Source organism: Bacillus sp. EB106-02-03-XG38, assembly GCF_058792175.1.
This window is the reverse complement of the sequence record NZ_JBYTED010000001.1, coordinates 180,800-296,142: the sequence shown is the minus strand read 5'-3', so window position 1 is coordinate 296,142 and position 115,343 is coordinate 180,800. Positions and strand designations below refer to the sequence as shown.

Sequence of the window (115,343 nt, the reverse complement as noted above, 5' to 3'; positions counted from 1 at the left end):
CCAAAATTCTGCACTACTATCCCACTTTTTCTCTGCTGATTCATGCCAATTAAATTTCGTCATGCACTCCCCTACCTTCACGTTTTATCACTCATTTCATTCTACATCATTTTCCAAAATTCCTGTTTTATCTTCATAAGGAGGTATACATGCTAACGATGGAATCTTTATTCTCCAATTTTTGCTTTACTTGGGTTTAACTCATACTCATGTTCTTCCCTTTATGAAAGATACTATAGGTACACCCAATTGAAAGAGAGGGATGTACATGCGAAGAAAGAGAAATCATCATTTTAAAAGTGGTGAAAAAAACGAAGAGTATGCAGCTGAAATATCACCAGCTGGCATACCTATTAGACATAAACGTAAAGAAATTGCAAATGAAATAGAAGGTACAAATACCGGTGCAATGATAGGCTATGTCGCTTTATTTCTTTCGCTTTTCTCAATTGCATTTTATCCTGTTACACTTGGTTCTCTTGCAATTTTAGTCGGCTTATTAGCTGTCAATTTTGGAGCAAGAACACTTGGATATACAGCAATTGGTTTTGGTAGTTTTTCTGTTTTATTTACTTTACTTTATCCGCTTGCTTTGTCAGCGTTTTAAAAAAACACACCAAGTTATACTTGGTGTGTTCATTCGTGATACAACATAATATGACCGCATCCACAGCAATGTTTTGCTGTAATTTCTTGAAACACTGGATAATTTTCTTCATCCCTATGCTCAATAAAAACCTTTTCAAAGCGATACATGTTTGGTGCATATGCCCAATCTTGTTTCGTACGTGCATACAAAGTTGAGGAGAAAAACTCCTCACCACCGCAAACGATACATGTATTCTTCATCACTACCCCTCCTATGCTTGTCTTACTTCATCTATATGAGCATAAGCATAAAAAAAAGACCTTCTATTACTAGAAAGTCTTTTCTGAAACAAAAAGAAATGTACCAAACATTCCTACTCCGCTATATTCTTTCGTAACACCAGCTTCTGTTTTAAATGTTTGCTTTACAGTCATAAAAAATACACTATTTCGTGCATCTGTACTTTCAAATTGTAGCTTTTCTTTTTTACCATCTACATTTTGTGTGCATTCAAAACTACTCTCATCACATTTCAACGCATACTTATCCTCTACATACACTTTAAAATCTGATTCTTTCGGACAAGTAATAAGTAAAATCGATACGAGAATAATACTTATCATACCCACAATTGTATAATATTTCTTCATTTGTACTCCTTTCAAATGACAAGAAAACTTGACTTCATGCGCCAAGTTTTCTTAGTCCACAACCCATTGCCATTCTTGTTCTTTCTTATCAAAAATGAGCCAACCTGTCTCTGTTGCTTCTTCTTTCAATTCATCGATATTATCTAGTACCTCATCCGTACTTTCATACGAACCAACTACATATACCGGAATTTCAAGACCTCTTCTTGACTCAATTTTCCCTGCTAGATCAATATAAAGACCATCTTCCATTAACGGAAGAAGCCCCATAATCACTTCTTTCGAAATTGCTGGGAAAATTTTTGATTTTTGGAACAAAGAAAAACGTTTCTTACCGAAAGCACCGAGTTTATAAGGAATGACTTTACTTAACATCCCTACAAAATCAGCAATTCTACGATAATACACTTTGTTGTACCATCCATCATCATGTGAAAAATAAACAAATCTATTTTTCAATAGCGGAAAGAATGTTCTTGCAAGTGGTTCTTTTTTGTGAGCCAAATATAAAAGCTCTGCAATTTCTTTTGGCTCTAATTCATCTAAATCGCTTGCATCATCAAAATCTACCCAACAAAATTCATCAAATTCATCAATCTCTGCTTGAATTAGCTTATGTATATTTTCTTCCTCAACATATTCAAATAAAGTATGATAATGAAAATCTGTCCATTCAAAGTTATGCTTCAAAAGCAACACTTGATGAAGCGGTGAAGGGATGTTACTTGCAAACTCTTTAAACGTAATTCCTGATGTAATAAAACAATGACCCCGACGATTACCATTAATATATATCATATTCTTTACTTGGTCAGATCCTCCAGACAAAGCACCTAGCCACCTTCGTTTTATATGTTTCAATTCTATAGCATATTTTAACATGAAAAATTTTAGAAACATAGAAAAAAATTCAAAAACTATTTACAATTTCATGTGTTTTATTACATAGTGATTACAAGAAAAAACGCCTGCTCGTAAGCAGGCGTTTTTAAAGGATTTCATCTGGGTTTTGAGGATGATGATTTCCCTCTTTCTTTTCATCTTTTTGGAACATCGATTGAATTTTATCAATTGTTTGTGGAGCTAATTCAATCATTTTTTCCGCTAAATGTGTCGCATTTTGTAGATGCAGAATATTTACTCCATCTTTATTCACTACAAGAAATGCTACTGGTGTAATTGAAACACCACCCGCGCTACCGCCACCAAATGCAGGGTTACCGTTCGCTCTTTGTCCATCATTCGTTTGGAAATCAGAACCTCCTGCTCCAAACCCGAACGCTACTTTAGAAACCGTTAACACCACACCACCGTCAGCCGTTTGAACAGGCTCTCCAACAATCGTATTTACATCGACCATTTCTTTTAAATTTTCCATTGCCGCTTTCATTAATCCTTGAATTGGATGATCCACCGTTCATAACCTCCTTTGTCATATCTTTCCTAGTTTTTCCGAAAGTTTGTGAACTAAACATAAAATTTCATATTGGTTGTAAAAAACTTAAGTTTAAATATTCAGAAAAATAAAAAAGGCAGGTTCATTATGATGAGAAAATTAACAAAGAAGGATCATGAACAAGTATTCGCTTACCTAAAGGAAGAGTTTGTATTCACTAACTCTGAGGCACTTCTTTCCGCCTATAAACCACTGAAACTCTCTAGTAAGTCAAATTATTTTAGAAATATTTGAAACTGTTTCAAATCTTCAACTAGGTACTAAAAATGAAATATATTTTTGCAAATGTCTATATGATAACAACTTACCTAGTAAGCTTGCCACACTGATAATATACAGCGAATAATGCAATTACAAAGTAACATCATTGCATTTCCTACAAGATTAAACTGCTGAGAGCACACATCGCCTTCATTTTGGAAAAAGCCAAGTTAAGAGCCGGTAAGATTTCATACAGTTTTTTGGCTAATTCAGTAAGAAACGAGAACCGTAAAACCTACACTAGGATAGGAATACATAAAAAGTTGCATAAAATTATATAAAAAGAAAAAGTAGATTTCTTTTGAGAGTAGAATTTGTCCTTGCTACTAATAACGAGAATTATGTAAATGAGCTGTCCAAACGGATGGCTTATTTTATTTTTTACCTATCTTCCAATTATCATAATTAGGTGTTCTATATCCTCTATTTTAATAACTGTTCCAATTGGAACGGTTTCATAGTTATTTATTCTCTTTTTTTATTGATTTTTCCCATGAGATTTTGAACAACTATATTCCACAATAAAGAAAGTGCAGTGACAAACAGTACTGCTAAAGAAAAATAGATTCTATCCTTCCACGTATCATATACAATCATACCTAGCATAATCATTATTAACGCACCAATACATATCATTATTTTCGAAAACTTTCGCATTTTATAATCACTCTTCTTTCTCACATTCAAACGAAAAACCTCCACCATAACCATAAGAGACTATTCCCTACTTACTAATTATAGTAAGACTCTCTCCAACTCTTATGAAAAATTTCTAGTTGTTTATTCACCTCTATTTGTAATTTTTTTAGCTAAACGATTAAATAATACTGAACTTCCATATGCCAACATCCCAATACCAATCATACCAATACTGAAAAATAGTTTCTGCCATAAATTAAATGGGAAAAACCACCCTGCAATAGCAAGTACCATTGTGCCAATAATAATCATAAAGGGTTGGTTTAAATCTTTTATCTTTACAACTGAACCAATCAGGAAAAGCTTCATCGTCATTCAACATTCTTTTTAGATATATTCTTCGACTTGTTACTCAAAATTTCTAATAGATAGAAAATCCCAATACCTATTCCACCAATAATCAATGCTGCAATAGCTGTTAAAAACCCTTTTTCCATTGGCTGTGGAAATAAGAATGAAGAAAAAAATAACACCACGGTAAACATATACATCAAAATACGTCCTTGTTTAAACATGTGTGATTACTCCTTTTTTCAGGTTTCAAGAAAAAGCCTCCTCTGAAACCTTTGTGGGTTACCCCTCTTGAAATTGCTCTTAATAGGTATTATTATCATGACGCCCTCCCCCCTCTTGTATTAACCTTATTTATGTTTAAATTTACTATACATTTTTTCATAAATTTTATTAGTACCGAGTGCACATGCCCCTAAAATAAGAACACCTATAATAAAGCCAACCTTTTTAGGTAATTCATAAGGAGACATAATAGCGACTACAAGAAATATAGCAATTGCAACATATGTAATATATTTTCCAGCCTTTAATGATTGCATATTAATTTGCTCCTCTCTTAATCCTCAAAATTAATGATATTTCCTATGACATAACCCATGTTCTCCTATAACTACAGTAAAATCTAATATAAGAATAGATTTTATTCAACTTCTTACTTATTAACCGGAACTTCTATTGCTAGTTTGGCTGTCTACATAATCAAAATTACATTTATGTGCCGATTCGACCATTCTACCAATAATCATCAAAATTGTTTTAATCCCTCTAGTTTCACTACTGCTTAAATCGAAAAAATTTCATTTATTTCACTTTTTATGTATCTTTTGATAAATTCGTTCAAAAAGAACTGAAGACCCCACAGCAATTACACCAAATAAAAATACTACAAGTACATTTGTTAATCTTGTTTTATTGTCTGCTGGCACTATAAAACTCGCGATGAGTGTTACTAATGTGCCAATAACAATTATAATTCTTCCTTGCTTTAACATTTAGTTACTCCTTTTTCTTTGTCCAAGCTACCTTTATAGCCATATTAACTGAATTGGTATTCATCTACATTTAGAATAATGTAATAAATACCAATTTCTCTTCATTTCAATTTATAAAAAAGAAATGCTCGTCTAATTCTCCTTCTATCAGAAATACTCATTAATCCAAGTTTCATTTATTTATCCTTCTGCTAATATAATCCATTAAAGTAATAGCTCCGATCCCCATAGCTCCCCAGAAAACCATACTACATGTATATATTACCTTTTCCTTAATTGAATATGGTCCCATTAGTCCAACAATGATTGAAATTACAACTACTATAATCATTACAATTTTCGTGATTTTCATCATCCTACTGTTCCTTATCTATCTTTTTATTAAATTTTTGAATGATATTAATAACAACAGAGTTCCACACTAGAGAAATTACAGTAAATAAAATCGCAACTAAAGCAACTATAATTCTATCTTTCCATGTGTTCTGTACTACCATTGATAGTATCATCATTATTAATCCACAAGTGCATATAAATATTTTTGTACCTTTACGCATATTCAAATTTTCTTCACACTTCTTTCTAAAACTGAAAAGAAAATTTTTCATTCACCGGCATTAACAATTAACAGAATTATACCTACAATAAATTAGGTCCTTACTTCCTTAAATAAACTAATTATTTCTATTCTCTCTAAATTTACTAGTTATGTATTCTACTAAGTTTGTAGTCCCAAGAGACATTGCACCCAATACCACTATAAAAGTAAAAGAAGTAATTTTCCCTTTTAAATCGAAAAGGAAGAATATACTTGCAATAGCCATTGCTATAAATCCAATAATTTTAACATTCTCTTATTCCCCTTGTTTTTTAACTTTACAAATAGACCACCAACTACTTTTCCAATTGGTAAAATTTTTATTTATTTCTCTTTTCTTTGCTTTTTTATAATGTAATCTAATAATGTAAGTCCACCTAACCCGATTGCACCATAAACGACCATACCTAGTGTATGTACTCCCTTTTCTTTTAACGAAAAGGGAGTTATTAGTCCTGCAATGATTACTATTAAAATTGCTATAATCATTACTACTCTTGCAATTTTTATCATCCTATGTCTCCTTTTCCGTCTTCTCAAACTATACAAATCTACACCTTTGATTTTTACTACCTTCCCCACTGGAAACTTTTTATTTATCCTCTGTTATCTTTTGCTTCGTTAATAAAATTCATCAAATATGTAAATCCAATTGCTAATCCGCCAAAAACAAGTACAAAAAAGAAAGTAAGTATTCGATCTCCTAATGACTGTGGAAAAAATAATGAGAGTAATGCAATAATAGGTACTGTTATTAAATATATAGTTCTCATTCGCTTGAAAGGTCGCATTTATTTACCCCTTTTTCTATTGAATTTCTCCATAAGATTTATAACAAATGTGTTCCATACTAGAGAAAATCCAGTAAATATAAGAACAGCTAGCGAAATAACAATTTTATCTTTCCACGTCTCTCCGGTTATCATAGCTAGTGTGATTAATAGTACTGCTGCTGCACAGATTACTATTTGTGTAACTTTGCGCATAGTAATCCCCTCCTTACACACCTTTATCATCAAATTTACCCACTTCTTTCATTAAAACTCCTTTCTCAAGTTCCTCCGACTCAATTACAATTGCCATCAATCCCTTTTCCGTACTCGTTTCATGAAATTCCCCCTTCTCCCAAAACACAGCTTGTCCCGCTTCCACCTTTACTTTTTCTTTATCTTCTCCGCATACATATCCTTCTCCGTCCACAATAAGAAGCAGTTGCGATACAACTGCTTCATGATATCCAATTATTCCATTCTCTCGTAAATGCATAGCACCAATATGTACATTTCCTTTTTGGTTTAATATTTTCGACATTATGAAATTAGATTGAAAGGCTGCTATGTGTTTTCCTACTTTTTCACTAAAATCAAATATCTTCATTTCTAGTCCTCCTTATACGTATAAAACCATCCTTACTGTCTGCATCATATGTCCTTCAAAATCTTCTTCAAATTCCTCTAATTGTGCAAAACCTTTCGCTTCATAAAAACGTTTTCCTTTTTCATTCGCTGCTTCTACATGAATGTATAGTTTCCGAATTCCTTTTAATACCGTTAACCCTTTTTGTAATAAAGCACTTCCTATCCCTTTCCCTTGTTGATCTGGTAACAAATAAATTGCTCCTAATTCTGCTTCGTTTTGTAGTCTAACAGGAGAGAAATTTGCAAAGCCAATAACTTCTCCCTCTTCTTCCGCAACGAATAAATGTGTATTTTCAAGACGATATTTCATTTTTTCATCAGAATAAGCCTCGTCTAAAAAACTGTCTTGAATCTTTCTCGGAATAATGCCTTCGTATGTATCATGCCAAGCTATTCTCGCTACTGATTGTACAGCATGAATGTCTTCTTGCTTCATTTCTCTAATTACATATTTCATCTCGTTGTCTCCATTCTCTTAAAATTATATTCTGCTAATATACTAGAAGAAATGGCAGAACCATTTTCATAATTTACCTTAATTAATTTAAATTTCTCAATGCTTCCCACTCTTCACGAATTATTCCCATTCGAATAGAATCATGGTACGTTCCGTTATAATAACGGCATTTTCGCATTCTACCTTCTAAAGTCATTCCTATTTTCTCTGCTACTTTCATCATGCGTTCATTGCCAGACCAAGTCGTGAGCCCTACTCTACCAATCTCCATCTTTTCAAATAATAAATCTCGATATAATATTAACGCTTCTGTACCGTATCCACCATTCCAGTAATCTGGATTATAAATAACAATTCCCATCTCCAACCAACGCGTCGGTTTATGCTCCCAATAAAATCCGACCGTACCTATAATTTGGCCGTTATGTTCTATAATTAAATTAGATAGAGGTTCTTCTTTTAAACGCGTTTGCATCCTCTCTTTATAAGGTGGGTATTCTTGCATTGAAAACGGAAAATACGGTGCATCCCATTTTTTCCATTCTGGATTTTCTTCTTTAAATACGAGATTCCATAATGGGTTTATATCTAATTCTTCAATTGTACGAATTGTTACTTTATCCCCTTTTACTATTACGTTTTGCATAATTTCCTCCTACAATCCTCTTTATTTCATATATAATTATAATATTTTTTCTGAAAAATCAAAACAGATATCATTTATTATATTGTATAATTTTGTTATAAGATACCAATTATTCATGTAGAAAGCTGGTGATTCAATGAATAATCGATTTAGTATTGCTTTATTTCTCACTATTGTTACGACAAATATTATTCTCTATTTCTTCTTACCATTACGTATTGTTACGAAATGGGACTTCAATGGAACGCCTACATCAACAATGGATAAAAGCACTTTTGTTATCGTAAATATAATTATATGTTCCTTCGTATTCTTTTTATTTTTAGCCTTATCTAAAGCAGCGAATAACCAAAAATATCTCCTTTGGATTGGCAACATAATTTTACTATTTTTATTTTTTGTTGATATTGTCATTGCTCTCATCGCTCTTGGATTCACTCTTCCCCTTGATCATTTCATATTTATAGCAGTAGGGCTTCTATTTATATTAATAGGCTATTTCAGTTCCAAAATTGATCCGAGTAAATCAACGGTTTCATTGGAATGGAATGATAAGCACCTTGAAAAAAGAGCTTCAAATATTTGTAGTATTTCAATGATAATAGCAGGTATTTTCCTATCCGCGCTTCCATTTATTGTTCCTGCTCCGTATAGGGGTTATGCTATACTTGTAATTATTTTAGGAATGACGCTTGTCATTTTACCGAGTACGATTTACTTACTTATGAAAGACAGCAAGCAATCTACTCATTTAAAAAGGTAATAAAAAATAGGAGGTTCTATACCTCCTACTTCAGCTAAACATTTTCTTTTTCATTTTTCTATCTCAACTAAAATACCTTTCTTTATCCAGCCCTCTATTCCATCTCTTTTAACTAAATCATATCCTGAACAGCTTCCATCAATGAGCGAAACAATGTCCCCTTTGCTTACACTTATTTGTGCACAAGAAATATCGGTTTTCACTGTGTACTCACCTGACTCAAGTTGCCTAATGTATTCATTTTTCACAGAAAGTAATGTATTCGTTTCCTTTTGCTTACATATTGTGTATTCTTGCCCCTTCTCTATCAGCTTTATGTAATAATACGGATAGGTAACCCCGCCCTGCATTTCTGTGTTCGCATTAAAATCTGCAATCACTTCATATTCTGGAAAATAGTCTACATATGTATAAGAAAACATATCTCCTGTTGGTTCCCTCTGAATGATGAATGCGTTTAATTGCCCTGCCTCTTTAATCGCATTTCCCCCATCAATCGCAATCATCTTTTTCTCCTGATCAATAACTGGATTGTTAGACGGTGCTTTGTCTGAATAGTTTACAACAGGCCAATGACCGACAACTACATATTTATGTGCTCTATGTGATTTATTGAAAAACTCCGGCATTGCTATCGCATTTTTTCGTTCTGTCTCTTTCCAATCCTCTCTATCTTCAAGGCCAGCATGTACAAAAATATAATCCTCAGTTTCAATCGCTGTCGGCAATTCTGTTAGCCATTTTATTTCCTTTGAAAAATGGCTCATTAATTTTGTTTTCAATTCACGAATATCATTTTCTTCATGAACGTTAATATTCAATTGCGCTAGCCACTCATTAAAAATTGTATTCTTTCGCGTACACAAATAACTTATTAGCGCAGGATTTTCATTTACAAGCGCCTCAACTACAACTTCACAGTTCCCTTCGACTACATAAACATTTGGCTTGCTAACTACTAGATCCATCACATAGTTTACGACGCCAACGCTATCTCTTCCTTTCTCACAAAGATCACCATTAATAATTAAATAATCTTCATCTTGAAAATTAACTTTATGTAATAGTTCCTTAAAAAGATCTAATTCTCCATGAATATCAGAAATAACGATGACTCTTCCATCATTTGGTATAGATAATTCCTTTATTTTTTCCAAATATAAACGCCCCTAACATTCTCCAAATTCAACATTCCCTTGTTAAATTCTATTACTTGACCTGTTCCTAGCTCAAATCTAGAAAAGAAAATAGGTTCCATATATTTTCACACACGGAACCTACTTAGTATTATAACTCTTTATAAAAAGAATAGCTTACCTTATCATAGCCCTCTCTTTCATAAAAACGATGTGCATCCATTCTTGGAAACGCAGATGTAAGTACGATAGAGCTACACCCTTTTTCTTCTCCCCATTTTTCTACATATGACAACAGAACTTTACCATATCCTTTTGACCTGTGTGCTTCCGCAGTTACAAGGTCATACACAAAAACATGTTTCTCATTATAAAAATTCGTACAAATCGCTACACCGGCTAGACTCACAACTTCATCCTCTTCATTACGTAGCGAAAACAGTTTATAATTTTCTTCTTTCATTTTTTGAAATAAAGAACCCGCTTCTTCTTTTGATAGTTTTGTTCTTAACTGCTGTAATACGGGAAATACATCATGTAAATCCACTTCTGTTACTACTTCTTTAATATGCATTATGATTCTCCCCTTACTATTTATAAAATTTTCTAAATGTTATATCATCATTATAGAAAGCAACTGCCCTTAACTTAAGTGACAGTTCTATTCTTTTTTATAAGGACAGTTTAAAAAAGGAGCGTCTATACATGGATCTGACTATCCCGTTAGTATTACAAAGTAAAACACCCATTTACTTACAAATTTATCAATATATAAAACGAGAAATCTCTCATGGGTCACTACTTGCCGGTACACGCCTACCTTCTCACAGAAATTTAGCTATGCAACTTAATGTGAGCCGTATTACAGTTGAATCTGCTTATCAACAATTACTAGCTGAAGGGTATGTAGAAAGCAAACCGAAACGCGGGATTTTTGTTGCCGAAGTCGATATTGATGTCATTCAAAAGAAACAGCAAATTACGTCAAATAGTGCTAATAATAAAGAAAACGAACAATATGATTATGATTGTAGCCAAGGGCTTATTGATCAAAAAGCTTTTCCGATAACAAACTGGAAAAAAGCATTACACGAAACTTTATTTCAATATGAAAATGAATTATTTGCTAAAGAAGATCCACAAGGTGAGCTCATTCTACGAAAACATATTTCAAAGTATTTATATCATGCTCGCGGGGTACATTCTTCGCCTGATCAAATTATAATTGGAGCAGGTACGCAACCTCTTCTTTGGCTACTAATTCAACTACTTGGTTCAAAAAAAGAATACGGAATCGAAAATCCTGGATTTCACCGTATACCTGCTATGATTCAAAGTTCTAATTTTCCCGTTCACCCTATCCCTTTAGATGATAAAGGCATTCATATTTCTACTTTACGTGAATCGGGTTCTAATGTAGCGTATGTCACTCCATCCCACCAATTTCCACTTGGAATCATTATGCCATTATCTAGAAGACTCGAGTTATTAAAATGGGCGAATGATTGTGAGGGCTATATTATCGAAGATGATTACGATGGGGAATTTCGTTATATCGGAAAGCCAATTCCTTCTTTACAAGGACTAGATTCAAATGAACGCGTTATTTATATGGGAACTTTCTCGAAATCCTTTTTACCTTCTTTACGAATGGGATATATCGTTTTACCACCTCATCTTTTAACAGTCTATAAAGAACTTGGTGGTATGTTTAAACAAACAGTTTCTACGCTGCAGCAACTTACCTTTTCCACCTTTATTCAAAATGGTGATTGGGAACGTCATATTAACCGAAGTCGTACGTTATATAAAAGAAAACATATTTCTTTAATTAAATGTATTACAAACGAGATGGGAAATAACGTTCATATACTCGGTGAACAATCCGGACTCCATATTGTACTTCACGTTCATAACGGGATGAACGAACAAGAACTTATTCGTGCAGCTGCAAAAGAACGTATTAAGTTATACCCTCTCTCCACATACGATTCTGTTCATAATGTAAAGGACGATTCTTATGTATTGCTCGGTTTTGGTAGTATTCCAGAAGATCGTATCGAAACTGTTGTCCAACTATTGAAAAAGGCCTGGTTTCCTAAATAAAAATATCTCCACGCAAGTTATACTTACGTGGAGATATTTTTATTTACTATTTTTCTGATTTTGCTGCCCTTCCTGGACGCTTAACACCAGTTGTTTCTGTTGAATAAGAAGCTTCAATTATAGCAGTTGGATCTACAGAGAGAACGAGATCTTTCATTTTCGGATAAATAAAACGGTTTGTAATACAGTAAATGATTCTCTTATGTTCTCCTAAAAAACCACCTTCTCCATGTAGATACGTAACGGATAATTGCAATTCTTTCATAAGTAGATCGCCAATTTCTTTATTTTTACCAGAAATAATCATAACGCTCTTTCCTTGATTTATACCATCTAATATGAAATCAATCATCTTCGTAACAATATAGAAAATTGCTAATGAGAACATTGCTTGTTCGATTGAAAATAAAATCGCTACAAATGTGAAAATAACTGCATTTACAGCAAGTAAAAATGTACTAATCGGTACTTTAAAGTGTTTGTTCATCCAAACTGCTAACATTTCTGATCCATCTATTGCTCCGCCCATTTTTACTACGATCCCTACACCAACACCAAATAGGACTCCTCCATAAAGAACAATTAACAATTCAGAAGTTGTAATTGCTGGAAATGGTTTTAAATAGATTAATCCGAGTGTTGTAACTACATTTGCATAGGATGTACGGATAAAGAACTTCTTTCCCATTACTTTTGCAGTAAATAATAAAATCGGGATATTAATTCCTAAGAACACTCCGTAAAGCGGTAATCCAGCAACTTTATTTGCCATAATGGCAATGGCCGTTACCCCGCCATCTACTAATCCATTAGGTGCTAAAATAAGCTCTAATGAACCCGCTACAATAATCGACCCAATTGTTAATAATAGGTATTCAAATACTTTCTTCATTCATTACCCCCAAAACTTATATATTTTCTTAGTATTATTTTAACGTAATTTTATTACTAATTCAAAGATATGAGTTTATATACACAAAAGTTTCACCTTTACAGTGATTTTTTATGTAATTTTTTTATAAAAACACACTTACATATTACAGTAAGTGTGCCCCAAACATTTATTTAAGTTTTGAGTATGAATTCATTTTCATTTTTAATATTTCATCAACTGCCCTATTATATCCACCAGCATTTCGAAGTGACTCTCCAACTTTACGACTATTTCCCTTAAACGTTACATCATTCGTAACTTTCTCTACAGCTTCACGTAACAATTCAGAAGTTAATTCTTTACGATTAAGCCTTATTCCAGCCCCTACTTCATTCACTCGTTTCGCAACTAAAGGCTGATCTCCTGTTACCGGAATTACAACTAACGGGACACCGTAATATAGTGCTTCACTCGAACTATTCATACCACCGTGTGTCACAAATACATCAGCATACTGTAATACTTCTAATTGCGGCACATAATTAAACAATTTAAAGTTATTCGGAATGTTTTCAAATTGACTTATATTTATCTTCTTACCAACAACTAATATGACTGTCGCTTCTGCATCTTTAAACGCTTCAAAACATTTTTCATATAGCTCAGGTTGTTCATTAAAAACTGTTCCCATAGAAATGAAAATCAATTTTTTATCTTTTAAATCTTCCATAAGAAAACTGCCTACTTCTTTACGCGTAGCAATGGATGGGCCGACAAACTTATACGATTCATCGAATACATCTGAACGTGGTTGATATTCCTTTGAAGTATATACAATAGTAATATCACCAGGATGATTCATAATATCATACATACTATTACATTTCATTCCATACTGTTTATTCCATTTTTTTATTCCCGCTAAACAAGATTGATACAATGGATTCGTTTCATCTACTTTTCTTGATTCATGTTCATCGTTAAAAGTAATATATTCATTAAAAGCAAACGTTGTACAAGAAGAAACGCTAGGTAATTTTAAAGCATTGGCTATAATACGTCCTACCGGAAAATGATTATCGTATATCATGTAATCGTACTTTTCCCCTTTTGTTTCTTCTACAATTTGAGTAACAATACGCTCTGATGCTTCAATCATATGAGATAGCATCGTCAAAGGACTCCCGCCTTCATTTACTCGCTCCATAATATTAATTTGAGAGAGAAAATTCTCAAACACTCGGAATTCTGCACCTGTTGCTTCAATCTTCTTTCTATAATCTTCAATACAATACGAAACAACTGTCTCCCCTCGCCGAATTAACTCACTTACAATAGCTAAAGTCGGGTTTATATGACCTTCTCCAGGGAAATTTATTACGAGTACATTTGCCATAATATTCTCTCCTATCTAATATTATTAATAATTAATTATGTTAATTAATTTAATACTATTATAAAGGAATCTATTCTACTTATTCATATTTTTCTCTTCATTTTATTATTGAGAAATATTTTTCATAACCTACATTATAACTCTCATAAAAGCACGCTTAACTCTTCATTTACTGAAAAAGACAAGATTTACATTCGAGTATTTTTATAGATTTATCAACAGAATATTATTTTGATAATTCATATAAAACTAGAAAAATAAAATTTTCATACTTATTTCTCACCATAAATTTATTTAAGTTCTATGTTTTCCACATCATTATCCTCATAGTACATATTCTGTTATATAATGAATTTATAGAATTTACAGAGAAAAGGAGTAACTTCATGCTACAACAATTATTCACTTCACCTATTTTATCTGTTCAAACTTTACACCCAGGTTATGAAGACCATGCAAGCGATGTGTTTCTCGTCCGAACTGAAGATGCAGAAGTCATCGTTCGTTCTTCTAAAATGATTGAAGAACCAAATAATGATTTTTGGTGGGGATGTAAAAACCTATTTGGAATTGATCCAAGGAACGTACATCATTTAGAAGCTGTACATACGTTGTTGCAAGCACATACTAATCTTCCTATCCCAGCAATATTAGAAAAACATATTTTAAATGGTCGTGAATTCGTTGTAGCCGAAAAGTTAGTAGGTAACACAGTTCCATCTTTTATCGGGCTACCAGATTCTATATTATTCAATCTAGGAAAAGGGCTTGCAGAAATACATACATTTAAAGCTAATTACATAGGAAATGTGTCAGGTTCCTTCCAAATTACACTAGATGAATTCCACTCACATGTTTTAAATGTAAGTAAAGAGCTTGTAAATATGTTTTATTCCGATAATGAAAGCATACAAAATGCATTTCCTATTTTTGAATCACAACTTTCTTCCTTACCAGCACCAAAAGAATCCACGCTCGTTTTAATTGATATAGACCCTACTCAGTTTTTATCCGATGGTTCTGCTATTACAGGCTTAGTAGACACAGAAGCTTACACAGTTGCTCCCCGGGAGTTTGATTTTATCGGACTAGAATATGTACTTACCGAAAAAGAAGCTCATGCTTTTAAACAAGGTTACGAAACCATTATGCCCATTCCTCACCTTGCTGAATATAGACGCCCCTATCGATATTTATACCGGCTATTATCCGTTCAGGGCAGTGTGAAGTTAGAAACCTGGCTAAAACATCCATCCTATTTTTAAATACGATTGAGAGGGATTATGAAATGAATATTGAACAAAAGAAATCTTTAACAGCGAACGAAATTCAGCAAATGAAAGATTTAGCTCATATTTGCGGACAATACGATCAAATTGATTACTCTTCAGATTTACATGTAAACTTTTTAACGGCTCGCAATAATGAAGAGATATATGATTTTCTACTTTATGATAATACTCAATTAATCGGTGCATTAAGTATGTATGACTTTGAAAGACCGACAAAACTGGAGTTAATAGGGTTTGTTCATCCGAACTATAGGAAACTACATATAGGCACTACTCTTTTACAAACCGCAATGAAAGAAATACGAATAAGATCGGCAGATGAAGCTCTGCTTATTATAAATGGGGATTCTGCTTCTGGGAAAGAATTTGCAAAGCATATGAAGTTACCTTATTTATATAGTGAATACAGTATGGAGTTCAAAGCAAAAGAAGTACAAAAAACAACAAAGAATACTATACAGCTCACTCTTGCATCTTCAGAATCACTTCTTGATCTTATTGAACTTTCCAGTAAAGCCTTCGGAGATTCAGCAGAAAATACTGCTATATGGTTACAAAAAATGATGCATTCACCTTCTCATCAAGTTTACAGTGCTCTTATCGACGAAAAAGTGATAGGAACGATTACAGTTTCTGAGCAAGAACAATCTACTACACTATCAGGATTCGCCGTTCATCCTTCTTATCAAGGTAAAGGATATGGTAAAGATATTCTTAGTTATATGGTACATACCCTTATTACAGAAGAGGCTTCAACAATTGAATTGGACGTCGAAACGAAAAATAACAATGCTTTAAAACTATATACACAATGTGGTTTTGAAATGAAAACGAAGCATGACTATTATAATGTAATGAATCTTGAGTTGAATACATATGTGTAAAAAACTAATTTATTCTGATTATGATATATTCGCATCCATTTATAATAAACATTGGGGGCATTATGCTGAACACTCCTATCTACTTTTGGAAAAACTCGTTTTACAATATGCACCACCACATTCTCATATTTTAGATCTTTGCTGCGGAACTGGTCACCTTACTAAGAAATTAATTGATAATACTTTTGTAGTAACTGGTATAGATGGTTCTGCGCAAATGATTGAATACGCACGTCAAAACGCGCCAGACGCAACCTTTATCGTCGATGATGCTCGTTATTTCAATATAAATGAGCAATTTCACTATGTTATCTCTACTGGCGATAGCTTAAACCATATTTTAAAATTAGAAGAATTAAAAAATGTTTTTCGTAATGTTTACTCTGTATTACATAGCGAAGGTACATTCGTATTTGATATGAATATGGAGAAAGGTTTTCTTGAAAATTGGGTTGCTTCGTTTCATATTTCAGCGGAAGAATATGTCTGTACGATTGATTCTACATATGATAATGAAAATAAAAAAGCAGAAATGAACTTTATACTATTTAAACATGACATAGATAATAATTGGACGAGAAGTGACTTTTCTTTTGAGGAAGCATGTTATTCCAGTGAAGAAATAATTTCTTCACTGGAATCCGTTGGTTTTAAGAACATTCAACTACACGGTACAAATAGGATATTTTTCATTTGTCAAAAATAAAAAAACTGAATCATAACGATTCAGTTTTTTCTTAGTATATTTACGACAGCAGCCGTTTCATTATTTTCTTTATACACTCGCGGGATTCTTCTGTCTAACATACATGTAACTTCATAGTTAATTGTACCTAACATATCAGCTACTTCTTCTACCGCAATTTCTTCTTCACCTTGCTTACCGTAGAATACTACTTCGTCTCCTACTTGTACTGGCATTGCTTTTGAAACGTCTAACATAAGCTGATCCATACAAACTCGGCCAATAACAGGTACTCGAACTCCATTTATTAATGCATGCCCTTTATTAGATAACTGACGATTATAGCCGTCGGCATAGCCAATTGGTACAGTTGCAATCCATTCTTCACCAGTCGTTACATACGTATTCCCATAACTTACACCACGATTCTTCTTCGCATGTTTAATATGAGCAACTTTTGATTTTAACGACAACGCAGGCTGTAAAGAAACGACTGCATGGTCTACCTCTTTTGAAGGATACATTCCATAAATTCCAATACCTACACGAACCATATTTTGAAATGTATTGCTAAGTTCCATCGATCCTGCACTATTTGAACTATGAATATATGGAATATGAATTCCTAATTCTTTTGCTGCATTGACAGCTTTCTCAAATAAACTTGTTTGCATATTCGTATATGATTTATCAATTTCATCTGCCGTAGAGTAATGTGTAAACATTCCTACTACCTCTACATATTCCATACGGTTCAATTCTTCTAAAAATGGTATAACCTCTTCTTCTTGTAAACCGATACGACTCATTCCTGTATCAATTTTCACTTGAATCTGCGCTTTCTTTTGAAGACGGTTTGCAATTTCATTTATCCCTTGTAAATCTTCACTTCTATAAACAGTCATCATAACGTCATATTGAATTGCCTCTTCCGCAGCTGCTACTGATGTATAACCTAAAATTAAAATCGGTACGTTAATTCCTGCTTCTCTTAACTCTATCGCTTCATCTACAAATGCAACTGCAAGCTGGTTTATTCCAGCTTCAATAGCAGCTTTCGCAACTTCAACTGCCCCGTGGCCATACCCATTTGCTTTTACAGCAGCCATCATTGCAATATTTTCATCATTCACTCGCTTTTTAAATTCTTTTACATTATGTTTTACTGCATTTAAGTCAACTTCAACAATTGTATCTCTTCCATATTTCAAACTCATTGGTCTAACTCCTAACTCAATAATTGCATTCCATTCTATTTCACGTTTCTTATGATCTTTTACAATATAATACTTTTCAATATGCTAGTCAAACTACTAGAATTTTCGGAATTTTGAGTATGATATAATACCCTTAAGAAACTATTATAAACGGAGATGAGGAGAATTACAATGTTTGTTCAATCTTCCTTGCACCACCTTAAAGTTGCTGTTGATACTACTATTCAAATGCTTAACCAATATAATGAAGCCGAATTAAAAATACAACCCATTCACGCAAAGCGATCTCTATTTGAAATGTGTACCCATCTTTCTCTTATTTGCCATGCAGATCTTCTTATTTTAAATGGCGTTACAGAAAAACAACTACATACTTTCTATAAAGAACAAACACTCGAAACTATTACGCAAATGCAACAAACGATGATACAGGGATACGATTTACTTTCTAAAACTTTTTTATCCTTCTCCAATGAACAATTAGCGGAAATGAAGACTGCTTATTGGGGTATTTCTTATTCACGCTTTGAATGGTTGCTTGAAATTGTTGCACACTTTTACCATCATCGCGGGCAAATTCATATTTTATTATGTGAGCATATGAAAGATCCTAACATTGCTTTATTTGAGTGATTTTCCACTCATTCATTATCCAGTACACGGTCATCGTTTATAAATAGAGAAGCGATAAAACCAATAAAAAGTATCATTCCTAATAAAATAAACGTTTGAGCATAACTTCCTATTTTCATAAGATAAATAGAAATGATGGGTCCTATACTAGTACCTAAAAATAAAATAAAAGTATAAATAGAAACTGCTATTCCTCTTACTTTCCCCCCTAATTGTCCAACTAGAGCGACTAAAGACGGAACAGATATAGCAATACCTATTACAAAACAGACACTCATTATGACTAGAAGAGGCAGATACGAAACAAAGCTCATTGCACTTAGGCTAAAAACAGCGACCAGTAATCCACCTTGAAGAACTTTCCTTACTTCAAACCTCTTTGTTAAACGACCCGCAATTGGTGATAGAATCATACCAAATAGTCCTGCTAAACGAAAATATAGGATTTGTTCTGCATTTAAATTATAAGTAGTAGAGCTCAAATAATTCCCTAAAACAGTATACATATTAACAAAAGCCATTAATAAAACAAACGCAATCATATAGCTCAATACTAAGCTTTTATGTGTAAAAACTTTCCCCATCTGTTTAATTGGTCCCAAAATATCAGTATAAGATTGAGACGTCTCCCCTTTTGGAAGAGAATAATGAATCCATACAGCCGTAATCATATAGACACTACTAAGAAGAAAGAAAACCATGTGCCATCCAAAATGCTGACTAACAACCGTACTTATTACCTGACCTACAATACCAGCTACTAAAAAACCTGTACTAACAAATCCTATCGTTGTAACCTTTTTTTCTACTGGAAACATTTCTACAACGTAAGCTAACGCTACCGGAGAAAATGTAGCTGCTGCAATACCCTGTAAGCCCCTAAAAATAACAAGCCACAATATACTATCCACAAACCCTAAGGAAAACGAAATAATCGACAGAGCAAGTAATCCAATGAAGATCACTTTTTTTCGCCCATATTTATCAGAGATTGCCCCAAATAACAAGCAACCTATAGCAAAACCAATAGAAAATATACTGGCTGTAGCTGCAGATTGCGCTAGCGAAACATTAAAAAGGTCTGAAAATAGTGCAATTAAAGGAATTGTTACATATAAGCTAGACATAACGACCATACCCGACCAACATAATACAACGGTCATTATTGTGTAATTCATTTCACGATTTATTTCCTTTCCTATTTCCATCATAATATCTCTCCTTATTACAATTTTTTATCAATTTAAAACCTCTAAAATACGCAAAATGGTATTTCTTTAACTGTTACTTATTTTAATTACCTCGTAAAAAGTATGACTGCCAAAAAAGTTAGCTATACATATAATAAGGTAAACTAATTATATTCTCAAATAAATAAGTTGACCTTTATAATCAACTTATTTACCTACCTTCTCCTAATTTCACCTGCATATTTACTTGCATTTTATTTAATAGTTTCTCTAAAACTTGACGCTCTTCTTGATCAAAGTCGTCAACTAACGAAGCGCAAGATAACCAAAAAGTTGGTAAAGTGTGCATAACTAGCTCTTTTCCTTTCGGAGTAATTTTCACTTTTAATCTTCTTCGATCTTCAGAATGATGGAACCTTACGATTAACTCTCGTTTCTCCATCCAATCTAATAAGCCAGTGACAGAAGCACGTGTTATTCCTAATCGACTCGCAATATCCGAAGGACTCATGTTCACTTCTTCCCCATTTGATTCCATTTCACGCAAAATAAACAACAGTAAAAAATCTAATTTACTTTCCGAAATACCAAGCGGAGCTAAATCTACATCAACAGCATCAAGAACATTATCAGACGTCCATAACATTAACAAACCAAGTTTTGCTGCGATTGAATCCGTATCCGCTGATGCTGTCTTTTTTATTAGCTCAGCATACGGTCCAATCCCTAAAGGAAGAGAATCTTTTTTTGAATCCATTCATCTTCACTCTCCTTTCTCTTTATTTAATTAGCTTACCTAACTACTTTTCATTATACTCACATTTTTCCTTTTATTGCAAGAATATTGTTAGACAAAAAATCCTGTCATTAAAACAGGACTTTTCAAACTGACTAGCTATTATTATTAAATAATACGAAACTCCTTTAAGGCAAAGGAAATACCACCTTCACTCGCCTTCTTTGTAACGAAATCAGCTCTTGTTTTTAACTCTTCTCCGCCATTCCCCATCGCAATACCTAATCCTACATACTGCAACATTTCAATGTCATTTCCACCGTCACCAAAAGCAATCGCTTCTGATTTACAAATGTTCAAGTGATCTAATACCTTTTGAATTGCAGTTAATTTTGATACTTTATTATCTTCCAATACGTTTATTACGTAACTATGAAAACGGTCAAATGTAAGCATTGGGTATTTTTCAATAAATTTTTGAGATTCTATTTCATCCGCATACAAACATAAACAATAGACCTCTTCTGACAATTCCCTGCTTTTTTCAGGATATTTCTCTAAATTCAACGTCTCGCTAAGTGCTTGCATTACACTCTCATTATCCGAGGCTATTCCGTTCATTGCAAAATCCTCGGTAAAATAAGAAATACCGTGACCATGTAATGCAGCAAACTCCGAGATATCATGAACGATTTCACTAGAAAGTACTGATTTATGTAGAACTCTTTCCTCACACTTAATATGTGCACCATTTGCAGAAATAAACATATTTATGCCTAGTTCCTTTAATTGCGAACATAAGCTATATGGTCTCCCTGTAGTAATAACTACGTGAATCCCTTTATCTATTAATCTTTGTATCGCTTCTATCGTACTTTCGTGCATACTTCTATCAATCTCACTTAAAAGAGTACCGTCAACATCAAAGAACACTACTTTATACATTGATCTTTACATCCCGTCTAAATGATTTGTATCATTAATAAAATGTACCGTTTTTTGTTCGCCATCCATTTCAATTAAGCTGATTCCCGTATCTCCCATTTTAAAATAATAATCCATCGAAATAGGCATTTTGAAAAACGCACGTAATAGACTATTAATTACACCTCCGTGTGCAACAATTGCAATCCGATCATATGTATTCTCTGTCACGATTTTAGAAAAGATTCCTTCTATTCTCATTCTAAATTCAATAAATGATTCCCCATTTTCAAAACGGTCATGAAGAAACTTTGGCTCTGGATACTTTTTTGCTTCTTCAAATGAAAGGCCTGCTTGTACTCCATTATTGAACTCCATTAATTTCTCTTCTAGTTGAATTGGGCATCCAATTCCTTCAGCTAACGTTTCACCCGTTTCACGAGCACGTTTTAATGTACTTGCCCAAATGAAATCTGGCGGAAAATCTGCTTTCACTTTCTGTACAAGCCTTTGCACTTGCTGTCTTCCCTTTTCTGTTAATTCAAAATCAGCTCGTCCTTCATGTACATGTAAAATATCTGCTTCGGATTCACCGTGTCTTATTAGTAGTAATTGCATGTATTCTCCACCCCCTTATTTAATATCCACAAAATCCCATTATATCATATTCTAAATTTTCTTTAACAAAAATAGTTGGTTTTTCACAAAAACAGATTACTTTAAAAGTTGTTCGATCCGTTTTAGTAATCGAGTTATTCCACTTAACAATTTCAAGCACTCTAAACTTATTATACTTTCAAAAGAGACATACAAAAAGCCCTATCCATAGTGGCAAAGAGGTTAATATTTTTTATTCAGCTCAAAAATAAAAAGAGAAATGGCAATCCATTTCTCTTTTTCACTCTTATTGTTCTTTTGGTGTATCTGAAGGAGGTAATCTCTTTGCTTGTTTTTCTTTAAAGATTTCTCCAATCGCCCCTAGAGTACCAAGTGTTTCAATTGCATTAGATGGAATAAAGACTTTATTTGCTGGCCCTTTCGCAACTTCAGCCAATGATTCAAATGATTTGTAAGCAAGTATACGCTCATCTAAATTTGCTTCACGAAGCAATTCAATTCGATTTTGTTCTGCTTTTGCAATTTCCTCAATCGCTCTCGCTTCCCCTTTTGCTTCTAACTCTTTCGCTTCTTTAATACCCTCAGCTTCTCGAATACGTGCCTCTTTATCCCCTTCAGCCATTAATATTTTACTTTGCTTCTCCCCTTCAGCACGAAGGACCTTATCTTGTTTTGCAGCTTCAGCTTCTAAAATGATTGCACGTTTATTACGCTCTGCTTTCATTTGTTTTTCCATCGATGCTTGCACGTCTTTTGGCGGATTAATATCTACAACTTCAACACGTTCAATACGAACGCCCCATTTTTCTGTTGCTTCATCAAGTGCTAAGCGAATTTCTGTTGAAATTTTTTCACGACCTGATAACGTTTCATCCAGTTCCATTTTACCAATGATTTGACGCATCGTTGCAGAAGTAATGTTACGAACACCATATTCATAGTTCGAAATACCATATGTCGCAAGTTCCGGTTCCACAATTTGATAGAAAATAATTGTATCAATCTCTACTTGTACATTATCTTTCGTAATTACCTTCTGCGGTGGTACATTCGTTTGTTGAATACGTAAGTCATGATATACACGAACGCGATCCACAATCGGTATTAATAAATTTAATCCTGGCTGCATTATACGTTGAAACTTACCAAATCTTTCAACGACTCCAACTTTTTGCTGTGGAATAATCTTAATTGTTAATGCGATAAATGTAACAACAATTAGTGCGAAAATAATGGTTAATGTCATTGCTACTGCCATATTTATTCACTCTCCTTTTTCACTTGTAATATAGTACTATTCCTCTTTATAACAATAACCTTTTCTCCAGCATCAATTGGATCATCTGCAATAGCTGTCCAAGTATCTCCATCCACCTTCACAATACCATTCACTTCATTTGTAATCGCTTGCATAACAATCCCTTTTTTACCAACTAGCATATCTACTGTATCAGTAAAACCTTTTGCTTCTCGAAAGTTTTTTGAAATTCTTTTCGTAAAGAAAGTCAATGTTAAACTTACAATCGCACCGACAATAACTTGTAACAGTAGTGCTTCGGGAGCAAACAAAGCTATTAGACCTCCGACAACAGCTCCAATTCCAAGCCAAAGCATGTAAAACGTAATCGACAACATCTCTGCAATAAATAAAATACCTGCTATTATAAACCAAATTACCCATGCAGCCATATGCAACCCTCACTTTCTTTCTCATTTTCTATATGTATATGAAGAAAAGAATGGTTTATCCGCCCTTTCTAATACATGGGCGCTTACTACAAGCTATTGTACATATTCACTGTTATAATGAGTATTATTAAAATACTATATTAATATATTCTTCATTATACATGAAAATCCCTTTCAAAAAGTGACAAAAAATTAAATTCTTTCGAAAATTTAATTTTCAAATTATAATTATTCTAACTAAGGAAATATTTTTTAAAGAAGGTGGTGTGCTTATTGCAAAATCGTTTATTAACTTACTATTTAAGATCGAAAATATGCACTCCTCTCGACAGCGTCTGGTCTTTCTATGCTTAGCGTTGGAATTATTACCGATTTGTTCGGTGTTCGTACGATTTATATTCTCGCTTCTATCCTTATATTGTGCTCTGCTTGTTTATCATTTAACTTATTAAAATATGATAAGACAAAGCAAAAAGATATTTCACTTTAATGAATAAAAATAAATAGGACAGGAATTCCTGTCCTATTTATTTTTATTCATGATAAGTTAGGGATTTTTCGGTGCTTTGTCGCTTGTTCAAAAGCGTATGCTAGTTTAATCAAGGTCCCCTCAGAAAAAGCAGTACTTGCAAGCGTAATTCCAAACGGTCTCCCGTTATCCATATATCCCGCGGGTATCGCTATAGATGGATAACCTGCTTTCGCACATATAGTGGATCCAATATAAGAAGGGAACAAAATTGCATCAAGATTATATTTTGCCAATGCAAAATCAATACCTTGTTCTTGTGAAAAATATATGTCTTCTAATCTTGCATTTAAATATTCTGGATTTCTTAACGTATTAGGAACACCTTTTCTTCTTTCTAACTTAGTTTGTCCATATTTCAAAGCTCTTTCTGCTATGTTTTCATTAAACGCCATTAACTCTGAAATAGAATGTACTGGTATAGTAGAAGGTAATTTAGAAAGATAGTTATCTAAACTATGCTTTAGTTCATAGAGCGATACTCCCCAGCTCCATTCTCTATGAAAAGACGGAATATCAATATCTTCTACTACTGTCGCTCCCTTACTACGTAAGACTTGAATCGTATTCTTAAACAAATTTTCATCATACTCACCGGTTTCATAATAATCTTTTGGTGCATCGCTAAATACACCGATCTTTGCTCCACGTAAGCCATTAACATCAAGATATTTTGTATAATCCTGCTCTGCCATACCTTCACTTTTATGAGTAGCTACATCTTTTTCGTCCACCCCAGTTAAGCTCCCTAACAAAATTGTCGCATCTGTTACCGTTCTAGCAAATGGTCCCGCTGTATCTTGTGAATAAGTAAGCGGAATAATTCCCCTACGACTAATTAGACCCACAGTCGGTTTAATTCCTACTACAGAGTTTTGAACCGCCGGACTCAATATAGAACCATCTGTTTCTGTTCCAACAGATACTACTGTAAAGTTAGCAGCAACTGCTATAGCAGATCCTGTACTAGAGCCGCCAACAAACATGTCATCTTCACCTGTACCGTAAGGGTTTATTGTTTGTCCACCTCTTGCACTATATCCAGCCCACATTTCAAACGACATTCCATTTGCTAATTCTGTCATATTTGTTTTTCCTATTATGACTGCCCCTGCTTCCCGCAGTTTCGTAACGAGAATTGCATCTTCACTACTAATATTTTGTTCTAAAGCAATTGTACCTGCACTTGTATGCATAGAATCATTCGTTTCGATATTGTCCTTAAGTAACACAGGTATACCATGTAATGGACCTCTTATTCCTTTTGTCTTTCTTTCATGATCTAACACTTCCGCAATAAAGATTGCGTCTGGGTTGATTTCTAAAATAGAATTAATTTTCGGTCCATCTTGGTCATATTTTGCGATTCTATGAAGGTAATACATAACTAATTCTTTTGAAGTTAATTGCCCAGCTTCCATCGCTGCTTGTATTTCATGAATTGTTAATTCTTTTTGTAATAGTGCATTGAACTGCATCTCCATTTTCATTCTCCTTCTATAAAGCCTTTTATCGATATCATGTATCTATAACTTGTTTATTTTCTCCGCTCCTCGTATATACAAATACAATCCCTTTAAAAGAATTCAACTTACAAATAGTAAAACCTTTTTATTTCCCGAAAAATAAAAAAAGTCTGAAACGAATAAATTTTCGCTTCAGACACTTTCATTACTTTACATATACCTCATCTAGCAAATGTAAAAACTCACCTTGTTTCTCGGCTAATTCAGGGCATTTTGCAATATCAATCCATTCGTAGCAAAATACTAAACCTTCATCTTCCTCACCAGCACTTACAATATGTTCCCAACCATCTTTTACATCTGTTAGTAATGTTATGTGGAAGAAATGGCGTTTTTGATATTCCTTTTTTTCTTTCACATGTATGATGTAATCGGCTAAGAGTCGTTCTATGCATAAATGACGTAATCCAGATTCTTCTTGTACTTCACGTAAAAGTGCTGCTTCTAACGTTTCCCCTTCGTCAACTGTTCCCCCGGGTATTTGTATACCAGCTTCAGGTATATCACGATGTTTAAAAACAAGCAGTTGCATAACTCCTTCTTTTTCTCTTGTTACATATGCGTGTACTTTTTTCTTATATAACATCGTCATAATCCTTCTCTCCCCTCAATTGTTCACTGCGTTACTTCTTCAAGTGTCAGTTGATTTTCATATAAATATGTAGCTTGTGGATTTCCCACATACCTCACGTGCCATGGTTCAAATCGATAGCCCGTAAGCGATTCTTTCTCTTTTGTATATCGAATGACAAAACCAAATTTATGGGCATTTTCAGAAAGCCACTGCCCTTCTTTCGTTTCACCAAAAATTGTCTCTAACTGAAACTTAGCAGATTGAGATGTAATATCCATTGCGAGCCCTGTTTGATGTTCACTCGTTCCAGGAACTGCACTAGACATCGCTGTTTTTGCTTCTCCATCTTGTTTTTTATACATCGTATTTAATGCTTTTTGTCGATCAAAAGATCTAAATCCAGAGACTGCAAATAAGAAAATGCGCTCCTTATCAGCTTGCTGAAACATTTCCTCTAATGCCCCTGCTGCTTCTTTCCTCATTTTTTTCTTTTCTTGATCACCTTCACTTGAGTAGCGCACTTTCGGAATAACTAAATCTGGCGGTCTATACCCATCTGGCAAACGCCTACTTTTATTTACAAGCACAAGCATCGAATTCGGATTACTAATGACCGCAATATCACCATCCATATTCGCAATCGTTTCTTTCGCTTTCGGAAATATGTTATTTACATTTACCTCGTGCGCCTGCTTATCCTTATACATTTTATAATTGACTCCTGCTACTCCAACAATAAGTACCATCGCTACGATACCAAGTAGTGTCCATCTTTTTTTCATATAACGACCTCTTATTTTAATAATTTGGCCATTTCATACTCATCGATGTTCTCTTCATCGATAATAAGAGCAGCTCTTTTGACACCTTCTTTCTCAAATCCAACTTTTTTATATAGTGCCTGAGCTCTTGTATTGTGGGCCATTACCGTTAATTCTAAACGCCATACATCATGTAATCTTGCCCACTTCTCAGCCTCTTTAAACAATCTCGTCCCAATACCTCGACCACTATACTCTTGCAAAATACCAATTACAACACTTGCTACATGTCTCTTTCTTTGCATATGATTCCCATTCACTAGAATAAACCCTACTATTCTCTCTTCTTCAGCTGCTACCAATATTGTTGCATACTTATTTTCAATAAAGCGATGAATCATTTGCTCTTGTTGCTCGGCTGTAAATTTCCTTTCTCCTGGTTCGTATAACATAAATTTCGTTTCTTCATCTAATTGCTTACTTAATTGCAAAAATGATGCTGCATCTTCTACTTGGATCTCCCTAATCACTTCAATCATCCTATCAGTTTTAGAATAAAAAGCTTTCCTTGTAAAAAGATTTTCTCTATTTTCCCGAAAATCCCTTTGTAAATCTCCCAGTATAATTTGACAAATTTCGATATTACTATAACAATGACAAATTATGTCTATTCTGTGACGTCTTATCATGACAAAAAAACGTAAGCATTATACTCACGTTTTTTCAAATTCTCCTACTCATTTTTGTTTTACTTTATCCATTCACCTTTTCTGCCTGCCAGAAATATTCACCAAACGCTTTAGCAAGGGCATCAATCGATCGGTTTAGTTCTTCCTCTGTATTATCTACGCCACCAACTTCAATTAATATCGCTTGCCCGGATAAATCTTGATTGTAAACACCATTTCCTGATTGGAATCCTTTTTGAATGACACCACGACTCATTCCTGGATACTTCTTACTAATCGTCTCATGTAAAGCCGTTGCTAATTGCAAGTTTTTTTCATAGTTTTTATTTCCTTTCCCTACTACAAATGCAAGCTTCGCATATGATTTATCACCAATTGTTTTTGTCGTAACATTCTTCCGAGCACTATCACGATGCAAGTCAAAGAAGTATTGCAGCTCTTTATTTCCTGTCATCGCTTCTTGTACAATTTCCCGTGACACTTTGTAAGAACTATTACTATTTAACCCTTTACTAATCAACTTTTGACCGACATCTGTCTTGTCGTTAGTAGCTCCAATCCCTTCACTTGCTAATTGTTCACGAAATCGATCGCCAACTATTGAAATATTCGTGACAGAACTTGTCGCTTTATTCGGATTTGGATCATTTGCTAAATTCAGTAACGGCAAATAAGATTCCCAGCTATGCGAATGATAAATAAACGCAACTTGTCGTTTCCCTGTCGTTTGAGCCGGTTGCTTTTTCTCTTTGCTCGTATCAGGCTTTTGAGCCTGTCCACCTTCTCCAGTCCGTTCTTTTACTACTTCTTCAAGTGGGACGCTCGACTCTATCGGTAAGTTAGAATAATTTGTCCCTTCACCCGCAATAACAATTTCTGTATCGTACTTACCAAAACCCGGTAGCTCTTTGCCAACAAAACTGCGTACATCGTTGAAACGAATATTCGTTGCCATAGAAAAAAGAAACGAAGAAATGGAAAAATCCTGATTTAAATTCCGATATTCCTGTGTAAAATAATGATTCTCTTTTCCAAGAACGTACATGTAACCATTCATCGATAACTCATTTAACCAATTATATAAATACGTTGACTTTGTCTCTTTCATAGAAGTTACCATCATACTAATAAGAAAAAAAGTCGCTAGTACTGTAGCAATAATAAATAATATTAACTTTCGTACACTCGTAAACTTCACATAAAAAAAGCCTCGATTCATACTATCACCCTCTCTATTTCAAGTTATGTACAAGCTCTAGAGAATAGACCGTCTAAATTCCGGCTATATTGTTAATGAGGTGAAATGAATTGAAGCTACTACTAGGAACATTACCCGTTGTTCTATCATTTATTTTTTATTGGCTTGCTAAGCATCCTACAATCCGCGTTGCGTTACATATTTCAGCGTACTTATCTCTTTATGTACTCGGTACAATTATTTCTATTCGTATATATGATGTTTTAATACAAGATTTAGTTTTCATGACAAGTATTCATAGCATTTTACTAAATCCATTTTTTCTAAGTGCAGGAGCGTATATAGGGATATACACTTTATACTTACTTTTGTCTTACATAATTACAAATATGAAAAATGGAGCGTAATGAAATGCAACCACCCTTCATCTGTCATATATGCAAAAAAAGAATTGCACGAAAGAAAGATCTTATTACTGCCGCACGGTACTGCCGCATGTATGTATTTCACAGTGATTGCTTTAAGCGGCAGCAAGTTTGCATCCCAAGATTTATCCCAATGAATACACTATTTAATTTCTTTCTAATTATATATGGGCTTATTTTTGGCAGCATTCTTATGATTACAGAACCATCTATCATTTTGGTTATTTTCTTATTTCCCATTCTATATCGGTTTCTTTCCTATTATTATGTTGAACGCTTTTTCTCTACATAACGTGCAGACTGTCCTCTAGGAATGCTTAAACATTCCCAATCATTTTCTTTTAACATTTTACCGATATAAATCATTTGGCCTATGTGCAAAGCATAATGAGAAATTTGTCTTTCAATTGCTTGCATAACAGTTTGCGCTTCACCGCGAATATATACGGTCTGTAATAAATGTTCCGGCGTTAGCACATTCATCGTTTTAAAAACAAATTCCCATCCTTCATGCCATGCTACGAGAACTTCTTCCTTAGAATGATAACCACCTTTAAATTCAGCATCTCGGTTACGATCTACTTTTTCACCGTCAGATGTTAAAAAATCCGTCCATCTAGAACGCATATTACCGCGTAGATGCTTAATTATGATTGCTATGCTATTTGTTTCTTCATAGGAAGACCATTCAATCTGTTCATATGATAATTGTAAAAGCACCCGTTCCCCTTGTTTCTTTGTTGCTTCAAAATTCGAAATGGCACATTGTAAATATTCTCGTCCGATATCCATGTTACCCCTGCCTTTACATTAACTAATTTTTGTTCCATTTGGTAATTCCATATTAGGCTGAAGTAATACTACATCACCCGCTTCAGGTACTCCGCCAAGCACAAGTACTTCTGATTTAAATCCAGCCACGCGCTTCGGTGGAAAGTTTACAATCGCAACGATTTGTTGCCCAACTAAATCTTCTGGATTGTACCTTTTCGTAATTTGAGCACTTGACTGCTTACTTCCAAGCTCTCCAAAATCAATTTCTAGTTTAATCGCTGGAACTCTTGCTTCCTTGAATTCCTCAGCACGTGTTACCGTTCCAATTCTTACATCCAAATTTAAAAAATCTTCAAAATTAGCCATTTTATCATTCCTCCCAATTATTACTTAGACAAAATAAAAAAATTCCCTTTTAAAAAAAGAAAGGCGCCTAAGCACCTTTCTTTTGCAATTCACTTGATTCATTTGATTTATAGAAGAAGAAACCGAGAATCCCGCCAATACATGATGGGATTAACCATCCTATTCCTTCTTTATATAAAGGTAACATTTGTAGTACGTTAGAAATCGCGTCAATTTTAATATTCGCACTTTCTAAACCGTTAAAGAAACTAATTAACAATGCACCTAAAATAGCTCCAATATAAATAGTATTACGCTTTCCGATCCATTTATGGAAGTAAGAAAGTACGATTAATACGATTGCAACTGGATAAATGATCATTAACACTGGTAATGTAACTGCGATTAATTGTGTTAAACCTAGGTTAGATACAATTAAACTAAAGACACAAACCATTGTTACAATCGCTTTATGCGAAAGTTTAGGGAATAAATTTGTAAAGAAGCCCGCACAAGCTGATGTTAATCCAACAGAAGTTGTTAAACATGCAAGGATAATAACAAGCCCTAATAAAATTTTACCACTTGTTCCATATAACTCATTTACAACATTCGTTAAAATAAGTCCACCATTCTCTGATACCCCAAGTGATGTACTTGTTGAACCAAGATAAGCAAGTGATAAATAAATTAACGTTAAACCAAGTACTGCAATAATACCTGATACTACTGTTATTTTTGCAACTTGACTACTTTCTTTTATTCCTTTAGAGCGGATAACTTGTACAACGACAATTCCAAATACAAGTGCACTAATTGCATCCATCGTTAAATATCCTTGAATAAATCCACCAAAGAAGGCATTTTCTTTGTATGCTGCTAGCGGCGTAGCCGGTTCTCCAATTGGATCAATAATTGCCTTTCCGACAATTACAGCAACAATCAATACTAACAATGGTGTAAGAAATTTCCCGAACCAATCCACTAATTTAGATGGATTTAATGATAAATACCAAGTTATTCCGAAGAAAATTATAGTGAAAAGAAATAGCATGTACCACTCGGAAACCAATGCCTCTGATAAAAATGGCTTCATACCCATTTCAAATGAAACGGCTCCAGTACGCGGAATCGCGAAAAATGGTCCAATTGCTAAATAACTAATCAATGGGAAAATAAACGCAAATAAAGGGTGAACTCTAGAAGATAGCGCTTTCAAGTCCCCCTCTACAAACGCGACAGCTGTTACAGCTAATAGGGGTAATCCGACTCCCGTTACTAGGAATCCAATTGTAGCAATCCAAACATTCTCTCCAGCTTGTTGCCCTAAAACTGGTGGGAAAATTAAATTTCCTGCTCCTAAAAATAGCGCAAATAACATTAAACCAATTGCTACCGTATCACCTGGCCTTAAACGTCCCTTCATACTTTTCATTTGCATAGCACTTTTTCATTGTTTATCTTTATTTTCACAATATGCTATGCATCCTCCTCTCTGCTCAAGCTGATAAAATATGCCCCTTACAAAGCAGTGTCTTTCTCCATAATTTCTCCATTCCCCTTATTCTTACTCTAACTATTAATTTTTGATTTTTGATTTTTTTGAATATTTAACTCATTAGAGTGGTATTGCGTGGAGTATAGTTGTCAGACCTCTTTGTTTTTATCACACATATAGTAACATATTTAGTTGAAAAATAAAAACATATTTTCAAATTGATTTTTTTGAAAATCAAAATTATCTACTTTTTTTATTCTTTTACACAAATTTTGTTACAATCTCAATTTTTACCCTATCATTATTTAAAAATAATTTTATACACGTAACATGCAAAAGCCATCCAACATAATTAGATGGCTTTTGCATGTTACTCTATCGTTTCAACTTCACGTGGATTTTTCATCTCTTCCACATATACAACTCTAAATCCGTGATCTTCTAAATCTTTCAATAACGTCTCTAATTCATCGTCGTTAAACTCTTCTCCTAATGTAAACATAATTCTTCGGACTAATAAGGCATCATTATCAAAAGTCATTAAACTTTGAATACCTGTATATTTTTTTAATACAGTCGATAATTTTTGAATAGCCCCGTTATAATCCTGCGTCCCAATCATGACAGAATATTTACTAGAATGAACGCCCCAAGCATCTTCTAATAACTCGAAAACTTTTTTATGCGTTAAAATTCCAAGAAATATTCCTTTTTCATCAACTACTGATAAATAAGGTAATTTTTTTATTGTAAAAAATACTTTAAAGAACGAAGAATCTTCTCTAACATAACCTTCTTTATCGTTTAATAATTGTACGACACTCTCTTCCAGCGAACCTTTATATTCTAAAATATCTACTTTGTATACATTCCCTAAATATTTCTCTTTTTTTTCATCTAAAACCGGTACACAACGATAACCAGTTTTATTTAAATGCTCCAGTGCTTCCCCTATTGTAATTGAACTTGAGCAAAATAAAACTTCCCTTTTCGGTACATAATTCCCTTTAATCCTCATAAACAGCCTCCTTATGTTAAAATACTTTCTGTGCCATAACTATATTATATTTTCAGAAAAAAATAAATAATTTATTTTACTTTTCTGAAAATTATTCATTTTCTTGTCATAATTTATTCACGTTTCATTCACTTATATCCCGTACAATACTAAACTTCTTTAAGAAAAATATATTGTAACTTACGCCGAAAAAAGCTAAAATAAGAATAAGAATTTTCTGAATATTCTAAGAGCAGGTGATTACATGTCTTTATTGCGCTCACATATATGTAAATTTATCGTTGGTGTTCTCATTATATTTATCATCAGTCCTATTCCTGCATTATTCATTACACATAAATACTCTTACATAACTGGCTTAATAAGCATTCTTCATAACTTCGCGCAACTCTCTTCTATGACAGTTCCAAAGATTGATTGGATGCACGAATCCATCTTTTTCTCTGCAAATCAGATGGTACATACTTCCAATCATTCAACACCGTTATTCCCTTACATATGGGAAATATATTTTTTATCGATTGTTCGTTTTACCTTTACTCTTGCGATCGGATTCTTCATCAGTTTAGGGATCGGCCATTTATTTTTTAAAGCACCTCATTCGGTTAAAAAGTTCACTTCCTTATTAAGATGGATACCTTACTCTTTGTGCACTGTATTATTACAATGCTCAGTCTTATTACTACTCCTATACATAGCAAACTTTATAAAACTTCCTTACTACTCATCTTTTATCATCGTTTGTAGTACTTCTATGATTATCGTTATGCAAGCAATTAAAAAATGGATTCCGTTCTTAAGTAACACAAATGAATATGAAATAAAACAATCTTCTTTCCTTGTAGATACATTGTTTTTGGCACTTACTTCGAATCACAAATCTATTTTAGGTTCCATTATACTTTCATTCGTTTTTATGGAATGCGTTTTTCATGCAAGCGGACTATTGCAATTTATCGTTCAATTCGGCGGGAATGCACCTATTATTATTACAATTAGCTTATTGCTTTTGTACATCCCGTATTGCATACTCTCGTTCCTTCAAACACTGTGGACGACAAACTACTTTAAACAACAATCATACGCTTTAACGAGAAGTATTCCAAAACCTTAATTTGAAATAACCCTCTATAATCTGAAAGTAGGGGGTTATTCCTTTTGTATAGCGGACAAAATAACAGCACATTCAAAAACTATTGCAGAAACATACCAATATTTACCCTTTTTCTTTGACTATTCTTTTCGTTTGGATTTATTATAAAAGTATAACATAATCGCAGGAGGTGACATCTTTATTCCCAAATACGGAATAGAGAACACACTTGGACATATTAAATATTTTTCTCATCTTTGTACTTATCCTTATTTCCGGCTTTTTCGTTGCATCAGAATTCGCTGTTGTAAAAGTACGAAAAAGTCGAATTGACCAACTTGCAAATGAAGGTAACAAACAAGCTTTAGCTGCAAGAAGTGTCATATCTAATTTAGATGTTTATTTATCAGCTTGTCAGCTCGGGATTACAATTACTTCTTTAGGACTTGGTTGGCTTGGTGAACCAACTGTGGAACATTTACTACGACCGCTCTTTGAAAAGATTAATATTACTGGAACAATGGCGAATACTTTATCCTTTATTATTGCTTTTAGTGTGATTACATTTTTCCATGTTGTATTAGGTGAATTAGTTCCAAAGTCTTTTGCAATTCAAAAAGCAGAAGCAATCACACTTAAGTTTGCACGACCACTTATTTTATTTGATAAAATTATGTATCCATTCATTTGGCTACTGAATAGCACAGCTATCTTTTTCACAAAACTACTCGGTTTAGAGCCTGCTAAAGAAAATGAACTCGCTCATTCTGAAGAGGAACTACGACTCATTTTAGGAGAAAGTTTCAAAAGTGGCGAAATAAATCAAACCGAATATAAATATGTAAATAATATTTTTGAATTTGACGACCGAGTTGCAAAAGAAATTATGGTTCCTCGTACAGAAATGATTTGCTTATCTACTGAAAATACGTTAGAAGAAAATATGGATATCGTCGCAACTGAAAAGTATACACGCTATCCTATCATCGAAAAAGATAAAGATGATATTATCGGTATGATCAATACGAAAGAAGTATTTCACGATCAAACGAAAGGCATTCATAAGCCACTTGAATCCTACATTCATCCAGTACTTACTGTATTTGAAACTGTTCCCATTCGCAAAACGTTAGTACATTTACAAAAGAATCGCGTTCAAATGGCAATTGTTATGGATGAATATGGTGGAACTGCTGGACTTTTAACAATGGAAGATATTCTTGAAGAAATCATTGGAGAAATTCAAGATGAGTTTGATGCGGATGAATCACCTATGATTGAAAAACGCACGCCGAAGTTAACTGTTTTAGATGGGAAAGTGCTCATTTCTGAAGTAAATGATATGTTTGGCCTACATATTGATGATAGCGATTTAGATACAATTGGAGGCTGGCTCCTCTCCCAAGCAGTAGACTTAAATATTGAGGCTGGCTATTTCATTGAATTTGCAGGTTTTCAATTTAAAGCACTAGAACTTGATGGACATCAAGTGAAAAAAATTGCAGTACATAAATTAGACACAAAAAAGGAGTTATAAAGTGACAGTATTATTAACAATTTGTATCATTGCTTGTTTCATTGTTTCATTTCTCTCCTTTATTTATCCAATCATTCCAGGCATCCTTGCTGTTTGGGCTGGATATTTCATTTACCATTTTGGTATAAATGGCGGAGAACTAACAACTTCCTTTTGGATTATTCAAGTTATTTTCACCCTATTCATTTTCGTTGCTGATTTTATTGCAAATGGATATTTCTTAAAGAAATACGGGAGTTCTAAATGGGGAGAACGTGTCGGTATGATTTCTATCATTGTCGGATCTTTCTTCTTCCCACCATTCGGTTTAATTATCATACCGTTCTTATCGATATTTATTACAGAGCTCATGCATAAAAAAGCGCCAAAAGACGCCTTTCTAGTAGGAGTTGCTACTGTAGTTGGTTTTTTAAGCAGTACAGTAGCGAAAGCCATTCTCCAAATCATTATGATTATCATATTTGTATGTTATATCGTCTTTTAACCATCCCAGTTTCGGGATGGTTTTTTTAATAGGAAATGCCTACTCGGCTATTCTCATATTCATTTTCACTACATAGATTCCACGTAAATTGTGCTGTATCACCAACTGTTATTTTCGCTCCCCCTTCTGGTAATACATCTTTTTCAGTTCGATATACTCCTGTTACATCACCGTCTATTAAATGCGTCGGACAAACGACCGTCCAACATAAATTACTACTACTCAGTAATTTATATGCAGCTAAATGATCTTCTGCTGCGGTTGTTGTCTTCCTTTTTGATTCCGTTGATTGAAATCGATATAAATTTAGATTTGTTCTCGCTTGTAAAATACCTGCTGTTCCTATTGTAATGATTTTATGAATCTCTTCTTCTTCCATTTGCTTTATAATATATGGCATACTCTTCGCTAACGTACCACTTCGATCCGTGCCAAGTGCACTTATTACTATATCGCTTCCTTCAATCGCTTTCTTTATATCATTTTCATTTAGTACATTACCTTCTATCATTCGTAACCTTTCATCTTGTATTTCTACTCTCTTTACATCACGGGCTAATGCAGTCACTTCAGCTGAATCCTTTAATGCTAATTTAATTATGGTGGAACCTACTCGACCTGTTGCTCCTAATATACATACTTTCATTTGTTTCCCCCCTCTTTCATTCTTCCTCTATTTTTCAATAATCTCAATCAATTTACAACAAAAAAGCTTCCTCATATAAGAGGAAGCTCTATTATTTTTATTTCTTTTCTTTAGAATCGGTAGACTTCTCAGTTCCACTGGTTTCTTTATCCTTTTTGTCTTCTTGTTGTGTTGTTGTATCGTCTTCTTTCTTCTTGTCCTCACCTTTACTACAACCTACCATTAATAAAGAACTTGCAAGCGCCATAGCAGTTAATGATTTAACCCATTTGTTCATTTGCGTTTCCTCCTTTAGATAGAATATGTACAATCCCCATATTACTCTCTATTTTTAAAGGAGAGATTGAAAAATAGTAAATAAACGGTAAATATTTGTAAATTTTCTGACAATAAACATAGACATCTATTCTTTTTTCTCCGTGAAAAGTAAAAAAACTAAGGCGCCTATCTTTCCGCCTTAGTTTCTTATGCAAACTTCTCATTTTCATATACATGTTGAATCTTATACTCTTTCTTCACAACATATTGCCATACACTATAGGCATAACGATTCATTTTTAAGAAGCAATTTTCTAAAAACGAGCGGAATTCTGGATTTGCAACTTCAACTGCCACTTGAGCAAACTTTATTGCTAACCGTTTTAAATGCGAAATATAACAAGTTGCAATATACATATCACCTGTATATTTACTATCAGTTTCCTTTTCCATTTCATGAAACTGATATGGAATTGATTCACAAGTTATATGTTGTACATTCTCTCCTTCTTGAAAGTTCACTTGTTCATTATATGCTTGCAACATATATGGTAAATGATGTTGTAATAATTCCTTTAATTCTTCGTCTCTTACCTCTCCTGTATACTCCCCAACCTTATATATAAGCATATAACTATACCTCATTAATTCTTTCATACAATCCATGAAAGTGCCTCCTTCCTTTTGCCTATATGCTATAAATATGATGCTATAACATTTGCTATTCTTGCTAAAAACCAATCCCATTTACTAATTTTCTCAAAGTCTTCTTTCGAAAACCTTTTTGATTTATGGAAGTCTTCTTTTAATCGGTTCCATACGTCAGCAACAACTGTTTTATCATATATGACACAGTTAGATTCACAATTTAAATAAAAACTTCTATTATCAAAATTCGCTGTACCTATATCGACAATTTCTCCATCAATGATTGTTACTTTCCCGTGAAAAAAACCATTCCGATATTGATAAATCTCCGCTCCAGCATGGTTCATCTCTCTCAAATACGGATAGGCAGCTTGTTTTAACAATACGGCGTCGCTTTTAAATGGTACAAGAATTTTCACGTTGACACCGCGGTTTAATGCATCTTTTAGCACTTTCATCATTTCTTTACTTGGTACAAAATATGGCGTAGCAATAACTAAAGACTTTTTAGCCTGCTTTAAAAGTGCTCCATATTTTTCCCATAACCCTTTTCCATTTGAAAATAAATATTGATATTTTACATTCCCAATTGCAGGTAAACTTTCATGTACAGGCATTTTTCCTCCTGTATCTTCTTTCCAGTCAGCAGCAAATTTTCTTTCCATATCCGTAGCACCATTCCCAATAACTCGCACATGATAATCACGCCACGGGCCAAATTTCGGATCTTGTCCAAGGTACTCCATTCCAATATTAAAACCGCCGATATATGATACTTTTCCGTCAATCGTAACTATGCGTCTATGGTTTCGTTGATGCAACGAATAGAATACATGTTTCAATTTAGGTTTTTTACTAAACGTAAACTGGACACCATTGCTTTTTAGTTGATGAATTCTCTTTTTCTTCAGCTTATATCCACCTATTCGATCGACTGACAATTTTACTTCTACTCCACGCAATGCCTTTTTCTCGAGCAACTGCAAAAACTCATTGCTGATTTCATCTTTACCTACAATATAAAAATGGATATATATGTACTTTTCTGCATTATGTATATCCTCAAATAATTTCGTATATAACTCTTCACCGTTCGTATACAGTTGAAATTCACCTAATCGAACTTGTCCTACTTCATATTCACTAGCCATCTTCTTCCCCATTTCCACATCGATGTTCATCCAAATGAATACACCTATTAAGCAAAGGATTACAACGAAAAAGTGTTTCATGGATATTTTCCTTTCTCCACTTACTGTTATTTCTATATCTTCCCTTTTTTAATACAATATCATTCAAGAAAATATGTCATTACATGATATATGTCCATATCAAACAATAGCTCATTTGCATATTGTATGTTGTATCTTAAAATAAAAGGAGGAAATAACAATGGGCTTCGCACATGGTAATGGATTCGCGCTATTAGTCGTATTATTTATCCTCTTAATCATCGTCGGTGCTGCTTGCTTCTGCTAAGTAGTTATCGTCATATGATATGTGGATGAAAAAACTATAAAAGCGGACACCTATTTTTAGGTGTCCGCTTTTCATATGAAAAACATTTCAGTCCGTTATTGTAACTTTAACGACTAAATATTCAACTCAAAAAGTTAGTAATGTGGCTACTTTCTTACTCTCCGCCTTACGTATATGACGTTGTTCTGCACGCAGTACTGCAATGCGATGTAATTCTTTCTCTTCCTCTGTTTCAGGGATTACTCGCGGCACAGGGACAGGACTATTTTCTTTACTAAGTGCAACGAAAGTAACAAATGATGTTGCTGCGATACGTTTCTCGCCTGAAATTAAATCTTCTGCTACTACCTTCACAAATACTTCCATAGAAGTTCTACCCGTCCAAATTACAAAGGATTCATAACTAACACAATCTGAAGAGCGAACAGGATGTAAGAAATCTACCCAATCCATAGATGCTGTGACACATTCTTTCCTGGCATGCCTCGTTGCTGAAATAGAAGCAACCATATCCATCTCGGCTAATATCTTTCCACCAAATAGCGTATTATGATCATTCAAATCTGTTGGAAATACTCGGCTCGTTTTAAACACCCTGGATTCATTAGCTGTTTTTCCCTTTACTTCAGTCATTGTTATCACCTCTTTGATTATTTCATCCGCTATTTACAGATATTAAGACTCCCACCACACAATTCGGCTGGAGCAAAGAAGTTCGGTAAGAGTTCCATTTCCCATTAACACTAGAACAGTATGAACTTACTATCACTACATATTTAATATTAACAACATTCAGAACCCTTAGTCCACAAAAAAGAACCGATGTTATCAATCGGCTCCTCTAAATACATATTGTTCTTTCGGCTGTTCAACTTTATTCCATTTCGTTACTTCTAAAACAGGGATATTTGCATGGAACGGCTGATAAAATTCAGTAGAAATTTCTCCCTCTATTTGAATCCAATCATCATTTTTCCATTCTACACCTTCTGGTTTTTTCACTAACATACCATATACACCAGAATCCGCTACACAATGTATAATACCGAAACGGAATAAGAAATATTGTTCTTTTTTAGAAGAATCATCTCTAAAAACAAATCCTTTAAAAGATAATTTTTTCCCAGTAAACTCGCCAGGATAATTATAAATTGTTTCCATTCCCTTTAAGAAATTTTCATCATTTAAGGTAATACTATCTTTCGTTACAAACTCTTTCTTCCCTTTTTCCATTACACCACGGTATCCTTCTTTTCCGTAATAAATACTCGTGTCTGGTCTTAAAAATTGCCTTCTCATAAATGGATCTGTACTTTCTGCTTGCGCAACAGGAAAATGAAATCCTTTCGCCTTAACGATATCTGAATCTAACGTTGCAATCGGGAAAAACAACCCTGATACAATAGGAAAACAGAACAACGAGTACGAAAATACTTTTTTCAACCATGTATTCTCATCTTTTGAATGGTCATGCCCGCAATGGCTATGATCACAACCACAATCCTGTTTCCCCTGTTCTTTCTCATGTTCTTTTTGGAATACGATAATAATTTGAACGACCGTTAAAAATCCTAAAATAATAGCTGCTGTTGTTGATAAATAGGCATACTTCATATTTATATACTTCGTAATGTTACCGGAAATATGAAGCTGCGCGATTAAGATTGTAAACCCTAATAATATATACGCTCGAAACATAACCTACCACCCCATCGCATAAATGAGTAGTGAGCTTGCATAAACAACAAGTGTAACTGTAACTGTAACGACAATTACAAATTTCGTTTTAAACGTTGCAAGCATCATAAACATATTTTTAATATCCACCATCGGTCCATATACGAGGAACGCGACAAGTGATGCTGTTGAAAATGTACTTTGGAATGACGAAGCAATAAACGCATCTGCTTCTGAACAAAGTGATAATATGTAAGCAAGCCCCATCATAACAGCTGGTGAAGAGAATGGCCCTTGTCCTATAGCAAGAAGTGTTGAAGTTTGTACGAACGTTTGAACTGCAGCTGCAATTAACGCACCTAATACTAAATATTTTCCCATTGAGAAAAATTCCTCAACAGCATGCGTACATACATCCCACATTTTTTTACGTAATGGACGCTTATGATTCACTTCTGGGAAGTGATCATCTCGTAATTGATGTTCTTTAAACATAAATGATAATATAATTCCAACGATAATTGCTACGATAATCGCTACAATAGAACGATACCATACCATGTGCATACTACTTCCAAAGGCAACGTATGTTGCAAATAATACGACCGGATTAATAATTGGCCCAGTTAACATAAATGCAATCCCGGCATATGGCGGAACCCCTTTTCCGATTAATCGCCTAACAATCGGAACGATTCCACATTCACAACCTGGAAACATCATCCCTAAAAAAGTAGCCATTAAAACAGACAGAAATCGGTTTTTCGGCATCCATTTTGCTACCATATCTTCTGTCACAAACATTTGAATGAATCCTGAAATAAATACACCAATGAGCACAAAAGGAAGTGCTTCGATCAATATGGAGATAAAGATTGTATTCATTTGCAGGAATGCTTTCGGTAATTGAAACAATTCCATGATGTATTTCCTCCAACTTTTCATTAACAATATGTAATTTTAACCCCATTTCACTAATTGGACAAGACTTATACGGAATTCACCTCATTCATATACATTACATTTTATAAGTTATATTCTATTCAAAATTTGGGATTTCATAGCAAAAAAGCTGCTCTAGCGCAGTTACACAACTATGCTAGAGCAGCTTTCTTCTCGTTAAAAGTAACGTTTCTTCCAAAAAACAAACGCTAATGTGAAAGATAGTGTTACACATATTATAAGTACAATTACAAAACCATGTGCTTCCCCTTCAAACGGAACCTTTACGTTCATTCCAAAGAAACTAGAAACCATCGTTGGTAAAGATAAAATGATCGTGATAGACGTTAACAGTTTCATAACACTATTTAAATTATTTGATATAACGGAGCTAAAAGTATTCATCATCCCACTTAAAATGTGACTATATATTTCCGCCATTTCAATCGCCTGTTTATTTTCAATTAATACATCTTCTAATAAATCTTGATCATCTTCATACATTTTTAAAAATGTACTGTTACGCATTAATTTTTGAATTACAATTTTATTCGCCTTTAATGATGTTGTAAAGTAAACTAAACTTTTTTCAAGGCCTAGCAATGTGAAAATCTCTTTATTTTTCATCGACTTATTTAATTGATGCTCTAAATCGATTGTTTTTCTGTTAATTTGCTTTAAGTATCTTAAATAATAAGTAGAAATCGTATATAAGAGCTGAAGTGCAAAGCGTGTCTTTTTAAACGTATAAAATTCTTTAATACGTTGATTAATAAAACGTTCAAAAATTGGATTTTCTTCTAAACAAATTGTCACAAAACAATCTGGCATTACAATCATACCTATTGGAATCGTGTCATAAATCGAATTTCCTTCTTCATCATGTCTAACTGTTGGAATATCCACGATTATTAAAGTATTATTGTCTTCCTTTTCAATACGAGAGCGTTCTTCATCATCTAAAGGGTCTTTAATGAAATCTAAGTCTACATTTAAAGTTTGTACTAGATATTGAATTTCTTCTTCCGTTGGATGAAGTACATTAATCCAGCAACCCTTTTGCATTTCCTCAACCTCTTGTAGTTTTCCGTTTCGGTCTGTTAAATAAATATTTAACATACTATCACCCCGATTCTTTTTACATGTAGGAATCTACCTCTCTTACAGAACAGTTTTTGAACCGCCATTCTCAGCATATGAAACATACGTTTAAATTTCAATAGAAAAATTATTTTGAAAACGTTTTTATAAGAAAAATATTCTAAACAAAGAAAAAGACAGAGTGCTCTCTGCCTTAAAAAGCTTATGTTGCCTTTATAACATATTTAGAAAGCATCCACAAGTTAAAGCCAACTGAAATCGTATAACCAGCGTATGTTGAAATAATAAAACTTACATAATCGAAATACGGAAGCAATACAATATTTAAAACTATCTTCACAATAATGCCAATTACTAATCCTAGCACTGTTTTCTGTTGTTGATTAATTCCTTGTAACATCGCAGCTGTTACTGTAAAAAGCGAAAAGAGTATACAGGCAGGAGCATAATACTGTAAAATCACTCTCCCCATCTCCGGATCATTTCCGGCACCAAATAAAAGAGTATATACTGGTTTTGCTAACAACATCATTCCAATTGCCGCGGGTACCGTAATACCTACTACCAATAGATTCGTCCTTGTAAAATGTTTATACAGTAACTTCACATTTCCTGCTGTATAGGCTTTTGTCATCTCAGGTACGAGAGACATACTAAAAGCAGTCGCAACCGAAACTGGGATAAGTACAACCATCTGAACAAGACCAATTATTGCATTGGTTTTCTCCGCTTCTCCTTGCATATATCCTATTTGTATTAGTAGTTTATTAATTGTAAATGTATCAATCGTCTGATACAACGGAATTGCTAATCCTACCACAACAAACGGTATTGAATATGTAAAGAGCTCCTTGTACAGCGAAAAGAGCGATTTCGTTGTTTGCGGGATACTTGCCATTTCTTTTTTCTTTAAGTGCTTTCTCCTTTTTATATAATACGCACTTAAAACTGTTAATCCACCTATCGCTCCCATAAAGGCACCGAACGTTGATATACCAACTGCTAGCGAGACAGAAGCTTTTAAAATATATAACACGACAAAGCTTCCTATTAAAATCGTTAAGACTCGAAAAAATTGTTCTACAACTACACTTAGAGCAGAAGGCCCCATCGATTGGAACCCTTGAAAAAACCCCCTTAATAAACTCATTACTGGTACAAGTATTAACGCAAAGCTTACAATTTGAATATTAGTAGTGACCGCTGTTATACTATTCCCTGTTTGATCATTTCCATCGATTACAAGTTTAGCTAAATGCGGAGCTAATATATATAGCGTAAAACATGAGATGACTCCCATTATTAACATAAAAAAGATACCACTCTTTAGTACTCTTTTAACCGTATGATAATCATTCAGTTGATCATATTTTGATACCATTTTTGAAACGGCCAGTGGTAGTCCCATCGTCGCAATGCTGAGCATAATCGTATAGGGGCGATATGCATATGTGTATAAAACGTACCCACTCGTACCTACCATTGCTGTAAATGGTATAACATATATAAATCCTAACATTTTAGATATCATCGTTGCCATCGTTAAAAATATCGTTCCACGTATAAACGGTGACCCTTTCATCACATTCCTCCGCTACGCTTTATTATTACACATTATGGACAACTCCTTTTCTTTAGAACCGAAACAATTAAAAAAAGCCAATGAAAAATCATTGACTTTAACGCGCTGCTCTTTTCTTTTTGAAATACTTTAATCCGAAGTATAAAGCAACAAAGAGAACAGCTCCTATAATTATGTAATGTGTGTAATCAGATGCATACTCTTTAATGTGTCGCCAATTCCCACCAAGCTTTTCACCTAAGTATATAAACAGTATTGACCATGGAATAATCGCAACTACTGTATACAGTGTAAATAGCTTTAATGGCATTTTAGCTAATCCTGCTGGAATAGAGATTGCATGACGTACGACTGGAATAAAGCGTGCAGAAAAGATTACTCCTGCTCCGTAACGCTTAAACCAATTTTCCGCTATGTCTAAGTGGTGCTTATTAATCAGTAGATATTTCCCATATTTCTCTACAACTGGACGCCCACCATAGTATCCAAGCCAATATAAAAAGATTTGAGCTAACGTACCACCGATTGTTCCAGCAATAACTGCACCGACAAAGCTAATTTTACCATCGGCAACTAAAAATCCCGCATACGAAAGTACAATCTCACTCGGAATAATTTCAATCATTAAAGCTAGCGCTACTCCAAAGTAACCTAAGCTTGCAAAAAATTGCAATAACTGATCTATTATGCTTGCTAACATTTTATTTTCTATCTCCTTTTTTCTTCACATACCATCCCATTATTACATAAAGGTTGCATTCTGCCAATATCTTCATCCCAACAATTTGATCGGCGTAAGCACTATTAATCTATTAATATTTCTTTCATAGGTTCTTTCATATAAGCAAACATTTCTTTAATTTGTCCTTTTGTATTTCTAGCAACTGATAAATTAGGTAATTCATCCTCACCAAAAAATTCCACATCTTCTGTTTCAATACTCGTCTTCTTTTCACCACCGATAATCTTACAACCTATAAAAATTTTATATACATGTGTTACTGAAGGTGATGGTTGATGTTTTTCTTTATCAAATATAGCGAATAACTTAAAATCATCTACTTCATAACCCGTCTCTTCTAAAACTTCTTTTGCCGCTACTTCTGTCGGCGTATAACCGATATCAGCCCATCCACCTGGCAACGCCCATTTCCCATCACTTTTTTCTTTCACAAATAATAACTTTTCATTTTGAAAAACAACTGCTCTTATATCAACTTTTGGTGTTTGATAGCCTGTCTCGCTTGCAAATAGCTTCTCTACAACTTCCCAATCTGTCTTCGTATAATGTGACATCATTGAAATGGAAATATCCCGTAATTGTTGGAAACGTTCTATATCATACACATCCTTAGAATACGTTAAACCTGCTTGAGCTATAGATTGTATTTGTTTTGCCCAATCAATCCATTTTATCGTCATGTTTCCACATCCCTATTTTTTATTAAGTGAATAGTACATCAATTCTATTTATACATATTCATTATACAAAAAAAGAGATTGATAATGTTCCAATCTCTTTCAAAATTAATCCAATTCATGTAAATGATCTTGTATATATTTTCTTCTTTTATTTATATATTCCTCAATCATATCAGCTTCTTGATCAAATATTTCTAATTTCCCTTTCATATACGGATCTTGTATTAAATATGGACGAATCAATTCACACAAGCCTTCTACTTTCGGCATCATAAACGCAACGGTAAATTGTTCTTCTAATATTTCTTCCAAAATACTTCGGTATTGTTTTCTAAATACAGGTATATCTAACAACCTTGCGCTTAATGTGTTATATCCTTGAATGCGAATATATTCATGATTAAGCGGTCTCCCTTGTACATCTCGTCCCCAAGTCGCATCATAATCCCACGGTATCACCTCAAATAAATTTGTTTCATCGTTATGATATAGCGCATAGTTATGAACAAAACCATCAAAGTTTTGCGTGAAAATGACGCCAGCTAACCACCTTAAATATTTATCTACATGTAGAAACTTCCCAATTTCTTTTTCATAAGCTTCCCTCGACAAAGCATTCGCTTGAAATACAAATTCACTCAGTTGTTCTTTACTATTTTCATTCGAATATTTAAATTCATACCCCGCAAAAAGCTCGGTCTTAACATCTTTATCTCTCTCACTCATTAAAGAAAAATTCGCATCATCATCTATTGCATAATAAATAGAACCACTCGGTAATCCTCTATTTTTCAAAAAGTTTTCATCAACTGATTCTAACTGTAAATATACACCTTGAATTTGACCATTAATTTTTATAAATACATGTTGTGATTTTGGCGAAAGCACACCAATATCGTGAAAAAAGTCTAAAGATAATTTATTTCGTATGAGAGATGGATCCATAAACTCCGAATTTAAATGAAACTCTTTCGCACCTTGAAATTTTCTCGGTTTATAAAACATAACATGATAAGACTTTTTCTCAAATTCACGAATATGAGCACCTCGGTATACGATATCAATGTCATACTTCTTTTTTCCATAAGTTAATTTTGCTGGCACTGGACTGTCTGACCAAATGTCTTTTTTCAATTCCACTAGGTACATTGGATGAATAAAAAAATCATATGAAGGCAGCATATTTTCTCATCCCTTCTCAGTTCTCTTCATTCAATGTATGCACCTTGCCTTGTCCATACATCCGCTATCATCTATTTATATAAAATTACACTCTTGTCCTGTTCAGAAAAACGTCATATCTCATATCATGTTAAGGAAAAAGAATACCTTTTCAACTTAATACATGATAAGGAGGATTTCTATGAAACGTGATATTAGAAAAGCGGTTGAAGAAATCAAAAGTGCAGGGATGGAGGATTTCTTACACCAAGACCCAAGTACGTTTGAATGTGATGAAGATTGCTCTTCAAAAATTGAGTGTAGCGATGATTGTAAATGTCCAAGAACGAGATGTACTCGCGTAAAACATTGTACGTTCGTTACAAAATGTACTCACGTTAAAAAGTGGACATTTGTTACGAAATGTACTCGTGTTCGCGTTCAAAAATGGACGTTCGTTACGAAAGTAACACGTAGAAAAGAATGCGTTTTAGTAACAAAACGTACTCGCAGAAAGCATTGTACGTTCGTTACAAAATGTGTGCGCTTTGAAAAGAAATTTTACTGGACAAAACGATGTTACTGTAAAAAATGCGAATTCTTCCCTCACGGACACGGTGACTCTTGTGATGATTCATGGGATCATGGTAAAGACTGTCACGATGATGGACACAAATGGAATGATTGCAAAGGCGGACATAAATTCCCATCTTGCAAAAACAAGAAATTCGATCACTTCTGGTACAAAAAACGCAATTGCTAGTTTTGCATACAAAAAAGGCCGTTTTTCACGGCCTTTTTTGTATGCTTACTGAAAATGACTTATATCTGCAAATTGCTTCACTTCACCTTTATCTTCTTCAAATTCTATTATACTTAGACTAGCACTATGCATAAATGGAGCATCCCACACATTTTCTATTTCAATACCTGCAAAATGTCCTACTAGTAGCTTTGCGGCTGCCGCATGAGAAACAATTAATATACTTTCTCCTTTATGCTTTTCTAATAGAATCTGTATCCCCTCAATTACTCTTTTATAAACAGACTCAAAATTTTCTCCTGATGTTGACTGAAAAAGATGTGGCTCATACCAAAATAATTGTATTTCGTCTGGGTATTGCCTTTCTATATCATCGACTGTCTGTCCTTCCCATATACCCATGTTAATTTCATAGAAATGCTCATCCGCGATTATCGGTATATCACGTTCGCCCTTTATTAACTCTGCAGTATGAAGGGTCCTTTCACTCGGGCTACTATAAATCGCATTGATAGCTAAATCTTTCATTCGAGACCCTAATTGCTTAGCTTGTAACATACCGTTTTCAGTTAAAGCAGAATTTTTCCGTCCTTGCATTCGTTTCGCTACATTCCATTCTGTTTCACCGTGCCTTGTTACATATACAGTTGTTTTCATTTCCCATTCCTCCTTACCATGTTGGTCGCAATTCCCATGGCTCTACTCGTCCTACAATCCATTCATTACATTTACCCTCAATTCCTTTTATTACACCATCCGATATTTCTTCATGAGTAAGCCATCTGCCGTATGTACCGTCTAATATAAAACCTAATATTATTCTATGGTAGCTACATCACGTACCTCCTATTCTTTGTGCGGGCGTACGCGACGCTTTACTACCTAAAATATAAAAAACGTTGTATGTTTCAGACGATAAGTCTAATTCTTTACAAATGAGTGATAACGTACCCTTCGTACTTGCGTGTATCCATGCGATAACTACTGTTATTGGACCATTCCTCTCAATTGTACTTTTAATAGCTAGCTTTACATCATCATCATTATGATAATCTAATGGCAGACATGTGATACTTTCTGGTATAGCACTCTCTCGCTTAACATTTTCTAATTTCACTTCATCTCGTCCAATAATAGAAACATGAAATCCTTGCTCACAAAGCCACATAGAAACTCTCTTTAGCATTCCTGTTCCACCAATTACTAGCGCATGCAACTTCTTCCCCCCTTAGTAAAATGTCATATGAGGTTTATCTTCCCTATAATAATTCAGTCGTTCTTGCAATGTCCCTGAATGAAACTCAAATTTGTGGCCATCAAGATCAACAAAATAGATAGACTCACAATCCCTTACATCTCGTTCTCTTCCTTGTAAAATATGAACATCGTTTTCTTGTAATCGCTGCAATAGACGTTCAAAGTCTTTCTGTTCAACTGAAAACGCAATATGCGTATAAGATGCATGAATCTCTTTTCTCGGAATATGTGCTTCTTCATTAAGTGCTATCCATACCCCGCATACATGAAAATATGCAAGTTTTCTACCTTTAACTAATAATTCTCCTTCTAACACTTTTTCGTAAAATGTAATAGAGTTTTCTAAATTAGACACTGAAAAACAAAGATGATTAATTCCTTTTAACAAAATTAGCTCCTCCTTAAACAAACGAAAAGATGAGCGAAAATTCGCTCATCTTTCATTATACTATTTCTTTGTAATATATGCCCATTTATAGCTGAAGTCCCCACCAAACGTATGATTTGCAATACCTTTTACATACGGTTTCTCTAAATATGCCGTACTTTGTTGGTACGCAGGAGAAATGGCAGCATCTTCACCGATTAAGATTTTTTCAGCTTCTGCAAGTGCATTCCAGCGTGCTTTATCATCTTTTAATAGCTCTCCTTTTGATTTCGCTACTAAATCATCATACTTCGGATTAGAATAATCCATTTCATTAAATGAACTTCCAGTAACGAACATATCAATATAAGTCATTGGATCCGGATAATCCGGACTCCATGCAGATAATGAGAATTCATATTCAAATTTCTTTTCTAACTCTAGCTTCTGCTTATATGGTTGTTGTTTCAAATTCACTTTAATACCAGGTAAGTTTTTCTCTAACTCCTCTTTAATAAAGTCGCCCACTTTTTTACGGCTACCATTATCATCATTTAAAAATTCTACTGTAATTGTATCTTGGCCAAGTTCTTTCTTTGCTTCTTCCCATAATTTTTTTGCTTTTGCTGCATTGTCTTTACTGTCACGGAAATTTTTATTTACAGAACGGAAATCTTTCCCATCCGGTCCTGTCGTAAATTTTTCAGGCACTAAGAAATATGCTGGTAATGATCCGTCATTTAAAATAACATTTGCAATTCCTTTTTTATCATACGCTAGATCAATCGCTTCACGAACTTTTTGGTTTTTAAACGTTGCATTTTTCTGGTTAAAACGTAAGAAATACATACGTGGATCTAACTTCGTTTTAAATTCATCTGGCTTATTCTTTTTATATTTATCAACAAATTCAGAACTTAAAATAACACGGTCTGCTTGATCACTATCATATAAATTTACTCCCGTGCTCGTTTCCTTCACTATATTTACATTAATTTCTTCTAATTTCACTGTATCTTTATCCCAATAATTAGGGTTTTTCTTTAATTGATAACTTCGTTCATGTTTCCATTCACTCATCGTAAATGGACCATTGTATAATAGTTTATCTGCTTCTAATGCATATTTATCCCCTTGTTCTTTCACATATTTTTCATTCAATGGGAAAAATGTCGGGAATGAAGTAAGCTCAAGGAAATATGGTGCTGGTTGTTCTAATTCTACTACTAACGTTTTATCATCCTTTGCTTTTACTCCTAATTGATCTAACGGTAATTCTCCCTTATTTACTTTCTGTGCATTTTTCACATCAAATAAAATAAATGCATACTCAGCTGCTGTTGCTTTATCTAATGCACGTTGCCATGCAAATACAAAATCTTGCGCTCGAACTGGATCGCCATTAGACCACTTTGCGTCTCGTAATTCAAATGTATATGTCGTTTTATCTTCACTAATCTTCACATCTTTTGCCATACCCGGAGTTGGTTTATTATCCTTATCTAAACGATATAACCCTTCCATAGCATTGACAAAGGCACGGAATGATACAGAGTCTGTCGATTTTGATGTATCCATTGAAGGAATTTCTGCTACTTCTAGTAAGTTTAATACTTGCTTATCTGCTGCCCCCTTACTTGCCTCTTTCTTCGTTGTAGATGCCTTCTCCCCATTTCCGCAACCTGCAACTAATACACTAGTTGATAATGCTACTGCAGCAATCGTTGTTACCTTTCTCTTCATTCTTCCTTCCCCCAATCTATATGTATAAATGAAAGCCTGTATAATATATATTATTATACAAAAGATTCAGATTATTTCAAATATTATTTTCGTACATTAAAAAAAGAAGCGGATAGAGAGTCTTTCCATCCGCTTCTTTTTCTATTTCTTTTACTTGTAATCCATCGTCTATATCAAATGGATTTTGAACTTTAAATATTTCGTCCATTATCTTCAAAAATTCTTCCTCATTTTTAGATTCGCCGTTAATCGAAATTGAGTACGGCTCAATCTCACCCAATTTATAATCAACAATAAATTGGATATTCACCTTTTTCCTTGGCATATCAGGACTAATCCCTTGGAATTCTACTAATTCTAATCCTTCCGTTCCACGATAATATACCCAAACTGGATTTCTAAAATAACTTTCAAACGATTCACCAATAGAAAAGAATGGATATTCATAAAGCGAGCCTGTACGAACTTTTTGAATAATATCTCGATCAGTTGGGAAAAAGAAATGGCTGAAAAAAATACTGGCAACCGCTAAAATCGTAACGATGGTTGCTCCCATTTTACTCGTTCCACCACTATCACGAATGAGGTACTTCTCAACCGATTCATCTTGAATTTCTCTCGCTTTTATTCGATATATACGCCTTTCTGCAAATTGATAATATAATCCATTCGCAAAAATCGCCATTCCAAATAAAATAAAAACGAGTAATAGAAACGTCAGAGGCACCATATTAATGATTGGTAATGCTACGTTAAAACCCATATAATAAGAAAATGCATCGCACGCTACCAATAACAATACAAATAATGCTGCTGGTAAATAGTACTTACGATACCCAAGCCAGCCAACATTGAAAATGGCTGCCCAACCATTCCAGCTCCACCTAGCAATCCGCTTTTCCTCAAGCTCCCATTTCCTTTTGTAATACGAATATTGTCTCCCTACATACACTTCTAATTCCTTGTCTATTAGTAAGCTTCCTTCACCTTGTTCAGTATGCAAAGTCCGCTTGCAACTTTCACAATTCAACTGATTTCCCTCGCAAAGTTGCCCACAATTTATACATCTCAAAACAATCCCTCTTCCCGTCCATACATTATTTCAATATACCTTCATGTTTTAATAACCACTCTTTCCTCCATAAACCACCTGCATATCCAACAAGCTTCCCGCTTTTTCCTATTACACGATGACACGGTACGATAATTGAAATCGGATTCCGACTATTTGCTCCTCCTATCGCTCGTACAGCTTTCGTATTTCCAACTTTCTCTGCAATATCTAAATATGAAGCACTTACGCCATACGGAATAGTATAGAGCGCATCCCATACATTTTTTTGAAATGCTGTTCCCTCGGCAGACAGCGGGACTGTGAACTCTTTTCTATTCCCCTTAAAATATTCATCTAGCTCATTTATACATTGATCTATCATTTCATTTGTAATTTCTTCTTGTCTCTCATCAACAAATATAACTGACGTAATTCCTTTATCGTTCGCTTTAATTTCCAGCAAACCTAATTCACTTTCATAATAAGCCTGGTACATATGTCAGCCTCCAATTTAATTCATATTAATTATTGTAACACGAATAGACAAAATTTTTCGTATAAGCGTTTTATTAGAGAAACAAAAATGAGAATGATACAATGTAAGAAAATTCAATCTAGGAGGCTATTGGATGAATCCCGAACTTTTTTCACCTTATACAATTAAAGATGTTACATTAAAAAACCGTATCGTTATGTCACCTATGTGCATGTATTCATCAGAAAACGAGGATGGCCAAGTAACGAATTTCCATCTCGTTCATTACGGAACAAGAGCTGCCGGTCAAGTTGGTTTAGTTATGATTGAAGCAACAGCCGTGTTACCTGAAGGGAGAATTTCTAACAAAGACTTAGGTATATGGGATGATAGCCTAATTGAAGGCTTACATAAAACAACAACTTTTATACATGATAACGGTGCAAAAGCCGCCATTCAACTCGCTCATGCTGGAAGAAAAGCTGAATTAGAAACGGATGCTCTCGCTCCATCCGCAATTCCGTTTAATGAAACTATGAAAACGCCAGTAGAAATGAGTATACAGCAAATAAAAAATACCATACTAGCTTTTCAGCAAGCTGCAGTACGATCAAAGCAAGCTGGATTTGACGTTATTGAAATACACGGTGCTCACGGTTATCTTATTAATGAATTTCTTTCTCCGCTTTCCAATAAGCGGACTGATGAATATGGTGGTTCACCTGAAAATCGCTATCGTTTCTTACGTGAAATTATTGACTCAATAAATGAAGTTTGGAATGGACCGTTATTCGTTCGTATTTCAGCAAACGATTATCACCCTGACGGTTTGACGGTTCAAGATTACGTTCCATTCACAAAATGGATGAAAGAACAAGGAGTAGATGTAATTGATTGTAGTTCTGGAGCTGTTGTTCCAGCACACATCGATGTATATCCCGGGTATCAAGTACAATACGCTAAACAGATTAAAGAGCATGCTAACATTGCAACTGGTGCTGTTGGATTGATTACGACCGGAGCACAGGCGGAGCAAATTTTAAATAATAACGAAGCAGATTTAATTTTTATCGGTCGTGAGTTACTTCGTAATCCTTACTTCCCAAGAATAGCCGCCAATGAACTTGGCTTTGAATTAGAAGAACCATATCAATACAAGCGAGCACCAGGGAAAATCAGTACAAGTAAATAAAACCGAGAAGCTATTCTTCTCGGTTTTATTTATTCTATCGTTGTAATTTCATTCGAATTATAAATGTGGATACCTGATTCTTCTCGCAATGCAGTGATATACATCCCTTTCGCCACATCTTTCGCAGAAATTGGTTTATACTTTTTGAAAGCCCCCTTAAATATAAAAGGAATGATACGAGATAACTTTTCAGCCATTCGTTCACCAAAACGAAATTCTTGTCGATTTCCTACTAATAAAGATGGCCTAAAAATGTGAATACCACCTATGACTAACTTTTGTAATTCCTCTTCCATTCTCCCTTTAACTTGCGAATAAAAGAAAAACGATTTAGGATTTGCCCCCATTGAAGACACGACAAGGAAATTTTGTACACCTTGTTTCTCCGCTAGACACGCGGCACGTAACGTATATTCATAATCTACCTTTTTGAAATTTGCTTTTGTTTTTGCTTTTTTGATTGTTGTTCCTAGACAACTAAATACGTCATCTACAGCAAAAAACTCTTTATATTCCTCTAATACCGAATAATCCACTTGCTTTTGCTGTAACTTCTCATGTTGCCATTGCATTGGTTCTCTTACAAAAATAGTAACCGAATCGTAGTAATCTGATTCAAGTAATAGACGCGTTATCTCTTGTCCAACTAAACCACTTGCACCAAGTACTAACGCTGTTCGCTTATTCATATATGCATATACCTCTTATTTTACTTTTCTCTCCTCCAGTAAAATACAACCTTCAGGAGTTTCCTTCTCTCATTTTACCACAAGTAAAGCACTATGCGTACGCATAGTGCTTTACTCACTCTTTTTCTCATCTTTCTCTCGTAGCTTTGTTACTGTTGACGCATCCCCTAAATTACTTATTAATCTTCTTAAAAAAATTAAGACTAAAGCTAATGGTAATACTACCGCTAATATTAATAAAATAGCTTCCATTAAGTAACCCAAACACTCATCCCCCTCTACACCCTCCTTTCATATATATGAACACAGCGTTGTCACATATGCATGTATTCGCAAAAATAACACATCTATATTTGACAACTTTATAACAAAATCAAATCGGAATGATTATTATTTATTGCAACTTTATAAAAGATGTATTATACTAAGTTCGCAAACTAAAACGTAATTATTCCGTTTTGTATTAAAATGATATTTTTCTTCTAAAATTGGGGAAAATATATCCGTAAAAAAGAAAAGAGGAGAACTTCATGCCTAAAAGATTGACTATATTTTCATTCTTACTTATTTTCACTTTAATTTTTACTGGCTGCTCAAATACAAAAGAAGGTAATGCCAAGAAAGACGGAAAGCTAACTGTTTATACAACTATTTTTCCTCTTGCTGATTTCGCAAAAAAAATTGGTGGCGACTATGTAACGGTTGAAGCAATTTATCCACCTGGTGCAGATTCTCATACATTTGAACCAAGTCAAAAACAAACAGTAAAAGTTGCAAAAGCCGATTTATTCGTTTATAACGGGGCTGAATTAGAACCATTTGCTGAAAAAATGGAAAAATCATTACAAAAAGAAAATGTTAAAATTGTAAATGCATCAAAAGGAATTGAACTGCGTACTTCTACTGAAGAAGAGCATCATGATCACGGAGACGGCCATAAAGAAGAGGAACATCATCACGATAAAGACCCACACATTTGGTTAGACCCTACTCTAGCAATGAAACAGGCAGAAAAAATTAAAAATGCACTTGTAGAATTACAACCTGACCATAAACAAGAGTTTGAAAAAAACTTCGCAGCACTTCAAACGAAATTTACTGATTTAGATGATCAATTTAAAGCAGCTGTTGCGAATGCAAAAACGAAAGATATTTTAGTTTCTCATGCCGCTTATGGATACTGGGAACAACGCTATGGCCTGAAACAAATTCCTATCGCTGGTATTTCAGCTTCTGATGAACCATCTCAAAAACAGCTTGCTGATATTACAAAAACAGTAAAAGAACATAATCTACAATATATTTTATTTGAAACATTCTCTACTCCAAAAGTAGCATCCGTCATTCAAAAAGAAACGGGTACAAAAATTTTACGCTTAAATCACCTTGCTACTATTTCTGAAGATGACGCGAAGAGCAATAAAGATTACTTCACTTTAATGGAAGAAAACGTGAATACATTGAAAGAAGCTACTAACTAATCAACTTTTGATAAGAAGAGGCTGTCTCAAAAGGTCTTTAAATAAGACCTTTGGGAGACAGTTTTTTATTTTAACTTTAATATGGATGAGAAAATGCCCGGTTATAGTAGAAAATCAACAGATTTTCTACTATAACCGGGCATTTTTCGCTTTGGATTGAGCTCTTGTTGTCCATTTCCGTAAATTATGGGCAAAACAAATAAAACCCCATTCCAGTCGATTTTTGGAAAGGCATCGTAAGGAAAAACGTTGGAAGAAGCGATTGTATTTAATATGACCGAATACGGGTTCTACCTCTATTTTTCGTTTTACATATAACTCTTTACCTTCTTTTGTATGTAAACGTTCTCGTACTTCTTTTCCCTGTTTTTGATTTTTGACAGTGACCCGATAGATTTTGTTTCATTTTGTTTCCTTTATATTCTATTTACAATATCAACGTTTTATTACTATTATTTTACTATTTAAAAGAAGCGATTTGTTATTTGATTTTGTTTGCTCTATACATGTCAGGTTCGTATAACATCTCATTATCGATACCAAAAGCAAAGAGGCTCCCTACTCTCAGAAAGAAATCTCCTTTTTCTTTTAATTATTTGCGTATCCCAAATGTAACAGCGAGGGATTTATGTATCCGAGTTTTGGTGTACTTTATATTAAATATGCATAATTACATAATTATTCTTTATATAACAATATTGAAATTTACATTTTTAACCTGTAAAATACAGGATGTTAAATAAATACCTAAGGGGTTGTTAATATGAAAAAATTTATGGGCATGTTAGCTATGTGTTTTGCACTTACACTAGCATTTTTACCAACTATTTCAAAGGCGGATTCTTCTCCACTACGAAGTGTTAGCATTAGTGCTGTAGGCGATAATAACAAAATGTATAGTGCAAGTTCTTACTTAACTATTCCTGTTCTTAAAGGCGATTACCTTTATGTGAAAGTTAGTGAAGTAGGTACACCGGATTCATATTCTGAGGCTTTGACTGTTAATGGTGTTAGATATGCGGGAAGTTCTTTAGACGAAGTCAGTTCTTATACTGGTCCATTCGGATCTGAAAAAACATTTAGATTACGTATTAAGGATTCTTACATCTTCTCAAACACACCAAATTCAACAAACACTATAGCTTTTGAAGCTAGAGTTCCTTTCTCAATGCAAGTATTATCTAAAAGCATATCGGTTCATGTAGAATAATTTATAACATTATCATTAATAAAAAATACATCCCTATAAGGATGTATTTTTTATTAAATAGAAACATAATTTCAACTTACCGTTATAGAAAAAGCGGCATCATAAAAATGGTGAACCTAATATTGTTCAAAGTTACTTATACTTATCTCCCAATTAATTGTGCAATCTAACCTTTTTATCAACTAAGGAATAGAATCTAAAAAAAGAAAATCGGCATCAGTTTTTTCACCCATATATTTATGAGGAGCTTTACCATTCTCGATAAACTCTTCAATTTTAATACAGTTCTTTTAATTGTACACTATACGTTTAAACATATAGTATACAAATTATTACACTTACTTTTCTTCACCACTTGTTTACATGGAATTAAACGTCCAATTTAATTTCAATGCATCTCCTTGAAATACATTTTGGTCTTCACCGCTACCTACAAATGTGATCATTACATAAAAGGTATCATCATCACCAGGAGCAAGTCCATTTCCTTCTCGATCTACAATACCTTTCTTTACAAGGTCAGGAATACTTCCATTTTGCGTAGCTACCTTTAATTCAGATAATGTAGTAGACCATACTGGAACTTCATTTTTATCCAAATTCCACAAGAAATCCACACGGATATAATCACCAAATCAGCATTTCCATTATCCCCTTTCGAATCGATTACACTGTAATCTGTCAGGAGTTTCACATCTCCTATTGTTAAGGTTCCTTTGTTAACTAATTGAAAACCGCGCTCCATTTCATCACCTGGTTTCAGATTGTCGACATTAATAACGACTTCAGGATCAACACTCAAATCTAAAGTACCCGCTGCAAACGTGTTTTGTGATACTTCCTTATCACTAAAATACGCATATGTTCTCCCACCAATTAAAGATAAGCCCAGCGCTGCAGTTATGACACCCATACCAAGTTTTTTCTTCATACTCATTTCACAAGTCCCCCTATTTTTAAAGTTCAAACTACAAACCTTATTTCCATCCCACAAACAATAATCATTAAACAACTACCTTGTCCCATAACGAAAGAAAACTAACTTTAAACTAGTTACTTCATGTACTCCAACGACTATTACTTTTAAAATAACCGGTAATGTTACCGTATATCATTACCGTTCATTTGTTAGCCAATCTCATTTCATTTACTATTCATTGTCCGATTACTTTATTTACTCTAGAAGTTCGTCCACTTATTTTTGGGGTTCTAAACCGATGATATATTACTGATTAGCTTACCTGAAGAGATTTTTTTAGTTAGTGATTTGCCAATCTATCTTGTTTACTATCAATCAATTTTTAAAAAATTCTTCGTTTAGGGGCTACTTTAAAATCTTAAGTTGATGGGCATGTGGCGGACACCTACTAATATTCTTGCTTTTAAATTAATTTCAGTATATTATATTCATATGATAATATAGGAATTATGGTATACAGAAAGGGATCAAATCTATTTGTAAGATTTAAATCCTTTTCAAAGATAAAAAAATTTCACCAAAACTTAATATAACTTATGCTTGTCTTTTTAAGATGTATCTAATAAAAATACATTTTTTTATCAATACAATTGTGTTTTCAATATAAATGAAAAATTTTTAATAGAAGTTTATTTACTTTCAATAATAAGAGGTAGTGTTCTAAAACATAGAAAAATAAGGCACCCACATAGTACCTGACAAACTTGAGAGGTTTTGTATGTAGTTTGCTCATCACAGATAAAAACAAAAGAGCCTTACCTATCTAGGCAAGACTCTACTAGTTTAGTTATATAATATTTACATAACAACTAAGAAACTAAAAACATATAACACCAAGTAGCAGAACCCTAATATTCCTCCTACAGCTAATACCTGTTTAGCCCAACTTTTAATTTTCAGATTACTGTAAATCACTTGTACTCTTTCCATATTTCCTCCTATTAGGGAAAACCCTTAAAGACTCACACCTCGCTATGATACCATTAATGAATGACTAATAGAGCCTAATTTTTGTCTAAACGTATAAATATGCAATATTGCATACAAAAATGTATTGTTATAAATGTAAACGCTTACTATGATAAGGTTATAAAGATTCACACATCTTAATACAAAAACAGAGGAGAGAATAATATGGAAATCGCAATGGCAGTTTTAAAATTTATTGGTGGAGCAATCCCATTAATTCAAGAACTTCTAAAAGCATTTATGTAATTTCATTATTTAGCAATTCTTTATAAATATTATCATACAAATGATCTGTATATCAAAGATGAATTGATATACAGATCATTTGCGTGAGCAAGGTCCCTTTAACATTATTGAGGGACTCTTTTAAATTTTTAAATACTTAAGGTTACGTCACATCAAAATCAAGTTAGCAAAACAAAATGAAAAATACGCCACCCATTCCTATGATTCTACAAAAAGAATAGCGTATTTTTCATTTTGGTGTATTATAAAACTTTAACTTGATAGTGATTGAGTAACAGTTGTGATTTAGACGTAAGATACGATTATATAAAGATTATCCACCGATATATGGAGGATGAAGAATACACTTGCGATATTGAAACGATTGAATTAAAGAACTTGATATTAGTATGGTTAACAGAATGTGAAAATTACTTAAAAAATCGTGATCTTAGCTATACAAGACCAAGCCCCCTCCTCTCCAGGACGGTCTTGGTTTGGTTTACGTTCACATACAAATTATTATTTGTATTGTTTCATGGGTTCCCTTTTAAATTATATACGTTTACTTTACCATCGATAACCACTGACTAATGTCTCCTATTCAATCGTACAGATTACCTATGCCATATTCTAAAGGACCCCTCTTTGCTAAAATGATAAAAATAAAGAGAGATACTTGTCCCTCTCTCAATAAGTACTTTTATTTTAAAACTTTACATCAGCCCTTTTAATATTAAACCCAAAACCGACATAGTGATTGCGCTAATAATAATTCGTAGAATCCAAGTTGTATTCATGCTAATCTTTTCTAATTGCTTATTAATTGTAGCGATGTCTTTCTCATTAATTGTTGTGCGAGTTTCTAAATTACGAATATCTCGCATAATTTCTTTTTGTTCTGCTTTTAAACTGTCAATTTTTCCATAAACATCTTCCAATATGTTCACATCCTTTTATAATCTTAATAAAGCAATCTTTACATGATATGAGACAACCTTATTCATGGTGAATTCTTTGCAGGAAATTCCATATAAAATTCGTATTTTGTTAATAATAAAATACGAAGAAATTCATTTATTTTCCTCTTTGAATAACTTTTTACAAAGAAAAAAGACCTTGTAAATTACAAAGCCTTTTTTCTTATATATAAATTTACAACTTTCATTTTAGTATTAGTTAAATCCCTCCACCAGGCTCTGTGTTAGCAGGTGCTCCTCCAGTATTTCCATGTGATTCTAACTTGGGTGCAGGTGTATCTCCTACGTTATAAGCAGGTGCCCCTCCTGTATGCCCCTCCGAACCTAACTTCGGTGCAGGGTAATGTCCATGAGTATAAGCCGGTGCTCCGCCATGATCTCCATCAGCTTCTAACTTAGGTGCAGGTGTATCTCCTACGTTATAGGCCGGTGCTGGATAGTCTCCATATCCATAAACTGGTACTCCTGTATGCCCATGAGTATAGGACGGCGCTCCCCCTGTATGTCCATGTGCATAACTCGGAGACCATCCCTCTCCATGAGTATAAGATGGTGCCCCTCCATGATCTCCATGTGCATATGCAGGTGCTCCTCCGTGATCTCCTACAGAGTCAGCTTTAACAATTCCTCCGCCATTTCCATGAGTAACACCAAAAATTCCAAATCCTAAAACAGATAAACTTACAACCGCTGTACCAATTTTCCTTTTCATAATCGCTCTCCTCTATGTGTATTTCATGTAAATTGAAATGAACATATTCTGGATATCCGTCATGATGAAAATTCGACTCATTTCATTACCATATATTTATACTTCTATGTATTTTTTTGTAAAACCTTCTTGAAATCTGAAGAAAATGGTTATTTTTTGCAAAAAAAAAAAAAAAAAAAAAAAAAAATTAAATGTAGTAACAAATTATTCAATTCACAATTTAGGCTTCTATGCCTAGCCACGACCACCACCTCATTTTAATCAAAGAATCATATTAAAAAAACATAACGTCTTGTTTTTTTCGTTCGTTGTGTTCGTTTGTTTTGAGCATCCTCAGCAGCTTCTTTTCTGTCGAATTCTCCCCATCCATTACCGCTGCAAATTTCATCGCCACAAGAACTACAAATTAATTCGTATTCATAGCACTCACAACCACAAGGTTCTCCACAAAGCATATTCGTATAATCAATATCTTCTTCAGTATTGTTATGGCCACACTTGTTACATTTAAAGTTGTAACCAATTTTCATTCTCCTTTCCTACCCAAATAGCGTTTTTGTTCAAATTTCTCCTGTACTTATATACGTCCCCTGTATATCCAAAAACAAAAATATAGTAAAATACATTTATAAGTTCGTTTAATACTTAAATCTATTGAGAATAGGAGGTCTGTATATGAATAAAAGACTTAATATGTTAATGAAAATTACGCCTTTCCTAAGTGTACTTTTTATCTTAATTGGAATATCTATGGCAATATTCGGTGCATTAGATCATAACCACAAAATGTTTATGGGTTCACTATTCGTAATTGTACAAGCTGCACTTGTAATTACATATACTAAGATGTTTAAAAAAATTGGTTTCTAAAACTTTGAATACCAGCTGAAATGTTCAGTAAATATACTTATCATTTCAGCTGTATTTCCCTATTCAAATAAGGATTTCATTAAAAACTTACATGTATATATTTTTCGTTACATAATTAAGATATCGATATATTAGGAGTGTTAATCATGTCAGGAACGATAATGATTTTGTTATACATTTGTTTCGGATTAAGTGCAGTTTTCAGCTTAATAAAAGAATTGAAAAAGCCACAGAAAAACCAGTTCTTGATTTTAGTTGATTCTCTAATTTTGCTAGGAGCCTTAATCCTAGTAGGTAGTATCTTCATCTAAATTACATAACAAGAACTACATTAGGGAGCAAAGCAGTCTAGCGAAAGCTAACTGTTTTTTTATTAAATAACTATTTTATTAAATTTCATATATACAATCGCTTGTCCATTTCATTTGGCTCTACCCCTCATTTACTATTAGTAATACGAATTTTTCAGAGGTGAATTTTATTGGACGAGTTTTTATCCTCCGCTGCATTAAATCCAGGTTCAGTCGGACCGACACTTCCACCTATGCAACCTTTTCAATTCCCTACAGTTCCCACTGGTTCAACGGGTGCTACAGGGGCACCCTGTAACACTGAGCCTTATTGGCAATACCGGACCACCTGGCATTGTTTTGCTCACATATGGCTTTAAATCTCTCACAATACGTTTTGCATTTCGGATACTCCCATATCATAAATACTAATTACATGTCTTCTTGTTGCAAACTGTAGCTTTCTAATCGAGCGAGTATCACCACACAATGGTTGATGTTCATGTGATTCTGTATGTTCATGTTTATCCATCTCATATTCTTTTAGACGTTTCCACTTGACCTTGTCGTCAATATACAGAACTTGCAGTATGGTGGCGTTTTCCTTCATATATATCTTCCTGGAATAAATTGCAGTTTCTCTAATCTAGATTGATCTACCACTACTTCTGATGCAGTAAGAATCGGGAAACGAAAATTGAGCTTGCATTCTCCATCTTTTTTACACCCCTTGGCAAGATTTCTCCTGTAGGATATTACATACAGCAGACAATACAAAACCAAGTGCCCCTTCAACGAGCGCAATGTGCAGTGAATAAAAATATTTAGCTCACCAATGGAGATGCTCTTATTAGCATAATGAAGCATAAATATTAAAAAGGTTGTCCAAAAGTAGCTACTCAGCTACTTTTGGGCAACCTCTTCTTTTTTATGTGTTTCTGCTTGACTTGACCAAAATAACAAGTAAAATTATCCATATTAGCTTTTAAGCTATATTAATTTAGAAGGTGAGTTGGAATTATGACTCTTCACATTTGTGAAGTAACAGAAAAAAATTGGCGTTCGGTAGCTGCTTTAAACGTCGCAAAAGACCAGCAGCAATTTATTGAAAGCAATGCGTTTTCTCTAGCAGAATCATTATATGAGGGAAACGGAACGTCAGTAGGTTTATATGATGGAGAAACACTTGCAGGATATGCAATGTATGGATGGTATTGTGAAAAACGTAAAAGCGTATGGTTAGACCGCTTTATGATTGACGAGCAATATCAAGGAAAAGGATACGCAAAACGTTTCCTTCGCTTGCTTATTCAATTCTTACAAGATAAATTTGAATGTAAAATAATTTATTTAAGTTTACATCCAGACAACAAACTTGCAATGGGATTATATGAATCATTTGGCTTCCGTTTAAATGGCGATATTGATGATGAAGGCCCAGTTGTAGGTGTTGTAATGGAGTTACTATTAGATGGACATACAAGCCTGTGAAAACAGGCTTTTTATAATCCTTCGTTTTTTGCAATCTAGCATGTTTCTATAAAGCACTTAATTAAGTCCCAAAAATAAGCCTGCAATATACGCAGACTTATTTCACACACTCCTTGAAATGTTCTTGGAACCATTCTTTATTAATATCTTTTCCGATAAACACGACTTCACTTACTCGTTCTTCGCCCTCTTGCCACTCTCTATCGTATGATGCAGCGAACAGTGTATGCACACCTTGGAAAACGATACGTTTATCTACCCCATCAATCGATAAGATCCCTTTGTAGCGATATAAATATTCACCTAGTTCTTGAACGACAGCTGACATCCACTCATTTAGTTTTTGTAAATCTAACGGACGCTCTTCACGTAATACAAACGACTTTACACCTTCTAAATGATTATGCTCTGTATGAGGGTAAATTTGTAACGTATCTTTCGTTTTAAACGTTTGAATTTGTAGTAACGATGGAATATCCACATCACAGTTAGTAGCCTCGATTAACTTTGCAGTCGGATTAATTCCTTGCAGTTCATGTAAGAGATTTTCTTTCTCACTTTCTTCAATTAAATCTAGTTTATTTACTAAAACAACATCAGCAAACGCAATTTGCTCTTTTGCTTCTAGTCCTTTTTCAAAATGTTTATGTATATGATAACTATCTACTACTGTTACAACACCGTTAATTTGGTATGCGGATTGAATAACAGGATCTAAAAAGAATGTTTGAATAATCGGACCTGGATTTGCAAGACCGGTCGTTTCAATTACTAATCCATCAAAGTCCATTTTCCCTTCCGCTTTTACGTCCAGTAATTGTTTTAAAGCGACGAGTAAATCTTCACGTACAGTACAACATAAACATCCATTCGTCATCTCCATAATCTCTTCTTCGACATTCATAATCAGTTGATTATCAATACCAATTTGCCCTATTTCATTTACAATCACTGCTAATTTCTGACCGTGATTTTCTGATAAAATACGATTTAATAATGTCGTTTTCCCTGATCCAAGAAAACCAGTTAATATTGTTACTGGAATCATTCCCTACATCTCCTTATAGCTATATGTTTTTACATTATAGCATATAGAGAAAATCGTTTTTGTAGCAAAACATATTTATTGTATGTCTGAACCTGTAACTATATAATAATATGTAGTAAGAAAGCCTTTTCAAAATATTATTCATTCATCAAGGGGGTACATATAATGGAACGAGTTCAAATGACCGAAACACTAGAATTTTCTCGTATTATTCAAGGTTTTTGGCGTTTAGCAGAATGGAATATGTCAAAGCAAGAGTTACTTTCTTTTATTGAAGCTTGTATGGATATGGGGATTACTACTTTTGATCACGCTGATATTTATGGCGGTTATACGTGTGAAGGACTGTTCGGAGAAGCGTTACAACTCAAGCCTTCTTTACGCGAAAATATGCAAATTGTCACAAAATGTGGAATCGCTCCCCCATCACCGAAATTTCCAGAGCGATATGTTGCGCACTACAATACGAGTGCAGAACATATTATAAGAAGCGCGGAGAAATCTTTACAAAACTTACATACAGATTATATTGATGTATTGCTCATCCATCGTCCTGATCCATATATGGATCCAAATGAAGTAGCAGAAGCGTTCTCACGATTAAAACGAGAAGGAAAAGTCCGTCACTTCGGTGTATCTAACTTTTTACCATCACAGTTTAATATGTTAAGTTCCTATTTAGATTTCCCACTCATTACAAATCAAATTGAAGTTTCTGCGATGCAGCTTGAGCATTTCGAAAAAGGGACAATTGATTTATGCCAAGAAAAAAGAATCAATCCTATGATTTGGTCACCTCTTGCTGGAGGAGAAATCTTTACTGGGCAATCAGAACGTGCTGTACGTGTACGTGAAACGTTACAAAAAATCGCTACTGAACTAGGTGTTACTAGCATTGATACTGTTATGTATGCATGGTTGCTTTCTCATCCAGCTAACATGATACCAATCGTTGGCTCTGGTAAATTAGAACGTGTTAAAACGGCGGCTCTTGCTACAAAAGTTAACTTAGACCGTCAACAATGGTTTACAATTTTCGAAAGTTCTAATGGACATCCTGTACCGTAATGTACAAAAAGAAGAGCCGTTTCTTTACAGCTCTTCTTTTTCATATGTATCTCTAGTCATGGCAAATACACACATATCCCTTAACCCATTTCCATCTACTGCTACACTCGCACTTTCTAACGTACCTTCTAACTTAAAGCCTAATTTCTCAGGTATCGCTCTACTTTTCTTATTTAAAGAATCACATCGAATTTCTACACGGTTTGCTTTCAGTTCAGAAAAAGCATAATTCGTTAAACCCTTTGCAGCCTCTACCATATAGCCTTTTCCACTAAACCTTGAATCAATCCAATACCCAATTTCAAATTGAGGTATATCCCAATTAATACGATGTAATCCAGCTGATGCAATAAATTCAACTGTTTCTTTCGAAAAAACTAGTAATCTTAAATCCTCACGCTGCAGAAATTGAATATGCGATTTTCTAATGCTCACTTCTACTTCTTCCTCTGTTTGCTCTTTTTGTGCAAAAACCATCCATGGCTTTAATTCTTTCATAGAAGCTTGAATTGCATCGTATACAGCTTTACCGTCACCTGGTTTCGGCATTCGAATAAATAGCCTTTCAGTATAAAATTCAGAAGGAAAATCAAATAATAACGGATTCACTTTCAACACTCCCTATAATTCTTTTATATATAATAATATCCATCTCAAACTATACAGTAAAGAAATTTCTGAATTTTATACTTTTAATTCATTTACATCTACCGCTACACGAACTCCGGATTCAATTGCCCCTTGTATCCATCCGTGATATAACGTTGTATGATCACCAGCAAAATATAATCTCCCCTCTGGTTTTATAATTGCTGGTTGTAGTTCAGATTCTTGACCTGCCTGAAATAGCGCAAAACCTCCAAGCGAATATGGATCCAACGTCCAACTTTTTGATATGCCAGACAAGAACTCATCATATACTTGGCCGCCTAATATTGTCGCTAAGTTCTGTAGTGTGTAATAGATACGATCCCCTTTTGATAATCCATCCCATAACAACGCATCATAAGACCATGTATAACTTCCTAACATCATAGCAGGTCCTTTCTCTCCAATTCCGTGACTTGGATAATAAGCGTAACGAATTGGCAGATCCGTTATAATCCTGCCACCTAACTGTCCTTGTTCTTCCCAAAATCGACTTTTAAATTGAATTCCTATTTTTGTCGCTGGCATATAATGCAATTCACGAATTGCTTTCCATTTTTCATGAGATATAGAATCAAATGGATCTACTTCTACAAAGCGCATTGTCGAAAATGGAATTGTATTAATAACTAAATCCCCTGTAATACTACTATATTCGAAAGTTTTCTCGTTCCGATAGAAAGCTGTCACACTGTTATCGTGTTGCTGAAGCTTCATTAATTTTTGATTATATATAATATTTTCTTCTAATTGTGGTAAGAAGGACTTTGGTAATCTATCATTTCCCCCTACTATTTCACAAAAACCACCCTCCTCTTGCATAATATATAAAAAGCGTAAAGTCTCAACAAATGACCTTTCCAAAAAACCTTCTAAATCTAATAAAACACCGATCATCTCGATTGTGACTGGTGAAAAGTAAGTATTATATTGATAAGGATGATACTTTAAAAATTGTCCTGTAGAGTATCTTCCAAAATCCTTTACTACAACATCCCAATTTTTCTCTGGGTTCTTTTTTATAAAATTTATAATAGGCTGCACTGCTAACAATAATAACTCCTCTGACGTTTTCCCGACTTCATTCATTTCCACAGGGTACTTTAATATACTTGGATCTTTTTCATATTGTTTTAATGTTGTTTTCCGGCCATTTACATAAACGATATCTGTCTCATTTCTATTAATAAAAGGGCTTACCTCTAGTCCAAATTTTCTTATATATGCCATCGTTAATGTGTGCGAATACGGAATTCTCATTGCCCCTACATCCAAATATAATCCGGTATCTTCCATTCTAACCGTCTCTATACGGCCACCTACCCGGTTATTTGCTTCAAAAATCTTCACTTCATGTCCTGCAGCTTTTAATAAAGATGCCGAAACCAACCCTGCCATGCCAGCCCCTACTACTATAATTTGCTTCGGACGAGTCGTCTTCTTTAACCCTTTTTTTATAACTTTTAACGTTTCATCCATCTCAGTGTTATACATTATATCTTTCTGCACAATTCCACCCCTTACTTCATAAAGTGAAACTATAATCAGTGGGGGTTCTTCCCCCACTGATTATTAGTTGAACCAATCGGGCTTTTATGGGCAGTTAATCTCCAACCTATCTTCTTTGCTCCAGCCGAATTTGGAGGTGGGAGTTTTACTGCCCGTTAATGCGGGATAAAATGGGCATTAGTGGTTTAGTGCATTTTATTCATAAATCCCCATAAACATAACAACATGGAAAGAGGAATATTCACTAAAAGTACATAAGAGTTAGCTTTCACATCTCTTCACGCCTCGTATAATATAGCAACAGCAAAGAAGGAGTGGTTGAAAATGAAACAAACTTACGACTACCACGCTACAAAGAAGTATTTAGAAGAAAAGAAACAACAACTATGCAATAAACTTAGTAGTATGCACCTTTCCAAAAAAGAGTTTGAACAACTAAAACTTGAGATTGATAACTATGATTATATTTTAAATTTAGTCGAAATGAATCATTATGAAAGAGGCTTTTCTCATTAATTGTGGATAGTTTGTTTATCCACTTCGTATTTTGAGCATTTTATTACGCATTTTTCGTAAGTAAATATATAATAGGATGTACATTAAGATTGAGAGGTATATTCTATGATCAAATTAAGTGTGTTAGACCAATCCCCTATTTCAGATGGTAGTACAGCAACCCAAGCTTTTTCACATACAGTTACGCTTGCGCAAGAAGTTGAAAAACTAGGATTCACACGCTTTTGGGTATCTGAGCATCACAATTCTGTCAGCCTTGCTGGTTCAAGTCCAGAAATACTTATTTCTCATATTGCAGCAAAAACGGAGCGTATGAGAGTTGGTTCAGGTGGTGTTATGTTACCTCACTATAGCCCGTATAAAGTTGCTGAGAATTTCCGCGTTTTAGAAGCTCTTTATCCAAATCGTATTGACCTTGGTGTCGGCAGAGCACCTGGCGGTATGCCAATTGCAACTCGCGCACTACAAGAAGGAAAAATGGTCTCACTTGATCAATACCCAGAGCAAATTGCAGATGTTGCAATGTACTTACATGATCAAGTACCAGAAAACCATCATTACGCAAATTTAAAGGCTACCCCTGTCATTCCAACATCTCCTGAGATGTGGATGCTCGGTTCTAGCGGAGAGAGTGCGATGATTGCCGCAAAACAAGGTGCTTCTTTTGCATTCGCACAGTTTATTAATGGATACGGTGGCCCTGAAGTAATGAAGGCTTATCAGGAACAATTCCAACCTTCCTATTTAGGAGACAAACCAAAATCAATCGTCTCTATTTTTGTTATTTGCGGAGAAACGAATGAAGAGGCGGAAAAAATTGCTTCTAGTTTAGATTTATCAATCTTATTACTAGAACAAGGAAAGCGTACAACTGGTACTCCTTCTATCGAAACTGCACAAAATTATTCATACAGCGCTTATGATCTATTCCGTATAAAAGAAAATCGTCAACGTATGATCGTCGGTGATCCATCTTCTGTGAAAGAACAAATCGTAAACTTAAGCAAAGCGTACAATACTGACGAATTTATGATTGTTACAATTACTCATCGATTTGAAGATAAATTGAATTCTTATCGCTTACTAGCAAATGCTTTTCATTTATAAATATTAAAGGGAGATACATCAATTATGATGCATCTCCCTTTCTTACTACTTATTACTTTTGTTGTTTATATATGCAATAGCTTCTTTTAACAGCTCTTCAAAATCCTCAGGGTAATCATGGTTTAAATTAGGCACAACCTTATACTTATGTTCTATATTATTATCTCTTAATAATTGTACAAATTGCTGCGTACATTCGAAACAATCTTCATCTTGATCCCCGCATATTATATATCCCTTTATATTTTTATCTTGTAGCACTCCCAACAACTCATTCCATTCTTCAATCTCTGGAAGCCACGGCGCCACAAAAATAAAACCATCTACCTCTATATCTTTTTGTAAAATCGTATACAAAGCTACTCTTGCGCCAGCAGAAAAACCACCAATTATTACACTTTTTACTGTATGATTTTCTTTAAAATTAACGTAATGCTCCTTTAATTCTTCTTTCCCTCTATGTATATCATCCCAAACAAATCCATCTGAAAACTGAATTTGCGAAGATTGTGGTAAAACCAATGTATAATCTTGATCCAAAACAGATTTCCAATATGGTTCTACTATTCCTATATTTTCTTGATCTCCGTGCATTGCAATAAATAGTTTTTCTTTTTTCTTACCTTCAATACATTTCACGTCTGCTCGTTCTGTTTTCTTTGCTAATTCTTCTCTTTCTTTACATAATTGAACCATTTTATGAAACTCTTCAAATTTATGTAGTGGTTTTAAATCGTCGTCGGTCATTAAATATTCATTTCCATACCAAAAACCCTTTTCTATAATGGCTTCCTTCATTACATGCATCGCTTCTTCTTCAAGCCCTGCTGCACCCGCTAGTGCATATTTGAAATTATATATTTGGGCCTCATTTCCCACTATGCCTTTCGCATGCTCCATTATATAAGTGTACGCTTCCAAACTCCCTTTATTTGCGTAACGATGTAACGTTTCATTTAATAATTGAATGTAAGTCGTATTATTTTTCATACCCCAATTCCCCCTTAACCTTTTCTCCTATTTATCTTTCAAACCTTTGTACCATTCTGTAATCACTGTATATAATTCACGCAAACAATACTTAATCATTACACTTCTTCGTCCAATAAGTTTATTATAAAATTCAATAGACTGAAAAATCAATATTTTAGCAAACAAAAAAAGACAACAATATATTTATTGTTGTTTTCTACACATCTATCCACTTTTTTGTTTTTTTCTGTCTGGTTTACTTGAAACTAAATAATGTTTTTCTGAAATATATAAGTCTCTTTTTAATATACGATTTAAATAAGGTCCTAATTTCATCCCGCATATAAGACGCTCTTCACTACCTTCAACAATCGGAAACATTTCTTTTTCTGTTACGTACTGATCTACTGCTTTTTGTACGATATCAATTTCTTTAACTAGGTTTAGATTTTCTTCTGTATGTTCAAATACCTCAAGCGTTTCCTTCGTAATAAGAAAACTATTTGTTGGAAATGCAAGTAAATATGGCTTTAACAAATCATAATTTACTGTATAATCATCATTTACTAATACTGTATAAACAATATTAGCATTCTTTTCTAGAAACTTAGCCATCGCTTGTTCTAATTCATCTTTCGTAATTTCACGCTCTTCTTTTTCAGTTCTGAAAAAGCGAAACATCGCATCGCCTCCTTTTTTACTATATTATAGCATAAAAGAAAACTGAAAAATTACAAAAAAAGCCATTGAACAAATTTTTCAATGACTTTTTCTTAATAAACTTTCATTTATTTTAAGAACGCACTTAACATCCATACGTGTTGTTCTAATGTAGTATGAATTGCTAATAACATGTCCGCTGATGTTTCATCGCCAGCTTCGCCAGCAACTTCCATGCCTTCTTTTAATTCTTGAATAAGTGCAGAGTAATCATTCACTAATGTTTGCACCATTTCTTCTGCTGATTCCTTGCTTGTCCCTTCACTCACACTAGATGTTGCAAGATATTCTTTCATTGTCGCTAAAGGCTTACCTTCCAACGCTAAAATACGTTCTGCTAATTCATCGATATACGTTCCAGCTTCATTATAAAACTCTTCAAATTTCTCATGTAATGTAAAGAAGTGTGGTCCTGTCACATACCAGTGATAATTATGTAGTTTCACATATAACACATTCCAGTTTGCTACCTGCTTGTTTAATACTTCAACAACATTTGTTTTCGTACTCATACAATCCACTCCTCTTATCATTTCATAATGTTTATCTTTTAATAACCTAGTTACATGTTACCATACATTTCCTATCATTTCGAACGATTGGCTTATATGTAACAAAGTTTTAACACCTTTAATACTTCCCTAATACCTTTTAATTCATGTATGTTTTCCAACACTTCATACGTCTAATTGTCCAAGCTCATACATATGCATAATAGTAAATCAAGCTCATCGTAGTAGAAAGAGGGATAACATGGACAATCAACAATGGCAAGTAGCAAAGAAAGTTGCTGCTACTTATATTGGAACAGTCGTTGGAGCTGGATTTGCTACTGGACGAGAAATAGTTGAATTTTTTACAGTGAACGGATTTTATGGAACAATTGGCATATGTGTAAGTGGATTTTTTTTTATTTGGCTTGGCACAAAAATGATGTTACTTTCATCACAAATCGGTGCATTTTCAGCGCAAGAATTTAACAAATATTTATTTGGAGATGTATTTGGAAATGTTGTAAATACACTATTATTACTCGTATTATTTGGTGTAACGAGCGTTATGTTATCAGGAGCTGGAGCGGTATTTGAAGAGCAACTTCGTTTACCAAGACAACTCGGCATTTTCATTACAGTGATTGCTTGTCTCATTATAGGTAGTCGGGGATTACAAGGTGTTTTTGAAGTAAATACACTTGTCGTACCTATTATGATGATTTTTATTATCGGACTTGCTATTACAACTTTTTTTCACGGTACAACTCCTATTAGTAATACTATTCCAGCAGAGAGCTGGAATATGAAATGGATCACTAGTCCTATTACATATGTCGCCTTAAATCTTTCTCTCGCCCAAAGCGTTCTCGTCCCTTTAGCCAGTGAAGTAAAAGATCGCAAGGCCATTTTATGGGGCGGTATTTTAGGTGGGGCAGGACTTTCTTTAATTTTATTATGTAGCCATTTAGCTATCTTATCAGTCGATCAATTTTATCAATATAACATCCCAATGGCTGAAGTCATAAGAAAGTTCAATGCAACTTTTCACTTTTTCTTTGTTCTTATCATTTTCGGTGAAGTGTTCACAACATTAGTTGGCAATGTATTTGGAATGACAAAACAAATGCAATCCATCACCGGGTGGAAAAGTAACAATATTATTTTCTTCATTTTACTAATAAGTTATTGCTTTAGTTACGTTGGCTACAGTGAGTTACTTCACATTCTATATCCTATAATCGGGTGGGTCAGCATCATTTTACTTCCAATTATCGCTTTCAAACAACTTCAAAAAACATAAAAGAAGCATCCATGTTTATTGGATGCTTCTTTTATGTTTATTCACAATCATCACATACTTCCCAGTACGGTCCCATTTCGAGTGCTAAATATGGCTTTAGTTGCAAGCGAATCATCCGACTAGGCATACGTTCTAAAACGAATTGAATTCCTTCTTCCTCTTCATCTAATTCAACCTTTGAAATCACAATTCTTTGCATAGTAGAAATGGGTATCCCATCTTTATATAAAGTGATTTTCACCTCATCATATTCATTAAAATACAATTCAACACTCATTTGATTTTTTAACAGTTCATCAACAATTTCATATTTATCATTTCGTTCCTGGATTATATATTTCCAGCCACCACTACCTTCTTCTTTCGGAGCTGCTTGAAATATTGTCATCAAATCCTCGTATAGCATAAGATAACCCCTCTCTTACTAAAAAACGATGGGTATTATATATACCCTTTATCTCTATCACTATCCATATGTATTGTACCATATATCACCGTCCTTACCGTATTCATTTGCTTCATAACTACATATAAAACACCTAGATTCTCTTCATTATTATATGGATTGTCTCTTACTTCATTTTTTAATATGCTTCTAAACTTTTGAAAGCATGTCAAACTTAATGAAATGCATTCTTTGCCCATCTTCCACTTATTATTTACTTGCAACAACAAAAAAGAAGAGTGACTTATATCACTCTCCTTAAAAGAATTTCCCAGTAGCTGCTAACGCTAATACTAGTATTAAAATTGTAAATAATAATGATACAATGAAACTAAAAATAGGTAATGCTTTCTTTTCATCCTTCTTAAAGAGTAACTTTAAACTAAGAAAGATGTTTACTGGTACAAATATAAAATAAAAATATTTAACAATTTGCACCGAACTATTCGAAAGTGTTTTTAAAATAAACACTTCAATTAGAAAAACAATAAAAAATGAAATACTTAACCAAAATGAGACATAACTAAGCCAAGAATTTCTCTTGGTACCCCAATAAACTCCCATACTAATCTCCTTTATTTGTATTCTACATCATTATAATTATACACAAAGTTAACAAATACCTCTATTTTTCGACAAACATTATACAAAATATGCATTTACATAATAAAAACAGACTACACCAAAATAGCATACTGCTACTTTGGTGATAGTCTGTCCTCTGTTACACTTTAAATCTTTCAATTAACCCTTGTAATTCTTCAGCCATTTGAGATAACGTACCTGCCGCAGAACTAATCTCCTCAATGGACGCTAGTTGTTCTTCTGCTGATGCTGCAACGTTTTGAGTACTCGTCGCATTATTCTGTGCTGTCATTGCAATTTGCCCTACTGAAATAGACACTTCATTTGCACCTTTTGACATCCCATTAGCCGTTTCAACCATTGTTTTAATTTGATCTGCAATTTCATTTGTAGATTGTAAAATCTCAGTAAAGTTTTGCTTCGTTTCATTCGCAATAACAAGTCCAGATTGAACTTCTTCATTTACATGCCCCATAGATTTTACCGTCTTACTCATGTCATCTTGTATTTCACATATTAATTTACTAATTTCACTAGAAGATACGCTAGACTTCTCGGCCAATTTACGTACTTCATCTGCAACGATTGCAAATCCTCTTCCATGCTCTCCTGCTCTTGCAGCTTCAATTGCCGCATTTAAAGCTAGAAGATTTGTTTGATCTGCAATATTTTGAATTACTTCTAGTATGTCACCAATTTGTTTTGATTTATTATTTAATAACTGTATAACTTCATCTGATTGTGAAACAGATTCTGCAATAGACTGCATTTGATTTACTGTTTTTCCTACCAGTTTCTCGCCATTTTCTGCTTTTTCACGAGTATGAGCAGAAGCCATATTAATTGATGATGAACTATTTGCAACATGCTGAATTCCTTCTGTTACATCAAATAGTAACATTGCACCATTTTCTACACTTGTCGTTTGCGTTGTTGCCCCGCTCGATATTTCATCCATTGCCATTGTAATTTGCTCAGTCGCTTCACCTGCTTGTCTTACACTTGCCGTTAGCTCTTCTGATGCTGCTGCAACATGTCCAGCCGAAGTATTAATTCTTCCGATTAACGTTCGCAATGCATCTGTCATCTCATTAAATCCTTTTGCAAGTTGGCCAATTTCATCATTAGAATGGATATCGATTGTTTGCGTTAAATCTCCCTCACTTATTTCTTTAGAAGTAGCAACTAATCTTTTTAATGGCTTCGTTATAGAAAGTGTTACAAAATAAATAAGTGCCCCGCCTATAACTAATGAAATGAACATAACAATTAACATATTATAAAATACAGGCTGCGCAGCTTCAATTACTTCATTTGAGTACATCGTCCCACCGATTTTCCAACCTGTTTTTACATTTGTAGCAAATACCATTTTCTTTTCGCTACCGTCATACGTATAGGAAAAAGAGCCATGATTATCTTCATAAATTTTCTTCGCCCAAGAATCCGCTGCTTTTTCTCCTGATTTTTCTTGAGGATGTGCAATTATTTTTTGTTTCCCATCTAAAATAAAAGCATATCCTTTTTTACCAATATTAATTAACTTTGTTGTTTTTAATAAATTATCTAAACTTAAATCTACCGCTACAACACCGTTTTTATCTTCTGCTTGTTTTGCAATCGTTACGACAATATGTCCATTTCCTTGTGCCTTATACGGCTCAGTAATTACGATACCACCTTGTTTTGCCACTGCATCTTTATACCAAGAACGTTCTGTTGGATCATAGTTTGCTGCCATTTGTATATTTGGTTCTTGCACAAATTTCTTATCATTCCCAGCAACATATACTTGCTCAACATCTTTATTCAAATTGATATATTGAGATAACATTCTTCTTAATTCATCTTGATTATCCCCTTGATACATATTACCTTGAATCACCCGTGCAAAATTATTCACATCATTAAATTTTGCATCAATCATTTGATTGATTAAATTATCTAATATTTTTATATTGTCGTGAGCACTGCTCGTAATTTGTGATTCAAAATTCTTTTTAGCCGTTTGATAAGACATGCCTCCAATAATAGATACAGCCGCAATTAAAATGACAAAAAATGACATTAGTAGTTTTTTTGCTACTTTCATATCACGAAACCAATTTAATATTCTACCCATTACAAACCTCCTGCTTTTCAATTTCAAAAGTTAAATCTAGTTAATTACAAATATTTCCCATTCCCGAATTATTATTTTCATAACCTATTATGATGAATACTTTGTAAAGTTTAAACAATTAATTTCTCTTTGTCCATATATACGAATAATATTATTATAAAATTTACAAATGCAAAAAAAAGCCAAAGGGAACCACCCTTTGGCTTTTTACATTTTTTTATGCTGTTTAGAAATCTTTTTCCACTTATCACGCTCTGCTCTTGCAAGAACAGCATCTTGTTTTCTCATAAAATATGCCAGTTCTCTTTGTAGTTTTTTATAGCTTTGCAAACGATTTATCGTAATAGTTCCGTTATCAATTGCATAATGCACTGCGCAACCTGGCTCATTTTCATGCTTACAGTCCCTAAAACGGCACGTTTTTGCTAATTCTTCAATATCAGAAAATGTTGTTTGAATTGCATCGCTACCTTCCCAAAGTTGCAGTTCCCTCATACCCGGCGTATCAATAACTAAACTACCACTCGGTAATCGGAACAATTCACGATGAGTTGTCGTATGCCTTCCTTTACTATCTTCCTCACGAATATCTCCCGTTTTTGCTACTTCAATTCCTATAAGTGCATTTAGCAAAGTCGATTTTCCAACCCCGGATGATCCGACTAGAGCAATTGTTTTCCCAGCAGAAACAAATTGCTGCAACGAGTCAATGCCAGTATGTTCTAAACTATCAACGATGAAGATCGGAACACCAATTGCCACGGCTTCCGTTTCTACAATTTTCTGTTCCACATCTTCACATAAGCTACTCTTCGTTAAAACAATAACAGGCATTGCACCGCTTTCATACGCTAATAGTAAATAACGTTCCATTCTTCTTACGTTAAAATCATGATTAAGTGCATTCACTAAAAATAAATAATCCACATTTGCTGCTATTACTTGTTCTTCCGTTCGAGTACCAGCCTCTTGTCTAGAAAAAGAACTTCTTCTCGGAAAAATACGATGAATAATTGCTTTCTTTTCATTCTCTATTTTCTTTATATACACCCAATCACCAACCGCTGGATAATCTCCCTTCGTTACTGCTTCATGTCGAAACTTTCCAGACAGCTCTGCCATATATTCACCATCATTGCAAATAATTCGATATATATGCTTATGCTCAAGTAAAATACGTCCTACTTCAAAGTTCTCTACAGCTTGTTCCCCAAAAAAAGAATCCCAGCCGAATGATTCTAAAATATTTTGATTCAAATTGATATCCTCCCTAGTTTAAGCTAAGCGGAAGGATCGTGCGCTAACTTATACAGTCTCGCCCTTTCCATCCACCTTTGTATTTGGTTTATTATTCATATAAGTTATTTTCGCCATAACACATCACCCCGTTCTCATTTTAATTACTCTCATTATATGGAATATTTATTTAAAAAGCTACTTTATTTAATGTAATTTTCAAATAATTTATGTTTCATCATTCTAATTTGCCCACGGTGATTAATCTCATCTTCTAACACATGAAACCACAGATAGTGCTGGTTATACGCTACATCGTTAGGCCACTTTCTTTCTGGCATGAGCCATTCATCATCTTGTTCACTCAAATACTTCAGAGATTCTTCTCGAACACTTTGTAAAAGTTGTACATAATACTGTATGTCATGACCACGGATTGTTCTCCCCGCTTCCCCTAAATACAGTGCGTCTTCCCATATTTCTAATTCTTCTTTTGTAAAGTCGCGCTCTTGAAATGAAATAAGTTGATGAGCTTTTTCTATAGCTGCTATATGTTTTAATAACGCTCCGATGGAATTTCCTCCACTCGGCATAATTAATTCTAATTGCTCAACTGATAGATCTTTTATTTCCTGTAATGTTACAGCCCTCGTATGCTCCAGCATGCTTACTAATTCCCCTATATTTTTTGTATAACCATCCACACTTCTTATTCGATAATCTATATTCATCTCACGCACCCCTTTCTACATTCATATTAAGGAATAACCGCTTCATATAATAGACTGAAATATATCAGATTTTTCTGTTATAATTAAATTGAATACATAATAAACCCAAACAAACTTTCTCAATATGCTTCTATGAAATATTAAAAGGAATCAATATAAAATAATCGAATCTTATTCACTAAAAGGAGTGGATTCGATGGAAATGTATCAATGGATAACTGCTGTTCTCGTTGGTGGCATTACCGGTTTCGTTTCCCATCTAATCAATAACCAAGGTAAGTTATTGCTTCCACGCCGTTTGAAAACTTTTTTTCACTTTGGGTTTTTAACTGATATTTTCACTGGTAGTTTAGCTGCACTTCTTGGACTCGTTTTATTCGATGTCACCTTAATAAAAGAAATTATTAAAGTATCCATTGTGACTGCTATTTCCGGTCAGACTTTCTTACTGCACCAAGCGCTTGGTGGTGAGCAGGCTAAAAATACACAAATTGGGAAAGCTGATGAGAAGATTCAAGAAATTGACAAATTATTACGACGTTAGTCTATACTTTCTTTAAAAATTATTGCTATAATAAACAATAAATATTTTCTATTGCGTCGTTTGTCAGAAGAAAGGGTGTTTCGTATGACAAAAAAGAAAATAGAAGATTTCTTAACAAACACTGAAAAAGAGGAACTGCTAGAAAACTATAAATGTTTACGAGAAGCCCGCACAAAAAGCGAAGCTAACTATTTTGGTGAAGCAGTCAACCATCTATTAAATAAAGCAAAGCAACGAATTATTAAAGATGCAGGCATACACGATGAAAATGCAGCAACTGTTCAATCAAAGAAAAAAGCACTGTTTTAGTTCAATTAGCTAAAACAGTGCTTTTTATTACGGTATTTTTTTCACATCTTTTTCACATCTTTTTCACAAATATAAGTAGTCCTATATGCTAAGCTAAGTATATCCTTTTCCAAGGAACTATATGCCGATATATAAATCCCTATTTTTATAGGGATTTTTTATTTTTGGATTCCTCATAACTTTGTTACAATACCTTTATACTATTTGTCTACTTTCTTTAATCTTTGCACTCAAAAATCCCTTCATGTATTTCTCCCCCTCTTCTCAACTAAGCTTCTAAAATAGTTTCGATCTCTTTCATAATCTTTTCATTCAATGAAACTTCCACCGCTCTTACACTTTCTCTTATTTGCTCCGCTCGTTTCCCACCAGGAATAACAGTATCAATTCCTTTTTTGTTTAATAGCCACGCTAAAGCTAAATGCGGTACTTCAAGATTCATTTCTTTAGCTAAGTCTTTTAAATTCTCAACTTTTTGAAAATTGCTCTTATATGTATTTTCTTCAAATAGATTTACACTTTGACGCCAATCTCCTTCGTTCAATTTAAAATATTCTGTATATTTTCCGCCTAATATCCCAAATGCAAGAGGCCCGTATGGAATAAATGAAATACCTGATTCTATACAGTACGGCAAAAGTTCTTCCCCAGCAGCACGATCCAACATATTATACGGTGATTGTACAACATCTATCTGTCCGTGCTGATTCGCTTCTTTTAATTGCTCTACGTTTACGTTAGATATTCCAATTGAACGAATTTTCCCTTCTTCTTTTAGACGAGCAAGCTCTCCAATTGAATCTATGTAACTTGTTTCTGGATTTGTAAAATGCAAATAATATAAATCAATATAATCAGTTTGTACTCTTCTTAAGCTATTTTCCACAGCATTTCTTAAATAGCTTCGTTCATTATTAATATAAACCTCTCCATTTAATAACGGCTGTATTCCACCTTTTGTAGCAAGTACAACTTCATGGCGTTTTCCTTTCAATACATCCCCTATCAATTCCTCTGATCTACCGAAACCGTATGAATCTGCTGTATCAAAAAATGTAATCCCTTGCTGGATAGCTTCTTCTATTAATCGTTTTCCTTCTTCCTCATTCACATCAGCATATAAATTATGCCCCCCTACAGCGTTTGTTCCTAACCCCAACTTCGAAATATGTAGTCCTGCCTTTTGTAATTTTGTATACTTCATTTTTTCTCCCCCCTATATTTCTATTGTTCGAATATATTCAAAAAATAGAAATATACCACTTTATATGTTATAGTGCAAACTATATGAACTTATACAAGCAGGTGAAAAAATGCGTACTCTCTATCATCCAAACCGAGAAGAAATTCAATTCTCTTCTGTCTTATACGCACTTAGCGATCAAATTCGTTTACAAATTGTAACTATGCTATTAGAGAAAAACGAACAATCTTGTGGTGCGTTAAACATTCCCATTGCGAAATCAACTTTATCTCACCATTTCAAGGTTTTACGTGAATCCGGTGTTATGTATACACGCCTTGAAGGAACACAGCGCTTCATTTCAATTCGTAAAGATGACTTACATGCTAGATTCCCCGGTTTATTAGATGTCATAATACATGCGACAGAACCATACTAAAAACAACATCTCATATTCATATGAGATGTTGTTTTTAGTTTTTAATACTGTGAAGCTTTATTCATTGAGGATTTTGTTCTTCACCATAACTACCAAGTCCCTTCCTAATTTAAGGTCTGAATAAAACGTTTAAACGCCGATATCCCTTCGTCATCTCTTTTAAAAACACCAGCATCTTCAAGCGCCTGTATAAATTTCTGTCCTAATTCTTCTTTTACAATCTCCTGTACATTTTGTTCATGTATCCGATTGTCATATTTGATTTTTAATTGTTCTGCCCATCGTATATGAGGCGTTGGAATATCATTTGGAATGTTAAGTAAGAGTTTTTCCACTTCCTGAAGTTCTGTTTTTAAACGCGCAGGTAGTACAGCTAACCCCATTACTTCTATTAGACCGATATTTTCTTTTTTAATATGTTGTATTTCCGCATGAGGGTGAAAAATACCTAATGGATGTTCGTTACTTGTACGATTGTTCCGTAAAACAAGATCCAATTCGTACATACTATTCCGGTAACGGGCAATCGGAGTTATCGTATTATGTGGAACATCATTCGTAAATGCAAATATATTAACGAACGGATCACTATATCTCTTCCACCTATCTAATATGTACTCCCCTGCATTTACTATTTGTTCTATGTCGTTACTTCTTAAGCGAATAACTGACATTGGCCATTTAATAATAGAACATTGCATTTCTGGAAAGTTAGTTAGTTTAAACATTAGGTCGTTTGATGCATTTGCCATAGCAAATTCATAATTTCCACCTTGATAATGGTCATGTGTTAGAATAGATCCTCCTACAATAGGCAAATCTGCATTAGAACCAAGGAAATAATGCGGGAATTTTTCTACAAATTTTAACAAACGTAAAAATGTTTGACGGTCAATTTTCATATCGCGGTGTTCTGAGGACAATACAATACAGTGTTCATTGAAGTATATATATGGAGAATACTGTAGAAGCCAACTTTCATCTGTAAGATTCATCCGAATCATACGATGATTCGAGCGTGCTGGATGTCCACTTCTACCTCTATATCCTTCATTCTCAATACAAAGTAAACATTTTGGATAATTAGTACTTTCCAATATTTTTTCTCTAGCAATTTGTTTCGGGTCTTTTTCTGGTTTTGATAAGTTAATCGTTATATCAATGGCACCATATTCCGTATTTACTTTATAATTTATATTTTTGGCAATTTGCTTCATTTGAATATAGTTGCTGTTTTTACTTAATTCATAGAAGTAATTTGTTGCAGCCTTCGAATTTTGTTCGTATTTTTCATAAAATAGAGAATTGATAACGGACGGTTTGGACATAAAAACATCCATAATTGCACTTGCTAAAATCTCCCTCTCGTCCATTACTGACTCAATGACTTTATGCATACAAGCATATTCAATTAACTCTTCCAATAACTCCGAAATTGCTTTCTTTTCAGGTGCAGGCGCTGACGCTTCCAATACAAAGTCCTCTAAACGAAGTAAAGAAAGAATTTTATTCCTTGTATATATTTCATCTTCTTGTTCAATTAATTGAATTTCAATAGCTCGATCAATTAACTGCTGGATAGCTTGATATATCATCAGTATATACCTCCTCTAACCTTATAGTTGTTTATGTTGTTGCGATGCCAGTTCTATGTGCCTTTTATCATTTTATGAACAGACGTATGGGATAACCACCATACTAATATACGTTGCATGAAAAAAAATTAAATACTAGATTCCACGGTATATGGGACAGAACCATACTAAAAAACATCTCCTATGAATAGGAGATGTTTTTTAGTATTTTCTATTCTTTTAATAAATCTATTAATCCATTCCCTTCAGATGTACGTTCATATCCTAAAGGTACAGTTCTTTTAATAAGTTGTGCATATATTTCTGGCTCTGATAATTTTCTACCATATTCCCTCTCACACTGCTTAATAAGCAATGCGAGTGCTCCAGCGACATGGGGTGTCGCCATAGAAGTTCCACTTAATACCGCATATTTCCCTTCAAGATACGTAGATAAAATTTCATCACCTGGCGCAACTAAGTCAATTTCTTGATTCGAATTACTAAAACATGCGATTTTTCGTTCTAAATTGACAGCACCGACTTCAATTACTTCCGAGTAAGCACCTGGGTAATCTAGTTCCTCCGTATTATCATCACAATCTCCATTATTCCCAGCAGCACATACGACGAGAACATCTTGCTTTACCGCGTTTTGAATTGCTTCATGTAATTCTGGAACGTCTTGCGGGCCACCAAGTGACATTGATATAACTCTAACTCTTTCTTTATTAGGCCCTCTCCAATTTACAGCATAATGAATCGCCTCAATAATTTGCTCATAACTTCCAGAACCATCTCCCGCTAAAACCTTTAACACTAACATTTTAGCAAGCGGTGCGACTCCTAAAACCCCAACACCATTTTCTGTCGCTGCAATTGTCCCCGCTACATGAGTACCGTGCCCATTATTATCAAGATAAATATTCGGATCCCCTTCGTAATCTTTCGTGAAATTTCTTCCGCCGATAATGCGATCCTTTAAATCTATATGATTCATATCACACCCTGTATCTAATACGGCAACGACAATATCTTTTCCTTTCGCACTCTTCTCCCATACTTGCGGAGCATGAATGAGTTGTACACCTGGTGGAATTTCATTTACTTGTTCAACCACCTTTTCGACTGTAAAAGGAATCAATTGTATACCTTTTTGTTTATTCGCTGTACTACTATTCATCGTAATCCCTCCTGAAAATAAATTATTTTCATTTCAGACCACTTTTGAAAATGCTTACATGTAACATTCGTTTTATTCGTTTCGTATTCCTCCCTTAAAAATATTTCTCAATATAGCTTACTAATTTTATCCCGCATTAACAGGCAGTAAGACCCCCACTGATTAAAGTTTCACTTTATACTACTCTTTTATTTATCTCGTAATTTTTAGACACGAAAAATTACGAGATAAATAAAAGGACCAATTTAATGGTCCTTTTATCATTTTTATAGAATGATATGAAATTTTAAAAATAAAATAAGTTAAGATTAAGCCTCACTCTTATTTAAAAACTTCTCTATTTCTTTTATTAAATGTTTCGCTCCATCTATACTAACAGTAATGTTTCCATTTGCTAATGATATGTTTTGATTTGAAACATCACCTGTTATTTGACAAGCATTGTAAGGTTGATATTTTTGTAAAATGACTTTGTCTTCTTCTACGAAAATTTCAAGCGGTGATTTGATTTGTATTCCCAATACATCACGTAATTCTTTAGGAATAACAATTCGTCCTAATTCGTCTACTTTTCGAATAACTCCTGTTGCTTTCATATTACTCCCCCCTTACTTTCTATTATTTTTTCCACCTCGCTCTTTCCATTTTATCACTTTTTGGTAATACTTGTATCTTTTTAGAAAATTTTGTACTCAAGTTAAAAAAACACAGTTAACGAATACGTAATCGCTCTTTCAATTGTTTTAAATAACGAGATCGTATCAGCAAGAAATATACAACTTGAATTCCTACGAAAATACTTAATACAATCGTATTTTCTTTAAATAGTGAGTACTCAAACATCTGTCCCAGTGCAGTTAATGCTACTGCTCCATGTAATGTTGCAACGCCTATTGGAACGAAGAATAAAAGTGCCAATCGAATTGTAACCACTTTCGATAATTCTCCGCTCGTTAAACCTACTTTTCGAATCATTTCAAATAAACGAGTATCATCCTCCAAATCAGAAAACAAACGGAAGTAAAGGAAGCTTCCCGCACATACGAAAAATACGATACCAATAAAGAAACCTACAAATAGAATCGGTCCTGCGATTTGTAAACTTTGATTTTGTTCATACTCTTCTGCACTAAACATTGCATGTTCTTCATAAGTCTTCATTTGATGAGTAAGCTCTTTACCAACTTCAATTTCATCTTTCGTTCCTTCTGTTTTGTATACATAATCTTTTTCCTCTTTAAAGCCATCTTGTAATGCATCATATTGATTATTAGAGATTACATAGACGTTACCTCGTAGTATTTTACTTAACGAAGAAGTATTAATTTTTTTCACTTTTAAAGATTCATTCAAATGTGGTAAAGTAATTTCTTTTTTTTCTTTCATTGGTGGTCCTGGTATATCGACTGCTAAAAATAAAACTTCTTTATTTGCTACAGTTTGAAATGGTTCGCCTGTTAACTTCGCATATTTCTCATAATCTGATTCTTTTATGAAAATGGCACTTCTTAACGATTGTTCCTCTGCCCTTTTCGTTGAAATAGTAGCTTTAGAAGCTGCTATTTTATGTTTCTTTAATCCTTCGTCAATCATCTTCAAATGCTGTGATTCATTACTATTTTCTTGCTTAGAATGATACTGAAACGCAATAGGTCTCTCCATAATCCCTTTCGTCATTGACGTGAAACCGACTAATGTACCTATTGCTGAAAATGCTACAGTTGAAATAATAGTTACAATAAAGAACATTCTTGCGTTATCTCTCATACGGTAAGCTAAATCTGACAACGTAATAATATTTGTCTGTGTCCAATAGAAACGTTTACTTTTTTTACATAGTCTAATAATAAAAACACTCAACTGCTTGTACAGCAAATACGTACCAATAATGACTACCGTTGTAACAGGAATCATCATGACAAATACCATTGCACCGTGCGAGAGAAGTGCTCCTGCATATCCCGCACTAAGCAATATAACCGCTAATATAGAAGAAATAATAGATGCTTTTGGTTCCGGCTTCGCTTCTGCGGATCCTCTAAACAATTTCATAATTTTATTTTTTCGAATCATTCCTGCACTAAATAATGAAATAACCATAAATAATACGAAAAACATAATACTCGTTACAACAATGGCTTTCATTGGAATGTAATAAGCTAAAGTAAAATCTAATTTTAATATCATCGGAGCTACAAATAGTAATATTCCGGAAAGTATCATTCCAGCAAGTATTCCAAATATAATGGCCCCTATCCCAATCATAATATTTTCAAAGAAGATAAGACGCTTTAATTGATATTTCGTCATACCTAACATCATTAAAATTCCTAATTCACGCTTTCTCGTTTTTAAAAACATTCCCATCGAATATAAAATAAAGAAAAACGTAAATAAGTAAATAATGGACTGCGCAAAAGACATACTTACGAATACGTACTGTCCCAATTCTCCAGCACTTAATGCGGGATGAAACGCAAAAAATGAATACACAAAAAAGGCCATAATAGCAAATGCACTACTTAAAAAATATGCTGAGTATGTTCGTCTATTTCGCGTTACATTCCTGTATGCGAGTTCTCTAATGTTCATATTACTTCTCCGCCCTTCTGCTAACTATGTTCTCATATTAGTAAAATGCGGAAATAGCTTCCATCGATTCAAATGACAAAAACCTTACATTATTGAAAGGTTTCAAAAAAATTGCTTAAATGAAACAGTTTCATTATAATGACTACATTCATATTCATACACGCATCCTATTGTATATTCGTTAGTTTTGCGAAATAATAAAGGATAGAAGTATGTACCAATATACATATAAACTTATTTACCGCTTTAATATGAATAGGAGGAAACATAATGACATTACAAGAACAGATTATGAAAGCATTACATGTTCAGCCTGTAATTGATCCAAAAGCAGAAATCCGTAAACGTGTTGATTTCTTAAAAGATTATGTAAAAAAAACAGGTGCGAAAGGATTTGTACTTGGAATTAGTGGCGGACAAGACTCTACATTAGCTGGACGTTTAGCTCAGCTTGCAGTGGAGGAAATTCGTAATGAAGGTGGTAACGCAACGTTTATCGCCGTGCGCCTTCCTTATAAAGTGCAAAAAGACGAAGATGATGCACAATTAGCATTACAATTTATTCAAGCTGATCAATCTGTTGCATTTGATATCGCTTCAACAGTTGATGCTTTCTCAAATCAATACGAAAACTTATTAGGTGAATCATTAACAGATTTCAATAAAGGGAACGTGAAAGCGCGTATCCGTATGGTTACACAGTACGCAATCGGTGGTCAACAAGGATTACTGGTAATTGGAACTGATCACGCGGCAGAAGCTGTTACAGGATTCTTTACAAAATTCGGAGATGGTGGTGCAGACCTTTTACCATTAACGGGATTAACGAAACGCCAAGGACGCACTCTATTACAAGAATTAGGTGCGGACGAGCGCCTTTACTTAAAAATGCCAACCGCTGATTTATTAGATGAAAAACCAGGTCAAGCTGATGAAACAGAGTTAGGTATTACGTACGATCAACTTGATGACTATTTAGAAGGTAAGGCTGTTCCGGCTGACGTAGCAGAAAAAATTGAAAAACGTTACACAGTGAGCGAACATAAAAGACAAGTTCCAGCATCAATGTTTGATGATTGGTGGAAATAAAACATAAAAAAGAAGCTAATCTCATTAGCTTCTTTTTTATGTTAACGATACACCCCTACTCTTTTCTCTAGTAAGTCCTGCAAACAATCCTCATGTTGTTGATTAAACAATGGTGGCATTTTATTTAGCGGGAAAAACTTCAAATCTAACGTTTCATCACCATCTATTTTTTTCTCTCCTCCGGTAATTGAAAATGAAAAGAATATTAAAATTGACTGGGCTCTGTCTCCATTTGGATAGGCTTGAAAATACTTTGTATACACCCCGATAAGCTCATTTATTTCTACATCATAACCTGTTTCTTCTTTTATTTCTCGAATCGCGGTTTCAGCGGCAGATTCTCCAATTTCCATTGCACCGCCAGGAAATCCCCAAGCGTTAAAATCACCCCTTTTTTGCAGCAATACTTCTCCATGTTCATTCAACACACAACCACCCGCAAAGTTTATGAGAACACAGTCGTGCCCTACTTTTTCACGTAATTCTTTTATATAATTAGCCATCTTCTTCCCCTTTTCATACGTCTTCTACCATTATTTCTTATCTTTTTCAAGCAATTCAATAATTCGATCTAGCTTCTTATTCATATTCATTTCATGCTGTTTTTTTGCAGCGCTATTTTGCAATAATCTTCTAAGGAATAAAGTAAATGATAGGAAAAACAAAACGATAAGTCAGATTACTAAACAAGTATATATCAATGTAAAAATATTACTTCCGAACAAATTCAATCAGATTCCACATCCTTCCTTTTTTATATTTTATCACACAATTCTGTTTTTTGAAGTGATACATAATAAAAAGAGCACCTTTTACAGATGCTCTTTTTCATTACTTAATACGTAAATGTAATTGTCGCTAATGAATAATCTGCCATCGCACTATAAGGTGCTACTTCATAAGATACACGCTTTGCACCTTTTGGCCAATTTATTTCATTTAATACTTTCTTTATATCTTGCATTGTTCCATCCATGGATTGCTTATATCGTACTTCTACCTTCTCTGGCTTAGAAGCGAATTGTTGCTGTAATTTTTTCTTAAATTCACTGTAATTCTCTGCCCCATATTGTGCAGATAAATATTTTAAATTTGTTACTTTTAACATTTGTTCATACGCAGCAGTCTTTGAACTACCCGATTTTATTTTGTTTGTTAATTCATTAAAGTAACTTGTAGTTGCCGCTGGATATTTACTGCGATCCCAGTCGTGATCTTTTCTTAATTGCTCATCAGACATATTAAAATATGAATATGTTACGCGTCCAGCTTTATCGGGTACCGGATCATCGAATGTAGTATCAAGATGATACCATTTGTTTTCAATGTTCACTAAATTCCATGCGTGAGCTTGTCCATTTCCTGTACCTGTTACAATATGGTTTTGGATACCCGCTTCTTTTAGCAATTCATATGTTAATAACGTATATCCTTGGCAAACGGCAGAACGATTTGCTAATGCTTCATATGCTGTATACGCTTTATAGGACGTATCATACGATACATGCTTTACAACGTAATCATGAATAGCTTTTACTTTCTCATGCTCATCCATTCCAGGTTTTACAATTGAACCGATAATTGCTTTTGCCTGAGATTTTACATATTGTGTTTGCTCTTTTGATTCACGATATTTCACTTGCAGTGTAAACGTATAGTTTCCTGGTAGCCCTTTAATAGAATATTTAGTAGAGGCTACATTATATTTTACATACTCATCTGCATCTACAATTTTATTAAACTCGCCATACAATTGATCTATAACATTTCTAGCATTTCTATCTTTCGTTTTATATATGATTGTAATATTTTCTTCTCGATTATCAACCTGTTTTTTTAATTCTTTTCTGAAATCATTTAAAAGCTTTGTATCTGATTGTGTTGTCGCTACAGTCGAATTCGTAGCTGCATATGATACTGATGACGCGTGTAAGCCTCCCATTACTATAGTTGAACAAAGCAGGGTAGCCGTCACATACTTACTTGTCTTTCCCATCTTGTCACTCCTTACATTCTATAACTATACGAAAAAAGTATCGTATAGTTTCAGAGTATACAATACTTTTTCGTATAGGTCATATGAGATTATGCATATTTAACATTGTAAAAAGGTTGCTCTTTTTACAAGAACAACCGTCTTCCTTAACAAGTTTGTAATACACAACATGCATTTTCAAAACGTCGATTTTTCAAGTCTTCATTTCCAATACAGAAATAAAGCATCCCCAAATCTCCCCACATCATATTACAATTTTTAGTATCTGAATCAATTTGGAATAAAAGCGTCATTTGTTGCGGTTCTATTTCCATATATTGTCCAGTCTCATACAATACCTCATCTTGTACAGAGAATGGCTCACCAAACATTTGATGGTTATCGTAGTTGTCTGGAATTAACTCTTCAAGCAATTGTAAGAATCGATCTGAATCCGCCTCATCTTCAATGAAAAGCTCTGGCAATTTATATGTCAATTCAAAAGTAGTGGCACACTGGTTATAATTCGTTTGCAATTCATCTACTCTTCGTAATTGCTCTACAGGAACATTATAATAAAGCACACGCCCCGCTTCAGTTGGGTTCACATCTTCTTCAAAGTAATTTTCAATACTAAAGAAATATAACATCCCCGTCTTAGGAAAATCATGATCCATACCAATATTTTGTAAATCATTTAAATTAAATTGAGCGATAAACTGTAACGGATTTCCTTTGTGCATTGGGTATTCAAATGAATCTGGTAAATCAGGAACTCCTCCCATTTTCGAACTACCTATCGCAACAGTTTCCTCCTGCTTTGGCACAACTTTCACACAAGGAAATACAGTATTTATAAGTTCCTCTTTTAAATGTGTCAGCCCATATTTATCAATTAATACTTCAATTTGTTTATTCATACATTCTCCTTACATTTACATACTTATTTGTATCATCGCACAAAGATTATACTCCATTCTTTGTAAAAACAACAAGCCTTCAAAAAAACGGGCTCTTCCACCATACGCGAACAAGTTTAAAAAAGCATAGTATACATTGTTCCTACAAACACGATAGTTCATTATTTCTTCCAGTACATTTTCCCCTCGTTCATTTTTATTTTTAATTTAAGGAGGAATTCCACATGGGTTACGGATATAGTTGCTGTGGTTACGGATACGGTGGCGGCGGCGGTTGTGGTTATGGAGGATTCGCTTTATTAATCGTTTTATTTATCCTTCTAATCATCATCGGAGCTAGCTGTTGGGGCGGCTTTGTAGGCTGCTAGTAAATTTAAAAACTATTGTAAAAAAGCACGTACAATACGTGCTTTTTTGCCATTTTCAAATCTTTTATACGAAAGGAAGTATGATCGATGAAGATTGATGGTGTTTTTGAAGGAGGCGGTGTACGCGGAATTGCGCATGTAGGGGCAATTTGCGCGTTAGCTGAAAAAGGCTATGAATGGGAACGTGTAGCTGGAACATCAGCTGGTTCCATTATCGCTGCGCTTCTAGCAGCAGGATATTCTTGCTCAGAGTTAAAAACAATTATAACTGACATTGATTATAATCGTTTTACGAAGAAAACCTTTATTGACAGAATCCCATTTATCGGAAAAGGATTAAGCGCATGGAATACTCTTGGTATTTACTCTAATGTTTTTATAGAAGAATGGATTGAAGAATTACTTCGAAAAAAAGGAGTTCACTTGTTTACAGATTTACCTGATTTAAATAAGCTTAAAATTATCGCCTCTGATATAAGTAATGGTAAGATGGTTATCTTTCCTGATGACTTACCAAACTATGGATTTTTAAATTATCGTTTCTCTATTGCTAAAGCTGTAAGAATGAGTAGTACAATTCCCTTCTTCTTTGAACCTGTAAAATGGAGAACCCCTAAATGGAAGCAACCCTGTTATATGGTTGATGGAGGAATTTTAAGCAATTATCCAATTTGGATTTTCGACTCACCTACCTCTCCTCGCTGGCCGACTTTTGGGTTTCATTTCGTAAAAGATGAGATTCAAGCTGACCCAGCCCACTACAACGAGCCTATCTCCATGTTCAAAGGACTTTTTAAAACAATGATGCAAGCCCATGATTTACGTCATTTAGACAAGGAATCAAAAGCAAGAACAATTACAATTCCAACAGGATCCATTACTAGTACAAACTTCGACTTAACAAAGGAAGAAAAAGAGTGGCTATACAATTCTGGTTATAATGCCGCAAATAAGTTTTTACAATCGTGGAACTTCAGGCAATATGTTGATGACTATAGAAACGGAAATCAGGATCGAAAAACAAATCGGTATTTCCGTCAACTTGACTCATAATACTATTATTTTTCATACGAAAACACGTAACGCTTTCAAAAAAAATAAGCCTAGTAATAATATATTACTAGGCTTATTTACTTCCTACATAAATTATTATGCGTCTCTTACGGATACGTTAACCCTTGCGCTTCTTCCGCAGTAATAACGGTATATCGATTTCCCGTTCGTAATCCTAACAACTCTGCTTTTTCAATTGCTTCCTGCTTCGTCTCTGCATATGCAGCTAAATATTTTTCTCCATTGATAATTTGGCAAATTACAAATTGTTTCATTATTTTCTCCTCTTACTTTTTCATTAATTGTGCAAGTTTTTTTATACCTATTTCAATTTCTTCTAACGTTGCGTATGAATAGGATAGACGCAAAAATTGATTTGCACTTCTATCATACAAAGTACCTGGATTTAATAAAATCTTTTCTTTCAAAGCTTTGTCAAATAAGCTACGGTTTGAAACGGATACATTCATATGTAACCAAATATAAAAACCACCTACTGGTTCATACCAAGTTGCTATATCACAACAATATTTCTCAAGCATTTGTAACATAAAATCTCTACGTTCTTTCAACTGAGTTCTTACAAACTGTAAATGTTCATCATACAATCCATTTGTAAACCATTCCGCTGCAATTTGCTGGGATATTGAACTCGAGCCATAATCCGTTTGCATTTTTATATCTGCCAATCTTTGAATGACTGGCTCTGATCCAACAATCCATCCGATTCTTAATCCTGGACTAATGACTTTAGACATACTCCCAATATGTAGTACAATTCCGTTTTTATCATATGCTTTTAAAGGCTTTGAAATAGGCTCATCAAACCATAAGTCTTGATATACCGCGTCCTCTATAATAGGCAATCCAATTTCATTACATATTTCCATCACTTCTATCCGTTTCTTCGCATTCATACTAAAGTTTGTCGGATTATGAAAAGACGGGATTGTATATAAAATAGATGCATTAAATTGCTTCTTATATTTTGGAATGTATGATGCATGTAAACCGCTCTCATCCATCGGTATACCAATTAATCGCATTCCAGCTGATTGAAAAACATTAAGAGAATATAAATAAGATGGTTTTTCTAATAAAATAGATGCCCCTTTTGGTAGAAGCCCCATAGAAATAAGTTGCAACGCTTGAATTGCTCCTGAAACAATTAATATAGAATCAGGCGTTACATATACACCATGTCCTTTTAAATAGTCCGCAATTTTCTGCCTTAAATAAAAATTCCCTTTCGGCTCTTCATATCCAAGTATCATGTTCGACTTTAAAAGCTTATTCATAATATCTTTCATCTTTTTTTCAGGTAAAAGACTTGGCGCGAGTTCACCTGTTCCTAAACGAATTACATGCGGATAAAATTCAGCTTGATTTATTTCTTGAATAGCAGGCAGATTTGGATAATGAAGTCCTGTTTCTACATAAGACTGCCAATTAGGCGGGGGGGCGTACGTGGAAGCATTCTCATTATTATTTACAACAATTGTTCCTTTCCTACCATTCCCTTCAATATATCCCTTTGCCATTAGTTCATCGAAAGCCATTACAATTGTACTTCGGTTTACACCAAATATATGTGCCAAATCTCTTTGCGAAGGTAATTTCGTTCCAACAGTCCATTCACCATTAACGATTTTTTCCTTAATATACGTTTCTATTTGTTTATACAGAGGAGTCGCTAAAGACATATTCGGTTTCCAAACGAATCTTTCCATCATATCACCTTATATTCTTTTTGGTTGGTAACCTCCCCAACCATATGGATGGATACAAATTTTCATTTCTTCTATACAATATACACTATCATAATAAATTTAAATAGGAGGTAATATGATGAGTGAGGCAATTATTCATGGTATCATTCTTGCATTTGGTCTTATCATTCCATTAGGCGTCCAAAATGTTTTCGTCTTTAACCAAGGTGCGAGCCAACCAAACATTTGGAGAGCAGCCCCTGTAGTATTAACTGCCTCAATATGTGATACGTTACTCATATTGATTGCGGTGCAAGGTGTTTCCCTTGTACTCCTTACTTTTTCTTGGCTAACAAACTCGTTATATATAATTGGATTTTTCTTTCTCCTATACATGGGCTTTATTATTTGGAGAAGTAACCCTTCCAACGATGTAAAGCAAGAAAAAAGTATGCCGTTAAAAAAGCAAATTCTTTTCGCCGCATCGGTTTCGTTATTAAATCCACATGCAATTTTAGATACAATCGGTGTAATTGGAACAAATTCTATTCAATACATAGGAAGTGAAAAATGGGCGTTCACACTTGCAACTATTATCGTTTCTTGGATTTGGTTTATAAGCTTAGCTTTAGCGGGGAAATTTCTAAAAAGAATGGACTCAACCGGAAAAACAATCGTGCTATTAAATAAATTTTCTGGTCTCATCATATGGGGTGTCGCGCTTTATATGTTAAAACAAGTTATTTATTCTTAAGAAACGAAAGAGAATTGCATGTTACTGAAAACATCATACAATTCTCTTTCAAATTATGCAGAAGGTTCCGGTTCCGATTTCTGTTTTACGTTCTTTGCATCTTTTGCTGGTTTAATCCAAATGATTGCTATAACAGCACCGATAACAGCGGATATACTTGTTACATAAAACACTTCATGGTCAGCACCTTTCATGAAAAAAGAATATAAAGGTGGTCCAGCTGCTACACCTATAAATCGCATGGAACTATAAAAGGACGTAACCGTTCCCCTTTGCTCCTTTTCAATTCCTTGTGTGATAAGGGCGTCTAAACATGGGAGTGCCATACCAATTCCTACTCCCATAATAACGAGACAAAGAAGTAGTAAATAGATCCCTTTTATAAATAAAGGAATGATGACTGATGCAGCTGCCATTAAAAAACCAATATAAATACACTTCTTCATAATATTTTGATTATCTCCAATTTTTTTACCGGCCATATATGAGCTAAGTGACAGTACAAGCAACGGAATCGCAAGTACACACCCTTTCCATATGCCATGAATGTCATACTTAGATTCCAATATAGTCGATAAATAAAAGAGAATTCCAAATAAAATAAGCATTATAATTGCACCTAATACAAAAATGGCAACCAACCATCTTCCCTTTTCTCGAAACGTAGAGAGAATAGATTTGATAAACTCTTTAAGTGGCGGTACTTCTCCTTCTTGTTTCTTCGCCTTTACTAGAACAAGTAATAAAACGATTGATACTACGCATAAAACTGGAATCGCCCAAAATGGTAAGAACCATACAATGGCAGCAAGAGCAGATCCTAAAATAGGGCTCAGTACTTTCCCAAATGTATTGGATGTTTCGATGATTCCTAAACCTGTACTAACTTGTTTTTCATCTTTATATAAATCACCAACACACGGTATAACAACTGGCATTGCACCAGCAGCACCAATACCTTGAATCGCTCTACCAATCAATATCCAAGTGTAAGGATTATCAACTTTCCAAGATACCCAACCAGTTATCGCTCCTCCTATAGCCGCAATGAGCAAACTCGGAACCATTACCATCTTTCGTCCCCATCTATCTGATAAATAACCAGCAATCGGTATAAGTAAAATGGCTACAATAGAGTAAATTGTAATAATCATGGATACTTGAAATGATGAAATATGTAATTTCTTTTCAATAGTTGGCAGTATTGGAATGAGCATTGAATTCCCTAACGTCATAACAAGTGGAACTGATGCAAGCGCAATTAAACAACAGTTTTCTTTTTTTAACATGTTGACTTCGGAACCTTTCATCATATATTTCTTACCATATAATAGCCCTGCTGGAACGTAATTTTTCATTCCACCAGGGCTATTACATCTTTACTACTTCCCATTTACAACAAAAGAAATTGGGGAAAATATAGTATCATTCCTATTCTTTGAATCCAGTTCGCAATATATCCATACCAATTAATTGAAAAAAAAAGAAAGGAAGAATCCTTCCTTTCTCCTATAACCTTCTACAATTAGCGAGTATATCCGCCACCAAGTTGTTGTTCTGCCATCGCTACTAGGCGTTTTGTAATTTCACCGCCTACAGAACCGTTTGCACGTGAAGAAGTGTCAGCTCCAAGTTGTACACCAAACTCTTGTGCAATTTCATATTTCATTTGATCTAAAGCTGCTTGTGCTCCATGTGATGCTAATTGATTAGAATTACGATTTCTAGCCATTACCAATCACCTCCTTATTTATATATAAATTGTGTTAAATTTTAATTTAAATGCATGGTAATTTTTGGTTATTATTTTTTTTAAAAAAAGAGTCTCTACAATGAGAGACTCTTACATCATTTTATATTAAGAAGTTACTACTTCTAATTTTCTATTTGTTAATACTTTCATTTCTTCTTTTAATATATCTTTCGTATTATGCCCAAACCATTCGAGTGAAGCGAAATGGTCAGTATCTCTCACTTCTTGAATAATCTCTTCATAATTTAAGATACCTTCAAATAGTGGGACCATACCAATACGACTTCCCGCTGCTGCATATACATTATTAGGTTCAAACACATGTAAATAATCCGCTGACGATATATTTTTAAAATGGTAATGTTGTACCCAAGGCTTTAGTTGATGGAAACTGTCTATTGGGTTTGCTCCTGACTCCCATATATGAAGAAAATCCAGGTTTATTTTCAAATTCGGATGGTCTACTTCTCCTAATAATTCCAAAGTAGAAGGCAACGTATCCGTTAACGTATTTGGATGTGTTTCTAAAAGTACATACATATTATGCTGAGCAAATACTTCACAAATGACGCGAATACGGTTCACATACTCTTTTCTTTCCTGTTCCGAGAAATCTTCGCTACCTTTTTGTCCAGCAAACGTACGAATTTTGTTCGTTTTAAACCACTTAGCTAGTATTGCAAGTTGTTCACATTTCTCTATCGTTTTTTCAAAATCTAACGATAATGATATGTCTAAGTAATCACTTATCATCGTAACTTCCAAGTTTTTATCTTTTAAACAATTTAATTCTCTTTCTGTCGTTTCATACTCTTGTATATACAAATTTTGTGCATGCGTCCCCCACAATTCAATTCCTTCAAAACCGTTTTCATATGCAAATTGAACAATATCAGTAAATGAAATTAATTGATGACGAAAAGAAATAGTACATAATGAATATTTCATAGGTTCGAACTCCCTTATCTTAAATTCAGTTAGGTTTTTTTAACGCTAAGACAGACTCGTTTGTTTTCATTTCTTTCCATAATAAAAACTGTCTCTCTAATTCAGCTTTTATTTGCAGTTCAATTGCATTCATTTCATCTAGCTTTTCAACAATTGATAATAGCATACCTTTATTATTCATCATTGACATTTTTATGGCACGATACTGTACATTTGTAAATCCTTGTACAATATCTTCTACTCGATCACACCAATAATCAAATTCTCGCTCCGAATATTGCAACGTTTCACGGAAGTATGCAAAGGCATGTTCATAACTATATTTACGAATTGCAAGTACTGGTATTTGTTTGACTGCCGCTACAAGACCAGAAAGCGGATACCCTTCTTCTTCATTTGCCATTTTTATAATTAATTTTTTCAGTTCCATAGTCAGTTCATTGTCAGTTCTTTTGAAAGTTTCTATGAAATAGCTTGCTACCATTTCTTCTGTTGGCTCTTGAATTTCCTCTATATCAATAAAATACCCTCCGCCAAACGGGTTATCTTGAACAGAGTGAAGCACTTTTTCTCTTTCCATATTCCCTTCCCAGCGAAAATCAGGATCTAGCATGAACCATTCTTCTTCTTTATCTGTCTCTGATATCATTAAATAATGTGGAAACGGTTTTTGATGGAATTTATTTTCCCTCTCAGGTAATAGAGACATATCAACCATTACAATGACATAACGATTTTCTGGCTTGTTTTCTACTAATTGTAAAAACGTTTCTACATTGCTATCCTTATCTTTTGTATGATCATACCATTCGTTCACTTTTATGCCATACAATTTTTCATACCATAATAAATAATTATCATGGTTAATATTTTCGGAGTGATACGAAATAATGCCACCTTCAGTTATATCAAAATCTCCGTCCCATAGCCCAAAATAAAAAGGACGAAAATCTATATCACTACGCCTTTTTATAATTTCACAAAAACAACTCACTAAACAGTGAACTTTAATTGAAGTCATGTTCTCATCCACTTTCCTAAAGGTTAATTATTTACATTCACTTCCTGTAACGGTTGTAATTCCTCCATAAAATCAAGCAAAGATCCTACAGTTAGAAATACCTTTGGATCTACTTCATCCTCTGGAACGCATAGCTTTACATCCATTTCTATGTAAACTATGAGTTGTAACATCATTACCGAATCTATATATAAATCTTGATTTAAACGCATCGTTTCTTCTAAATGTGTTACATTTTTTAATTCCATTTTTTCTTTCATAATTTTCAACACTTCATTTTTTAATATTTCACGTCTCATGTTGCAACCTCTCCTATCTCTAGTAACTTTCTACTTACTTTTCCAGTTTTATTTTTCGGAATTTCAGTCACACTTTCAATCTCATGTGGAACTTTGTAAGCTGGTAAATGCTTTATACACCATTCTCTTATTCGAACTGGGTCAATATGAGAGACTACTTTCGCTTTAACTATTTCACCCATCACAGGATGTTTCCCTCGATATACAATTGCCTCTTGAACACCTTCTAGTCGGAGCATCGTTTCTTCTACTTCTATTGGAAAGACTTTTAATCCCGAAACGTTAATCACATCATCCATGCGCCCTATAAAATGAAGGCCTCGCTCAGACTTATACCCTAAATCTTTCGTGAAAATTTCTTTATCGTTCATTTTCACAACAATTTCTTCAGGCATATTTTCATCTGAACCTATATTTATACTCACATGAGGTAGTGGATTTCCTAAATCTAAATGGCTTTTCATATCATGACATATACTAATACAACCTGCTTCAGAACAACCGTATTGTTGCATCATATATGTTGCCGTTTCTTTTAGTTTATAAAACAATGCTTCTGGCAAAGGAGCTCCGGATGTCATAATTTTATGAAACTGAAACGTTCCTTGCGGGAAACTCCCCATAATATGTAGCATAAGTGGTACTGCATATATAATATGTTTTTCTGTATTGCGAACTATATTTAATGCGAATTTTGGGTTTTTATTCGTAATGATGACCGGTTTGCTTCCCCTCGTAATTGCAGATAATGTTCCACATATTAACCCGTATGAATGTGAAACAGGAGCCATAACAATCGGGACTTCATCTAATTCACAGTTTAAAGCTACATTATATGCAGTAATTTCTGTATCAACTTCCGTCCATGTTCTACGAATCAATTTCGGTTCTCCTGTAGTTCCAGAACTATATTGCAATAAAGATGGCTCTTCTAGTAAAGGTTTCACTACTTCTAATTTCGTAAAATCGCTATTTTCTCCATATAAAATTCCGATACAATTTGCACGTTTTGCCATTTCAATAGCCGTTTCTTTTGGCGTATCTTCATGTATAAGTAATACGGATGATTTCTTTTCTTTTAAGAAAAACACAAGCGTAATAATATCAAATGGATCTTTCAGACAAAGCGCAAATCTATTTCCTGCTGCTTCTTGAAATTGTTCCATTTCCTCATAAGCTTGAAACCTCAAATCAAAATCACTTTTGCTATACTCTTCTTTATTAACGATTAGCATAATTTCCCCCTGTAACAACTGATTTTTGTTTGTTAAGTTCTCTTGCTCTATATAATGGATTTGGAACTTCATGTACTAGGGATTCCACATCCATATATAATCGACGCTTCGTTAATTGCTCAGCATAAAATGTAGGAGTGTATAGCTGAATACTTTCAAATCTATCTTTTAAATTTGGATATTTTCTAAAATGATTTTCAATTTCTTCAAACACTACCATCCAAAAACTTTCTTCTTTCCATTCATACTCATCCGCAAGTACGAAAGCTAATTCTCCTACATTAAATAAGAACAATGCATCCAATACCATCTCTTGTAAACATTCGATACGATCCATTTCAAAGAAATCATTCATTTTTCCATTCGTATACGCTTTATGCATTTTAGTAAAGTCGGGACATTTATTCATTTCTTTTAAGAATGGACGATAAAACTCAAGTCCTTCATGGAAATCCTTTAATGCAATACGGATAGGTAGCCCTTCTTTATGGACTAAAATCATATTTTGTCCGTGTGATTCTAGCGCGATCCCATGTTCTACAACAAGATGTATAACTGGAATAATTGCTTTTTGGATAAGTAATCGCAGCCAACTTTCTATTCCATATTTTTTTAACCATGTATCAATAATCGGTGTTCCGTTCTTCTCTTTTGCATATAATCCGTTAAAAGGTATAGCATCTTCTTGCTCATCTAAATAATTATGAATACTTTCACGCCAAATGCACCCTAATGAACCATATGTAGCTTTCTTATTCGCATCATACGTTACACTCGAAAATTCCTTTAACAAAATTACACGCGATTCATCCCTTAAATAAGAATCCCGACTTACGATATCACTTAGCCAATTCGATATAGCTGGTGCACTCGCAACTGAATATGGTTTCAGCGTACGGAGTGTTGAAGTATTAAGTATGTTCAGTGATAACTTTACATATGGTTTCTTTGGATTCGTAATATTTCTTAACGTCCTCATAGATTGTTGCGCACAGTAATCGTCCGCTGATTTTCCTACATAAATAATATTTTTATCTTGTATATGATCAGCGTAATTAGGAATGATAAAATTTTCCCACTGCCACGGATGAACAGGTATAAACACGTACTGCTTTGGATCACACCCTGCACTGTAAATTCGTTCCATATACACTTCTATTGTAGGCTCATCTACCTCACCTTTTAAAATATTGTCATAAATCACTTCATTGTCATAACCTACAGTCGCATATTTCTTATAGGCTGCAATCCATATAAGTTTTATTGGCTGCATAAATTCATATCCATATTGAAAATTGTCACGATATTGAAATCCTATGCGTGCTTTATAGCTCGGATGATATGGGTGACCATCTACTAAATGACTTTCAAAGTCATCATAGGATTTTTGAGTATATTTCACGTTATTTTGTCTTTCATATTGTGCAATCGTGTCTTTACATATCGTTTGTTCTAATTCGTGAATAAAAGAATCTAATTTCGTTTGTTCTACGTTAACAACTCGAAAAACTTCTTCCAAAAATTGCGAAACTGATTGTATTTCTTGTTTTTCTTCTTGAACTCTCACTATTAATGAATCTATAGAAATACGTCCAAATGTCATTCGATCTCTTCCGTAACATTCGTACGTTACACTTTTGTTGTCTTCATTAAGTCCTTGTATAAGAAAAAGAATTTGTTCTTTGCTTTCTATACGAACTGGCGTAATGATTCCCTCATAAATTAACGATTCTACTAATTGACGTAATACTCTTCTTCGCACTAAAATGTAATCTTCTGATTCGAGCGCTTTCAATGTTTTCATATGATACATGTCCACTCTCATAACCCCCTCCACCTTGTGAAAATACCATTATTTGTATTACGTGAAATTTTAACGTACTTTATGAGCTGACAGCTACTTCTCTAACGAGCGGATTCTGTACCTGTACGTAAATTGCTTGTTCTAAAGGATTACTTAACTCATCGACATCGAAAAATCTCGTTAATAAATTTGCTTTACATGCCAACTTATCCTCTTCTAACAATTCTCTTAAAAAGGTTGAAGGTTCACGGTTATAAGGAAGGAATGATTCTAGTACAGATCTTAATTCCGATAGAAGAATCTCCTCCTTAATTAATCCAGCCGTACCAAATCCGTTAATGAGTCCAAACATATGATTGAAAATTAAGTAGTAACGAAATCTTTCATCTACAATATAATCGTCATATAAATTTCCAGTACGTTCACCAATACCAGCTAACTCATTATTAAGCATCTCTTTCATTGAATTACAGAAATAAAACCCTTGATTATCACGAAAATAATATTTTACTGGGTAACCGTCCTTTAGCTGAACAACACTATTTTGCTGATGAGCTTCTAACGCCACACCATGACGTAAGTACATCCATACCATAGGCTTTAAAGAAATATTCATATATCGCCTAAACCAATCTAAACTTACTTCTTCACAGCTTCTATTTTCTGAATCCGCTAGTCGATGAATAATATTCGATAAACGAGTACGTTCTCCAGGTATAGCGTCTTGCACTAGTCCAGCAATTAAAGTAGCGTCATTTGCATGTTCACTATAAAAAGGGTTCTCCCGTATAATTACTTCAAATCCAGATTCTTTTGCACCGTAATGTAACGTAATAAATGCTGGGTCACAAATAAAATCAAAACCTGGAAACTGTTCTAACACTTCACCAATTGCTGTATTTAGCATTTCTTTTCCTTCAATACCACTCTCTAATTCCTTCAATTTATTAATACGCATTGAATTTGTTACTTTTACTGGAAATGAAAACTTAAGCATATATTTTGATTTGGGATGATATAACGTCCTAAGTGACGATGTTGCCATATAATACTTACCGACAGGACCGATATATTCAAGTACTCCTTGATCTATCCAATCCTGTACGTAAGATTGGTGTAATAGCCATTCTGCCTGAAGCGGATGAATTGGAAGTAATGAATATTCATCTTCATTACAATACTTCGATATAAATTCTTTACAAACCATCTCATCATTACGTAACTCTTCTTTTAGAATTACTGTTGTAGAATCCATTAATAATGATTTTTCATTTACTATACTTTTATGTGCTCTAAAATAATGAAGCTGACATTCTCCTTTTAATTCTGGAGAATACATTGCGCTTTTCCATTCCAAAATACCTTGTCTACTCTTTGGAGTTGGATGTGTTAAATGTCCAAATAATAAAGATTGCTCCGCTTCTATAAAGGATGTATGGAAACCATATAATGCAGATGTATCTTCTATTCTCTCTTTTGTAAATTCCTCAATATTTTGACAACTACGTATAACTCGAAGCATAAGTTCGGCAGGATTCGTCCCTTCTCCGTAGTTGATAGACATCTCTTTTATTAAGAATGTAATAACTGTCACGTAATCAGCTTTAATAGTAGAATTACTATCTCCAATATGATAATAAAATTGTTCTCCAAACAAATGGCGATCTGTTGCTGATTTATATATAACTTCTCCATACAAAGTAACGTTCTGTTCCAATAGTCGGCAACATAAATATGTGGGGACTGTATCTCTATTCAACGTATTACTGAAGATACTTTTCATTCTTTCATCCTCTGTAATCCATTCTCCACTCCCTGTTTCTCTCAAATAACAGTTTAAAAAACTTTGTAACGTTGCATGTTCTGCGATTTGTTTCGCATGCTGCATGTTGGTCCTCCTCTTTATATTAAAGCTATCGAATTTTCATATAATAAACAACAATTGAATATCGTTATCAACTATGATTCTAATTGATAATGATATTCAATTCAATAGTATATTTCAGAATTTTTTCATCTGATTTAATTTTTCTTGTTTTCTCTCTTTTCTTTAATCTAGTTAAAAATACACAAAAAAAAATACTCAGTTTCAAACTACATACTTACTATTTTTCATTAGTAATCTATCCAAAATAGTAAAACAAAAGAGGTATACCTTAATTGGTATACCTCTTTCCAACATAAAGTTTACATAATAATATTATTTATATCTCTCCAACAATACGCTGTCTCTTCTACTTGTACTCGCTCTAAAAATTTTGTATCGATTTTTTCTGGATTAAATTTTTTATAAAACTTTTTAGAAGGATTATTCGTAACAACCCATACTAAAAGTGATTGCATATTATCATTTATACATTCCGATAGTAAAGCTTGAAATAACTTTTGCCCTATTTTCATTCCTTGATATTCTTGTAAAAGGTAGATCGCATATAATTCTCCATCACAATTATACGCACCACTTCTTTCAACTCCCCCATCAATGAATCCGATTATTGTTCCATCTAACGTCTCTGCTACAAATCTATATTGGTATTTATGTTCTTGTTGAAAAATGGTTTCCCATTGTTTTTCTCGTTGCTCATATGTTATTTCCCCTAAAATTCCCTCTGCAAATATCCCTTTATACGTTGTTTTCCAGCTATCAACATGCACCTTTGCTATACCTGGTATATCATCTTTTGCCGCTCTTCTTATATGTATTTCCATCATTTCTCCCCCTTGTTATTCATCATTATATCAATTTATTTCCTTAAAAATCCAAATAAAAAAAGAGTGAATTCACTTCACTCTTTTTTTTACCATTATCTACTTTCCACTTCAACTGAAACAACACGATCAATCTCTTTTAGAGAACTATATAACTCCGTCGTATACAAATCTTCTGGAGCTAAAATAACCATCTCCAGTTGCTGAAATGCTCCACTATCTATATCTTTAATTTTTACACGTTTCACATGCATTCCTAAATTTTTAATTTGCTTAAATATACCGTCTAACTCATGATGCTCTTTTACAGTAATTTTTATAGATAAATCCTTTTGTCTTAATGAATAAGGACCTGCAATTTTCACAAGTTGTGGAAGTACATTAATCGCTAAAATGATTAAAATCATAGCAACAGTCGCTTGTAAATAAAATCCTGCCCCAATTGCTATACCTAAAGCTGAAGCAGCCCACACCATAGAAGCTGTCGTTAATCCAGAAATAACATCATTACTTCTTCGTAAAATAACACCTGCTCCAAGAAAACCAATCCCGCTCACAATTTGAGCAGCTAAACGCATTGGGTCCATATTTGTATGTCCTGGAACAGAATATACATGCACGGATTCAATTGAAACCATCGTAATTAAACAACTTGCGACAGAAATAACCATACTTGTTTTCACACCAAGTGGTTTATTCTTTAGCTGCCTATCTATCCCGATGAATAATCCTAAAAAGAGTGCTAAACCTAATTTGATTAAAAATTCATATGACATATTTCATTCTCCTTACTTTCCAATGATTCCCTTCGAATAATTCACTATAACTCTTTTATGATATCAATTCCAGCCTTTTCTATTCATTTAACGCAAAAAACCGAAAAAACATTTGTGACGATGTTTCTCCGGCCTTTTATTACGCTTAAGATTCTTCTTTATTTCTTATCTTTAATCTTAATCTCTGCATCTTTGTAGAATGCTAATTTACTGTCATTATACTCTTTTGTAAAATTGTTAAATTGCTCTTTTGATTTTTGTGCTTCCACAGTTGATTCATTAACAGCTTTAACTTTTTCACCAATCTCTTTTAATTTCGTTTCTTTTATTTTTAATTTTTCATACAGTTCTTTTTCAGACGCTAACGCCTTCGTATAATTTTCATTCATCTTTTTGAATGCATCATAACGGTTTTTATACGACTCTTCTACTGCTTTCGCTTGTTTTTGTAATTTCTTATCTTCAAGCTTCTCTATATTTCCTTGAACGGATTTCGTTTCTTTCTGAGCTTTTTCTAGCATTTCTTTCTCATTTTTTAATACTTTTTCACGTTCATCTACATTAATAGTAGCTTGCTCTATTTTCTTCATAACGGCGTCATTATGATCTTTACCTTCTTGTAAAATTTGAGAATATAGTTCTTGACCTTCCTTCTCTAACTTCTCTAATTTCTTCGCTTCATCAACTAATGATTTTTCTTGTGTCGCCGCTGTTTCAAAAGCTGTAAATAGGTTTTCTTCTGGTTTTTCACCGAAACAACCTGTTAATAGTCCTACTGATAGTGCTCCAACTACTGCTACTTTTCCATACTTCAACGTTCATTCCTCCATTACATACGGTTATCATGCCAGAAATTCACTGGGAAGTGACTCTCTTCATGATAAGCTTCGAACTCATAACCCTTTTCTTTTAACCCTTTTAAAATTGCTGGCACAGCAGCAACTGATTGTGGGTGAATGTCATGCATTAAAATGACTTCTTGTGGTTTTGTTGCATTTGTTATTACATTTTGAGCAATTTGTGCTGCAGCTGCATCAACTTGCATTTTGTTATATTTCCAGTCTGATGAATCGATTGTCCAATCCCATACTTTAAAACCGCCCTCTACTACTTTATTTCGAAGACCTTCATTTAATCCAGGCATCGAACCGTATGGTGGACGTGTTAATTTAGGCGATTTTCCAATAAGATTTGCGATTAAACTTTGATCTTCTTTCATCTCATTTACATACTCGCCATTTTTATATAGCTTTGCAAAATTATGTGTCATACTATGCATACCTACATAATGACCCTCTGCATTTTCACGTTTCACTAAATCCGGAAATTCTTTTACATTTGCTCCAATTAAAAAGAACGTCGCCTTCGCATCATGCTGTTTTAACATATTTAACAATTCAGCCGTATATTTCCCTGGGCCATCATCAAATGTAAGATAAGCAACTTTTCTTTCTTTTCCATTAAAACGACTTGGTGCCGTTTTATTCATTTCTACTTTCGGTTGTTCACTTGCAAGCTGTACTACGTTTTCTTGTTTTGCAACAGCCTTTGCTGGTGAAGTAATAGATTGAAACATAAAATACCCAATAGCTACTGCTGCAATCGCTATTAAAACGACTACTACTCGTTTAATTTTTAAAGCTTTTTCCATTCTATCGAATTCCTCTCCCTATTAATCTTATATATAAATCACCCAATATAATTACACATCTATTTATTTTATTACACTATATAAACAGACTTTATATGTATTATAATGGGAGTTATATCAAAATGGTTGTTCCTATTCCTTCTTTACTTATAATATTAAGTTTACCTCCATGAAGCTCTACCCTTTTTTTAACGATAGCCAAATGAAGCATGATTATTAATCTGGTAAAATGACTGTTCTATATATGGTAAATGCTCTGTAGCAATTCCAATCCCTTCGTCTTTCACCTTGATTACTGCTTGTCCTTCATTTTTAGTTGCTTCAATGTGTATTGTACCTTTTTCATGTGAATATTTAATAGAATTTTGAACAATATTCAAGAAAATTTGCTTTAGCCTATTTCGATCTCCTATTCATTCAATTCTTTCTATCGTATTTATAAATTGAATGTGTTTCTCTTTAGTGTTAGGAGTTAATTGCCAAATCGTCTCCTCTAGTATATCGTATATTTGCACCTTATGTTTATATAATTTAAAATGATTTAAGTATAATTTGTCTAAAATAAAAAATAGTTACAGAAAAGTGACAAATCCATTCGATAAAAAAAGATTGGCAAAGGCCAATCTTTTTTATTATTCATTTCGAACAGGTTTTGGTGTTACACCTAAATGCTGATTCAGTTTATTTGAAATGTCTTTCACATTTTTTTCATTTGGAATGTAATAATAAATACCACCGATACGTTTATCCGTACCTTCAATTTGCATTTTTTCCATTTCCAAGTTAGATCCTGCCATATTTTTTGTAATAGCAAGCATATCATCGAAAGTTAAGTTCGTTTTCATATTGTTATCAACCGCATCAAGTAAAGAGCCCATTTTGCTAATTGATTGGACAGACATCGCTTTTTTAGCAATTGCTTCTATTACCAGTTGTTGTCTTTGTCCACGCATTGCATCACTATCAATTTTACGCGTTCTTGCAAGTGCAAGTGCTTGTTCTCCATTTAAATGTTGGTAGCCTTTTTCTAAATGAATCATACCTGCTTGGTCTTTACTATCTTGCTCTGTGAAAGTAACTGGTACATCAATATCAATACCACCAAGTGAATCAACAATTTGTACGAATGATTCAAAGTTAAACTTCACATAATAATCAACAGGAACATTTAAAAATCTTTCCACTGTATCTCGTGTACTTTCAACACCACCAAATACGTGTGCATGTGTAATTTTATCTAATTTTTTTCTAGATGGAATATATACACGTGAATCACGCGGGATACTTACTAATTTAACTGACTTATCATCTTTATTAATTGTCGCTAATAAAAGTGCATCTGTTCGAACTGCCTCACCGTATTGACTTTTTCGCATTTCACTACCATCTACACCCATAATTAAAATGGAGATGTTATCCTTTAAAGGCTCAACTTCTTTATCACGTTTTGATGATTTATCAATTTTTGCATACGCATCACTTACAACTGCTTTTGCTTTATTATATATTAACGATCCATACCCTACTCCGCCAAAAATAAGTAAGAACAATGGAATTATAATGAACCATTTTATCGACTTTCTTTTAGAACGTTTTTTTCTGCTTCTCGTATTTTGTTCTAATTCAGAGCTCATATCCATTCGCCTCTCTTTCTCTTTCCCTAGTATAATGTATGTCTAGTATTCTTCATATTGAATTTCCTTTCAATTACCTTACAATTTTGTAAGGTTACTGCATGAATCCATTATGTACTCCATTTCACATTATACTCTCGTGCTTATTTTTAGCAAGTCACTATTTTCCAACTTCAAATATTTAGCACTTCAAAATATCCTAAATTACAGATTTATAAATGTTTTTATTTCGAATCGCTCGATTTCCACTTAAAAAGTCAGCAAGATTAAACAGCAAAATTAGTAATGCAACAATACATTTCATATTATTTCTCAATCGGCGTATACATTGTTTTCTTCCCATGATTATAAATGAAAGCGGATTTTGCTTTTAGTTTCATCTCGTCTATTTCTATTTCTTCATTCGAGAAATTCACAATAATTTTAATATCTTTTCCATAAGAAGCAGATTGTACTAATTTATCTTCTGACAAATATGCAAAGTTCGTCATTTCTTCTTTTACTGCCTTTTCATGAACTTCATTCCAAACTTTCAGATGGTGCGTAATTTCTTGCTTATGCTTTTTCCACTCTACTTCATCTAAATGATACAACGGAGGAACGTTATACAATAATTCGTATAGCATACGGTTTCCTACTTCATCTTTTACTTTCAAACTTCCCCATTCCCAGTGGTGTGTTGTAATAACTGAATCATTGTATACTAATTTATATAAAGGTACCGAATATACTGGATTTAAATATACTTGTTTATATTCTTCTTTTAACGGTACTTGTTTTGCATATTTTTCTGGAACATTTTGATTCGGTGACCAATATCCACCCACATAATACGGACTTGTTTTGTTTTTCCTCATATCTTCATCGTCCCATTTAACAACAGGTGTTTCAATGCCGTGTGCAAAAGCAATCGTGCTACTTGCAAAATCATTTCCACCCTCAGATCCAACTACCATACCTTGTTCTTGCGCAATATAATCCATACGTTGTAGTCTTGCTTTTAAATCTTGTTCTTGTGTCGTTATATGTTTAGCCGAATAGTCATCGTAAATTTCCCCTGTTGCATCACAATCAATAAACCATGAATTGTATTTTGGTCCATTTTGTAATATATCGTTCATTCGCTCTTTTACACTAGGAAGAGATAAAGTTGGATTTAATTTTCGCCCTCTTCCTAAAAACCCTTGCACCTTTTCACCATTTTTCTTCGTCACAGTTGCCTCTTCATATAACGATGGATCATGAAAAGAAGCTGTATTCCAATTTTTATCAGCTTTTTCGTGAATAGAATGATAAGAATCATACGGACCAACTAAATATCCCATTTTCTTAGCTTCTTTTACGAAATTAGGCTGCATATAGCCTTGTTCCCAGTTCGGTAACCCAATCCACGCATTGTCTATTCCTGCCGCTTTCATTTCCTTTACAATATCCGTTCCATCTGCCTTACCCCATTTACTTACGTCTTCAATCGCATCACCGAGCGCTGATTTTAATACATGCTTATTTAAGTTATATAACTCCATCTTCGATAAATGATCTACACCTTTGTTTAATAACTCACTTGCGTTCTGATCAACTTTTTGGAAAATATCCTCCTTATACAATTCCTTCATTGATAATACTTCATTTATATAACGCAAAATAACATTTTTTTGGTATTTATCAATGAAATCTTGTTTACTTACTTGCTCAAATACATTCAATTCTCCAGACTCCGAACTATTCTTTTGAATAAGTTCTTTTATATGGCTAAATACAGGACTATTTATTTGCTCTCTTATCCTCGGCCAATTTACGTTACTGTCAGACAAACCATTTTGATTCCAAAAATAAAAATGAGCCGCACCATAAAGTTTTTCAATCTCTTTATTTTTTCTAGCTTTTTCTTGTAATGTTTTAAATTCACCTTTTCCAGCAATATTATCCTTATACAGTTTAGCAATACTCACTGCATCATTATTTGTCACATATAATTGAAATCCATATGTTTTATTTTTATTTATGCTCGGGAATTCATGTACAAAATCAAATCCTATTTTTGGATCCGAATGAAATTTTAATTCATTATTAAACATATTGTTCGCAATGTATACAATGGAATATTTCGAACCATTTAACGCAAAAAACTTCATAGAAAATGATTCAGTAAATGAATATGCATCATTCTTTAAAAACTTCTTCCAATTTTCATCATTACTCGGAATTTGCTTTCCTTCCCATAACGGAAGTGTATAATTTTCAGCTTGTACTTTCGGCCATGTAAAGCTTTCTGCACCAATTGATTCCACTTCAATATTTAAATGATCTTTTTTCTTTTCTACATTCACTTTTACTTGTTCATCTGGATATTCCCAAGATGTACGCCCCTTGTCTTTTTTTACATTCGATACCTTCATTTTCGGTAACGGCTGTGCCGCCTGTTCCTTTACACCATCATGTTCTACAGTTAACGTGAAAGTCTCTGGATTTACATCGTAAGTAAACTCTTTATACGTCGCTTTCTTTATTTTAGACTCTTGTACAGCATTATTACCTTTTACATCACACCCAGCTAATGTCGAAAATGACATAGTTGTAAGAAGACATATTGCTATCATTTTTTTCATCTTCTGCACCTCCACCACTGAATATACAGAGGCTTTGTTACAGGAATGTGGCAAAAAAAATAGAACTAGCATAAACTAGCTCTATTTTGCGAATTAAAAATAAGTGTGTATGGACAACTATAATTTGTTTAAAGTGTATGTAGTACAATCCTCACTACTTATAAAAGCAAATAATTCATAACTTTAACGTGCATTTCTTAACTAAAAAAATAAGTATATATAATATAGCCTAAAACTAGCACTAAAATTACTAGCGCTGTACCTTTCCAATTCATACCACCTGTCATATCAACTGGACTACCTGTTTCAGCTCTGTTTAATCCATCCTTTAAAGAACCCGTAGAATTATTTTCCAATTCACTTTGCCGTATACGTTCTCTTTTTTCTTCCGGTGACTCTTTCTTCATACGATCACCTCCAAATGAATACACACTTTACTAAATTATACATTATTACTTTTTCTTTTATATGCCAACTGAAAAAATATTTACAACAAAAAAAGCTAGCGATGCTAGCTTTTTTATAGTTCTATATGTTCCTCTTTATTTACTGTAATACCTCTATGATCAATTTCTAGCTCGCACACTTTCATTGACGTAAATACTCTCGCTAATTGCTCAGCAATTTCTTGACGCTTCTCATACGGTGTTAATATAAAAATGGATGGGCCTGCACCGCTAAGCGCTGTGCCGTATGCTCCAAACTCTTTTGCACATTTACGGATAGATGGTAATAACGGTACAAGTTCTAAACGAAATGGCTCGTGAAAATGATCTCTTTCCATCATTTCACCTACAACTTCCCATTTCTTTTGACAAAATGCCGCTACTAATACGTTACTGATCGCACTAGCCTTAACAGCTTCATGAAACGGAAACATATCAGGTAATACAGACCGGCTTTCATCTGTATTTAACTCTTCATTCGGAATAAGAGAAATTACGCCTAATTCCTTACTTTCAATTCTTACAACCGAAACATTCTTTCCATCAAGTGCTCCGATTACAGTCCCTCCTAATATAGAAGCAGCAACGTTATCAGGATGTCCTTCAAAATTTGTAGCAATTTGTACTTTTTGATCCGTAGTTAAGTTCAAATTTCCTAGTTGATTCGCCAGCTCTATCCCAGCTACAATTGCTGATGCACTACTTCCCAGTCCTCTTGTTAGTGGAATGTTACTAGTAACTTCTATTATATGGGGTGATAAAGAAGGACTTACTTTACATGCCGTACTAACGATTAAATTTTTATCATCTATCGGAATTGAATCATCAAAGGAATGGATTACTTGCCATTTATCAGCTTTCTCTTTTACTACTACATATAAATACAATGACAACGCTATTCCTACTGAATCAAATCCAGGTCCAACATTCGCTGTACTAGCAGGAACACGAATATTTAATGGTATCACGACATAATCACCCCTTTAATATGCTCTTTAATTTGTTCTATATCATTAGAAACACTTGCAATATCTAATGTATTAGAAGAAATTGCGATATCAGGATCTTTCAAGCCATTTCCAGTTAAAACTGCAACAACTGTTGCTCCTTTTTTGATTTTTCCAGATTGAACATGTTTTATTACGCCAGCTAATGAAGCATTTGATCCCGGTTCAGCGAAAACTCCTTCCGATTTTGCTAATAATCTATACGCATGTAAAATTTCTTCATCTGATACCATATCTATTTCACCGTTAGACTGCTCAGCAGCCTCTACTGCATATGACCAACTTGCTGGGTTACCGATGCGAATCGCTGTTGCAATTGTTTCAGGTTCTTCAATAACATGTCCTTTTACAATTGCAGCTGCTCCTTCCGCTTCAAATCCGTGAATTCTAGGCTTCTTATAGCCTTTTTCTTTCTCATATTCACAGAAACCTTTCCAGTACGCTGTAATATTTCCAGCATTTCCAACAGGAATCGCTAACACATCTGGTGCACTTTGTAATTGATCACAAATTTCAAACGCTGCTGTTTTTTGCCCTTCAATTCGATAAGGATTCACTGAGTTGACTAATGTAATTGGCTCTTCCGCAGCAATATTTCTTACAGCCTTAAGTGCATCATCAAAATTCCCTTCTATTGAAATGATTTCAGCTCCATAAGCAACTGCTTGCGCTAATTTTCCGTGAGCAATCTTTCCTTCTGGAATTACGATAATACATTTCATTCCAAGGCGTGCCGCATATGCTGCGGCCGATGCTGATGTATTACCAGTTGATGCACAAATGATCGCCTCTGAGCCTTCTTCTTTCGCCTTTGCAACTGCCATTACCATACCACGATCTTTAAAAGAACCTGTCGGATTCGCTCCTTCATACTTACCGTATAACTGAATTCCTAATTGTTTTGATATATTTAATAACGGGATAAGTGGTGTATTCCCTTCCATTAAGCTCACATCAGGTGTATTTTCATTCACCGGTAAATAAGAAGCATACTGTTTTAATAATCCTTTATACATATTGTTTTTCCTCCTCAATAATGTAGTAACTGTTTATTTCACTTGCGACATCTTCTATCGCTCCTAGCACTCGTTCGAATTGATACTTTGAAGTTTGATGTGTCACAACAACGACTTCTGCAAGTTCACGATTTAAAGGTAACTGAATAACTTCTTTTAAACTTACAGAATAATTAACGAAACATTCTGTTATTTTTTGCAACATCCCAGGTTCGTCTCGTAATGAAATACGTAAGAAATATTTCGAAACAACTTCTTCATCTCCCTGTAATTCATATGGCTCTGGCTCTTTTAACGCACTTTTATTTTTCGGAACTTGATTCATATTTTTAACGATTGAAATAATATCACTTACTACAGCAGAGCCAGTCGGCAACTTCCCAGCTCCAGGTCCGTAAAACATTACTTCTCCCACCGCTTGCCCGTGAACATACACTGCATTAAATTCATTATTTACATTCGATAATGGATGATGACTTGGTAAAAGAGTCGGTTCTACACTTAAATGAATGGCTGATCCTTGTTTCTCTGCTTTCCCAATTAATTTCATAGTAAATCCTAATTTTTCAGCCATTTGTAAATCTTCTTTTTCGACCTTTCGAATCCCTCTTACTTGCACATCATCTAAAGAAACATTCATCGAAAAACCTAAGTTTGCAAGAATGGCTACCTTTCTCGCCGCATCTAGTCCATCTACATCCGCTGTTGGATCCGATTCTGCGAAACCTAATTTTTGTGCTTCCTGTAAAGCTTCTTCATACGACCATCCATTTTGACTCATCTTTGTTAACATGTAATTTGTTGTGCCATTTACGATTCCCATGATTTTTTCAATTTGATCTGATGCTAATCCGTCTGTTAACCCTCTTAACACCGGAATACCACCCGCTACACTTGCCTCATAACATAAATCACAATCATTATCGTTTGCCAGTTGGAGAAGTTCTGCACCGTATACAGCCATTAAATCTTTATTTGCTGTTACGATATGTTTCTTATTTCGTAAAGCCTTAACAATATGCTGCTTTGCTTCTTCAATTCCGCCCATTACCTCTACTACAATATCAATATTTGAATCATTTAGAACTTCATCGACATGACTTGTTACTACGATTCCATCAATGCAAACATCACGTTCTTTTTCTAAGTCACGTACAACGACTGTCTTTACCTTCACTTCACACCCTGTATCAAGTGCAATTTTTTTATAATGTTCTTTCAAAATATGGACAACACCACTTCCGACCGTACCCAATCCTAACACCCCAACATTAATAACGTTATTCATCTTTTAATCTCCTCCTATAATTTTATTATTTATCTCTATCAATCACCTTGCTCTGCTTTTTAATCATGCAGGTGGTGGTTATTTCCGTACGTACAAATCGTTTCATATTACTGCACCTCCTTTCAAAGTAATAAAAAAACACACTCATCCCTAGGAAAGGGACGAATGTGTTTTCGTGGTTCCACCCTTGTTCCAACCTAGACGTACTTCTCCCTAGATTGCTCAAGTTCAGATAACGGCTGATTCCGTCAATAATTACTAGATTGCTCGTTCACTATTGAAGTTCAAAGGTGGTAAAATCATTTCTCGTGTTAGGAAGCTCACACCCTTGACTTCCCTCTCTGTAAACCGTAAAAATGATTTCATGTCCTTATCGTTACTTTTCGTTCATGTTTATTTGTTAACTCATTATACTCGCATAAAAAACAAAATCAATACTATTTTTTAATTATTTTTAATTTTCAATCTTATATTCCGTAAAAAAACACACTCATCCCTAGGAAAGGGACGAATGTGTTTTCGTGGTTCCACCCTTGTTCCAATCTAGACGTACTTCTCTCTAGATTGCTCAAGTTCAGATAACGGCTGATTCCGTCAATAATTACTAGATTGCTCGTTCACTATTGAAGTTCAAAGG

At 34.0% G+C, this 115,343-nt stretch carries 132 protein-coding genes, 10 pseudogenes and 1 other annotated feature (1 of these 143 cut by a window edge); of the genes and pseudogenes, 35 read left to right on the top strand and 107 right to left on the bottom strand.

Annotation, left to right across the window (positions count from 1 at the left end; all coding sequences use genetic code 11):
- Positions 1–63 carry the beginning of a class I SAM-dependent methyltransferase gene (locus tag AC3WTI_RS01530; RefSeq protein WP_087959643.1) on the bottom strand. The gene continues 618 nt to the left of window position 1, outside the view, so 63 of the gene's 681 nt are visible here — the first part of the coding sequence; the start codon lies at positions 61–63; the stop codon falls past the left edge of the window.
- A 205-nt stretch (positions 64–268) separates the two neighbouring features.
- Between AC3WTI_RS01530 and AC3WTI_RS01525 the strand changes: the two genes are divergently transcribed.
- Complete coding sequence (locus tag AC3WTI_RS01525) at positions 269–607, top strand: hypothetical protein (protein ID WP_001253199.1); 339 nt, start codon at positions 269–271, stop codon at positions 605–607.
- A gap of 29 nt (positions 608–636) precedes the next feature.
- On the opposite strand, the gene AC3WTI_RS01520 is transcribed toward AC3WTI_RS01525, so the two are convergent.
- From AC3WTI_RS01520 to ytfJ, 4 genes are all read right to left on the bottom strand, one after another.
- Entirely contained in the window at positions 637–849 is a 213-nt protein-coding gene (locus AC3WTI_RS01520; protein ID WP_000798747.1) for a hypothetical protein, read from the bottom strand.
- 69 nt (positions 850–918) lie between these two features.
- Positions 919–1,239, bottom strand: a complete 321-nt coding sequence (locus AC3WTI_RS01515; protein WP_087959642.1) for a hypothetical protein — start codon at positions 1,237–1,239, stop codon at positions 919–921.
- 51 nt (positions 1,240–1,290) lie between these two features.
- Positions 1,291–2,067 (bottom strand): oxalate:formate antiporter, encoded by a 777-nt coding sequence (locus AC3WTI_RS01510; protein ID WP_000014094.1) that lies wholly within the window; start codon positions 2,065–2,067, stop codon positions 1,291–1,293.
- Between the two features lie 160 nt (positions 2,068–2,227).
- On the bottom strand, positions 2,228–2,653 hold the full coding sequence (gene ytfJ / locus AC3WTI_RS01505; protein WP_000349987.1) for a GerW family sporulation protein: 426 nt from the start codon (positions 2,651–2,653) through the stop codon (positions 2,228–2,230).
- Positions 2,654–2,782: 129 nt separating this feature from the next.
- On the opposite strand from ytfJ, the pseudogene AC3WTI_RS01500 reads away from it, so the two are divergent.
- Positions 2,783–3,076, top strand: a pseudogene (locus AC3WTI_RS01500) (GNAT family N-acetyltransferase); the annotation flags it as partial.
- Between the two features lie 345 nt (positions 3,077–3,421).
- Here the strand turns inward: AC3WTI_RS01500 and AC3WTI_RS01495 are convergent.
- The 14 genes and pseudogenes from AC3WTI_RS01495 to AC3WTI_RS01430 form a co-directional block, all read right to left on the bottom strand.
- On the bottom strand, positions 3,422–3,637 hold the full coding sequence (locus AC3WTI_RS01495; protein ID WP_080000266.1) for a hypothetical protein: 216 nt from the start codon (positions 3,635–3,637) through the stop codon (positions 3,422–3,424).
- Positions 3,638–3,736: 99 nt separating this feature from the next.
- Positions 3,737–3,970, bottom strand: coding sequence for a hypothetical protein (locus tag AC3WTI_RS01490; protein ID WP_218921312.1), 234 nt, complete (start codon positions 3,968–3,970; stop codon positions 3,737–3,739).
- Positions 3,967–4,170 (bottom strand): hypothetical protein, encoded by a 204-nt coding sequence (locus AC3WTI_RS01485; protein WP_087959641.1) that lies wholly within the window; start codon positions 4,168–4,170, stop codon positions 3,967–3,969. Before AC3WTI_RS01485 ends, AC3WTI_RS01490 begins: the two co-directional genes overlap by 4 nt.
- A 126-nt stretch (positions 4,171–4,296) precedes the next feature.
- The gene (locus tag AC3WTI_RS01480) at positions 4,297–4,488 is read right to left on the bottom strand and encodes a hypothetical protein (protein ID WP_087959640.1); all 192 of its coding nucleotides are present in this window, start codon (positions 4,486–4,488) and stop codon (positions 4,297–4,299) included.
- A gap of 267 nt (positions 4,489–4,755) precedes the next feature.
- Positions 4,756–4,941: a hypothetical protein gene (locus AC3WTI_RS01475; RefSeq protein WP_087959639.1), complete on the bottom strand. Its 186-nt coding sequence runs from the start codon at positions 4,939–4,941 to the stop codon at positions 4,756–4,758.
- A 172-nt stretch (positions 4,942–5,113) separates the two neighbouring features.
- Positions 5,114–5,293: a hypothetical protein gene (locus tag AC3WTI_RS01470; protein WP_370452572.1), complete on the bottom strand. Its 180-nt coding sequence runs from the start codon at positions 5,291–5,293 to the stop codon at positions 5,114–5,116.
- Between the two features lie 4 nt (positions 5,294–5,297).
- Positions 5,298–5,453, bottom strand: coding sequence for a hypothetical protein (locus tag AC3WTI_RS01465; RefSeq protein WP_226791560.1), 156 nt, complete (start codon positions 5,451–5,453; stop codon positions 5,298–5,300).
- A 410-nt stretch (positions 5,454–5,863) separates the two neighbouring features.
- Positions 5,864–6,052, bottom strand: coding sequence for a hypothetical protein (locus AC3WTI_RS01460; RefSeq protein ID WP_000589991.1), 189 nt, complete (start codon positions 6,050–6,052; stop codon positions 5,864–5,866).
- A gap of 83 nt (positions 6,053–6,135) precedes the next feature.
- Complete coding sequence (locus AC3WTI_RS01455) at positions 6,136–6,330, bottom strand: hypothetical protein (protein ID WP_087959636.1); 195 nt, start codon at positions 6,328–6,330, stop codon at positions 6,136–6,138.
- On the bottom strand, positions 6,331–6,525 hold the full coding sequence (locus AC3WTI_RS01450) for a hypothetical protein (RefSeq protein ID WP_087959635.1): 195 nt from the start codon (positions 6,523–6,525) through the stop codon (positions 6,331–6,333).
- Positions 6,526–6,538: 13 nt separating this feature from the next.
- On the bottom strand, positions 6,539–6,916 hold the full coding sequence (locus AC3WTI_RS01445; protein ID WP_087959634.1) for a cupin domain-containing protein: 378 nt from the start codon (positions 6,914–6,916) through the stop codon (positions 6,539–6,541).
- A 12-nt stretch (positions 6,917–6,928) separates the two neighbouring features.
- Positions 6,929–7,414: a GNAT family N-acetyltransferase gene (locus tag AC3WTI_RS01440; RefSeq protein ID WP_087959633.1), complete on the bottom strand. Its 486-nt coding sequence runs from the start codon at positions 7,412–7,414 to the stop codon at positions 6,929–6,931.
- A pseudogene (locus AC3WTI_RS01435) lies at positions 7,411–7,524 on the bottom strand (2'-5' RNA ligase family protein); the annotation flags it as partial. The pseudogene AC3WTI_RS01435 and the gene AC3WTI_RS01440, both read right to left, overlap by 4 nt.
- On the bottom strand, positions 7,497–8,060 hold the full coding sequence (locus tag AC3WTI_RS01430; protein ID WP_087959631.1) for a GNAT family N-acetyltransferase: 564 nt from the start codon (positions 8,058–8,060) through the stop codon (positions 7,497–7,499). The pseudogene AC3WTI_RS01435 and the gene AC3WTI_RS01430, both read right to left, overlap by 28 nt.
- Before the next feature lie 136 nt (positions 8,061–8,196).
- On the opposite strand from AC3WTI_RS01430, the gene AC3WTI_RS01425 reads away from it, so the two are divergent.
- Complete coding sequence (locus AC3WTI_RS01425; RefSeq protein ID WP_087959630.1) at positions 8,197–8,823, top strand: DUF1648 domain-containing protein; 627 nt, start codon at positions 8,197–8,199, stop codon at positions 8,821–8,823.
- A 50-nt stretch (positions 8,824–8,873) separates the two neighbouring features.
- Here AC3WTI_RS01425 and AC3WTI_RS01420 read toward each other — a convergent pair whose 3' ends face one another.
- Together AC3WTI_RS01420 and AC3WTI_RS01415 are read right to left on the bottom strand one after the other, a co-directional pair.
- Positions 8,874–9,980 carry a metallophosphoesterase gene (locus AC3WTI_RS01420; protein ID WP_097841408.1) on the bottom strand — a complete coding sequence of 369 codons (1,107 nt, stop codon included), beginning with the start codon at positions 9,978–9,980 and terminating at the stop codon, positions 8,874–8,876.
- 130 nt (positions 9,981–10,110) lie between these two features.
- The gene (locus AC3WTI_RS01415) at positions 10,111–10,533 is read right to left on the bottom strand and encodes a GNAT family N-acetyltransferase (protein WP_097841407.1); all 423 of its coding nucleotides are present in this window, start codon (positions 10,531–10,533) and stop codon (positions 10,111–10,113) included.
- 131 nt (positions 10,534–10,664) lie between these two features.
- On the opposite strand from AC3WTI_RS01415, the gene pdxR reads away from it, so the two are divergent.
- Positions 10,665–12,065: a MocR-like pyridoxine biosynthesis transcription factor PdxR gene (pdxR, locus tag AC3WTI_RS01410; RefSeq protein WP_087959628.1), complete on the top strand. Its 1,401-nt coding sequence runs from the start codon at positions 10,665–10,667 to the stop codon at positions 12,063–12,065.
- Positions 12,066–12,111: 46 nt separating this feature from the next.
- Here pdxR and AC3WTI_RS01405 read toward each other — a convergent pair whose 3' ends face one another.
- Both AC3WTI_RS01405 and AC3WTI_RS01400 read right to left on the bottom strand, forming a co-directional pair.
- Positions 12,112–12,957: a YitT family protein gene (locus AC3WTI_RS01405; protein WP_087959627.1), complete on the bottom strand. Its 846-nt coding sequence runs from the start codon at positions 12,955–12,957 to the stop codon at positions 12,112–12,114.
- 169 nt (positions 12,958–13,126) lie between these two features.
- Complete coding sequence (locus tag AC3WTI_RS01400) at positions 13,127–14,335, bottom strand: macrolide family glycosyltransferase (RefSeq protein ID WP_097841406.1); 1,209 nt, start codon at positions 14,333–14,335, stop codon at positions 13,127–13,129.
- Positions 14,336–14,721: 386 nt separating this feature from the next.
- On the opposite strand from AC3WTI_RS01400, the gene AC3WTI_RS01395 reads away from it, so the two are divergent.
- From AC3WTI_RS01395 to AC3WTI_RS01385, 3 genes are read left to right on the top strand one after another with little or no spacing between them, the layout of a single operon-like run.
- A complete protein-coding gene (locus AC3WTI_RS01395; RefSeq protein ID WP_097841405.1) occupies positions 14,722–15,600 on the top strand; it encodes a nitrate reductase in 879 nt (292 codons plus the stop codon).
- 23 nt (positions 15,601–15,623) lie between these two features.
- The gene (locus AC3WTI_RS01390; protein ID WP_087959624.1) at positions 15,624–16,511 is read left to right on the top strand and encodes a GNAT family N-acetyltransferase; all 888 of its coding nucleotides are present in this window, start codon (positions 15,624–15,626) and stop codon (positions 16,509–16,511) included.
- Positions 16,504–17,217 carry a class I SAM-dependent methyltransferase gene (locus tag AC3WTI_RS01385; RefSeq protein ID WP_087959623.1) on the top strand — a complete coding sequence of 238 codons (714 nt, stop codon included), beginning with the start codon at positions 16,504–16,506 and terminating at the stop codon, positions 17,215–17,217. The genes AC3WTI_RS01390 and AC3WTI_RS01385 overlap by 8 nt, the downstream gene beginning before the upstream one ends.
- A gap of 20 nt (positions 17,218–17,237) precedes the next feature.
- On the opposite strand, the gene alr is transcribed toward AC3WTI_RS01385, so the two are convergent.
- Entirely contained in the window at positions 17,238–18,413 is a 1,176-nt protein-coding gene (gene alr / locus AC3WTI_RS01380) for an alanine racemase (protein ID WP_087959622.1), read from the bottom strand.
- 171 nt (positions 18,414–18,584) lie between these two features.
- Between alr and AC3WTI_RS01375 the strand changes: the two genes are divergently transcribed.
- Positions 18,585–19,046 carry a DinB family protein gene (locus AC3WTI_RS01375; protein WP_087959621.1) on the top strand — a complete coding sequence of 154 codons (462 nt, stop codon included), beginning with the start codon at positions 18,585–18,587 and terminating at the stop codon, positions 19,044–19,046.
- An 8-nt stretch (positions 19,047–19,054) separates the two neighbouring features.
- On the opposite strand, the gene AC3WTI_RS01370 is transcribed toward AC3WTI_RS01375, so the two are convergent.
- The 6 genes from AC3WTI_RS01370 to AC3WTI_RS01345 all read right to left on the bottom strand — a co-directional run bounded on the left by AC3WTI_RS01370 (position 19,055) and on the right by AC3WTI_RS01345 (position 24,203).
- Positions 19,055–20,254 (bottom strand): MFS transporter, encoded by a 1,200-nt coding sequence (locus AC3WTI_RS01370; RefSeq protein ID WP_142305879.1) that lies wholly within the window; start codon positions 20,252–20,254, stop codon positions 19,055–19,057.
- 193 nt (positions 20,255–20,447) lie between these two features.
- On the bottom strand, positions 20,448–20,993 hold the full coding sequence (locus AC3WTI_RS01365; protein ID WP_087959620.1) for a MarR family winged helix-turn-helix transcriptional regulator: 546 nt from the start codon (positions 20,991–20,993) through the stop codon (positions 20,448–20,450).
- 147 nt (positions 20,994–21,140) lie between these two features.
- Entirely contained in the window at positions 21,141–21,917 is a 777-nt protein-coding gene (locus AC3WTI_RS01360; protein WP_087959619.1) for a Cof-type HAD-IIB family hydrolase, read from the bottom strand.
- Between the two features lie 6 nt (positions 21,918–21,923).
- Positions 21,924–22,514, bottom strand: coding sequence for a histidine phosphatase family protein (locus AC3WTI_RS01355; RefSeq protein WP_087959618.1), 591 nt, complete (start codon positions 22,512–22,514; stop codon positions 21,924–21,926).
- Between the two features lie 286 nt (positions 22,515–22,800).
- Positions 22,801–23,772 carry an SPFH domain-containing protein gene (locus AC3WTI_RS01350; RefSeq protein ID WP_087959617.1) on the bottom strand — a complete coding sequence of 324 codons (972 nt, stop codon included), beginning with the start codon at positions 23,770–23,772 and terminating at the stop codon, positions 22,801–22,803.
- Positions 23,773–23,774: 2 nt separating this feature from the next.
- A complete protein-coding gene (locus AC3WTI_RS01345; protein ID WP_087959616.1) occupies positions 23,775–24,203 on the bottom strand; it encodes an NfeD family protein in 429 nt (142 codons plus the stop codon).
- A 316-nt stretch (positions 24,204–24,519) separates the two neighbouring features.
- Here AC3WTI_RS01345 and AC3WTI_RS01340 point away from each other — a divergent pair.
- Positions 24,520–24,693, top strand: a pseudogene (locus AC3WTI_RS01340) (MFS transporter); the annotation flags it as partial.
- A 47-nt stretch (positions 24,694–24,740) separates the two neighbouring features.
- Here the strand turns inward: AC3WTI_RS01340 and AC3WTI_RS01335 are convergent.
- The 5 genes from AC3WTI_RS01335 to spoIIP form a co-directional block, all read right to left on the bottom strand.
- Complete coding sequence (locus AC3WTI_RS01335; RefSeq protein WP_097841403.1) at positions 24,741–26,216, bottom strand: amidase family protein; 1,476 nt, start codon at positions 26,214–26,216, stop codon at positions 24,741–24,743.
- A gap of 187 nt (positions 26,217–26,403) precedes the next feature.
- Positions 26,404–26,850 carry an NUDIX hydrolase gene (locus AC3WTI_RS01330; protein ID WP_087959615.1) on the bottom strand — a complete coding sequence of 149 codons (447 nt, stop codon included), beginning with the start codon at positions 26,848–26,850 and terminating at the stop codon, positions 26,404–26,406.
- Positions 26,851–26,873: 23 nt separating this feature from the next.
- Positions 26,874–27,614 carry a M15 family metallopeptidase gene (locus AC3WTI_RS01325; protein WP_097841402.1) on the bottom strand — a complete coding sequence of 247 codons (741 nt, stop codon included), beginning with the start codon at positions 27,612–27,614 and terminating at the stop codon, positions 26,874–26,876.
- An 11-nt stretch (positions 27,615–27,625) separates the two neighbouring features.
- Positions 27,626–28,123, bottom strand: a complete 498-nt coding sequence (locus AC3WTI_RS01320; RefSeq protein WP_142286522.1) for a GNAT family N-acetyltransferase — start codon at positions 28,121–28,123, stop codon at positions 27,626–27,628.
- A gap of 223 nt (positions 28,124–28,346) precedes the next feature.
- Entirely contained in the window at positions 28,347–29,501 is a 1,155-nt protein-coding gene (spoIIP, locus tag AC3WTI_RS01315; protein ID WP_087959612.1) for a stage II sporulation protein SpoIIP, read from the bottom strand.
- Positions 29,502–29,590: 89 nt separating this feature from the next.
- Between spoIIP and AC3WTI_RS01310 the strand changes: the two genes are divergently transcribed.
- Positions 29,591–29,887, top strand: coding sequence for a hypothetical protein (locus AC3WTI_RS01310; RefSeq protein ID WP_097841401.1), 297 nt, complete (start codon positions 29,591–29,593; stop codon positions 29,885–29,887).
- 4 nt (positions 29,888–29,891) lie between these two features.
- Positions 29,892–30,197: a permease gene (locus AC3WTI_RS01305; RefSeq protein ID WP_142305878.1), complete on the top strand. Its 306-nt coding sequence runs from the start codon at positions 29,892–29,894 to the stop codon at positions 30,195–30,197.
- Here the strand turns inward: AC3WTI_RS01305 and AC3WTI_RS01300 are convergent.
- The 4 genes from AC3WTI_RS01300 to cbpA form a co-directional block, all read right to left on the bottom strand.
- Positions 30,170–30,697 carry a DUF1572 domain-containing protein gene (locus tag AC3WTI_RS01300; RefSeq protein ID WP_087959610.1) on the bottom strand — a complete coding sequence of 176 codons (528 nt, stop codon included), beginning with the start codon at positions 30,695–30,697 and terminating at the stop codon, positions 30,170–30,172. The two genes, AC3WTI_RS01305 and AC3WTI_RS01300, sit on opposite strands and share 28 nt — an antisense overlap.
- Before the next feature lie 18 nt (positions 30,698–30,715).
- The gene (gene csaA / locus AC3WTI_RS01295; protein WP_048527442.1) at positions 30,716–31,045 is read right to left on the bottom strand and encodes a chaperone CsaA; all 330 of its coding nucleotides are present in this window, start codon (positions 31,043–31,045) and stop codon (positions 30,716–30,718) included.
- A gap of 67 nt (positions 31,046–31,112) precedes the next feature.
- Positions 31,113–32,450, bottom strand: a complete 1,338-nt coding sequence (gene brnQ4, locus AC3WTI_RS01290) for a branched-chain amino acid transport system II carrier protein BrnQ4 (RefSeq protein WP_395940406.1) — start codon at positions 32,448–32,450, stop codon at positions 31,113–31,115.
- Positions 32,451–32,892: 442 nt separating this feature from the next.
- The gene (gene cbpA, locus AC3WTI_RS01285; protein ID WP_087959607.1) at positions 32,893–33,540 is read right to left on the bottom strand and encodes a cyclic di-AMP binding protein CbpA; all 648 of its coding nucleotides are present in this window, start codon (positions 33,538–33,540) and stop codon (positions 32,893–32,895) included.
- A 244-nt stretch (positions 33,541–33,784) separates the two neighbouring features.
- Between cbpA and AC3WTI_RS01280 the strand changes: the two genes are divergently transcribed.
- The 3 genes from AC3WTI_RS01280 (at position 33,785) to AC3WTI_RS01270 (ending at position 36,654) form a co-directional block, all read left to right on the top strand.
- Positions 33,785–34,654 carry a hypothetical protein gene (locus AC3WTI_RS01280; protein ID WP_087959606.1) on the top strand — a complete coding sequence of 290 codons (870 nt, stop codon included), beginning with the start codon at positions 33,785–33,787 and terminating at the stop codon, positions 34,652–34,654.
- Between the two features lie 208 nt (positions 34,655–34,862).
- The gene (locus tag AC3WTI_RS01275) at positions 34,863–36,170 is read left to right on the top strand and encodes a hemolysin family protein (RefSeq protein WP_048527438.1); all 1,308 of its coding nucleotides are present in this window, start codon (positions 34,863–34,865) and stop codon (positions 36,168–36,170) included.
- Position 36,171: 1 nt separating this feature from the next.
- A complete protein-coding gene (locus AC3WTI_RS01270) occupies positions 36,172–36,654 on the top strand; it encodes a DUF456 domain-containing protein (RefSeq protein ID WP_097841398.1) in 483 nt (160 codons plus the stop codon).
- Positions 36,655–36,679: 25 nt separating this feature from the next.
- Here AC3WTI_RS01270 and AC3WTI_RS01265 read toward each other — a convergent pair whose 3' ends face one another.
- The 4 genes from AC3WTI_RS01265 to cls form a co-directional block, all read right to left on the bottom strand.
- Positions 36,680–37,300 carry an NAD(P)-dependent oxidoreductase gene (locus AC3WTI_RS01265; RefSeq protein ID WP_087959604.1) on the bottom strand — a complete coding sequence of 207 codons (621 nt, stop codon included), beginning with the start codon at positions 37,298–37,300 and terminating at the stop codon, positions 36,680–36,682.
- A 97-nt stretch (positions 37,301–37,397) separates the two neighbouring features.
- Complete coding sequence (locus AC3WTI_RS01260; RefSeq protein ID WP_001045960.1) at positions 37,398–37,577, bottom strand: hypothetical protein; 180 nt, start codon at positions 37,575–37,577, stop codon at positions 37,398–37,400.
- 188 nt (positions 37,578–37,765) lie between these two features.
- Entirely contained in the window at positions 37,766–38,224 is a 459-nt protein-coding gene (locus tag AC3WTI_RS01255; RefSeq protein WP_097841397.1) for a spore coat protein, read from the bottom strand.
- Between the two features lie 29 nt (positions 38,225–38,253).
- Complete coding sequence (cls, locus tag AC3WTI_RS01250; protein WP_142286523.1) at positions 38,254–39,438, bottom strand: cardiolipin synthase; 1,185 nt, start codon at positions 39,436–39,438, stop codon at positions 38,254–38,256.
- Positions 39,439–39,598: 160 nt separating this feature from the next.
- On the opposite strand from cls, the gene AC3WTI_RS01245 reads away from it, so the two are divergent.
- Entirely contained in the window at positions 39,599–39,685 is an 87-nt protein-coding gene (locus AC3WTI_RS01245) for a YjcZ family sporulation protein (protein WP_000505094.1), read from the top strand.
- Positions 39,686–39,811: 126 nt separating this feature from the next.
- On the opposite strand, the gene AC3WTI_RS01240 is transcribed toward AC3WTI_RS01245, so the two are convergent.
- The 8 genes from AC3WTI_RS01240 to cotH all read right to left on the bottom strand — a co-directional run bounded on the left by AC3WTI_RS01240 (position 39,812) and on the right by cotH (position 47,591).
- Entirely contained in the window at positions 39,812–40,318 is a 507-nt protein-coding gene (locus AC3WTI_RS01240) for an acyl-CoA thioesterase (RefSeq protein ID WP_142286524.1), read from the bottom strand.
- A 195-nt stretch (positions 40,319–40,513) separates the two neighbouring features.
- The gene (locus tag AC3WTI_RS01235) at positions 40,514–41,383 is read right to left on the bottom strand and encodes a TIGR03943 family putative permease subunit (protein ID WP_087959600.1); all 870 of its coding nucleotides are present in this window, start codon (positions 41,381–41,383) and stop codon (positions 40,514–40,516) included.
- Between the two features lie 3 nt (positions 41,384–41,386).
- Positions 41,387–42,283: a permease gene (locus AC3WTI_RS01230; protein WP_000418724.1), complete on the bottom strand. Its 897-nt coding sequence runs from the start codon at positions 42,281–42,283 to the stop codon at positions 41,387–41,389.
- Positions 42,284–42,481: 198 nt separating this feature from the next.
- Positions 42,482–43,423 (bottom strand): magnesium transporter CorA family protein, encoded by a 942-nt coding sequence (locus AC3WTI_RS01225; RefSeq protein WP_000932392.1) that lies wholly within the window; start codon positions 43,421–43,423, stop codon positions 42,482–42,484.
- A gap of 184 nt (positions 43,424–43,607) precedes the next feature.
- Positions 43,608–44,987, bottom strand: coding sequence for a putative polysaccharide biosynthesis protein (locus tag AC3WTI_RS01220; protein WP_097841396.1), 1,380 nt, complete (start codon positions 44,985–44,987; stop codon positions 43,608–43,610).
- Between the two features lie 97 nt (positions 44,988–45,084).
- Positions 45,085–45,687 carry an undecaprenyl phosphate transporter UptA gene (gene uptA, locus AC3WTI_RS01215; protein ID WP_087959598.1) on the bottom strand — a complete coding sequence of 201 codons (603 nt, stop codon included), beginning with the start codon at positions 45,685–45,687 and terminating at the stop codon, positions 45,085–45,087.
- Positions 45,688–45,791: 104 nt separating this feature from the next.
- Positions 45,792–46,409, bottom strand: a complete 618-nt coding sequence (locus tag AC3WTI_RS01210) for an NUDIX hydrolase N-terminal domain-containing protein (RefSeq protein WP_087959597.1) — start codon at positions 46,407–46,409, stop codon at positions 45,792–45,794.
- A 105-nt stretch (positions 46,410–46,514) separates the two neighbouring features.
- Entirely contained in the window at positions 46,515–47,591 is a 1,077-nt protein-coding gene (gene cotH / locus AC3WTI_RS01205; protein ID WP_097841395.1) for a spore coat protein CotH, read from the bottom strand.
- 181 nt (positions 47,592–47,772) lie between these two features.
- On the opposite strand from cotH, the gene exsB reads away from it, so the two are divergent.
- Positions 47,773–48,333, top strand: a complete 561-nt coding sequence (gene exsB / locus AC3WTI_RS01200) for an exosporium protein ExsB (protein ID WP_097841394.1) — start codon at positions 47,773–47,775, stop codon at positions 48,331–48,333.
- Positions 48,334–48,378: 45 nt separating this feature from the next.
- Here the strand turns inward: exsB and AC3WTI_RS01195 are convergent, their stop codons facing one another.
- The 6 genes and pseudogenes from AC3WTI_RS01195 to AC3WTI_RS01170 form a co-directional block, all read right to left on the bottom strand.
- Complete coding sequence (locus AC3WTI_RS01195; RefSeq protein ID WP_097841393.1) at positions 48,379–48,990, bottom strand: phosphoserine phosphatase 1; 612 nt, start codon at positions 48,988–48,990, stop codon at positions 48,379–48,381.
- Positions 48,991–49,003: 13 nt separating this feature from the next.
- Positions 49,004–49,549 (bottom strand): annotated as a pseudogene (locus AC3WTI_RS01190) (short-chain dehydrogenase).
- A gap of 12 nt (positions 49,550–49,561) precedes the next feature.
- Positions 49,562–49,978, bottom strand: a complete 417-nt coding sequence (gene fosB, locus AC3WTI_RS01185) for a FosBx1 family fosfomycin resistance bacillithiol transferase (protein WP_097841392.1) — start codon at positions 49,976–49,978, stop codon at positions 49,562–49,564.
- 60 nt (positions 49,979–50,038) lie between these two features.
- The gene (locus AC3WTI_RS01180) at positions 50,039–51,700 is read right to left on the bottom strand and encodes a peptide ABC transporter substrate-binding protein (protein WP_087959592.1); all 1,662 of its coding nucleotides are present in this window, start codon (positions 51,698–51,700) and stop codon (positions 50,039–50,041) included.
- Positions 51,701–51,776: 76 nt separating this feature from the next.
- Positions 51,777–52,772 (bottom strand): DUF2628 domain-containing protein, encoded by a 996-nt coding sequence (locus AC3WTI_RS01175; RefSeq protein WP_142305877.1) that lies wholly within the window; start codon positions 52,770–52,772, stop codon positions 51,777–51,779.
- A 25-nt stretch (positions 52,773–52,797) separates the two neighbouring features.
- Positions 52,798–53,250: a methylated-DNA--[protein]-cysteine S-methyltransferase gene (locus AC3WTI_RS01170; RefSeq protein ID WP_087959590.1), complete on the bottom strand. Its 453-nt coding sequence runs from the start codon at positions 53,248–53,250 to the stop codon at positions 52,798–52,800.
- 133 nt (positions 53,251–53,383) lie between these two features.
- On the opposite strand from AC3WTI_RS01170, the gene namA reads away from it, so the two are divergent.
- Positions 53,384–54,421 carry an NADPH dehydrogenase NamA gene (gene namA / locus AC3WTI_RS01165; RefSeq protein WP_097841390.1) on the top strand — a complete coding sequence of 346 codons (1,038 nt, stop codon included), beginning with the start codon at positions 53,384–53,386 and terminating at the stop codon, positions 54,419–54,421.
- A gap of 29 nt (positions 54,422–54,450) precedes the next feature.
- Here the strand turns inward: namA and AC3WTI_RS01160 are convergent, their stop codons facing one another.
- Together AC3WTI_RS01160 and AC3WTI_RS01155 are read right to left on the bottom strand one after the other, a co-directional pair.
- A complete protein-coding gene (locus AC3WTI_RS01160) occupies positions 54,451–55,110 on the bottom strand; it encodes an oxidoreductase (protein WP_087959588.1) in 660 nt (219 codons plus the stop codon).
- A 111-nt stretch (positions 55,111–55,221) separates the two neighbouring features.
- Positions 55,222–55,374, bottom strand: a complete 153-nt coding sequence (locus AC3WTI_RS01155) for a hypothetical protein (protein ID WP_179192049.1) — start codon at positions 55,372–55,374, stop codon at positions 55,222–55,224.
- A 266-nt stretch (positions 55,375–55,640) separates the two neighbouring features.
- On the opposite strand from AC3WTI_RS01155, the gene AC3WTI_RS01150 reads away from it, so the two are divergent.
- A complete protein-coding gene (locus AC3WTI_RS01150) occupies positions 55,641–56,591 on the top strand; it encodes a metal ABC transporter substrate-binding protein (protein WP_087959587.1) in 951 nt (316 codons plus the stop codon).
- Positions 56,592–56,720: 129 nt separating this feature from the next.
- Here AC3WTI_RS01150 and AC3WTI_RS01145 read toward each other — a convergent pair.
- Positions 56,721–57,004, bottom strand: a pseudogene (locus AC3WTI_RS01145) (transposase); the annotation flags it as partial.
- Positions 57,005–57,354: 350 nt separating this feature from the next.
- Between AC3WTI_RS01145 and AC3WTI_RS01140 the strand changes: the two are divergent.
- Positions 57,355–57,801: a hypothetical protein gene (locus AC3WTI_RS01140; protein ID WP_064475128.1), complete on the top strand. Its 447-nt coding sequence runs from the start codon at positions 57,355–57,357 to the stop codon at positions 57,799–57,801.
- A 359-nt stretch (positions 57,802–58,160) separates the two neighbouring features.
- Here AC3WTI_RS01140 and AC3WTI_RS01135 read toward each other — a convergent pair.
- Positions 58,161–58,738, bottom strand: a pseudogene (locus AC3WTI_RS01135) (TasA family protein).
- A 1,071-nt stretch (positions 58,739–59,809) separates the two neighbouring features.
- Here AC3WTI_RS01135 and AC3WTI_RS01130 point away from each other — a divergent pair.
- Positions 59,810–59,995, top strand: a pseudogene (locus AC3WTI_RS01130) (hypothetical protein).
- Positions 59,996–60,690: 695 nt separating this feature from the next.
- On the opposite strand, the gene AC3WTI_RS01125 reads toward AC3WTI_RS01130, so the two are convergent.
- The 3 genes from AC3WTI_RS01125 to AC3WTI_RS01115 all read right to left on the bottom strand — a co-directional run bounded on the left by AC3WTI_RS01125 (position 60,691) and on the right by AC3WTI_RS01115 (position 62,196).
- Positions 60,691–60,915 carry a hypothetical protein gene (locus AC3WTI_RS01125; protein WP_048529718.1) on the bottom strand — a complete coding sequence of 75 codons (225 nt, stop codon included), beginning with the start codon at positions 60,913–60,915 and terminating at the stop codon, positions 60,691–60,693.
- A gap of 238 nt (positions 60,916–61,153) precedes the next feature.
- The gene (locus tag AC3WTI_RS01120) at positions 61,154–61,666 is read right to left on the bottom strand and encodes a hypothetical protein (RefSeq protein ID WP_144488203.1); all 513 of its coding nucleotides are present in this window, start codon (positions 61,664–61,666) and stop codon (positions 61,154–61,156) included.
- Between the two features lie 269 nt (positions 61,667–61,935).
- The gene (locus AC3WTI_RS01115; protein WP_087959584.1) at positions 61,936–62,196 is read right to left on the bottom strand and encodes a transcription initiation factor TFIIIB; all 261 of its coding nucleotides are present in this window, start codon (positions 62,194–62,196) and stop codon (positions 61,936–61,938) included.
- 145 nt (positions 62,197–62,341) lie between these two features.
- On the opposite strand from AC3WTI_RS01115, the gene AC3WTI_RS01110 reads away from it, so the two are divergent.
- The 3 genes and pseudogenes from AC3WTI_RS01110 to AC3WTI_RS01100 all read left to right on the top strand — a co-directional run.
- Positions 62,342–62,536, top strand: coding sequence for a hypothetical protein (locus tag AC3WTI_RS01110; protein ID WP_097841875.1), 195 nt, complete (start codon positions 62,342–62,344; stop codon positions 62,534–62,536).
- Between the two features lie 146 nt (positions 62,537–62,682).
- On the top strand, positions 62,683–62,847 hold the full coding sequence (locus AC3WTI_RS01105; protein WP_000017081.1) for a hypothetical protein: 165 nt from the start codon (positions 62,683–62,685) through the stop codon (positions 62,845–62,847).
- A gap of 170 nt (positions 62,848–63,017) precedes the next feature.
- A pseudogene (locus tag AC3WTI_RS01100) lies at positions 63,018–63,155 on the top strand (exosporium leader peptide-containing protein); the annotation flags it as partial.
- A gap of 56 nt (positions 63,156–63,211) precedes the next feature.
- Here AC3WTI_RS01100 and AC3WTI_RS01095 read toward each other — a convergent pair.
- Entirely contained in the window at positions 63,212–63,358 is a 147-nt protein-coding gene (locus AC3WTI_RS01095) for a hypothetical protein (protein WP_179192047.1), read from the bottom strand.
- Positions 63,359–63,846: 488 nt separating this feature from the next.
- On the opposite strand from AC3WTI_RS01095, the gene AC3WTI_RS01090 reads away from it, so the two are divergent.
- On the top strand, positions 63,847–64,317 hold the full coding sequence (locus AC3WTI_RS01090) for a GNAT family N-acetyltransferase (RefSeq protein WP_087959581.1): 471 nt from the start codon (positions 63,847–63,849) through the stop codon (positions 64,315–64,317).
- Positions 64,318–64,414: 97 nt separating this feature from the next.
- Here the strand turns inward: AC3WTI_RS01090 and AC3WTI_RS01085 are convergent, their stop codons facing one another.
- Positions 64,415–65,365: a CobW family GTP-binding protein gene (locus tag AC3WTI_RS01085; RefSeq protein WP_087959580.1), complete on the bottom strand. Its 951-nt coding sequence runs from the start codon at positions 65,363–65,365 to the stop codon at positions 64,415–64,417.
- Between the two features lie 165 nt (positions 65,366–65,530).
- On the opposite strand from AC3WTI_RS01085, the gene AC3WTI_RS01080 reads away from it, so the two are divergent.
- The gene (locus AC3WTI_RS01080) at positions 65,531–66,433 is read left to right on the top strand and encodes an aldo/keto reductase (RefSeq protein ID WP_097841874.1); all 903 of its coding nucleotides are present in this window, start codon (positions 65,531–65,533) and stop codon (positions 66,431–66,433) included.
- A gap of 24 nt (positions 66,434–66,457) precedes the next feature.
- Here the strand turns inward: AC3WTI_RS01080 and AC3WTI_RS01075 are convergent, their stop codons facing one another.
- Positions 66,458–67,042: a GNAT family N-acetyltransferase gene (locus AC3WTI_RS01075; RefSeq protein WP_097841873.1), complete on the bottom strand. Its 585-nt coding sequence runs from the start codon at positions 67,040–67,042 to the stop codon at positions 66,458–66,460.
- A gap of 75 nt (positions 67,043–67,117) precedes the next feature.
- A complete protein-coding gene (locus AC3WTI_RS01070) occupies positions 67,118–68,590 on the bottom strand; it encodes a flavin monoamine oxidase family protein (protein ID WP_142305921.1) in 1,473 nt (490 codons plus the stop codon).
- Positions 68,591–68,914: 324 nt separating this feature from the next.
- Between AC3WTI_RS01070 and AC3WTI_RS01065 the strand changes: the two genes are divergently transcribed.
- Positions 68,915–69,106, top strand: coding sequence for a DUF3896 family protein (locus tag AC3WTI_RS01065; RefSeq protein ID WP_087959577.1), 192 nt, complete (start codon positions 68,915–68,917; stop codon positions 69,104–69,106).
- Positions 69,107–69,211: 105 nt separating this feature from the next.
- Entirely contained in the window at positions 69,212–70,213 is a 1,002-nt protein-coding gene (locus tag AC3WTI_RS01060; RefSeq protein ID WP_097841872.1) for an LLM class flavin-dependent oxidoreductase, read from the top strand.
- A 45-nt stretch (positions 70,214–70,258) separates the two neighbouring features.
- Here the strand turns inward: AC3WTI_RS01060 and AC3WTI_RS01055 are convergent, their stop codons facing one another.
- The 3 genes from AC3WTI_RS01055 to AC3WTI_RS01045 form a co-directional block, all read right to left on the bottom strand.
- Positions 70,259–71,203: an alpha/beta hydrolase gene (locus tag AC3WTI_RS01055; RefSeq protein WP_097841871.1), complete on the bottom strand. Its 945-nt coding sequence runs from the start codon at positions 71,201–71,203 to the stop codon at positions 70,259–70,261.
- A gap of 207 nt (positions 71,204–71,410) precedes the next feature.
- Complete coding sequence (locus AC3WTI_RS01050; protein WP_087959574.1) at positions 71,411–71,866, bottom strand: DUF3939 domain-containing protein; 456 nt, start codon at positions 71,864–71,866, stop codon at positions 71,411–71,413.
- Positions 71,867–71,973: 107 nt separating this feature from the next.
- Positions 71,974–72,417 carry a Dps family protein gene (locus tag AC3WTI_RS01045; protein ID WP_000105199.1) on the bottom strand — a complete coding sequence of 148 codons (444 nt, stop codon included), beginning with the start codon at positions 72,415–72,417 and terminating at the stop codon, positions 71,974–71,976.
- Positions 72,418–72,658: 241 nt separating this feature from the next.
- Here AC3WTI_RS01045 and AC3WTI_RS01040 point away from each other — a divergent pair, with 241 nt between their 5' ends.
- On the top strand, positions 72,659–73,699 hold the full coding sequence (locus tag AC3WTI_RS01040) for a YkvI family membrane protein (protein WP_087959573.1): 1,041 nt from the start codon (positions 72,659–72,661) through the stop codon (positions 73,697–73,699).
- 37 nt (positions 73,700–73,736) lie between these two features.
- Here AC3WTI_RS01040 and AC3WTI_RS01035 read toward each other — a convergent pair whose 3' ends face one another.
- From AC3WTI_RS01035 to AC3WTI_RS01015, 5 genes are all read right to left on the bottom strand, one after another.
- Positions 73,737–74,105 (bottom strand): DUF3979 family protein, encoded by a 369-nt coding sequence (locus tag AC3WTI_RS01035; protein ID WP_087959572.1) that lies wholly within the window; start codon positions 74,103–74,105, stop codon positions 73,737–73,739.
- A gap of 297 nt (positions 74,106–74,402) precedes the next feature.
- Positions 74,403–74,708: a hypothetical protein gene (locus AC3WTI_RS01030; protein ID WP_087959570.1), complete on the bottom strand. Its 306-nt coding sequence runs from the start codon at positions 74,706–74,708 to the stop codon at positions 74,403–74,405.
- Between the two features lie 160 nt (positions 74,709–74,868).
- On the bottom strand, positions 74,869–76,851 hold the full coding sequence (locus AC3WTI_RS01025) for a HAMP domain-containing methyl-accepting chemotaxis protein (RefSeq protein ID WP_097841870.1): 1,983 nt from the start codon (positions 76,849–76,851) through the stop codon (positions 74,869–74,871).
- Positions 76,852–77,058: 207 nt separating this feature from the next.
- The gene (gene rsgA / locus AC3WTI_RS01020) at positions 77,059–78,108 is read right to left on the bottom strand and encodes a ribosome small subunit-dependent GTPase A (protein WP_097841869.1); all 1,050 of its coding nucleotides are present in this window, start codon (positions 78,106–78,108) and stop codon (positions 77,059–77,061) included.
- A gap of 182 nt (positions 78,109–78,290) precedes the next feature.
- Positions 78,291–78,818, bottom strand: a complete 528-nt coding sequence (locus AC3WTI_RS01015) for a DinB family protein (protein ID WP_097841868.1) — start codon at positions 78,816–78,818, stop codon at positions 78,291–78,293.
- Between the two features lie 196 nt (positions 78,819–79,014).
- Between AC3WTI_RS01015 and AC3WTI_RS01010 the strand changes: the two genes are divergently transcribed.
- Positions 79,015–79,362: a DUF4257 domain-containing protein gene (locus AC3WTI_RS01010; RefSeq protein ID WP_087959566.1), complete on the top strand. Its 348-nt coding sequence runs from the start codon at positions 79,015–79,017 to the stop codon at positions 79,360–79,362.
- An 84-nt stretch (positions 79,363–79,446) separates the two neighbouring features.
- Entirely contained in the window at positions 79,447–79,671 is a 225-nt protein-coding gene (locus AC3WTI_RS01005; RefSeq protein WP_142286529.1) for a hypothetical protein, read from the top strand.
- Positions 79,672–79,712: 41 nt separating this feature from the next.
- On the opposite strand, the pseudogene AC3WTI_RS01000 reads toward AC3WTI_RS01005, so the two are convergent.
- Positions 79,713–79,917: pseudogene (locus AC3WTI_RS01000) on the bottom strand (hypothetical protein).
- Between the two features lie 22 nt (positions 79,918–79,939).
- Positions 79,940–80,875, bottom strand: a complete 936-nt coding sequence (locus AC3WTI_RS00995) for an aldo/keto reductase (protein WP_087959564.1) — start codon at positions 80,873–80,875, stop codon at positions 79,940–79,942.
- A gap of 109 nt (positions 80,876–80,984) precedes the next feature.
- On the opposite strand from AC3WTI_RS00995, the gene AC3WTI_RS00990 reads away from it, so the two are divergent.
- Entirely contained in the window at positions 80,985–81,293 is a 309-nt protein-coding gene (locus AC3WTI_RS00990) for an ArsR/SmtB family transcription factor (RefSeq protein ID WP_097841867.1), read from the top strand.
- 104 nt (positions 81,294–81,397) lie between these two features.
- Here AC3WTI_RS00990 and galT read toward each other — a convergent pair whose 3' ends face one another.
- The 4 genes from galT to AC3WTI_RS00970 all read right to left on the bottom strand — a co-directional run bounded on the left by galT (position 81,398) and on the right by AC3WTI_RS00970 (position 86,642).
- Entirely contained in the window at positions 81,398–82,888 is a 1,491-nt protein-coding gene (galT, locus tag AC3WTI_RS00985; RefSeq protein ID WP_097841866.1) for a UDP-glucose--hexose-1-phosphate uridylyltransferase, read from the bottom strand.
- A gap of 211 nt (positions 82,889–83,099) precedes the next feature.
- Positions 83,100–84,050, bottom strand: coding sequence for a serine protease (locus AC3WTI_RS00980; protein ID WP_087959562.1), 951 nt, complete (start codon positions 84,048–84,050; stop codon positions 83,100–83,102).
- 308 nt (positions 84,051–84,358) lie between these two features.
- On the bottom strand, positions 84,359–84,646 hold the full coding sequence (locus AC3WTI_RS00975; RefSeq protein WP_000648329.1) for an AbrB/MazE/SpoVT family DNA-binding domain-containing protein: 288 nt from the start codon (positions 84,644–84,646) through the stop codon (positions 84,359–84,361).
- A gap of 115 nt (positions 84,647–84,761) precedes the next feature.
- Positions 84,762–86,642, bottom strand: coding sequence for an FtsX-like permease family protein (locus AC3WTI_RS00970; RefSeq protein WP_097841865.1), 1,881 nt, complete (start codon positions 86,640–86,642; stop codon positions 84,762–84,764).
- 270 nt (positions 86,643–86,912) lie between these two features.
- Here AC3WTI_RS00970 and nadE point away from each other — a divergent pair, with 270 nt between their 5' ends.
- A complete protein-coding gene (gene nadE, locus AC3WTI_RS00965) occupies positions 86,913–87,731 on the top strand; it encodes an NAD(+) synthase (RefSeq protein ID WP_087959560.1) in 819 nt (272 codons plus the stop codon).
- Between the two features lie 41 nt (positions 87,732–87,772).
- On the opposite strand, the gene AC3WTI_RS00960 is transcribed toward nadE, so the two are convergent.
- From AC3WTI_RS00960 to AC3WTI_RS00945, 4 genes are all read right to left on the bottom strand, one after another.
- On the bottom strand, positions 87,773–88,234 hold the full coding sequence (locus AC3WTI_RS00960; RefSeq protein WP_087959559.1) for an NUDIX hydrolase: 462 nt from the start codon (positions 88,232–88,234) through the stop codon (positions 87,773–87,775).
- 30 nt (positions 88,235–88,264) lie between these two features.
- Positions 88,265–88,402: a DUF4083 family protein gene (locus AC3WTI_RS00955; RefSeq protein ID WP_253621714.1), complete on the bottom strand. Its 138-nt coding sequence runs from the start codon at positions 88,400–88,402 to the stop codon at positions 88,265–88,267.
- Between the two features lie 164 nt (positions 88,403–88,566).
- Positions 88,567–89,727 carry a transglutaminase domain-containing protein gene (locus AC3WTI_RS00950; protein ID WP_097841864.1) on the bottom strand — a complete coding sequence of 387 codons (1,161 nt, stop codon included), beginning with the start codon at positions 89,725–89,727 and terminating at the stop codon, positions 88,567–88,569.
- Between the two features lie 146 nt (positions 89,728–89,873).
- On the bottom strand, positions 89,874–90,626 hold the full coding sequence (locus tag AC3WTI_RS00945) for a YwqG family protein (RefSeq protein ID WP_087959556.1): 753 nt from the start codon (positions 90,624–90,626) through the stop codon (positions 89,874–89,876).
- Positions 90,627–90,850: 224 nt separating this feature from the next.
- Here AC3WTI_RS00945 and AC3WTI_RS00940 point away from each other — a divergent pair, with 224 nt between their 5' ends.
- Positions 90,851–90,994: a YjcZ family sporulation protein gene (locus tag AC3WTI_RS00940; RefSeq protein WP_000540420.1), complete on the top strand. Its 144-nt coding sequence runs from the start codon at positions 90,851–90,853 to the stop codon at positions 90,992–90,994.
- An 87-nt stretch (positions 90,995–91,081) separates the two neighbouring features.
- A complete protein-coding gene (locus AC3WTI_RS00935) occupies positions 91,082–92,047 on the top strand; it encodes a patatin-like phospholipase family protein (RefSeq protein WP_087959555.1) in 966 nt (321 codons plus the stop codon).
- Positions 92,048–92,154: 107 nt separating this feature from the next.
- Here AC3WTI_RS00935 and AC3WTI_RS00930 read toward each other — a convergent pair whose 3' ends face one another.
- Together AC3WTI_RS00930 and AC3WTI_RS00925 are read right to left on the bottom strand one after the other, a co-directional pair.
- A complete protein-coding gene (locus AC3WTI_RS00930; RefSeq protein WP_087959554.1) occupies positions 92,155–92,322 on the bottom strand; it encodes a DUF3933 family protein in 168 nt (55 codons plus the stop codon).
- Between the two features lie 12 nt (positions 92,323–92,334).
- The gene (locus tag AC3WTI_RS00925; protein WP_097841863.1) at positions 92,335–93,777 is read right to left on the bottom strand and encodes an aminotransferase-like domain-containing protein; all 1,443 of its coding nucleotides are present in this window, start codon (positions 93,775–93,777) and stop codon (positions 92,335–92,337) included.
- A 118-nt stretch (positions 93,778–93,895) separates the two neighbouring features.
- Here AC3WTI_RS00925 and AC3WTI_RS00920 point away from each other — a divergent pair, with 118 nt between their 5' ends.
- Entirely contained in the window at positions 93,896–94,510 is a 615-nt protein-coding gene (locus AC3WTI_RS00920; protein ID WP_087959552.1) for a LysE/ArgO family amino acid transporter, read from the top strand.
- A 53-nt stretch (positions 94,511–94,563) separates the two neighbouring features.
- Here AC3WTI_RS00920 and bcbE read toward each other — a convergent pair whose 3' ends face one another.
- From bcbE to AC3WTI_RS00825, 19 genes and pseudogenes are all read right to left on the bottom strand, one after another.
- Positions 94,564–95,799 (bottom strand): bacillibactin exporter BcbE, encoded by a 1,236-nt coding sequence (gene bcbE, locus AC3WTI_RS00915; RefSeq protein ID WP_142305923.1) that lies wholly within the window; start codon positions 95,797–95,799, stop codon positions 94,564–94,566.
- Positions 95,800–96,035: 236 nt separating this feature from the next.
- Positions 96,036–96,242: an alpha/beta-type small acid-soluble spore protein gene (locus AC3WTI_RS00910; RefSeq protein ID WP_000113545.1), complete on the bottom strand. Its 207-nt coding sequence runs from the start codon at positions 96,240–96,242 to the stop codon at positions 96,036–96,038.
- A gap of 126 nt (positions 96,243–96,368) precedes the next feature.
- Positions 96,369–97,211: a sugar phosphate isomerase/epimerase family protein gene (locus AC3WTI_RS00905; protein ID WP_087959550.1), complete on the bottom strand. Its 843-nt coding sequence runs from the start codon at positions 97,209–97,211 to the stop codon at positions 96,369–96,371.
- Between the two features lie 25 nt (positions 97,212–97,236).
- A complete protein-coding gene (gene asbE / locus AC3WTI_RS00900) occupies positions 97,237–98,232 on the bottom strand; it encodes a petrobactin biosynthesis protein AsbE (RefSeq protein WP_142286530.1) in 996 nt (331 codons plus the stop codon).
- 23 nt (positions 98,233–98,255) lie between these two features.
- Positions 98,256–98,531, bottom strand: coding sequence for a petrobactin biosynthesis protein AsbD (gene asbD / locus AC3WTI_RS00895; protein ID WP_087959548.1), 276 nt, complete (start codon positions 98,529–98,531; stop codon positions 98,256–98,258).
- Positions 98,528–99,766 (bottom strand): AMP-binding protein, encoded by a 1,239-nt coding sequence (locus AC3WTI_RS00890; RefSeq protein ID WP_253621544.1) that lies wholly within the window; start codon positions 99,764–99,766, stop codon positions 98,528–98,530. The genes asbD and AC3WTI_RS00890 overlap by 4 nt, the downstream gene beginning before the upstream one ends.
- On the bottom strand, positions 99,753–101,591 hold the full coding sequence (locus AC3WTI_RS00885; RefSeq protein WP_142305920.1) for an IucA/IucC family protein: 1,839 nt from the start codon (positions 101,589–101,591) through the stop codon (positions 99,753–99,755). The genes AC3WTI_RS00890 and AC3WTI_RS00885 overlap by 14 nt, the downstream gene beginning before the upstream one ends.
- 58 nt (positions 101,592–101,649) lie before the next feature.
- The gene (locus tag AC3WTI_RS00880) at positions 101,650–103,458 is read right to left on the bottom strand and encodes an IucA/IucC family protein (RefSeq protein ID WP_097841860.1); all 1,809 of its coding nucleotides are present in this window, start codon (positions 103,456–103,458) and stop codon (positions 101,650–101,652) included.
- 299 nt (positions 103,459–103,757) lie between these two features.
- Entirely contained in the window at positions 103,758–104,279 is a 522-nt protein-coding gene (locus AC3WTI_RS00875) for a GNAT family N-acetyltransferase (RefSeq protein ID WP_142305919.1), read from the bottom strand.
- 95 nt (positions 104,280–104,374) lie between these two features.
- Entirely contained in the window at positions 104,375–105,055 is a 681-nt protein-coding gene (locus tag AC3WTI_RS00870; RefSeq protein WP_087959543.1) for an MgtC/SapB family protein, read from the bottom strand.
- A gap of 158 nt (positions 105,056–105,213) precedes the next feature.
- Positions 105,214–105,870 carry a YkyA family protein gene (locus tag AC3WTI_RS00865; RefSeq protein ID WP_087959542.1) on the bottom strand — a complete coding sequence of 219 codons (657 nt, stop codon included), beginning with the start codon at positions 105,868–105,870 and terminating at the stop codon, positions 105,214–105,216.
- Positions 105,871–105,884: 14 nt separating this feature from the next.
- Positions 105,885–106,706, bottom strand: a complete 822-nt coding sequence (locus AC3WTI_RS00860) for a peptidoglycan-N-acetylglucosamine deacetylase (protein ID WP_097841858.1) — start codon at positions 106,704–106,706, stop codon at positions 105,885–105,887.
- 112 nt (positions 106,707–106,818) lie between these two features.
- Positions 106,819–107,260, bottom strand: a pseudogene (locus tag AC3WTI_RS00855) (sensor histidine kinase); the annotation flags it as partial.
- Positions 107,261–107,338: 78 nt separating this feature from the next.
- Positions 107,339–108,340 carry an LCP family protein gene (locus AC3WTI_RS00850; RefSeq protein ID WP_087959690.1) on the bottom strand — a complete coding sequence of 334 codons (1,002 nt, stop codon included), beginning with the start codon at positions 108,338–108,340 and terminating at the stop codon, positions 107,339–107,341.
- Between the two features lie 305 nt (positions 108,341–108,645).
- Positions 108,646–110,949, bottom strand: coding sequence for a glycoside hydrolase (locus AC3WTI_RS00845; protein WP_097841857.1), 2,304 nt, complete (start codon positions 110,947–110,949; stop codon positions 108,646–108,648).
- A gap of 197 nt (positions 110,950–111,146) precedes the next feature.
- Complete coding sequence (locus AC3WTI_RS00840; protein ID WP_097841856.1) at positions 111,147–111,356, bottom strand: DUF6366 family protein; 210 nt, start codon at positions 111,354–111,356, stop codon at positions 111,147–111,149.
- 113 nt (positions 111,357–111,469) lie between these two features.
- Positions 111,470–112,363 (bottom strand): homoserine kinase, encoded by an 894-nt coding sequence (thrB, locus tag AC3WTI_RS00835; protein WP_097841855.1) that lies wholly within the window; start codon positions 112,361–112,363, stop codon positions 111,470–111,472.
- On the bottom strand, positions 112,360–113,418 hold the full coding sequence (gene thrC / locus AC3WTI_RS00830) for a threonine synthase (RefSeq protein WP_087959537.1): 1,059 nt from the start codon (positions 113,416–113,418) through the stop codon (positions 112,360–112,362). The genes thrB and thrC overlap by 4 nt, the downstream gene beginning before the upstream one ends.
- The gene (locus AC3WTI_RS00825) at positions 113,411–114,706 is read right to left on the bottom strand and encodes a homoserine dehydrogenase (protein ID WP_097841854.1); all 1,296 of its coding nucleotides are present in this window, start codon (positions 114,704–114,706) and stop codon (positions 113,411–113,413) included. Before AC3WTI_RS00825 ends, thrC begins: the two co-directional genes overlap by 8 nt.
- A gap of 154 nt (positions 114,707–114,860) precedes the next feature.
- Positions 114,861–115,092, bottom strand: a binding site (T-box leader).
- Positions 115,093–115,343: the final 251 nt, after the last annotated feature.

Coding starts and splice junctions, on each gene's coding strand:
- bcbE (WP_142305923.1), bottom strand. CDS start 95,799: ATGTTAAAAAAAGAAAACTGTTGTTTAATTGCGCTTGCATCAGTTCCA.
- AC3WTI_RS01515 (WP_087959642.1), bottom strand. CDS start 1,239: ATGAAGAAATATTATACAATTGTGGGTATGATAAGTATTATTCTCGTA.
- csaA (WP_048527442.1), bottom strand. CDS start 31,045: ATGGCTAATTTTGAAGATTTTTTAAATTTGGATGTAAGAATTGGAACG.
- AC3WTI_RS00980 (WP_087959562.1), bottom strand. CDS start 84,050: ATGAATAGTAGTACAGCGAATAAACAAAAAGGTATACAATTGATTCCT.
- brnQ4 (WP_395940406.1), bottom strand. CDS start 32,450: ATGAAGGGACGTTTAAGGCCAGGTGATACGGTAGCAATTGGTTTAATG.
- AC3WTI_RS01485 (WP_087959641.1), bottom strand. CDS start 4,170: ATGTTTAAACAAGGACGTATTTTGATGTATATGTTTACCGTGGTGTTA.
- AC3WTI_RS00975 (WP_000648329.1), bottom strand. CDS start 84,646: ATGAAAGCAACAGGAGTTATTCGAAAAGTAGACGAATTAGGACGAATT.
- AC3WTI_RS01030 (WP_087959570.1), bottom strand. CDS start 74,708: ATGGGAGTTTATTGGGGTACCAAGAGAAATTCTTGGCTTAGTTATGTC.
- AC3WTI_RS00885 (WP_142305920.1), bottom strand. CDS start 101,591: ATGAGAGTGGACATGTATCATATGAAAACATTGAAAGCGCTCGAATCA.
- AC3WTI_RS01055 (WP_097841871.1), bottom strand. CDS start 71,203: ATGAAAAATAATACGACTTACATTCAATTATTAAATGAAACGTTACAT.
- AC3WTI_RS00930 (WP_087959554.1), bottom strand. CDS start 92,322: ATGAAACAATTTGTAATTTGCCAAATTATCAATGGAGAAAAATATTTA.
- pdxR (WP_087959628.1), top strand. CDS start 10,665: ATGGATCTGACTATCCCGTTAGTATTACAAAGTAAAACACCCATTTAC.
- AC3WTI_RS01110 (WP_097841875.1), top strand. CDS start 62,342: ATGAATAAAAGACTTAATATGTTAATGAAAATTACGCCTTTCCTAAGT.
- AC3WTI_RS01335 (WP_097841403.1), bottom strand. CDS start 26,216: ATGGAGATGCAGTTCAATGCACTATTACAAAAAGAATTAACAATTCAT.
- AC3WTI_RS01115 (WP_087959584.1), bottom strand. CDS start 62,196: ATGAAAATTGGTTACAACTTTAAATGTAACAAGTGTGGCCATAACAAT.
- thrC (WP_087959537.1), bottom strand. CDS start 113,418: ATGTATAAAGGATTATTAAAACAGTATGCTTCTTATTTACCGGTGAAT.
- AC3WTI_RS01005 (WP_142286529.1), top strand. CDS start 79,447: ATGACAAAAAAGAAAATAGAAGATTTCTTAACAAACACTGAAAAAGAG.
- AC3WTI_RS01465 (WP_226791560.1), bottom strand. CDS start 5,453: ATGATGATACTATCAATGGTAGTACAGAACACATGGAAAGATAGAATT.
- AC3WTI_RS01065 (WP_087959577.1), top strand. CDS start 68,915: ATGAAACAAACTTACGACTACCACGCTACAAAGAAGTATTTAGAAGAA.
- AC3WTI_RS01235 (WP_087959600.1), bottom strand. CDS start 41,383: ATGTTTCGAGCGTATATATTATTAGGGTTTACAATCTTAATCGCGCAG.
- alr (WP_087959622.1), bottom strand. CDS start 18,413: ATGAGTTTGAAATATGGAAGAGATACAATTGTTGAAGTTGACTTAAAT.
- AC3WTI_RS00850 (WP_087959690.1), bottom strand. CDS start 108,340: ATGAGCTCTGAATTAGAACAAAATACGAGAAGCAGAAAAAAACGTTCT.
- AC3WTI_RS00870 (WP_087959543.1), bottom strand. CDS start 105,055: ATGTCATATGAATTTTTAATCAAATTAGGTTTAGCACTCTTTTTAGGA.
- AC3WTI_RS01325 (WP_097841402.1), bottom strand. CDS start 27,614: ATGAAAAAAAGATGGACACTACTTGGTATCGTAGCGATGGTACTTATT.
- AC3WTI_RS00910 (WP_000113545.1), bottom strand. CDS start 96,242: ATGGCTAGAAATCGTAATTCTAATCAATTAGCATCACATGGAGCACAA.
- AC3WTI_RS00990 (WP_097841867.1), top strand. CDS start 80,985: ATGCGTACTCTCTATCATCCAAACCGAGAAGAAATTCAATTCTCTTCT.
- AC3WTI_RS01240 (WP_142286524.1), bottom strand. CDS start 40,318: ATGACTGAAGTAAAGGGAAAAACAGCTAATGAATCCAGGGTGTTTAAA.
- AC3WTI_RS01475 (WP_087959639.1), bottom strand. CDS start 4,941: ATGTTAAAGCAAGGAAGAATTATAATTGTTATTGGCACATTAGTAACA.
- AC3WTI_RS01040 (WP_087959573.1), top strand. CDS start 72,659: ATGGACAATCAACAATGGCAAGTAGCAAAGAAAGTTGCTGCTACTTAT.
- AC3WTI_RS00920 (WP_087959552.1), top strand. CDS start 93,896: ATGAGTGAGGCAATTATTCATGGTATCATTCTTGCATTTGGTCTTATC.
- spoIIP (WP_087959612.1), bottom strand. CDS start 29,501: ATGAATCGAGGCTTTTTTTATGTGAAGTTTACGAGTGTACGAAAGTTA.
- AC3WTI_RS01445 (WP_087959634.1), bottom strand. CDS start 6,916: ATGAAGATATTTGATTTTAGTGAAAAAGTAGGAAAACACATAGCAGCC.
- AC3WTI_RS01105 (WP_000017081.1), top strand. CDS start 62,683: ATGTCAGGAACGATAATGATTTTGTTATACATTTGTTTCGGATTAAGT.
- AC3WTI_RS01405 (WP_087959627.1), bottom strand. CDS start 12,957: ATGAAGAAAGTATTTGAATACCTATTATTAACAATTGGGTCGATTATT.
- AC3WTI_RS01265 (WP_087959604.1), bottom strand. CDS start 37,300: ATGAAAGTATGTATATTAGGAGCAACAGGTCGAGTAGGTTCCACCATA.
- AC3WTI_RS01225 (WP_000932392.1), bottom strand. CDS start 43,423: ATGTTAAATATTTATTTAACAGACCGAAACGGAAAACTACAAGAGGTT.
- uptA (WP_087959598.1), bottom strand. CDS start 45,687: ATGTTAGCAAGCATAATAGATCAGTTATTGCAATTTTTTGCAAGCTTA.
- AC3WTI_RS01520 (WP_000798747.1), bottom strand. CDS start 849: ATGAAGAATACATGTATCGTTTGCGGTGGTGAGGAGTTTTTCTCCTCA.
- AC3WTI_RS01350 (WP_087959617.1), bottom strand. CDS start 23,772: ATGGCAGTAGCAATGACATTAACCATTATTTTCGCACTAATTGTTGTT.
- AC3WTI_RS01060 (WP_097841872.1), top strand. CDS start 69,212: ATGATCAAATTAAGTGTGTTAGACCAATCCCCTATTTCAGATGGTAGT.
- AC3WTI_RS01120 (WP_144488203.1), bottom strand. CDS start 61,666: ATGAAAAGGAAAATTGGTACAGCGGTTGTAAGTTTATCTGTTTTAGGA.
- galT (WP_097841866.1), bottom strand. CDS start 82,888: ATGATATATCAAGCTATCCAGCAGTTAATTGATCGAGCTATTGAAATT.
- AC3WTI_RS00960 (WP_087959559.1), bottom strand. CDS start 88,234: ATGGCTAATTATATAAAAGAATTACGTGAAAAAGTAGGGCACGACTGT.
- AC3WTI_RS00845 (WP_097841857.1), bottom strand. CDS start 110,949: ATGAAAAAAATGATAGCAATATGTCTTCTTACAACTATGTCATTTTCG.
- AC3WTI_RS01365 (WP_087959620.1), bottom strand. CDS start 20,993: ATGGATTCAAAAAAAGATTCTCTTCCTTTAGGGATTGGACCGTATGCT.
- AC3WTI_RS01170 (WP_087959590.1), bottom strand. CDS start 53,250: ATGTACCAGGCTTATTATGAAAGTGAATTAGGTTTGCTGGAAATTAAA.
- AC3WTI_RS01280 (WP_087959606.1), top strand. CDS start 33,785: ATGTCTTTATTGCGCTCACATATATGTAAATTTATCGTTGGTGTTCTC.
- AC3WTI_RS01360 (WP_087959619.1), bottom strand. CDS start 21,917: ATGTATAAAGTAGTGTTCTTTGATGTTGACGGTACTCTTTTAAGTGAG.
- AC3WTI_RS00880 (WP_097841860.1), bottom strand. CDS start 103,458: ATGCAGCATGCGAAACAAATCGCAGAACATGCAACGTTACAAAGTTTT.
- AC3WTI_RS00945 (WP_087959556.1), bottom strand. CDS start 90,626: ATGAATAAACAAATTGAAGTATTAATTGATAAATATGGGCTGACACAT.
- AC3WTI_RS01525 (WP_001253199.1), top strand. CDS start 269: ATGCGAAGAAAGAGAAATCATCATTTTAAAAGTGGTGAAAAAAACGAA.
- AC3WTI_RS01050 (WP_087959574.1), bottom strand. CDS start 71,866: ATGTTTCGCTTTTTCAGAACTGAAAAAGAAGAGCGTGAAATTACGAAA.
- AC3WTI_RS01305 (WP_142305878.1), top strand. CDS start 29,892: ATGCAACCACCCTTCATCTGTCATATATGCAAAAAAAGAATTGCACGA.
- AC3WTI_RS01260 (WP_001045960.1), bottom strand. CDS start 37,577: ATGAACAAATGGGTTAAATCATTAACTGCTATGGCGCTTGCAAGTTCT.
- AC3WTI_RS01375 (WP_087959621.1), top strand. CDS start 18,585: ATGTTTGTTCAATCTTCCTTGCACCACCTTAAAGTTGCTGTTGATACT.
- AC3WTI_RS01480 (WP_087959640.1), bottom strand. CDS start 4,488: ATGCAATCATTAAAGGCTGGAAAATATATTACATATGTTGCAATTGCT.
- AC3WTI_RS01330 (WP_087959615.1), bottom strand. CDS start 26,850: ATGACGATGTTATATAAGAAAAAAGTACACGCATATGTAACAAGAGAA.
- AC3WTI_RS01300 (WP_087959610.1), bottom strand. CDS start 30,697: ATGGATATCGGACGAGAATATTTACAATGTGCCATTTCGAATTTTGAA.
- AC3WTI_RS01490 (WP_218921312.1), bottom strand. CDS start 3,970: ATGACGATGAAGCTTTTCCTGATTGGTTCAGTTGTAAAGATAAAAGAT.
- AC3WTI_RS01035 (WP_087959572.1), bottom strand. CDS start 74,105: ATGCTATACGAGGATTTGATGACAATATTTCAAGCAGCTCCGAAAGAA.
- AC3WTI_RS01230 (WP_000418724.1), bottom strand. CDS start 42,283: ATGGAATTGTTTCAATTACCGAAAGCATTCCTGCAAATGAATACAATC.
- AC3WTI_RS01430 (WP_087959631.1), bottom strand. CDS start 8,060: ATGCAAAACGTAATAGTAAAAGGGGATAAAGTAACAATTCGTACAATT.
- AC3WTI_RS01220 (WP_097841396.1), bottom strand. CDS start 44,987: ATGAAAGGGTCACCGTTTATACGTGGAACGATATTTTTAACGATGGCA.
- AC3WTI_RS01210 (WP_087959597.1), bottom strand. CDS start 46,409: ATGACGATAAAATGGATTGATTGGGCAAAACAAATACAATCTATAGCT.
- AC3WTI_RS01010 (WP_087959566.1), top strand. CDS start 79,015: ATGGAAATGTATCAATGGATAACTGCTGTTCTCGTTGGTGGCATTACC.
- cotH (WP_097841395.1), bottom strand. CDS start 47,591: ATGCTGCCTTCATATGATTTTTTTATTCATCCAATGTACCTAGTGGAA.
- AC3WTI_RS01455 (WP_087959636.1), bottom strand. CDS start 6,330: ATGCGACCTTTCAAGCGAATGAGAACTATATATTTAATAACAGTACCT.
- namA (WP_097841390.1), top strand. CDS start 53,384: ATGAATCCCGAACTTTTTTCACCTTATACAATTAAAGATGTTACATTA.
- AC3WTI_RS01450 (WP_087959635.1), bottom strand. CDS start 6,525: ATGCGCAAAGTTACACAAATAGTAATCTGTGCAGCAGCAGTACTATTA.
- AC3WTI_RS01385 (WP_087959623.1), top strand. CDS start 16,504: ATGTGTAAAAAACTAATTTATTCTGATTATGATATATTCGCATCCATT.
- AC3WTI_RS01090 (WP_087959581.1), top strand. CDS start 63,847: ATGACTCTTCACATTTGTGAAGTAACAGAAAAAAATTGGCGTTCGGTA.
- AC3WTI_RS01245 (WP_000505094.1), top strand. CDS start 39,599: ATGGGCTTCGCACATGGTAATGGATTCGCGCTATTAGTCGTATTATTT.
- AC3WTI_RS01390 (WP_087959624.1), top strand. CDS start 15,624: ATGAATATTGAACAAAAGAAATCTTTAACAGCGAACGAAATTCAGCAA.
- AC3WTI_RS01150 (WP_087959587.1), top strand. CDS start 55,641: ATGCCTAAAAGATTGACTATATTTTCATTCTTACTTATTTTCACTTTA.
- AC3WTI_RS01425 (WP_087959630.1), top strand. CDS start 8,197: ATGAATAATCGATTTAGTATTGCTTTATTTCTCACTATTGTTACGACA.
- AC3WTI_RS01140 (WP_064475128.1), top strand. CDS start 57,355: ATGAAAAAATTTATGGGCATGTTAGCTATGTGTTTTGCACTTACACTA.
- AC3WTI_RS01370 (WP_142305879.1), bottom strand. CDS start 20,254: ATGGAAATAGGAAAGGAAATAAATCGTGAAATGAATTACACAATAATG.
- AC3WTI_RS00995 (WP_087959564.1), bottom strand. CDS start 80,875: ATGAAGTATACAAAATTACAAAAGGCAGGACTACATATTTCGAAGTTG.
- AC3WTI_RS00940 (WP_000540420.1), top strand. CDS start 90,851: ATGGGTTACGGATATAGTTGCTGTGGTTACGGATACGGTGGCGGCGGC.
- AC3WTI_RS01355 (WP_087959618.1), bottom strand. CDS start 22,514: ATGCAATTACTACTAATAAGACACGGTGAATCCGAAGCAGATATTTTA.
- AC3WTI_RS01470 (WP_370452572.1), bottom strand. CDS start 5,293: ATGAAAATCACGAAAATTGTAATGATTATAGTAGTTGTAATTTCAATC.
- cls (WP_142286523.1), bottom strand. CDS start 39,438: ATGAAACACTTTTTCGTTGTAATCCTTTGCTTAATAGGTGTATTCATT.
- AC3WTI_RS01255 (WP_097841397.1), bottom strand. CDS start 38,224: ATGGATTGTATGAAAGAATTAATGAGGTATAGTTATATGCTTATATAT.
- AC3WTI_RS01440 (WP_087959633.1), bottom strand. CDS start 7,414: ATGAAATATGTAATTAGAGAAATGAAGCAAGAAGACATTCATGCTGTA.
- AC3WTI_RS01180 (WP_087959592.1), bottom strand. CDS start 51,700: ATGAAGAGAAAGGTAACAACGATTGCTGCAGTAGCATTATCAACTAGT.
- AC3WTI_RS00860 (WP_097841858.1), bottom strand. CDS start 106,706: ATGGAAAAAGCTTTAAAAATTAAACGAGTAGTAGTCGTTTTAATAGCG.
- AC3WTI_RS00970 (WP_097841865.1), bottom strand. CDS start 86,642: ATGAACATTAGAGAACTCGCATACAGGAATGTAACGCGAAATAGACGA.
- AC3WTI_RS01080 (WP_097841874.1), top strand. CDS start 65,531: ATGGAACGAGTTCAAATGACCGAAACACTAGAATTTTCTCGTATTATT.
- AC3WTI_RS00890 (WP_253621544.1), bottom strand. CDS start 99,766: ATGCTAATCGTTAATAAAGAAGAGTATAGCAAAAGTGATTTTGATTTG.
- AC3WTI_RS01095 (WP_179192047.1), bottom strand. CDS start 63,358: ATGGATAAACATGAACATACAGAATCACATGAACATCAACCATTGTGT.
- asbD (WP_087959548.1), bottom strand. CDS start 98,531: ATGAGACGTGAAATATTAAAAAATGAAGTGTTGAAAATTATGAAAGAA.
- AC3WTI_RS00875 (WP_142305919.1), bottom strand. CDS start 104,279: ATGGAAATACATATAAGAAGAGCGGCAAAAGATGATATACCAGGTATA.
- AC3WTI_RS01045 (WP_000105199.1), bottom strand. CDS start 72,417: ATGAGTACGAAAACAAATGTTGTTGAAGTATTAAACAAGCAGGTAGCA.
- AC3WTI_RS01015 (WP_097841868.1), bottom strand. CDS start 78,818: ATGAATATAGATTATCGAATAAGAAGTGTGGATGGTTATACAAAAAAT.
- AC3WTI_RS01400 (WP_097841406.1), bottom strand. CDS start 14,335: ATGGCAAATGTACTCGTAATAAATTTCCCTGGAGAAGGTCATATAAAC.
- AC3WTI_RS00905 (WP_087959550.1), bottom strand. CDS start 97,211: ATGAAATATTCATTATGTACTATTTCTTTTCGTCATCAATTAATTTCA.
- AC3WTI_RS01345 (WP_087959616.1), bottom strand. CDS start 24,203: ATGGCTGCATGGGTAATTTGGTTTATAATAGCAGGTATTTTATTTATT.
- AC3WTI_RS00925 (WP_097841863.1), bottom strand. CDS start 93,777: ATGGAAAGATTCGTTTGGAAACCGAATATGTCTTTAGCGACTCCTCTG.
- cbpA (WP_087959607.1), bottom strand. CDS start 33,540: ATGAGGATTAAAGGGAATTATGTACCGAAAAGGGAAGTTTTATTTTGC.
- AC3WTI_RS00935 (WP_087959555.1), top strand. CDS start 91,082: ATGAAGATTGATGGTGTTTTTGAAGGAGGCGGTGTACGCGGAATTGCG.
- AC3WTI_RS01415 (WP_097841407.1), bottom strand. CDS start 10,533: ATGCATATTAAAGAAGTAGTAACAGAAGTGGATTTACATGATGTATTT.
- AC3WTI_RS01085 (WP_087959580.1), bottom strand. CDS start 65,365: ATGATTCCAGTAACAATATTAACTGGTTTTCTTGGATCAGGGAAAACG.
- AC3WTI_RS00825 (WP_097841854.1), bottom strand. CDS start 114,706: ATGAATAACGTTATTAATGTTGGGGTGTTAGGATTGGGTACGGTCGGA.
- AC3WTI_RS00950 (WP_097841864.1), bottom strand. CDS start 89,727: ATGGGAAAGACAAGTAAGTATGTGACGGCTACCCTGCTTTGTTCAACT.
- exsB (WP_097841394.1), top strand. CDS start 47,773: ATGAAACGTGATATTAGAAAAGCGGTTGAAGAAATCAAAAGTGCAGGG.
- AC3WTI_RS00840 (WP_097841856.1), bottom strand. CDS start 111,356: ATGAAGAAAGAGTCACCGGAAGAAAAAAGAGAACGTATACGGCAAAGT.
- AC3WTI_RS01025 (WP_097841870.1), bottom strand. CDS start 76,851: ATGGGTAGAATATTAAATTGGTTTCGTGATATGAAAGTAGCAAAAAAA.
- nadE (WP_087959560.1), top strand. CDS start 86,913: ATGACATTACAAGAACAGATTATGAAAGCATTACATGTTCAGCCTGTA.
- asbE (WP_142286530.1), bottom strand. CDS start 98,232: ATGACTTCAATTAAAGTTCACTGTTTAGTGAGTTGTTTTTGTGAAATT.
- AC3WTI_RS01160 (WP_087959588.1), bottom strand. CDS start 55,110: ATGAATAAGCGAACAGCGTTAGTACTTGGTGCAAGTGGTTTAGTTGGA.
- AC3WTI_RS01395 (WP_097841405.1), top strand. CDS start 14,722: ATGCTACAACAATTATTCACTTCACCTATTTTATCTGTTCAAACTTTA.
- AC3WTI_RS01460 (WP_000589991.1), bottom strand. CDS start 6,052: ATGATAAAAATTGCAAGAGTAGTAATGATTATAGCAATTTTAATAGTA.
- AC3WTI_RS01195 (WP_097841393.1), bottom strand. CDS start 48,990: ATGAAAACAACTGTATATGTAACAAGGCACGGTGAAACAGAATGGAAT.